This is a genomic window from Flavonifractor sp. An112, assembly GCF_002161085.1.
Taxonomy (GTDB): domain Bacteria; phylum Bacillota; class Clostridia; order Oscillospirales; family Oscillospiraceae; genus Flavonifractor; species Flavonifractor avicola.
On record NZ_NFLU01000004.1, the window covers coordinates 1 to 114,196 of the forward strand.

General features: G+C 60.7%; 104 protein-coding genes, 3 tRNA genes, 1 rRNA gene, 2 pseudogenes and 4 riboswitches (1 of these 114 cut by a window edge). Of the genes and pseudogenes, 76 read left to right on the forward strand and 34 right to left on the reverse strand.

What is annotated here, in order from left to right; translation table 11 throughout:
- Nucleotides 1-26 precede the first annotated feature (26 nt).
- Both B5E56_RS04480 and rrf read left to right on the forward strand, forming a co-directional pair.
- Nucleotides 27-102, forward strand: a tRNA-Lys gene (locus B5E56_RS04480).
- 133 nt (nucleotides 103-235) lie between these two features.
- Nucleotides 236-351: ribosomal RNA gene (gene rrf / locus B5E56_RS04485) — 5S ribosomal RNA — on the forward strand.
- 203 nt (nucleotides 352-554) lie between these two features.
- On the opposite strand, the gene B5E56_RS04490 is transcribed toward rrf, so the two are convergent.
- From B5E56_RS04490 to B5E56_RS04535, 10 genes are all read right to left on the reverse strand, one after another.
- Nucleotides 555-2,309, reverse strand: a complete 1,755-nt coding sequence (locus B5E56_RS04490) for an NADH-dependent [FeFe] hydrogenase, group A6 (protein ID WP_087388825.1) — start codon at nucleotides 2,307-2,309, stop codon at nucleotides 555-557.
- Nucleotides 2,310-2,323: 14 nt separating this feature from the next.
- Nucleotides 2,324-4,126 (reverse strand): NADH-quinone oxidoreductase subunit NuoF, encoded by a 1,803-nt coding sequence (locus B5E56_RS04495; RefSeq protein ID WP_087388826.1) that lies wholly within the window; start codon nucleotides 4,124-4,126, stop codon nucleotides 2,324-2,326.
- A 14-nt stretch (nucleotides 4,127-4,140) separates the two neighbouring features.
- Nucleotides 4,141-4,509, reverse strand: a complete 369-nt coding sequence (locus tag B5E56_RS04500) for a (2Fe-2S) ferredoxin domain-containing protein (RefSeq protein WP_087266401.1) — start codon at nucleotides 4,507-4,509, stop codon at nucleotides 4,141-4,143.
- The gene (locus tag B5E56_RS04505; protein WP_087187468.1) at nucleotides 4,506-5,063 is read right to left on the reverse strand and encodes an ATP-binding protein; all 558 of its coding nucleotides are present in this window, start codon (nucleotides 5,061-5,063) and stop codon (nucleotides 4,506-4,508) included. The genes B5E56_RS04500 and B5E56_RS04505 overlap by 4 nt, the downstream gene beginning before the upstream one ends.
- Nucleotides 5,064-5,125: 62 nt before the next feature.
- Nucleotides 5,126-5,620 (reverse strand): NADH-quinone oxidoreductase subunit NuoE, encoded by a 495-nt coding sequence (nuoE, locus tag B5E56_RS04510; protein ID WP_087187457.1) that lies wholly within the window; start codon nucleotides 5,618-5,620, stop codon nucleotides 5,126-5,128.
- 289 nt (nucleotides 5,621-5,909) lie between these two features.
- The gene (locus B5E56_RS04515; RefSeq protein ID WP_087266399.1) at nucleotides 5,910-6,620 is read right to left on the reverse strand and encodes a PHP domain-containing protein; all 711 of its coding nucleotides are present in this window, start codon (nucleotides 6,618-6,620) and stop codon (nucleotides 5,910-5,912) included.
- 32 nt (nucleotides 6,621-6,652) lie between these two features.
- On the reverse strand, nucleotides 6,653-6,985 hold the full coding sequence (locus B5E56_RS04520; protein WP_242955309.1) for a DRTGG domain-containing protein: 333 nt from the start codon (nucleotides 6,983-6,985) through the stop codon (nucleotides 6,653-6,655).
- Nucleotides 6,986-7,057: 72 nt separating this feature from the next.
- Nucleotides 7,058-8,383 (reverse strand): [Fe-Fe] hydrogenase large subunit C-terminal domain-containing protein, encoded by a 1,326-nt coding sequence (locus B5E56_RS04525; protein WP_087388827.1) that lies wholly within the window; start codon nucleotides 8,381-8,383, stop codon nucleotides 7,058-7,060.
- 35 nt (nucleotides 8,384-8,418) lie between these two features.
- Nucleotides 8,419-8,844: an ATP-binding protein gene (locus tag B5E56_RS04530; protein ID WP_087187454.1), complete on the reverse strand. Its 426-nt coding sequence runs from the start codon at nucleotides 8,842-8,844 to the stop codon at nucleotides 8,419-8,421.
- A complete protein-coding gene (locus B5E56_RS04535; RefSeq protein WP_087187453.1) occupies nucleotides 8,831-9,187 on the reverse strand; it encodes a DRTGG domain-containing protein in 357 nt (118 codons plus the stop codon). The genes B5E56_RS04530 and B5E56_RS04535 overlap by 14 nt, the downstream gene beginning before the upstream one ends.
- Before the next feature lie 266 nt (nucleotides 9,188-9,453).
- Here B5E56_RS04535 and serC point away from each other — a divergent pair, with 266 nt between their 5' ends.
- From serC to B5E56_RS04590, 11 genes are all read left to right on the forward strand, one after another.
- Entirely contained in the window at nucleotides 9,454-10,539 is a 1,086-nt protein-coding gene (serC, locus tag B5E56_RS04540) for a 3-phosphoserine/phosphohydroxythreonine transaminase (RefSeq protein ID WP_087187452.1), read from the forward strand.
- 17 nt (nucleotides 10,540-10,556) lie between these two features.
- Nucleotides 10,557-11,726: a phosphoglycerate dehydrogenase gene (locus B5E56_RS04545; RefSeq protein WP_087187451.1), complete on the forward strand. Its 1,170-nt coding sequence runs from the start codon at nucleotides 10,557-10,559 to the stop codon at nucleotides 11,724-11,726.
- Between the two features lie 31 nt (nucleotides 11,727-11,757).
- Nucleotides 11,758-11,864, forward strand: a riboswitch (TPP riboswitch).
- 113 nt (nucleotides 11,865-11,977) lie between these two features.
- On the forward strand, nucleotides 11,978-12,796 hold the full coding sequence (thiD, locus tag B5E56_RS04550) for a bifunctional hydroxymethylpyrimidine kinase/phosphomethylpyrimidine kinase (protein WP_087388828.1): 819 nt from the start codon (nucleotides 11,978-11,980) through the stop codon (nucleotides 12,794-12,796).
- Nucleotides 12,793-13,305, forward strand: a complete 513-nt coding sequence (gene thiW / locus B5E56_RS04555) for an energy coupling factor transporter S component ThiW (RefSeq protein ID WP_087266393.1) — start codon at nucleotides 12,793-12,795, stop codon at nucleotides 13,303-13,305. The genes thiD and thiW overlap by 4 nt, the downstream gene beginning before the upstream one ends.
- A 5-nt stretch (nucleotides 13,306-13,310) precedes the next feature.
- Nucleotides 13,311-14,147, forward strand: a complete 837-nt coding sequence (gene thiM / locus B5E56_RS04560; protein WP_087388829.1) for a hydroxyethylthiazole kinase — start codon at nucleotides 13,311-13,313, stop codon at nucleotides 14,145-14,147.
- The gene (thiE, locus tag B5E56_RS04565; RefSeq protein ID WP_087388830.1) at nucleotides 14,128-14,787 is read left to right on the forward strand and encodes a thiamine phosphate synthase; all 660 of its coding nucleotides are present in this window, start codon (nucleotides 14,128-14,130) and stop codon (nucleotides 14,785-14,787) included. Before thiM ends, thiE begins: the two co-directional genes overlap by 20 nt.
- Nucleotides 14,780-15,418, forward strand: a complete 639-nt coding sequence (locus tag B5E56_RS04570) for an HAD family hydrolase (RefSeq protein WP_087388831.1) — start codon at nucleotides 14,780-14,782, stop codon at nucleotides 15,416-15,418. Before thiE ends, B5E56_RS04570 begins: the two co-directional genes overlap by 8 nt.
- Entirely contained in the window at nucleotides 15,415-16,074 is a 660-nt protein-coding gene (gene tenA / locus B5E56_RS04575; protein WP_087388832.1) for a thiaminase II, read from the forward strand. Before B5E56_RS04570 ends, tenA begins: the two co-directional genes overlap by 4 nt.
- Entirely contained in the window at nucleotides 16,071-16,832 is a 762-nt protein-coding gene (locus B5E56_RS04580; RefSeq protein WP_087388833.1) for an ABC transporter ATP-binding protein, read from the forward strand. Before tenA ends, B5E56_RS04580 begins: the two co-directional genes overlap by 4 nt.
- Complete coding sequence (locus B5E56_RS04585) at nucleotides 16,829-17,587, forward strand: ABC transporter permease (RefSeq protein ID WP_087388834.1); 759 nt, start codon at nucleotides 16,829-16,831, stop codon at nucleotides 17,585-17,587. Before B5E56_RS04580 ends, B5E56_RS04585 begins: the two co-directional genes overlap by 4 nt.
- 25 nt (nucleotides 17,588-17,612) lie before the next feature.
- Nucleotides 17,613-18,623, forward strand: a complete 1,011-nt coding sequence (locus tag B5E56_RS04590) for an ABC transporter substrate-binding protein (RefSeq protein ID WP_087388979.1) — start codon at nucleotides 17,613-17,615, stop codon at nucleotides 18,621-18,623.
- Between the two features lie 42 nt (nucleotides 18,624-18,665).
- On the opposite strand, the gene B5E56_RS04595 is transcribed toward B5E56_RS04590, so the two are convergent.
- The gene (locus B5E56_RS04595; protein WP_087388835.1) at nucleotides 18,666-20,063 is read right to left on the reverse strand and encodes a D-alanyl-D-alanine carboxypeptidase family protein; all 1,398 of its coding nucleotides are present in this window, start codon (nucleotides 20,061-20,063) and stop codon (nucleotides 18,666-18,668) included.
- A gap of 98 nt (nucleotides 20,064-20,161) precedes the next feature.
- On the opposite strand from B5E56_RS04595, the gene B5E56_RS04600 reads away from it, so the two are divergent.
- The 8 genes from B5E56_RS04600 to B5E56_RS04635 all read left to right on the forward strand — a co-directional run bounded on the left by B5E56_RS04600 (nucleotide 20,162) and on the right by B5E56_RS04635 (nucleotide 28,154).
- Nucleotides 20,162-20,596, forward strand: coding sequence for a ComEA family DNA-binding protein (locus B5E56_RS04600; RefSeq protein WP_087388836.1), 435 nt, complete (start codon nucleotides 20,162-20,164; stop codon nucleotides 20,594-20,596).
- Nucleotides 20,597-20,615: 19 nt separating this feature from the next.
- Nucleotides 20,616-21,302 carry a response regulator transcription factor gene (locus B5E56_RS04605; RefSeq protein ID WP_087187440.1) on the forward strand — a complete coding sequence of 229 codons (687 nt, stop codon included), beginning with the start codon at nucleotides 20,616-20,618 and terminating at the stop codon, nucleotides 21,300-21,302.
- 28 nt (nucleotides 21,303-21,330) lie between these two features.
- Nucleotides 21,331-22,764 carry a sensor histidine kinase gene (locus tag B5E56_RS04610; RefSeq protein WP_242958769.1) on the forward strand — a complete coding sequence of 478 codons (1,434 nt, stop codon included), beginning with the start codon at nucleotides 21,331-21,333 and terminating at the stop codon, nucleotides 22,762-22,764.
- The gene (locus B5E56_RS04615) at nucleotides 22,761-23,684 is read left to right on the forward strand and encodes a GerMN domain-containing protein (protein WP_087388838.1); all 924 of its coding nucleotides are present in this window, start codon (nucleotides 22,761-22,763) and stop codon (nucleotides 23,682-23,684) included. Before B5E56_RS04610 ends, B5E56_RS04615 begins: the two co-directional genes overlap by 4 nt.
- 117 nt (nucleotides 23,685-23,801) lie before the next feature.
- Nucleotides 23,802-25,085 carry an O-acetylhomoserine aminocarboxypropyltransferase/cysteine synthase family protein gene (locus B5E56_RS04620; protein WP_087388839.1) on the forward strand — a complete coding sequence of 428 codons (1,284 nt, stop codon included), beginning with the start codon at nucleotides 23,802-23,804 and terminating at the stop codon, nucleotides 25,083-25,085.
- Between the two features lie 3 nt (nucleotides 25,086-25,088).
- The gene (locus B5E56_RS04625; protein ID WP_087388840.1) at nucleotides 25,089-25,655 is read left to right on the forward strand and encodes a prolyl-tRNA synthetase associated domain-containing protein; all 567 of its coding nucleotides are present in this window, start codon (nucleotides 25,089-25,091) and stop codon (nucleotides 25,653-25,655) included.
- Between the two features lie 83 nt (nucleotides 25,656-25,738).
- Nucleotides 25,739-26,788, forward strand: a complete 1,050-nt coding sequence (locus B5E56_RS04630; RefSeq protein ID WP_087388841.1) for an alcohol dehydrogenase — start codon at nucleotides 25,739-25,741, stop codon at nucleotides 26,786-26,788.
- 103 nt (nucleotides 26,789-26,891) lie between these two features.
- A complete protein-coding gene (locus B5E56_RS04635) occupies nucleotides 26,892-28,154 on the forward strand; it encodes a zinc ribbon domain-containing protein (RefSeq protein ID WP_087388842.1) in 1,263 nt (420 codons plus the stop codon).
- Nucleotides 28,155-28,208: 54 nt separating this feature from the next.
- Here B5E56_RS04635 and recR read toward each other — a convergent pair whose 3' ends face one another.
- From recR to ilvA, 4 genes are all read right to left on the reverse strand, one after another.
- Nucleotides 28,209-28,811: a recombination mediator RecR gene (gene recR / locus B5E56_RS04640; RefSeq protein WP_087187433.1), complete on the reverse strand. Its 603-nt coding sequence runs from the start codon at nucleotides 28,809-28,811 to the stop codon at nucleotides 28,209-28,211.
- 18 nt (nucleotides 28,812-28,829) lie between these two features.
- The gene (locus B5E56_RS04645; RefSeq protein ID WP_087388843.1) at nucleotides 28,830-29,297 is read right to left on the reverse strand and encodes a cupin domain-containing protein; all 468 of its coding nucleotides are present in this window, start codon (nucleotides 29,295-29,297) and stop codon (nucleotides 28,830-28,832) included.
- Nucleotides 29,298-29,299: 2 nt separating this feature from the next.
- Complete coding sequence (gene rpe / locus B5E56_RS04650) at nucleotides 29,300-29,947, reverse strand: ribulose-phosphate 3-epimerase (RefSeq protein WP_087266360.1); 648 nt, start codon at nucleotides 29,945-29,947, stop codon at nucleotides 29,300-29,302.
- Nucleotides 29,948-30,204: 257 nt separating this feature from the next.
- Nucleotides 30,205-31,425 carry a threonine ammonia-lyase gene (gene ilvA / locus B5E56_RS04655; RefSeq protein ID WP_087388844.1) on the reverse strand — a complete coding sequence of 407 codons (1,221 nt, stop codon included), beginning with the start codon at nucleotides 31,423-31,425 and terminating at the stop codon, nucleotides 30,205-30,207.
- A 165-nt stretch (nucleotides 31,426-31,590) separates the two neighbouring features.
- Here ilvA and B5E56_RS04660 point away from each other — a divergent pair, with 165 nt between their 5' ends.
- The 12 genes from B5E56_RS04660 to B5E56_RS04710 all read left to right on the forward strand — a co-directional run bounded on the left by B5E56_RS04660 (nucleotide 31,591) and on the right by B5E56_RS04710 (nucleotide 43,626).
- A complete protein-coding gene (locus B5E56_RS04660; protein WP_087187429.1) occupies nucleotides 31,591-32,754 on the forward strand; it encodes a toxic anion resistance protein in 1,164 nt (387 codons plus the stop codon).
- 102 nt (nucleotides 32,755-32,856) lie between these two features.
- Nucleotides 32,857-33,528, forward strand: a complete 672-nt coding sequence (locus B5E56_RS04665) for a response regulator transcription factor (RefSeq protein WP_087388845.1) — start codon at nucleotides 32,857-32,859, stop codon at nucleotides 33,526-33,528.
- A gap of 1 nt (nucleotide 33,529) precedes the next feature.
- Nucleotides 33,530-35,167: a sensor histidine kinase gene (locus tag B5E56_RS14995; RefSeq protein WP_158098666.1), complete on the forward strand. Its 1,638-nt coding sequence runs from the start codon at nucleotides 33,530-33,532 to the stop codon at nucleotides 35,165-35,167.
- A 48-nt stretch (nucleotides 35,168-35,215) separates the two neighbouring features.
- Nucleotides 35,216-36,043, forward strand: coding sequence for a DUF975 family protein (locus B5E56_RS04675; protein ID WP_087388847.1), 828 nt, complete (start codon nucleotides 35,216-35,218; stop codon nucleotides 36,041-36,043).
- Between the two features lie 52 nt (nucleotides 36,044-36,095).
- Nucleotides 36,096-36,290, forward strand: a riboswitch (cobalamin riboswitch).
- A 153-nt stretch (nucleotides 36,291-36,443) separates the two neighbouring features.
- Nucleotides 36,444-37,097 (forward strand): hypothetical protein, encoded by a 654-nt coding sequence (locus B5E56_RS04680; protein ID WP_087187425.1) that lies wholly within the window; start codon nucleotides 36,444-36,446, stop codon nucleotides 37,095-37,097.
- Between the two features lie 210 nt (nucleotides 37,098-37,307).
- The gene (gene polA, locus B5E56_RS04685) at nucleotides 37,308-39,968 is read left to right on the forward strand and encodes a DNA polymerase I (protein WP_087388848.1); all 2,661 of its coding nucleotides are present in this window, start codon (nucleotides 37,308-37,310) and stop codon (nucleotides 39,966-39,968) included.
- 12 nt (nucleotides 39,969-39,980) lie between these two features.
- Entirely contained in the window at nucleotides 39,981-40,352 is a 372-nt protein-coding gene (locus B5E56_RS14860; RefSeq protein WP_242958771.1) for a GNAT family N-acetyltransferase, read from the forward strand.
- Between the two features lie 33 nt (nucleotides 40,353-40,385).
- On the forward strand, nucleotides 40,386-40,568 hold the full coding sequence (locus tag B5E56_RS14865; RefSeq protein WP_242958772.1) for a hypothetical protein: 183 nt from the start codon (nucleotides 40,386-40,388) through the stop codon (nucleotides 40,566-40,568).
- Between the two features lie 14 nt (nucleotides 40,569-40,582).
- Nucleotides 40,583-41,035, forward strand: a complete 453-nt coding sequence (rimI, locus tag B5E56_RS04695; RefSeq protein ID WP_087388849.1) for a ribosomal protein S18-alanine N-acetyltransferase — start codon at nucleotides 40,583-40,585, stop codon at nucleotides 41,033-41,035.
- On the forward strand, nucleotides 41,028-41,621 hold the full coding sequence (locus tag B5E56_RS04700) for a GNAT family N-acetyltransferase (RefSeq protein ID WP_087388850.1): 594 nt from the start codon (nucleotides 41,028-41,030) through the stop codon (nucleotides 41,619-41,621). The genes rimI and B5E56_RS04700 overlap by 8 nt, the downstream gene beginning before the upstream one ends.
- A gap of 3 nt (nucleotides 41,622-41,624) precedes the next feature.
- A complete protein-coding gene (tsaD, locus tag B5E56_RS04705) occupies nucleotides 41,625-42,635 on the forward strand; it encodes a tRNA (adenosine(37)-N6)-threonylcarbamoyltransferase complex transferase subunit TsaD (RefSeq protein WP_087388851.1) in 1,011 nt (336 codons plus the stop codon).
- Between the two features lie 241 nt (nucleotides 42,636-42,876).
- Nucleotides 42,877-43,626, forward strand: coding sequence for a PAQR family membrane homeostasis protein TrhA (locus B5E56_RS04710; protein WP_087187416.1), 750 nt, complete (start codon nucleotides 42,877-42,879; stop codon nucleotides 43,624-43,626).
- A gap of 39 nt (nucleotides 43,627-43,665) precedes the next feature.
- Here B5E56_RS04710 and B5E56_RS04715 read toward each other — a convergent pair whose 3' ends face one another.
- The 7 genes from B5E56_RS04715 to spoVAD all read right to left on the reverse strand — a co-directional run bounded on the left by B5E56_RS04715 (nucleotide 43,666) and on the right by spoVAD (nucleotide 55,045).
- On the reverse strand, nucleotides 43,666-45,123 hold the full coding sequence (locus tag B5E56_RS04715; protein ID WP_087388852.1) for a glutamate synthase subunit beta: 1,458 nt from the start codon (nucleotides 45,121-45,123) through the stop codon (nucleotides 43,666-43,668).
- Nucleotides 45,124-45,125: 2 nt separating this feature from the next.
- Entirely contained in the window at nucleotides 45,126-49,664 is a 4,539-nt protein-coding gene (gene gltB, locus B5E56_RS04720; protein ID WP_087388853.1) for a glutamate synthase large subunit, read from the reverse strand.
- Nucleotides 49,665-49,778: 114 nt separating this feature from the next.
- Nucleotides 49,779-50,315: an ANTAR domain-containing response regulator gene (locus B5E56_RS04725; RefSeq protein ID WP_087187413.1), complete on the reverse strand. Its 537-nt coding sequence runs from the start codon at nucleotides 50,313-50,315 to the stop codon at nucleotides 49,779-49,781.
- Nucleotides 50,316-50,356: 41 nt separating this feature from the next.
- Complete coding sequence (gene glnA / locus B5E56_RS04730; RefSeq protein WP_087187412.1) at nucleotides 50,357-51,688, reverse strand: type I glutamate--ammonia ligase; 1,332 nt, start codon at nucleotides 51,686-51,688, stop codon at nucleotides 50,357-50,359.
- Nucleotides 51,689-51,926: 238 nt separating this feature from the next.
- Nucleotides 51,927-53,537 carry a CTP synthase gene (locus tag B5E56_RS04735; protein WP_087388854.1) on the reverse strand — a complete coding sequence of 537 codons (1,611 nt, stop codon included), beginning with the start codon at nucleotides 53,535-53,537 and terminating at the stop codon, nucleotides 51,927-51,929.
- 116 nt (nucleotides 53,538-53,653) lie between these two features.
- Nucleotides 53,654-54,022 (reverse strand): stage V sporulation protein AE, encoded by a 369-nt coding sequence (gene spoVAE, locus B5E56_RS04740; RefSeq protein ID WP_087388855.1) that lies wholly within the window; start codon nucleotides 54,020-54,022, stop codon nucleotides 53,654-53,656.
- Between the two features lie 9 nt (nucleotides 54,023-54,031).
- Nucleotides 54,032-55,045 (reverse strand): stage V sporulation protein AD, encoded by a 1,014-nt coding sequence (gene spoVAD, locus B5E56_RS04745; protein ID WP_087388856.1) that lies wholly within the window; start codon nucleotides 55,043-55,045, stop codon nucleotides 54,032-54,034.
- 191 nt (nucleotides 55,046-55,236) lie between these two features.
- On the opposite strand from spoVAD, the gene B5E56_RS04750 reads away from it, so the two are divergent.
- From B5E56_RS04750 to B5E56_RS04805, 12 genes are all read left to right on the forward strand, one after another.
- Nucleotides 55,237-55,854, forward strand: a complete 618-nt coding sequence (locus B5E56_RS04750; protein ID WP_087266333.1) for a hypothetical protein — start codon at nucleotides 55,237-55,239, stop codon at nucleotides 55,852-55,854.
- A 3-nt stretch (nucleotides 55,855-55,857) separates the two neighbouring features.
- Complete coding sequence (locus tag B5E56_RS04755) at nucleotides 55,858-56,610, forward strand: acyl-[acyl-carrier-protein] thioesterase (RefSeq protein WP_087388857.1); 753 nt, start codon at nucleotides 55,858-55,860, stop codon at nucleotides 56,608-56,610.
- A gap of 39 nt (nucleotides 56,611-56,649) precedes the next feature.
- On the forward strand, nucleotides 56,650-58,125 hold the full coding sequence (guaB, locus tag B5E56_RS04760; protein ID WP_087187407.1) for an IMP dehydrogenase: 1,476 nt from the start codon (nucleotides 56,650-56,652) through the stop codon (nucleotides 58,123-58,125).
- Nucleotides 58,126-58,128: 3 nt separating this feature from the next.
- Nucleotides 58,129-58,386, forward strand: coding sequence for a hypothetical protein (locus tag B5E56_RS04765; protein ID WP_087328190.1), 258 nt, complete (start codon nucleotides 58,129-58,131; stop codon nucleotides 58,384-58,386).
- 114 nt (nucleotides 58,387-58,500) lie between these two features.
- The gene (locus B5E56_RS04770; protein ID WP_087388858.1) at nucleotides 58,501-61,818 is read left to right on the forward strand and encodes a PD-(D/E)XK nuclease family protein; all 3,318 of its coding nucleotides are present in this window, start codon (nucleotides 58,501-58,503) and stop codon (nucleotides 61,816-61,818) included.
- A 124-nt stretch (nucleotides 61,819-61,942) separates the two neighbouring features.
- Complete coding sequence (locus tag B5E56_RS04775; RefSeq protein ID WP_343214225.1) at nucleotides 61,943-63,358, forward strand: alanine/glycine:cation symporter family protein; 1,416 nt, start codon at nucleotides 61,943-61,945, stop codon at nucleotides 63,356-63,358.
- A gap of 44 nt (nucleotides 63,359-63,402) precedes the next feature.
- Nucleotides 63,403-66,960, forward strand: a complete 3,558-nt coding sequence (addA, locus tag B5E56_RS04780; RefSeq protein WP_087388860.1) for a helicase-exonuclease AddAB subunit AddA — start codon at nucleotides 63,403-63,405, stop codon at nucleotides 66,958-66,960.
- A gap of 128 nt (nucleotides 66,961-67,088) precedes the next feature.
- Entirely contained in the window at nucleotides 67,089-67,295 is a 207-nt protein-coding gene (rpmE, locus tag B5E56_RS04785; RefSeq protein ID WP_007489589.1) for a 50S ribosomal protein L31, read from the forward strand.
- Nucleotides 67,296-67,413: 118 nt separating this feature from the next.
- Entirely contained in the window at nucleotides 67,414-67,917 is a 504-nt protein-coding gene (locus B5E56_RS04790) for a flavin reductase family protein (protein ID WP_087388861.1), read from the forward strand.
- A 34-nt stretch (nucleotides 67,918-67,951) separates the two neighbouring features.
- A complete protein-coding gene (hflX, locus tag B5E56_RS04795) occupies nucleotides 67,952-69,244 on the forward strand; it encodes a GTPase HflX (RefSeq protein ID WP_087388862.1) in 1,293 nt (430 codons plus the stop codon).
- A 154-nt stretch (nucleotides 69,245-69,398) separates the two neighbouring features.
- The gene (locus B5E56_RS04800; protein ID WP_087388863.1) at nucleotides 69,399-69,932 is read left to right on the forward strand and encodes a GNAT family N-acetyltransferase; all 534 of its coding nucleotides are present in this window, start codon (nucleotides 69,399-69,401) and stop codon (nucleotides 69,930-69,932) included.
- Complete coding sequence (locus tag B5E56_RS04805; RefSeq protein ID WP_087388864.1) at nucleotides 69,929-70,558, forward strand: YigZ family protein; 630 nt, start codon at nucleotides 69,929-69,931, stop codon at nucleotides 70,556-70,558. The genes B5E56_RS04800 and B5E56_RS04805 overlap by 4 nt, the downstream gene beginning before the upstream one ends.
- A 40-nt stretch (nucleotides 70,559-70,598) precedes the next feature.
- On the opposite strand, the gene B5E56_RS04810 is transcribed toward B5E56_RS04805, so the two are convergent.
- The 10 genes from B5E56_RS04810 to B5E56_RS04855 form a co-directional block, all read right to left on the reverse strand.
- The gene (locus B5E56_RS04810) at nucleotides 70,599-71,654 is read right to left on the reverse strand and encodes a sulfate/molybdate ABC transporter ATP-binding protein (protein WP_087388865.1); all 1,056 of its coding nucleotides are present in this window, start codon (nucleotides 71,652-71,654) and stop codon (nucleotides 70,599-70,601) included.
- Nucleotides 71,654-72,352: a molybdate ABC transporter permease subunit gene (gene modB / locus B5E56_RS04815; RefSeq protein WP_087388866.1), complete on the reverse strand. Its 699-nt coding sequence runs from the start codon at nucleotides 72,350-72,352 to the stop codon at nucleotides 71,654-71,656. Before modB ends, B5E56_RS04810 begins: the two co-directional genes overlap by 1 nt.
- A 56-nt stretch (nucleotides 72,353-72,408) precedes the next feature.
- Complete coding sequence (gene modA / locus B5E56_RS04820) at nucleotides 72,409-73,284, reverse strand: molybdate ABC transporter substrate-binding protein (protein ID WP_087388867.1); 876 nt, start codon at nucleotides 73,282-73,284, stop codon at nucleotides 72,409-72,411.
- Nucleotides 73,277-73,395: riboswitch (molybdenum cofactor riboswitch) on the reverse strand. (Overlaps the previous gene by 8 nt.)
- Before the next feature lie 3 nt (nucleotides 73,396-73,398).
- Nucleotides 73,399-73,884, reverse strand: a complete 486-nt coding sequence (locus tag B5E56_RS04825) for a MogA/MoaB family molybdenum cofactor biosynthesis protein (RefSeq protein WP_087388868.1) — start codon at nucleotides 73,882-73,884, stop codon at nucleotides 73,399-73,401.
- A gap of 2 nt (nucleotides 73,885-73,886) precedes the next feature.
- A complete protein-coding gene (locus B5E56_RS04830; RefSeq protein WP_087187394.1) occupies nucleotides 73,887-74,324 on the reverse strand; it encodes an MOSC domain-containing protein in 438 nt (145 codons plus the stop codon).
- Between the two features lie 4 nt (nucleotides 74,325-74,328).
- Nucleotides 74,329-75,303, reverse strand: a complete 975-nt coding sequence (gene moaA / locus B5E56_RS04835) for a GTP 3',8-cyclase MoaA (protein WP_087388869.1) — start codon at nucleotides 75,301-75,303, stop codon at nucleotides 74,329-74,331.
- Complete coding sequence (mobB, locus tag B5E56_RS04840; protein WP_158098667.1) at nucleotides 75,296-75,799, reverse strand: molybdopterin-guanine dinucleotide biosynthesis protein B; 504 nt, start codon at nucleotides 75,797-75,799, stop codon at nucleotides 75,296-75,298. The genes moaA and mobB overlap by 8 nt, the downstream gene beginning before the upstream one ends.
- Nucleotides 75,792-76,271, reverse strand: a complete 480-nt coding sequence (moaC, locus tag B5E56_RS04845; RefSeq protein ID WP_087388871.1) for a cyclic pyranopterin monophosphate synthase MoaC — start codon at nucleotides 76,269-76,271, stop codon at nucleotides 75,792-75,794. Before moaC ends, mobB begins: the two co-directional genes overlap by 8 nt.
- Nucleotides 76,272-76,303: 32 nt before the next feature.
- Nucleotides 76,304-77,500: a molybdopterin molybdotransferase MoeA gene (gene glp / locus B5E56_RS04850; protein WP_087388872.1), complete on the reverse strand. Its 1,197-nt coding sequence runs from the start codon at nucleotides 77,498-77,500 to the stop codon at nucleotides 76,304-76,306.
- Nucleotides 77,501-77,502: 2 nt separating this feature from the next.
- A complete protein-coding gene (locus tag B5E56_RS04855; RefSeq protein WP_087388873.1) occupies nucleotides 77,503-78,528 on the reverse strand; it encodes a molybdopterin-binding protein in 1,026 nt (341 codons plus the stop codon).
- Nucleotides 78,529-78,597: 69 nt separating this feature from the next.
- Nucleotides 78,598-78,714: riboswitch (molybdenum cofactor riboswitch) on the reverse strand.
- 85 nt (nucleotides 78,715-78,799) lie between these two features.
- Between B5E56_RS04855 and gluQRS the strand changes: the two genes are divergently transcribed.
- Nucleotides 78,800-79,744, forward strand: a complete 945-nt coding sequence (gene gluQRS / locus B5E56_RS04860) for a tRNA glutamyl-Q(34) synthetase GluQRS (RefSeq protein ID WP_087388874.1) — start codon at nucleotides 78,800-78,802, stop codon at nucleotides 79,742-79,744.
- 41 nt (nucleotides 79,745-79,785) lie between these two features.
- Here the strand turns inward: gluQRS and B5E56_RS04865 are convergent, their stop codons facing one another.
- Nucleotides 79,786-80,880 (reverse strand): DUF3048 domain-containing protein, encoded by a 1,095-nt coding sequence (locus B5E56_RS04865; RefSeq protein ID WP_087388875.1) that lies wholly within the window; start codon nucleotides 80,878-80,880, stop codon nucleotides 79,786-79,788.
- A 190-nt stretch (nucleotides 80,881-81,070) separates the two neighbouring features.
- Here B5E56_RS04865 and B5E56_RS04870 point away from each other — a divergent pair, with 190 nt between their 5' ends.
- From B5E56_RS04870 to B5E56_RS04890, 5 genes are all read left to right on the forward strand, one after another.
- A complete protein-coding gene (locus B5E56_RS04870) occupies nucleotides 81,071-81,604 on the forward strand; it encodes a DUF4364 family protein (RefSeq protein ID WP_087187386.1) in 534 nt (177 codons plus the stop codon).
- 86 nt (nucleotides 81,605-81,690) lie between these two features.
- Nucleotides 81,691-81,776: transfer RNA gene (locus B5E56_RS04875), tRNA-Leu, on the forward strand.
- Nucleotides 81,777-81,779: 3 nt separating this feature from the next.
- A tRNA-Leu gene (locus B5E56_RS04880) sits at nucleotides 81,780-81,867 on the forward strand.
- 241 nt (nucleotides 81,868-82,108) lie between these two features.
- The gene (locus B5E56_RS04885) at nucleotides 82,109-83,242 is read left to right on the forward strand and encodes a DUF4317 domain-containing protein (RefSeq protein WP_087388876.1); all 1,134 of its coding nucleotides are present in this window, start codon (nucleotides 82,109-82,111) and stop codon (nucleotides 83,240-83,242) included.
- A 74-nt stretch (nucleotides 83,243-83,316) separates the two neighbouring features.
- Nucleotides 83,317-83,967, forward strand: a complete 651-nt coding sequence (locus B5E56_RS04890) for a YesL family protein (RefSeq protein ID WP_242958773.1) — start codon at nucleotides 83,317-83,319, stop codon at nucleotides 83,965-83,967.
- Nucleotides 83,968-84,039: 72 nt separating this feature from the next.
- On the opposite strand, the gene B5E56_RS04895 is transcribed toward B5E56_RS04890, so the two are convergent.
- The gene (locus B5E56_RS04895; protein ID WP_087388877.1) at nucleotides 84,040-84,714 is read right to left on the reverse strand and encodes a GntR family transcriptional regulator; all 675 of its coding nucleotides are present in this window, start codon (nucleotides 84,712-84,714) and stop codon (nucleotides 84,040-84,042) included.
- A 388-nt stretch (nucleotides 84,715-85,102) separates the two neighbouring features.
- Here B5E56_RS04895 and uxaC point away from each other — a divergent pair, with 388 nt between their 5' ends.
- The 25 genes and pseudogenes from uxaC to B5E56_RS05020 form a co-directional block, all read left to right on the forward strand.
- The gene (uxaC, locus tag B5E56_RS04900; RefSeq protein ID WP_087388878.1) at nucleotides 85,103-86,542 is read left to right on the forward strand and encodes a glucuronate isomerase; all 1,440 of its coding nucleotides are present in this window, start codon (nucleotides 85,103-85,105) and stop codon (nucleotides 86,540-86,542) included.
- A gap of 2 nt (nucleotides 86,543-86,544) precedes the next feature.
- Complete coding sequence (locus tag B5E56_RS04905) at nucleotides 86,545-87,270, forward strand: amino acid ABC transporter ATP-binding protein (RefSeq protein ID WP_087388879.1); 726 nt, start codon at nucleotides 86,545-86,547, stop codon at nucleotides 87,268-87,270.
- A 29-nt stretch (nucleotides 87,271-87,299) separates the two neighbouring features.
- On the forward strand, nucleotides 87,300-88,052 hold the full coding sequence (locus B5E56_RS04910; protein ID WP_087388880.1) for a cupin domain-containing protein: 753 nt from the start codon (nucleotides 87,300-87,302) through the stop codon (nucleotides 88,050-88,052).
- 50 nt (nucleotides 88,053-88,102) lie between these two features.
- The gene (locus tag B5E56_RS04915) at nucleotides 88,103-88,852 is read left to right on the forward strand and encodes a cupin domain-containing protein (RefSeq protein WP_087187380.1); all 750 of its coding nucleotides are present in this window, start codon (nucleotides 88,103-88,105) and stop codon (nucleotides 88,850-88,852) included.
- 2 nt (nucleotides 88,853-88,854) lie between these two features.
- A complete protein-coding gene (locus tag B5E56_RS04920) occupies nucleotides 88,855-89,697 on the forward strand; it encodes a sugar phosphate isomerase/epimerase family protein (protein ID WP_087388881.1) in 843 nt (280 codons plus the stop codon).
- A complete protein-coding gene (locus tag B5E56_RS04925; RefSeq protein ID WP_158098668.1) occupies nucleotides 89,694-90,530 on the forward strand; it encodes a sugar phosphate isomerase/epimerase family protein in 837 nt (278 codons plus the stop codon). Before B5E56_RS04920 ends, B5E56_RS04925 begins: the two co-directional genes overlap by 4 nt.
- A gap of 61 nt (nucleotides 90,531-90,591) precedes the next feature.
- Nucleotides 90,592-91,494, forward strand: coding sequence for a transporter substrate-binding domain-containing protein (locus tag B5E56_RS04930; RefSeq protein WP_087388883.1), 903 nt, complete (start codon nucleotides 90,592-90,594; stop codon nucleotides 91,492-91,494).
- Nucleotides 91,495-91,582: 88 nt separating this feature from the next.
- Nucleotides 91,583-92,254 carry an amino acid ABC transporter permease gene (locus B5E56_RS04935; protein WP_343214226.1) on the forward strand — a complete coding sequence of 224 codons (672 nt, stop codon included), beginning with the start codon at nucleotides 91,583-91,585 and terminating at the stop codon, nucleotides 92,252-92,254.
- A 19-nt stretch (nucleotides 92,255-92,273) separates the two neighbouring features.
- On the forward strand, nucleotides 92,274-93,887 hold the full coding sequence (locus B5E56_RS04940; RefSeq protein ID WP_087388884.1) for a mannitol dehydrogenase family protein: 1,614 nt from the start codon (nucleotides 92,274-92,276) through the stop codon (nucleotides 93,885-93,887).
- A gap of 24 nt (nucleotides 93,888-93,911) precedes the next feature.
- Nucleotides 93,912-94,988, forward strand: coding sequence for a mannonate dehydratase (gene uxuA / locus B5E56_RS04945; protein WP_087388885.1), 1,077 nt, complete (start codon nucleotides 93,912-93,914; stop codon nucleotides 94,986-94,988).
- An 81-nt stretch (nucleotides 94,989-95,069) separates the two neighbouring features.
- Nucleotides 95,070-95,714, forward strand: a complete 645-nt coding sequence (gene eda, locus B5E56_RS04950) for a bifunctional 4-hydroxy-2-oxoglutarate aldolase/2-dehydro-3-deoxy-phosphogluconate aldolase (protein WP_087388886.1) — start codon at nucleotides 95,070-95,072, stop codon at nucleotides 95,712-95,714.
- On the forward strand, nucleotides 95,707-96,729 hold the full coding sequence (locus B5E56_RS04955; RefSeq protein ID WP_087388887.1) for a sugar kinase: 1,023 nt from the start codon (nucleotides 95,707-95,709) through the stop codon (nucleotides 96,727-96,729). Before eda ends, B5E56_RS04955 begins: the two co-directional genes overlap by 8 nt.
- Nucleotides 96,730-96,788: 59 nt before the next feature.
- Nucleotides 96,789-98,291, forward strand: a complete 1,503-nt coding sequence (locus tag B5E56_RS04960; protein WP_087388888.1) for a tagaturonate reductase — start codon at nucleotides 96,789-96,791, stop codon at nucleotides 98,289-98,291.
- Nucleotides 98,288-99,766 (forward strand): UxaA family hydrolase, encoded by a 1,479-nt coding sequence (locus B5E56_RS04965; protein ID WP_087388889.1) that lies wholly within the window; start codon nucleotides 98,288-98,290, stop codon nucleotides 99,764-99,766. The genes B5E56_RS04960 and B5E56_RS04965 overlap by 4 nt, the downstream gene beginning before the upstream one ends.
- A 124-nt stretch (nucleotides 99,767-99,890) precedes the next feature.
- Complete coding sequence (gene pyk / locus B5E56_RS04970; RefSeq protein WP_087388890.1) at nucleotides 99,891-101,324, forward strand: pyruvate kinase; 1,434 nt, start codon at nucleotides 99,891-99,893, stop codon at nucleotides 101,322-101,324.
- Nucleotides 101,325-101,510: 186 nt separating this feature from the next.
- Nucleotides 101,511-102,794, forward strand: coding sequence for a response regulator (locus tag B5E56_RS04975; protein ID WP_087388891.1), 1,284 nt, complete (start codon nucleotides 101,511-101,513; stop codon nucleotides 102,792-102,794).
- Nucleotides 102,791-104,512 carry a cache domain-containing sensor histidine kinase gene (locus tag B5E56_RS04980; protein WP_343214227.1) on the forward strand — a complete coding sequence of 574 codons (1,722 nt, stop codon included), beginning with the start codon at nucleotides 102,791-102,793 and terminating at the stop codon, nucleotides 104,510-104,512. Before B5E56_RS04975 ends, B5E56_RS04980 begins: the two co-directional genes overlap by 4 nt.
- A 34-nt stretch (nucleotides 104,513-104,546) precedes the next feature.
- Nucleotides 104,547-105,203, forward strand: a pseudogene (locus tag B5E56_RS04985) (substrate-binding domain-containing protein); the annotation flags it as partial.
- A 53-nt stretch (nucleotides 105,204-105,256) separates the two neighbouring features.
- A pseudogene (locus B5E56_RS04990) lies at nucleotides 105,257-106,174 on the forward strand (substrate-binding domain-containing protein); the annotation flags it as partial.
- A 197-nt stretch (nucleotides 106,175-106,371) separates the two neighbouring features.
- Entirely contained in the window at nucleotides 106,372-107,880 is a 1,509-nt protein-coding gene (locus B5E56_RS04995) for a sugar ABC transporter ATP-binding protein (RefSeq protein WP_087388894.1), read from the forward strand.
- 131 nt (nucleotides 107,881-108,011) lie between these two features.
- Nucleotides 108,012-109,667, forward strand: a complete 1,656-nt coding sequence (locus B5E56_RS05000; RefSeq protein WP_087388895.1) for an ABC transporter permease subunit — start codon at nucleotides 108,012-108,014, stop codon at nucleotides 109,665-109,667.
- Nucleotides 109,668-109,856: 189 nt separating this feature from the next.
- A complete protein-coding gene (locus B5E56_RS05005; protein ID WP_087388896.1) occupies nucleotides 109,857-111,143 on the forward strand; it encodes a galactokinase in 1,287 nt (428 codons plus the stop codon).
- Between the two features lie 40 nt (nucleotides 111,144-111,183).
- A complete protein-coding gene (galE, locus tag B5E56_RS05010) occupies nucleotides 111,184-112,176 on the forward strand; it encodes a UDP-glucose 4-epimerase GalE (protein ID WP_087388897.1) in 993 nt (330 codons plus the stop codon).
- Nucleotides 112,177-112,178: 2 nt separating this feature from the next.
- Complete coding sequence (gene galT, locus B5E56_RS05015; RefSeq protein ID WP_087388898.1) at nucleotides 112,179-113,669, forward strand: UDP-glucose--hexose-1-phosphate uridylyltransferase; 1,491 nt, start codon at nucleotides 112,179-112,181, stop codon at nucleotides 113,667-113,669.
- Between the two features lie 330 nt (nucleotides 113,670-113,999).
- Nucleotides 114,000-114,196: the 5' portion of a hypothetical protein gene (locus tag B5E56_RS05020; protein WP_087388899.1), read on the forward strand. The gene runs 1,075 nt beyond the window's last position; only the first 197 of its 1,272 coding nucleotides appear in the window; the start codon lies at nucleotides 114,000-114,002; its stop codon lies off the right edge, out of view.

Genomic DNA, 114,196 nt, shown 5'->3' on the forward strand with positions numbered 1-114,196 from the left:
CGATTCCCGCACGGGTCACCAAACCTGCGCCTTTAGCTCAGCTGGTAGAGCAACTGACTCTTAATCAGTGGGTCCCCGGTTCGAATCCGTGAAGGCGCACCATTCTCTATGGAGCGTCTACGCGGCGCTCCATAGAGAACCCTTAAAAATTAAGTGCTTATCGTTGAGAAGAACGGTAAGGAGAAGAAAGTTGTTAAAGTTTCTTTTGCTTACTTTTCTTTTCAAAGGAAAGTAAGTTGGTGTTGATTGCGGTGAGGGTCCACCCGTTCCCATCCCGAACACGGAAGTTAAGCTCACCTGCGCCGAAAATACTTGTCTGGAGACGGACCGGGAAGATAGGTAACGCCAACACGAAGAGCGGACAGCGTAAGCTGTCCGCTTTTGCTATGTTTGACTTGCTTTTTGAAGGGCTGGTAGGAAGAGAGGGCCCGGGTTGGTCGATAGGCTTACAGGTTCCTGACAGAAAAGGCCTCGGATAGAGGAAGCAAGCTGCAGAGACACGCAAATGGAAATAGAAAAGGCTCCCGCTATCAGCGGGAGCCTTTTCTATTTCATTATACCCGATAGCGCTTCTGCTTAATGTAGGAGCAGTGGAGCAGGGCGTGGGCCAAGGGGCTGCCGGGCTCGCCCAGATAGCTGTGATAGACGGTCTGAACCACCGGATTCTTGTGGCTGCGGCGGTACTCCATATCCTGATCCTGCTTGTAAAGCGCTGCGGCACGCAGGGCCTTGATATCGGTAAAGTTGCGTACGTCAGCGTGCTGGATGGGCTGTCCGCCGCCGTTGATGCAGCCGCCGGGGCAAGCCATGAATTCCACAAAGTCGTAATGCAGGGTGCCGTCCTTAATACCGTCCAGCACCAGCTTCACGTTGTGAAGGCCGGAGGCCACGCACACACGGACGGTGCGGCCGGGAAGCTCATAGCTGGCCTCCTTGACGCCCTCCATACCGCGGACCTCGTGGTATTCCAGGGGAGCCATACCGTCGCCGGTCAGCTCCTCCACCACAGTGCGGAGAGCAGCCTCCATAACACCTCCAGAGGCGCCGAAGATGGTAGCGGCACCGGTGGAGATGCCCAGCATTTCATCAAACTCACCGTCAGGCAGGTGATCGAAGAGCATTCCGGCCTGGGTGATCATGCGGCCAAGCTCACGGGTGGTGAGAGACACGTCCACCGGCATGCAGCCATTGGGCAGCCGCTGTTCCTCACGGCGGACCTCGTACTTCTTGGCGGTACAGGGCATGACAGATACCACGAAGATATCGTGGGGATCGATGCCTGCCTGCTCGGCGTAGTAGGTCTTGACCAGTGCGCCGAACATCTGCTGGGGAGAGCGGCAGGTGGATACGTTGCGGATCATCTCAGGGGCGTGCTGCTCCATATACCGGATCCAACCGGGGGAGCAGGAGGTGATGAGGGGGAGTACTCCGTCGCCGCGCAGCCGGTGGAGGAACTCGGTGCCCTCTTCCATGATGGTGAAGTCGGCAGCGGTATCCACGTCGAATACCTTGTCAAAGCCCAGACGGCGCAGGGCGGTGACCATCTTGCCCTCCACGTTGGTGCCGATGGGCAGGCCGAAGCACTCGCCCAGGGTGACGCGGATGGAGGGGGCGGGACCCACCACAACGTGCTTGGTGGGATCAGCCAGGGCGGCTAACACCTGAGCAGTGTCGTCCTTCTCAGACAGAGCGCCGGTGGGGCAGGCTACGATGCACTGGCCGCAGGACACGCAGTCCACTTCGTTCAGATCCCGGTCAAAGGCGCAGCCAATGTGAGTGGCAAAGCCACGGTCGTTGGGGCCGATGACGCCCACCTCCTGGGTGGCACGGCACACGGCGGTGCAGCGGCGGCAGAGGACACACTTGGAGTTGTCCCGCACCAGATGAGGGGCAGAATCTTCAATCTGAGGATACATATTGTCGCTGGCGTAACGCACGGCATCAATACCCAGGTCACTGGCCAGCTGGAGCAGTTCACACTGACTGTTACGGGCGCAGGTTAAGCAGTCCATACGGTGATTAGAGAGGATCAGCTCCAGAGTGAGCTGGCGGGATTTACGGACCCGCTCTGTATTAGTATATACCTCCATACCTTCGGCCACGGGATAGACACAGGAGGCAACCAAGCTCTTGGCGCCCTTGACCTCCACCACACAGATGCGGCAGGCACCGATCTCGTTGACATCCTTCAGAAAGCACAGAGAAGGGATGTTGAAGCCCGCAGAACGAGCTGCTTCCAGCACCGTGGTCCCAGCGGGAACGGTGACGGGAATATCGTTGATGCGCAGAGATACCATCTTTTCGTCCATGTCCGTTCCCTCCCTTACTGCTTGCTGATGGCGCCAAAGCGGCAGTGATCCATACAGGCGCCGCACTTGATGCACTTGGACTGGTTGATGATATGGGGGGCCCGCACCGCGCCGGAGATGGCGCCAGTGGGACAGCCCTGGGCACAGCGGGTACAGCCCTTACACTTGGCAGGATCCACCACATACTGGATCAGGGCTTTACATACGCCGGCGGGGCAGCGCTTCTCATAGATGTGGGCCTCGTACTCCTCCCGGAAATGCTTCAGGGTGGAGAGCACCGGGTTGGGGGCGGTCTGGCCCAGGCCGCACAGAGCAGACTGCTTGATGTGGTTGCACAGCTCCTCAATGGTGTCCAGATCCTCCGGCTCGCCGTTGCCCTCGGTGATCTTGGTTAGCAGGCCCAGCAGCCGTTTGGTTCCGATCCGGCAGGGGGCGCACTTGCCGCAGGACTCGTCCACGATGAACTCCAGATAGAACTTGGCGATGTCCACCATGCAGTTGTCCTCATCCATAACGATGAGGCCGCCGGAACCCATCATGGAGCCGATGGAGGCCAGGGATTCGTAGTCGATGGGGGTATCGATGAGGGAGGCGGGGATACAGCCGCCGGAAGGGCCGCCGGTCTGGGCGGCCTTGAACTTCTTGCCGCCGGGTACGCCGCCGCCGATGTCCTCCACCACGGTACGCAGGGTGGTGCCCATGGGGACCTCCACCAGGCCGGTGTTGGTGATCTTGCCGCCCAGAGCAAAGACCTTGGTGCCCTTGCTCTTCTCGGTGCCGATAGCGGCAAAGGCCTCGGCGCCGTGGTTGAAGATCCAGGTGATGTTGGCGTAGGTTTCCACGTTGTTGAGCAGGGTGGGCCGGTCAAACAGACCCTTTACAGCGGGGAAGGGGGGACGGGTCTTGGGCTCGCCCCGGTGACCCTCGATGGAGCGCATGAGAGCAGTCTCCTCGCCGCAGACGAAGGCGCCGGCGCCCAGCCGCAGCTCCAGGTCGAAGTCAAAGCCGGAATCAAAGATATTCTTGCCCAGCAGGCCGTACTCCCTGGCCTGTCCGATGGCGGTCTCCAGCCGCTTGACGGCGATGGGGTACTCGGCCCGGACGTAGATGTAGCCCTGGTGGGCGCCCACGGCGTAGCCGGCGATGGTCATGGCCTCGATGATGGTGTGGGGGTCGCCCTCCAGCACGGAGCGGTCCATAAAGGCGCCGGGGTCGCCCTCGTCAGCGTTACAACAGACGTATTTCACGCCGTCGGGGCTTACTGCGTTGGCGGTGAACTGCCACTTCAGGCCAGTGGGGAAGCCGGCGCCGCCGCGGCCACGGAGGCCGGAGGCCAGCACGGTGTCGATGACCTGCTGGGGCGGGATCTGTTCGGTGAGGATCTTGCCCAGGGCGGCGTAGCCGTCCACGCCGATGTACTCGTCGATGCTCTCCGGGTTGATGACGCCGCAGTTGCGCAGGGCGATGCGCTGCTGGTGCTTATAAAACTGGGTCTCAGTCAGAGAGGTGACGGCCCCCTCCTCGCCGGCGCTCTTGTTGAGCAGGCGCTTGACGATGCGGCCCTTGACGATGTGCTCGGAGACGATCTCCTCCACGTCGTCTACGGTGACGTGGGTATAGCAGGCACCCTCGGGGTAGATGGTGACGATAGGACCCAGGGCGCACAGGCCGAAGCAGCCGGTGCGGACCACTTTGGCCTCTTTTTCCATACCCTGTGCCACAAGCTGCTTTTCAAATTCCTCAATGATCTTCTGGCTGTTAGAGGAGGAGCAACCGGTGCCGGTACAGACCAGAATGTGGGAACGGATAAAACTCATCTCTTCACCCTCCCTTATTCGGCTGCGCCGATGGTGTAGTCTTCCACCACCCGGCCGTTGACCAGATGCTCACTGACAATGGAGGCTACCTTGTCGGGAGTCATCTTCACATAGGTGACCTTTTCCTGACCAGGCACATAGACCTCCACGATGGGCTCCAGACGGCAGACGCCGATGCAGCCGGTCTGGGACACCGTTACATTTTTCAGGTCCCGCTTGTTCACTTCCTCCAGCAAAGCGTTGAGGACAGGGCGGGCGCCGGCGGCAATGCCGCAGGTAGCCATACCCACTACAACGCGGATGCGGTCGTCTCCGGCGTCCCGCAGATCGATCTGGCTGCGCATCCGATCCCGGATGGCCTGCAGTTCTGCAAGTGTTTTCATGCTTTCATCCCCTTATTTTCTCGTAACAGCATTTCTTGTTCCTGGAGATAATCCCTGATCCAGAGGATGACCTCCGGTTCCGCCAGGGAGATCTCAGGGCCCAGCTGAGCCCGCAGCTCTTCTGTGGTCAGCTGGAAACAGTTGTTGTCAATGGTGTGAGTATAGTGCAGCTCCAGCTGGGGCGCGCCCTGGAGCAGGAGGGTGATGGTACCGGCTATGTCGCCTACCGGCGGACAGTCGATATGCGTGGGGCGGAAAAGAGCGGTGACGGTGGTCCCCACGCCCTCCGTACTGTCAATGGTCAGGCTGCCGCCGGTCTGTTCCACCGCCATACGAAGCAACGGGATTCCCAATCCCATCTTTCTGGTGGTGCGGGTGGTGGTGAAGGGATCGCTGACCTGGGCCAGCAGCTCCGGACTCATGCCCTTGCCGTTGTCCACAATGGTGAAGGTAATGGACTCAGGCGTTTCTGACAGAGTAAGCTCTACCAGAGAGGCCTTGGCGGAAATGGAGTTCTGGGCAATATCCAGAATATGCAGCGCAATTTCTTTCACGTTCATTACCTCCGTGGCCTGACCGACACGCTGTGCGGCTGTTCCGCACGTCTCGCGCTTCTTTACTTATACATATCCAGAATGGGGCCTACCTGATCGGGGGTGAGACGGCCGTACACGTCGTTGTTGATCATCATCACCGGGGCCAGACCGCAGGCGCCCACGCAGCGGCAGGAGTCCAGAGAGAACTTGCCGTCGGCGGTGATGGAGCCGGGGACGATGCCCAGTTTCTGCTCCACAGCGTTCAAAATAGCGGCGGCACCCTTGACGTAACAGGCGGTGCCCAGACAGACCGAGATCTGATATTTTCCCTTGGGATTCAGGGTGAACTGAGCATAAAAAGAGGCCACCCCGTACACTTCGGACAGCGGAATCTCCAGACCTTCCGCCACAATGATCTGTACTTCTTCCGGCAGATAGCCGAAGATTTCCTGGGCGGCCTGGAGAACAGGCATAGTAGCGCCTGGCTGTCCCTTGTGCTCGGCGATGACCTTCCGCAGGCGTTCTTCCTGCTCAGGTGTCCCACGGTAGGGGACCACAGTCTTGCAGTTTGGCATAGGTGCGTCCTTCCTTTCTGAAACAATTAGTTTAGTTTTACTTTCAAGGCACTATTATAGCGAAAAAAAGCCGTTTGTAAAGACTTTCCATGGTTAAAAATACAAAACCATATAGTTTAATTTGAAGTATTGCACAAAAAGGGCGGAGGTAAAAAATAGCCCTGTTGTTACATCAGTACTTTTTCTGATGAGGAGAAAATACGGATGGGGCCAACAGGGCAGTAGTTACTTTATGGAAAGTATAGCACATTAAAGTGCTCTTGTAAAGAAAGTTGTCCGGAGGCCAGGTTCAGACCCGGCAGGCCAGACGCTGAATGACGGCCTGAGGGGTACACTCCGGGAGGTCCAGCATATGCTCCGCACCCCACACCTGATCCAGATAGTGGGCGTCGGAATTGGTGAGCAGCAAAAGATCCTTCAGGTCGGGTCTTTGTGCCAGCTCCGGGGGACAGCGGTGGGACAGCTCGGCAGCGGAGAATCCCATGTCCGGGTCCCAAAGACCCAATACCCCCAGCAGGGAGAAGGAGGGGCGGTCGATGTGGGAAGGGAAGGCAGTACCGCCCCAGTGGGATACCAGGCGGGGAACTTCATAGAGGGGAATATCGGTGCTGCCAGCCAGGAAGGCGGTCTCCACACCCAGAATGCCGTCCCCGTCGTCCATCCGCAGCTGTTTGCCAAACCGGTCGGGATTGTTGCGGATCGGAGGGAGGTGCTTGGCGATCTCACTGGAAAAGTCCTCCGCCCGTTCCGGGTCGGGGAAGAGACAGACCACATGGATCTCCTCCTGGGTGCACAGCTCCATGCCGGCCAGGGCGGTGAGGCCGTGAGACTGGGCGGCCCGGCAGAAGGAGGCGCAGTTGCCGCAGCTGTTGTGGTCAGTGAGGGCTACAATCTCCAGCCCGGCCAGGGCACACATAGCGGCCAGATTGGCGGGGGTCATCTCGTCGCTGCCACAGGGCGATAAACAAGAATGTAGATGAAGGTCGTAATAAAACTGCAAAGAGATTTCCCCCCTTTCTGGTTAGACTGGTCTTAGGCCAACAGCTGCCCCAAGCGGCAGGCGGCGGCAAAGGTATCCTGGCCCACCCCCAACAGGTTGACCTCTTTTTCCTGGGCACGGCGGAGCAGATCGGCATCAGGCTGGACGCCTTCCGTGAGAATCACACAGGCTACGTCGGCCATCAGAGCCACGGCGGCCACATTCTGGTTGGACATGATAGTGAGCCAGGCGCAGTCCTGACCGGCACGGCCCATGACCCAGCTGAGCAGGTCGCCTACATAGCCGCCGGTGACTGGTCGCTCCGGCTGAGCCAGGTGGAATACCGTCAGTTCCATGGAATGGATCAATTCCTGTACTGTCATCATCCTATGCCTCCTTTGGTTGGTGAAACAAAAGGGCGCGTTACAGAGAAGCAGTTCTGCAACGCGCCCAATGGTCTACTTGTTCGACGGTTCTGGCTGACAGCGGCGGAAGGGGGGCGGCAGATAGTCGTCCGCCTCGTCCTTGCCTGCCATGGAGCGCATCCGCTCCCGCACCTTGAAGATACAATCCTCCACCGTAGCCCGGCCCAGGATCACATCCTCAGCAAAGGCGTGGCAGGACGGGGCGCCGCAGGACCCGCAGTGGAGCCCAGGCAGGTGGGATTCCAGTTCCTGAATCCGCAGCTGCTTGTTCAGGGCAGCCCCCAGGTCCTGGTCCAGAACAAATGTGGGTAAGTACTGTAATTCCTTGTCCCGCCGGACAATATCCCGCTCCGAGCCCTCGAACCGGAAGCGGTTCCGGGATACGGGCTGGCCTTTCATCAGGCTTTTCAGGCGCATCTTGGCGGCGTAGGGGTTTTCCACCGTGAAGCAGCCCCCCACGCACCCCTGGGTGCAGGCGGACAGCTCCAGAAAATCGGCTTCCGGCAGGCGCCCGTCCTCGATTTCCTCCAGCATCCGGATCACATTGTTGATGCCGTCCACCGCCACACAGCGCTCCCGCAGCCGGGCGGCGCTTTCGCCGCCGCAGGATGCCCAGCCCATTCCGATGATACCGGCGGAGGTCATGGGCTCTACGGTCTCCAGGTGCTTCATGGGACTGAGCAGCCGCAGGTAGATATCCCGGATGGCAAAGGCGCCGTCCAGCACCGGGTGGCTCAGGCCCTCGGACTCCCGGGCGGCCGTTACCTTGGAGGAGCAGGGGACGATGGCAAAGACGCCGATCCGCTCCGGCGGCAAGCCGGTCTCCTTGGCTGCCTCCCGCCGGGCCAGGATGGCTGCCAGCTCCATGGGCAGGATCGTGCAGGCCACATGACCCATCAGCTTGGGAAAGCGCATCCGGATAAGCCGGAGCACCGTGGGGCAGGAGGAGGAGATCAGCGGCGTAACAGAAGCCGGACCTTCACAGATACACTGACGCTCAAAGTCAGAGAGCATCTCGGCGGCCTTGGCTACCTCATATACCTTGTGAAAGCCGATCTTTAAAAGCGCGTTGAGCACAATATCAATGTTGTCCAAATTGTGGAACTGCCCGTAGAGGGCAGGCTCCGGCAGGGCAACGCAGTATTCATACTGGGACAGCACGTCCAAACTGTCGCCCACCGACTTGATGGCCTTGTGGGGACAGATACGAATGCACTCGCCGCAGTCGATGCAGCGGTCGGGCAGGATGGTGGCCTTACGGCCCCGGACGCGGATGGCCTCGGTGGGGCAACCTTTGATGCAGGAGGTACAGCCCCGGCAGCGGCGGCTGTCCAGTACCACGGAATGCTTCATGGCCATGGCACTGCTTTACCTCCCTTCGCCAGAGACATACTTCACTGGGGAATCTTAATCTTGACCGTGACAGTGGTGCCCTTGCCCACCTCGGTGTCAATGGTCATTTCATCAGAATAACGCTTCATATTGGGTAGACCCATACCGGCGCCGAAGCCCAACTCCCGGGCGGTGGAACCGGCGGTGGAGTAGCCCTCCTGCATAGCCTGCTCTACATCGGGAATACCGGGGCCGGAATCGACCATGCGGATCACGATCTGGTCCATCTCCACCTCGACCTCAGCCTGACCGCCGTCGGCGTGGATAACCATATTGATCTCGCCCTCATACATACAGATGGAGGCCCTGCGGATTACATCCTGAGACAGGCCCAGCTTCTTCAGGGTCAACTTCATCTTGCTGGAGGCTTCACCGGCCTCGATGAGGTCGCCGCCCTCCACGGGGTATACCAGTCTAATCGTTTCCATCGCAATTCCCTCGCAATCCATTGTAGTAAAGCAGGCCGCAGGCCTCGTACATCCGCTTGGGACAGGTCATGACCACGATGTCCCGGTCCTCGGCCAGACTGAGGATATCCTTGCCCGGCACCTTGCCCCGGACAAAGACGATGCACTTCATCTCCACCATGTCTGCCGTACGGACCACCTGCGGATTGACCAGACCAGTGAGCAAAAGAGCTTGATTTTTTACAAAAGCAAGCACATCGCTCATGAAATCGCTGCCGCAGGCGGACATGACCTCCCGGTCCAGATGATCCTCGCCGCACAATACAGTGGCATTCAGGATCTGTTTGATGTCGGAAAGCAGCATTGCCTTCTCCCCTTCCGTGGGAAAACTAAACTCTCAGTTCATGGGCATTGTACCACAAAACAACTGGAAGTGCAAAGGGTTCGTTGAAACTTTCACAAAGTTTTTGTAATAGACTGCTTGGTTTTGGTGATTCCACGGTATTGACATTGCAGCAGGTTGATGTCTATAATATGCTTTATCAAGATAAAGCGGTCAACTGTATCGCTGCAGAAATACCGCGATCTTGGAGTTTATTTTGAAATTTGGAATCAAGGAGGCCATCTATCATGGGTAACGAGCGAGTGTACAATTTCTCCGCGGGCCCGTCCATGCTGCCGCTGGAAGTACTGGAGCGCGCCGGATCTGAAATCACCAATTATCAGGGTTCCGGTATGTCAGTCATGGAGATGAGTCACCGTTCCAAGGTGTTTCAGAAGATTTTTGACGACACCCAGGCTAAGTTCCGCAAGCTGATGAACGTGCCTGAGGGATATAAGGTGCTGTTCCTGCAGGGCGGCGCATCTTCCCAGTTCTCCATGGCGCCCCTGAACCTGATCGGTAAAACCGGTAAGGCTGACTACGCTGTCACCGGCAACTTCTCCAACATTGCCTATAAGGAGGCCAAGAAGTACGGCGAGATCAATCTGGCCGCCTCCTCCGCCGACAAGAACCATACTTACATCCCCACCCAGGACCAGCTGAAGCTGGACCCTGAGGCCAGCTATTTCTATTACTGCGCCAACAATACCATCTACGGCACCGAGTGGCAGTATGTCCCCGAGACCAATGGGGTGCCCATCGTGTGCGATATGTCCTCTGACATTCTGTCCCGTCCGGTGGATGTGAGCAAGTACGGCATTATCTTTGCCGGCGCTCAGAAGAACATGGCTCCCGCCGGTCTGACGGTGGTCATCATCAAGGCGGATCTGGCCGGCAACGAGCTGCCCTACACCCCCCTGATGATGAACTATAAGACCATGATCGACAAGGATTCCATGTACAACACCCCGCCCTGCTGGTGCATCTACATCCTGGGCCTGGTGCTGGACTGGCTGGAGTCCAAGGGCGGCATCCCCGGCATGGAGGCCATCAAGCACTCCAAGGCCCAGATGCTGTACGATGTGATCGATAACTCCAAGCTGTTCACCTGCGCTGTGGAGCCTGGCTCCCGGTCCGACATGAACGTGGTGTTCCGCACCGGCAATGACGAGCTGGACGCCAAGTTTGTCAAGGAGAGCGTGGAGGCCGGCTTCACCAACCTGAAGGGTCACCGCTCCGTAGGCGGTATGCGCGCTTCCATTTACAACGCCATGCCCACCGAGGGTGTGGAGAAGCTGTGCGACTTCATCAAGGCCTTTGACAAGAACAACTGACGGGAGGTAATGTCATCATGTTTCGCATCAAAACATTGAATAAAATTTCCCCTGCCGGCCTGTCTGTGCTGGATCAGACCCGCTTCTCCGTCAGCGACGACGTGGAGAATGAGGACGGTATTCTGGTCCGCTCCGCCGATATGCACGAGTATCAGTTCCCCGACTCCCTGCGAGCCATTGCCCGTGCTGGCGCCGGTACCAACAATATCCCCATTGACCGCTGCTCCGAGGCGGGCATCGTGGTGTTCAACACCCCTGGCGCCAACGCCAACGCGGTGAAGGAGCTGGCCCTGTGCGCCCTGTTGCTGGCTTCTCGTAAGATCACCGCCGGTGCTGAGTGGGTCAAGGCCCAGGCTGGTGCTGGAGCCGACGTAGAGAAGGTGGTGGAGAAGGGCAAGAGCCAGTTTGTGGGCCCTGAGATCGCTGGCAAGACCCTGGGCGTCATCGGCCTGGGCGCTATCGGCGTGCAGGTGGCCAACATCGCCACCAAGCTGGGCATGACCGTGTTCGGCTATGATCCCTTCCTCAGCGTGGACGCAGCCCTGTCCCTGTCCCGGATGGTCCACCGTGCCATGGATCTGGAGACCATCTATAAAAACTGCGATTACATCACCCTCCATGTGCCTCAGACCTCTGAGACCAAGGGTATGATCAATGAGGACGCCTTCCATATGATGAAGGGCGGCGTGCGTATTCTCAACCTGGCCCGCGGCGGTCTGGTCAACGACGACGATATGCTGGCGGCTCTGGATTCCGGCAAGGTGGCCGCTTACGTCACCGACTTCCCCAACAACAAGATCCTCCAGGGCAAGAACGTCATTGCCATCCCCCACCTGGGCGCCTCCACCCCCGAGAGCGAGGAGAACTGCGCCGTCATGGCCGCTCAGGAGTTGAAGGATTACCTGGAAAATGGCAACATCAAGAACTCCGTCAACCTGCCCACCCTGGTGCAGGAGTGGAGCGGTGTGGCCCGGCTGTGCATCATTCACCGCAATATCCCCGGCGCCATCGCCAACATCACCGGCCTGCTGTCCCGGGACGGGGTCAACGTGGAGAACATGACCAACAAGTCCAAGAAGGACTATGCCTACACCGTGGTAGATCTGGGCAGCCGCATCAGCGAGGCGGTGGCCGACGAGATCCGCGCCCTGGAGGGCGTGTTCCGCGTCCGGGTGCTCAATCATTAAGGATTGACAAAAAAGGCGAAACAAGTTAAAATCTTGCGTGCAAGGGAGCTTCCGCGAGGAGGCTGAGAGGAGGGGACAGTCCCTCGACCTGACCTGATTTGGGTAATGCCAACGTAGGGACGCAGCACTATTTCCGTGCGGAGTCTCCTCCGTCCGGAGGAGTTTATTTCACGTACAGAGAAGCGGCAGGTCCCAACGGGACCTGCCGCTTTTTTCGTGCCCTTGCCTACTAAGAGAAAGAAGGAACAATCATGAAATGTGTGCTTACCATTGCCGGCAGCGATTCCAGCGGAGGCGCCGGCGTCCAGGCGGATCTCAAAACCATGACCTGCCTGGGGGTGTACGGTATGAGCGCCATCACCGCCCTTACCGCTCAGAATACCACCGGCGTCCGGGATGTGCTGGAGGCAACCCCGGAGTTTGTGGCGGAGCAGTTGGATTGCATTTTTGAGGATATCCGGCCCCAGGCGGTAAAGATCGGCATGGTGTCCTCCGCCCCCATCATCCGGGCTATCGGCGCCAAGCTGCGGCAGTATGGTGCAGAGAATATCGTGGTGGACCCGGTAATGGTATCCACCAGCGGCTCCGCCCTCATGCAGGACAGCGCCCTCACCGCCCTGATGGAGGAGCTTTTCCCTCTGGCAGCCATCATCACGCCCAACATCCCCGAGGCCCAGCGGCTGTGCGGCTTCGCCATTGAGAGCGAGGCGGATATGATGCGGGCCGCTGAGACCATTGGCAAGACCATGCAGGGTGCGGTGCTGGTGAAGGGTGGACACCGGAGCGACAGTGCCGATGATCTGCTGCGGCAGAACGGTCAGGCCCACTGGTTCCGCTCTCCCCGGGTGGACAATCCCAATAACCACGGTTCCGGCTGCACCCTGTCCTCCGCCATCGCCTCCTTCCTGGCCCTGGGTGAGGACCTGCCCGGTGCGGTACAGAAGGCCAAAGCCTACATTACCGCTGCCATGGAGGCCAAGCTGGACCTGGGCCAGGGCAGCGGCCCCCTGTGGCATAACTATGCCGTTCCGGCGGGCGGTGGCTTCCAACAGGGGAGGGGAGAGGTGTGAGACAGCAGACAGCAGTCAAAAAGCTGGCGATCGCCAGCCTGCTTACCGCTGTGGCAGTGGTAGGCAGCCTGGTCTCCTTCCCGGTGCTGGGCTCCCGGTGTTCCCCGGTGCAGCACATGGTCAACATCCTGTGCGCCGTGTTTCTGGGCCCCTGGTATGGTGTGGCGTGTGCCTTTGCTGCCAGTTTCCTGCGTAACCTGCTGGGCTTGGGCACCCTGCTGGCCTTCCCCGGCAGCATGGTGGGGGCGCTGGTGTGCGGCCTGACCTATTGGGGCACCCGTAATCTGGGTGCCACCTGCGTGGGTGAGGTCTTTGGCACCGGCATCCTGGGCGGCCTGGCCGCCTGGCCCATCGCCACCCTGATTTTGGGCCAGAGCGTGGCGGTATACGGCTATATGGGCCCATTCCTGATTTCCACTGTGGGCGGCTCCATCATTGCCGGGGCAGTACTCTTTGCTCTGAAGCGCTCCGGCGGCCTGGACGTCATGCAGACCCTGGTCAGGCGGTGAGAGGCATGGAACGGATGGATTTTGCCGCCATGCTGGCGGCGGTACGGGAAAAAGCCCCTCTGGTCCAGTGTATCACCAATATCGTTACCGTCAACGACTGCGCCAATATTTTGCTGGCGGCGGGGGCCTCGGCCACCATGGCCCACCACCCTCTGGAGGTGGCGGACGCAGTAGCCGGTGTCCAGGCCCTGGTGCTTAACCTAGGGGCCGTGGGGGACCGGGAGGCCATGCTCATCGCTGGAAAAGAGGCCAACCGGCTGGGCGTACCGGTGATCTTCGACCCGGTGGCCGCCGGTTTTACCGGCCTGCGGCGGGAAACCGCCCGCAAATTGCTGGAGGAAGTACAGTTTGCTGTCATCCGGGGCAACGCCTCGGAGATTCGCTCACTTACCGAGGATAAAGAGGGAGGCAGCGGGGTGGATGTAGCCCAGGCTGACGCAGTGACCGAGTCCGGCCTGCCCCAGGCTGCGGAACTGGCCCGTACCCTGTCCAAGCGGACCGGGGCGGCGGTGACCCTCTCCGGGGTGGTGGATGTGATTGCCCAGGGAGAGCGGGTGCTCTTCCTCCGCAACGGCAGCCCCACCATGGCCCGCATCACCGGCAGCGGATGTATGCTGTCTGCCCTCACAGGGGCCTTCTGCGGGGCCAGCCCGGACAAGCCCTTTGAGGCTGCGGCGGCCGCTGCCGCGTCCATTGCCCTGGCAGGCGAGCGGGCGGAGGAACTGCGGCTCAAAAAGGAAACGGGAAACGCTACCTTCCGCATTGATCTCATCGACAGCGTGTTCAACCTGACGGAAGAACAGCTGATACAAGGAGTGCGCTATGAAGTTTACCAAGGATGAAATTCGGCAGGGCATGACCCTCTACGCCGTCACCGACCGGAGCTGGCTGGGGGAGCGTACCCTGGCACAGGTGGTGGAGGAGGTACTGAAGGGGGGCGCAACCTTCCTCCAGCTGAGAGAGAAGGAGCTGGATCAGGCCACTATTCTGGCGGAGGCCAGGGAGATCCAGGCCATCGCTGCCCGGTATCATGTGCCCTTTGTTATCAACGACAGCGTGGACATTGCCTTGGCCTGTGATGCAGACGGGGTCCATGTGGGCCAGGCCGATTTGATGGGCCGGGACGTACGGGCCCTCATCGGTCCGGACAAGATTTTGGGTATCACCGCCAACACCGTGGAGCTGGCGGTGGCGGCCGAGCGGGCCGGGGCCGACTACATCGGCGCTGGAGCGGTGTTTGGTACCACCACCAAGCAGAACGCTAAGAATCTGAGCCTGGACACCCTGAAAGCCATCTGCCAGGCGGTGTCCATCCCGGTGGTGGCCATCGGCGGCATCAACGCCGACAGCCTGCCCCAGCTGACTGGAACCGGGGCTGCGGGAGCCGCCGTGGTGTCCGCCCTTTTTGCCCAGAAGGACCCGGAGAAGGCCGCCCGCCGTCTGCGGGCCCTGGCCGATAAGATGGTGGCCGCCTGTGGATAAGAAATTCTGCATTTTCGATATGGACGGCACCTTGGTGGACTCCATGCCCATCTGGAAGTCCCTGGGCAAGGACTACCTGGAGGCCAGGGGGCACCACCCCACCCAGGCCCAGCTGGCCGCCATGGGGCCCATGACCATGCTGGAGGGGGCTGCCTTTCTGATAGAGACTTTTGGGGTGGAGGGCCCGCCGGAGCGCATCATTGACGAGATGCACGCCGTGATGGAGAACCACTACCGCACCGATATCCCCCTGAAGCCGGGTATTGAGGCCTATCTGAACCGCCTGAAAGGGGAGGGAGCCAAGCTGTGCGTGGCCACCGCCACGGCGGAGCCCCTGGCCATGGCCTGCCTGGAGCGGCTGGGGGTGGCTCACTATTTTGATTTTATCCTCAGCTGTGAGACGGTGGGGAAGGGCAAGACCCAGCCCGACGTCTATCTGGAGGCCGCCCGCCGCCTGGGGAGCACCCCGGCGGATACCGCCGTCTTTGAGGACGCCCTCTACGCCGCCCGCACCGCCAGGGAGGCGGGCTTTTATACCGTGGGCATCCCGGAGGCGGCCTACGCCCAGGACTGGCCCGCCCTGTCCGCCCTGGCGGATGAAACCATTTTGGATTGGAGGAAGGCCCTATGACCGTGACCCAGCGGCTTTATGAAGCGGCAAAGCCCATCTGGCAGGCCTGCCACGACCACCCCTTTGTGAAAGGCATCGGGGACGGCACCCTGGACCGGGAGAAGTTCCGGCACTTTTTGCTTCAGGACTATCTCTACCTCTTTGACTACGCCAAGGTGTTTGCCTGGGGTGTTGTGAAGGCCAGGGACCCGGAATTAATGCGCTTTTTCTCCGCCAACGTGGACGCCATTCTGGGGGGCGAGATGAAGACCCACCGGGCCTATATGTCAAAACTGGGCATCACCGAGGAGCAGGTCTTTCAGGTGAAGCCTGCCTTGCCCAACTTGTCCTATACCAGCTATATGCTGGCGGTGGCCGCCGCCGGCGGCCCGGCGGAGATCGTGGCTTCCATCCTAGCCTGCTCCTGGAGCTACGCCGAGATCGGCGCACGGCTGGCCCAGCTTCCCGGCGCGGCGGACCACCCCTTCTACGGCGAGTGGGTACGGGGCTACTCCAGCGAGGAGTACCAGCACACCAACGACGCTCTTGTGGCCCGGATGGATGCTCTGGCTCAGAATTGCAGCAAGGAGGAGTACCGGCGGCTGGAGGACATCTTCGTGGCGTGCAGCCGGTACGAGCTTGGCTTCTGGGAGATGTCGTGGAGGCTGGAACAGTGAGCGCGCTGGAATTCCGTCAGGTGTCCTATCAGTATCCCTCCGAGGACTTCGATATCATCGACCGGCTGTCCTTTCAGGTGGAGCCGGGGTCCTTCCACTGCGTTCTGGGTGTAAGCGGCTGTGGTAAAAGTACCATCTTTCGCATGACCAACGGCCTGCTCCAGCCCAAGGGCGGGGAGATCCTGGTGGATGGGCAGCCCATTGGGGGGCGGAAGCGGTATTGTGGCTATATGCCTCAGAAGGATTTGCTTTTCCCCTGGCGTACCGTGGGGGAGAATGTGGCCCTGCCCCTGGAGATTGCCGGTGGCTTGTCCAAGGCCCAGCGGCGGCAGAAGGCTCAGGAGGCCCTGGCCGATGTAGGGCTGGAGGGTTGCTGCGACAAGATGCCCCACGAGCTGTCCGGCGGGATGCGGCAGCGGGCTGCCTTTGCCCGCACCATGCTGACGGGCAGCGACCTGCTGCTGCTGGACGAGCCCTTCTCCGCCCTGGACTTCCTTACCCGCATCTCCATGCAGGAGTGGCTGCTGGACCAGTGGCAGCGGCACAAAAAGACCATCCTCTTTATCACCCACGACGTGGAGGAGGCGGTGTTCCTCTCCTCCAGCGTGCTGGTAGTGGAATCCACCCCCATCCATACCCTGACCGAGATCCCGGTGCCCGCCGCTTTTCCCCGGGACCGGTCCTGTCTCAAGAATCCGGAGATGGTGGAATTGAAGGAGCGGCTGATCACGCTGCTGAGAAAGCAGGTGAGCGTATGAAGAAAGCCTGCAAAGCCAATCTGCCCGCCCTCATTTTCCTGCTGGCCCTGCTGATGATTTGGCAGGCGGGGGCCATGTGTATGAATGCCTCTTACATCCTGCCCACCCCCCTTGAGATCCTCCAGCGGCTGTGGGAGCTGCGGGAGCCCCTCTTCACCGTCCATCTGCCCGCCACCATGGCGGTGACCGCCATCGGCCTGGCCATTTCCCTGGTGCTGGGGCTGGCCCTGGCGGTGGCCATGGATGCCAGCGGCATGGTGCGGCGGATGCTCTATCCCGTGGTGGTAGTGTCCCAGACCATTCCCACCACCGCCATTGCGCCGTTGTTTGTGCTGTGGTTCGGCTACGGCATCTGGAGCAAGGTGCTGGTGACGGTGCTCATCACCTTTTTCCCCATCACCATTACGGTGTACGACGGTCTGCGTTCGGCCAAGACAGAAATGGCGGAGCTGCTCCAGACCTACGGCGCTACCCGCCGGGAGATCTTCTGGAAGATCAAGGCCCCCTGCGCGCTGCCCTACTTTTTCTCGGCCATCAAAATGGCGGTGCCCATGAGCATCATCGGTGCGGCCATCGGCGAGTGGCTGGGGGCTCAGAGCGGTCTGGGCTACTTCTCCCGCCGGATGATGACCCAGCTGGACGGGGCGGGTGTGTTCGCCCCCATTGTACTGCTGTCGGCCACCGCCATGATCGCGGTGGGTATTGTGGCCCTGCTGGAACGAAAGTTTGTCCGCTGGAGGGGCGAATCCTCCTAATCACAAAGAGAAAGGAAAGATGGATATGAAACGAATTGCAATCCTTGCCCTGGTTGGGGCGCTCCTCCTGGCCGGCTGTTCCACCCCCACCGACGGCGGTCAGGAAACCGGGGGCCAGGACGACCTGCGGGAAATCAGCGTGGTGCTGGACTGGTATCCCAACGCCCTCCATGCCTTCCTCTATGACGCCATTGAGAAGGGCTACTTCGAGGAGGAGGGACTGAAGGTCAACATCCAGTTCCCCTCCAACGCCAACGACGCCATTTCCCTGGTGGCCGCCGGCCAGGCGGAGATCGGCCTGTACTACCAGCAGGACGTAATCATTGCCCGGGCCAATCAGGACGTGCCGGTGAAGTCCATCGGCGCGGTGGTTCAGGGTCCCCTGAATATCGTCCTCTCCCTGAAGGACAAGAACATCACCTCCCCGGAGGATCTGGTGGGCAAGACCATCGGCTACGCGGGCACCGAGCTGTCCGAGGCCCTGATCCACTCCATCATGGCCTATGTGGGGGCTGACTCCAGTGACGTGACCCTCATCGACGTGGGATTTGACCTGATGAGCTCCATGACCACCGGTAATGTGGATGCCACCATCGGCTGCCTGGTCAACCATGAGGTGCCCCAGCTGGAGGAGGAGGGGTTCGAGGTCAACTACTTTGATCTGGACGACTACGGCGTGCCCACCTACTATGAGGGTGTGTTCCTGGCCAGCGATACTATGATCGAAGAGGAGCCCGAGGTGCTCCAGGGCTTCCTGCGGGCCTGCCAGAAGGGCTTTGAGGATATGCAGGCCGACCCGGACGGTGTGCTCCAGATCCTGCTGGACAACCAGAATGAGGAGAACTTCCCCCTGTCCAAGACGGTGGAGCAGAAGAGCATGGAAACCCTGCTGCCCATGATGGAGACGGCGGATGCCCCCTTCCTGACCCAGAGCGCGGAGTGCTGGCAGGAAAACGTGGATTGGCTGCTCAGCGAGGGCCTGATCGACCAGGCTCCGGCCATGGACGAGCTGTATGTGGATCTGCTGAGTGAGTAACAAAAAGATCGCCTGCTGCACAAGCAGCAGGCGATCTTTTTGTTATCTTCTTCTGCGGCGTCCGCTGTAGTGAGAGCCGCCGCTATAGGAGTAGCCGCCCCGGCGTCCGCCCCGCCGGCCCCGGAAGAAGAGACGGCGGATGATGAGGTATACGATAAAGACCAGCAGGATCACCAGAATGATCTTTACCCACAGCTGGGAGAAAAAGCGCTGGATGCGGTCCAGATTGTAGAGCAGGGGATCGGCATCAACGGCAATGCTGGCTACCAGGGGGAGGGAGCCGTATTCCTTGCCGTTGAAGGTGGCGGTGATGGTGCCCAGCACCTGGCCTTTTTCTACAGGAGCCTCCACGGTATTGGCGTTCAGAGTGTAGTCATACTTGAAATCCTCAGTGGAGATGTCATTGGGCAGCAGTGCGGTGATCTCACCCTGGGGTTCCAGGGTCACATAGTTGGTGCCCTTGCCCAGGGTGACCTCCACCTCGGGAATATCCCGCTTGGTGGCATCCAGAATGGTCTGGGTGGAGAAGTTATTGAAGCCCCATTCAAACAGCCGGATGGTTTCGGAGAAGTCGGTGCGGCCCTTGCTGCCGGTGGAGCCCGGCTCCCGCTCGCAGCCCATAACCACCGAGATCAGGCTCCGGTCCTCCTTGGTGGCGGCAGCAGCCAGGCAGTAGCCCGATTCGTTGGTGTGGCCGGTCTTGATGCCGGTGGCGTAGGAGTAGAGGTAACCGGTCACGTTCCAGTTGGAGATCAGGGCGTTGGTGGAGTGAACGGTGCGGACCTCAGGATGGATGTTGGTGGCGGGCATATCGTAGCTCTTGGTGGTGACAATGGTACGGAAGGTCTCGCGCTTCATGGCCTCCTGACACATGAGGAAGACGTCGTAGGCAGAGGTGTAGTGGTTGTCATCGTGGTAGCCGTGGGTGTTGGCGAAATGGGTGTCCGTCATGCCCAGCTCGGCTGCCCGCTGATTCATCAGCTCCACAAAGCTGTCCACGTCGCCGGCCACCGCTTCGGCCATCACATTACAGGCCTCGTTGGCGGAGGGGATCAGGGCGGCGTACAGCAGGTCGATGATCCGGATCTCCTCACCCTCCTTGATGTCGGCGGTAGAGGCGCCAGCGCCGATGCCGGTGTGGATGCTGGCACTGGCGGTGACGGTCTGGTCCAGGGAGAGCTTGCCCTCATCCACCGCCTCCAGGGTGAGCAGGCAGGTCATCACCTTGGTGATGGAGGCGGGATACATCTTCTCGTGGGCGTTTTTCTCGTAGAGGACCTCATTGGTATTGGGGTCCACCAAAACGGCAGCTTTGGCGTTGACATCCATCTCGTCCAGAATGGCGCTGCCGCTGCTGGCGGAGGCGAAGGCGAAGGTGGTAAGTAGTCCGGTGATCAGGACCAGGGAAAGAAACAGGGAGAGCAGTCTTGATTTTTTCATAGGAAACTCCATTTGTGTATGATATAATAAGGTCAAAGTTTTCTTATCCATTATAGCAAACCCTGGACCTGGAAGCAACGGGAAGGCGGTTACAAAATATGAAGATTTCCAAACTGGAACTAATTTCCCTCCTGTTGGCCGCCGCCTTTGCGGCTTTTGCGGCGGGCTGGTTTCTGCGGGGCGCTTCCAGCGCCCAACCTGTACGGGTGGAGACAGAGAACTTGCTGGCGCAACCTACCGCCGTCACAGTTCCAGTCACCTCTGCCCAGCCGTCAGCTGTCCCGGTAGCGACCGGGACTCCGGCACCGGAAAGTGAGAACCCTGCGGCCTCGCCCTCCGGCAAAATTAATTTGAACACCGCCACAATGGAGGAATTGATGACACTGCCCGGCATTGGCGAGAAGCGGGCGGCTGCCATCGTCGCCGACCGGGAGGCCAACGGCCCCTTCCGGGTGCCGGAGGACCTGACCCGTGTAGACGGCATCGGCGAGGGCATTTTAGGCGGACTGATTGATATGGTTACCGTTTCTTAATAAAAAAGGAGGAACTGCCTTGAAAATATTGGTTGTGGACGATGAAAAGGTGCTGGTCAAGGGCATCAAGTTCAACCTGGAGAGCGAAGGCTACCAGGTGGAAGTGGGCTACGACGGGGAAGAGGCGGTGGAGCTGGCCCGGGGAGGCGGCTTCGACCTCATCATCCTGGACCTGATGATGCCCAAAATCGACGGACTTCAGGCCTGTATGCGGATTCGGGAGTTTTCCAACGTGCCCATCATCATGCTCACCGCCCGCAGCGAGGACACCGACAAGATCATCGGCTTTGAATGTGGGGCGGATGACTATATTACCAAGCCTTTCAACATCCTGGAGCTGAAAGCCCGTGTGCGAGCCCTGCTCCGCCGGGCAGGCATGGCTGCCCAGCAGATGGGCGGTGGCCGCAAGCTGGTCATCGGGCACATTACCCTGGACCCGGATGCCCGGGCGGCCTGGAAGGACGGCAAGAGCGTGGATCTGACTGCCAAGGAGTTTGACCTGATGGAGCTGTTGATGCGCAATCCAGGCCGGGTGTACAGCCGGGAGAATCTGCTCAACGTGGTGTGGGGCTATGAGTACGCCGGTGACTACCGGACGGTGGATGTGCACGTCCGCCGCCTGCGGGAGAAACTGGAGCTGGACCCTGCCAATCCAACCTACATCCTCACCAAGTGGGGCGTGGGCTATTATTTGAAGAATGGATAATCAGAAGAGAGAAGAGGGGGCCAGACGAGTGCCCTTCTGGCGATCCCTCCGGGTTAAGTACGCCATGACCTATCTGGTCATTGTGGCGGCGGTGGTGGTACTGCTCAACACCTATCCGGTGATGGTGACCCAGACTCTGGCCTACCAGTCCAAGCAGACCTCCCTGCAGAACCAGGCCTCGGTGCTGGCTTCCGCCCTGGCTACCGGGCCGGAAGCCCTGACTCAGGAGGGAGCCACCAAGACGGTCAGCCTGCTGCTGGGCAGCCTGGGGGTGACCCGGGTGGTGGTCACCGATCCCAACGGCTTGGTGCTGTGTGACTTTCAGGAGGGCAGCCAGCGGTCGGATACCGCTGGCCAGTATGCCATGATCTGGGAAATTGTCACGGCTTTGCAGGGCAATGATGTGTTCCGATCGGAGTATGAGGACGGGGCGTTGTGCAGCCGGGCGGCGGTTCCGGTGACCTACCGTTCCATGACTCAGGGAGCGGTTTACCTCTATGAGTACGACGCTCAGCAGGGGGCCCTGCTCCAGGGCATTCAGAACAACCTGCGGACCATTTCCATTGTGATCTGTGTGGTGACGGCGGCGATGGGCGTGGTGTTCTCCAAAGCCCTGACCCGGCGGATCGCCCTGCTGCTGCGGGGTATCCATACGGTGCGCCAGGGCGAGTACAGCCACCGGGTTACCGTTAAGGGCGGGGACGAGCTCAGCCGTCTGGCCGACGAATTCAACGAACTGACCGGGCGGCTCCAGACCACGGAGGAGGTGCGTCGGCGCTTTGTCTCCGACGCCTCCCATGAGCTGAAAACACCGCTGGCCTCCATCCGCCTGCTGACCGACTCTATCCTCCAGGCGGATAATATGGACGGCGATACCGCCCGGGAATTTCTCATTGATATTGGGGATGAGGCCGAGCGCCTTACCCGTATTACCGAAAAGCTGCTTACCCTTACCCGTTTGGACACCGCCCATGAGATCCATACTGGGCCGGTGGACGTCAAGACGGTGGTGGAGCGGGTGGAGCATATGCTCACTCCCCTGGCCCGAGCGGCAGAGGTGGAACTGAAGCTGTCGCTCCAGAGCGGATGTATCATTCGGGCCACCGAAGACGATCTGTATCAGGTGGCATTTAACCTGATGGAGAACGCCGTGAAATACAACCTGCCCGGCGGCACCGTGACCGTGACCCTGAAGCAGGAGGAAGATCAGGTGATCCTGCTGGTAGAGGACACCGGCGTGGGTATTCCGGAGGCTGATCTGCCCAAGATTTTTGACCGGTTTTACCGGGTGGACAAGGCTCGTTCCCGGGCCGCCGGCGGTACCGGCCTTGGCCTGTCCATTGTCCGGGACACGGTGCGCCAGCACGGCGGTACCGTGACCGCCCGGCGGCGGGAGCCGGAAGGCACCTGCTTTGAAGTGCGATTTTCCTGCTGGACGGAGAAGGGAGGGGAGGAACCGTGAGCAAGCGAGGCATATCGGTGCTGCTCTGTGCCGTCCTTTTGACCGCCAGTGGATGTGCTGCCCAGGAGGCCGGATCCGGCAAGCAGGATGGCCAGAGCTATGTGATCTATTACTCTGCCCTGTCCAATGAGGAGGGAGAATCAGCGGTAGAGGGGGAGCGCCGGGTCCTTTCTCAGGGACAGGAGACCATTCCCGGCCTGATGGAACTGCTGCTGGAGCAGCCCCAGTCGCCGGAGCTGACCACCCCCTTCCCCAGCGGGCTTCAACTGCTGGACTGGCAGTTGAAGGAGGGAGTACTCCATCTGGACCTGTCCGACCAATATTACAGCCTCTCCGGGGTCAACCTGACCCTGGCTGACGCCTGCCTGACCCTGACCCTCTGTCAGCTGGAGGAGGTGGACTCCGTCTATGTGACCGTGGAGGGCCATGAACTGCCCTATCGCTCTATTCAACAGCTGTCTGCGGAAGATATTCTGTTGGCCGGCGGTGCGGATGAGCCCATGTCCTTGGGTGTGGATCTGTGGTATCTGCGGCAGGGAGGACAGAATTTGGGCGTGGAACGGCGCCAGATCATCAAGGATGTGGACCAGACTGTGGTAGAGGCGGTGCTGTCTGCCTGGGCCGAGGGGCCGGAAGAGGCAGGACTGAGTCCCTGCCTGCCCCAGGGAAGCCAGATCCTGTCGGCTCAGGTAGAGGACGGCGTTTGTCTGGTGGATCTGTCTCCTGAGTTTATCCAGGGGCTGCCCGGCAGTGAAACAACGGCGGCCCTGATGGTGTACGCCATGGTCAATACCCTGTGCGAACTGGATGGGGTGGAGGCGGTACAGCTCTACATCGATGGAGAGCCGGCACCTGCTGTAGGCAGCTTGCCTCTGGACCGGGCCCTGATCCCGGACACCACCCTGGGCACGGAAGGGTAAGTATTGACAACCGGCGTTGCCGGGTGTACCATACCACATATTATTTGATGCTTCATAGCATTAGTGTGTGATGAGATCCAGCACTGTAACCCACGCAAAGAAAGGAAGAATCAGCCCATGAGCCAGCACCGTATCAGTACTCAGTGTATCCACGCGGGCTATACCCCCGGCAACGGAGAGCCCCGAAACATCCCCATTGTTCAGTCCACCACCTTCCGGTATGCCACCGGAGAGCAGATGGGGGCCCTCTTTGATCTGGAGGCCAGCGGTTATTTTTATACCCGGCTGCAAAACCCCACCAATGACCATGTGGCTGCCAAGATCTGCGCCCTGGAGGGGGGCACTGCGGCTATGCTCACTTCCTCTGGTCAGGCTGCTTCTTTCTATGCCATTTTCAATATCGTCTCCTGCGGAGAGCACGTGGTTTGCTCCTCCTCCATCTACGGCGGTACCTATAACCTCTTTGCCGTGACCATGAAGCGGATGGGCATTGACTTTACCTTTGTGGACCCGGACTGCACCGAGGAGGAGTTGAATGCCGCTTTCCGGCCGGAGACCCGGGCGGTGTTTGGCGAGACCATCGCCAACCCGGCTCTCACCGTGCTGGACATTGAGAAGTTTGCCAAGGCAGCCCATGCCCACGGTGTGCCTCTCATCATCGACAATACCTTTGCCACCCCGGTGAACTGCCGTCCCTTTGAGTGGGGGGCCGACATTGTCACCCACTCCACCACCAAGTACATGGACGGCCACGCCAACGCGGTGGGAGGCGCCATTGTGGACTCCGGTAAGTTTGACTGGACCGCCCACGCCGATAAGTTCCCCGGTCTGACCACCCCCGACGAGAGCTATCACGGCATTACTTACACCGAACGTTTTGGTCTGGAGGGGGCCTACATCACCAAGGCCACCGCTCAGCTCATGCGGGACCTGGGCGCCATTCCCTCTCCCCAGAACTGCTACTATCTGAACATCGGCCTGGAGACTCTGCCTCTGCGGGTGGCAAAGCACTGTGAGAACGGTCTGGCCGTGGCCAAATTCCTGAAGGACCATCCCAAGGTGGCCTGGGTGCGTTACCCTGGCCTGGAGGGGGACCCCTACTACGAGCGGGCTCAGAAGTATATGCCTAATGGTACCTGCGGCGTGGTGTCCTTCGGCGTGAAGGGCGGCCGTGAGGCGGCTTCCAAGTTCATGGCAGGTCTGAAGCTGGCCTCCATCGCCACCCATGTGGCCGATGCCAAGACCTGCACCCTGCATCCCGCCTCCACCACCCACCGCCAGATGACCGATGAGGAGCTGGCCGCCGCTGGCGTCTCCCCCGACCTGGTGCGCCTCAGTGTGGGCATCGAGGATATCAACGATATTCTGGAGGACGTGGCCCACGCCCTGGAGCAGGTGTAAGCCATGGTAGTAGATCCCAACGTATACAGCGGTCCGCCCGCGGAGGAGCGCCATCCCAACGAGATGGCGGTGTATGCCTACCTGGACAAGCTGGGTATCTCCTATCAGCGGTGTGACCATGACTATGCCAACACCATGGAGGACTGTAAGGCGGTGGAGCAGGTGCTGGGGGCTCCTATCTGCAAGAACCTGCTGCTTACCAACCGAAAGCAGACCGACTTTTACCTGTTGATGATGCCGGGGGACAAGCCCTTCAAAACCAAGGACGTCACCGCCCAGTTGGGTTGTGCCAGGCTGTCCTTTGCCACGCCGGAGCATATGATGGACCTGCTGGGGGCTGCCCCTGGCTCTGCCAGTGCTTTTGAGCTGGTGCACGACAAGGAGGGGAAGGTGCAGCTGGTGATAGACCGGGAGCTGATGGAAGGGGACTTTATCAGTGGACACCCCTGCTTCTCCACCTCCACCCTCAAGCTGACCCGGTCCGACTTTCTGGACCGCTTTCTGCCGGCGGTGGGCCACAAGCCCATCCTGGTGGATTTGCCCTGGCCGGAGCCGGAAACAGAAGTATGATATTGGGCGTGCCGCATTTGCGGCACGCCCTTTTGCATCATGGCTGGGAATATGGTATACTGTGGCAAAAAGGAGGGGGAGTCATGCTGGCCTATACTTATGTGGAGCGGGGGAAATTTGCCCTGCTGAACAAGCCAAAACCCCAGCTGATGGAGGACGGGGATGCCATTGTAAAGGTTACCCTGTCCAGCATCTGCACCAGTGATCTGCATATCAAGCACGGCTCGGTGCCCCGGGCGGTGCCCGGGATCACGGTAGGCCACGAGATGGTGGGCATCGTGGAGCAGATAGGCGCCGGGGTGTCCACGGTAAAACCCGGCGACCGGGTGACCGTGAACGTGGAGACCTTCTGCGGCCAGTGCTGGTTTTGCCGCCACGGCTGGGTAAATAACTGCACCGATCCTAACGGCGGATGGGCCCTGGGCTGCCGCATCGACGGCGGTCAGGCCGAGTATGTCCGGGTACCCTACGCCAACCAGGGCCTGAACAAGATCCCGGACGAGGTATCCGACCGGCAGGCCCTCTTTGTGGGGGATATCCTGGCTACCGGGTACTGGGCGGCGGATATCTCTAACATCAGCCCGGAAGATACGGTGCTCATCATCGGCGGTGGCCCTACCGGCCTGTGTACCCTCCAGTGCGTCCAGCTTCAGAGTCCCCGACAGATCATTCTGTGCGAGCGGGACCCTCTGCGCCGGGCCTTTGTGGAGGCACACTATCCCGGTGTGCTGACGGTAGGACCGGAGGAGGCGGAGGCCTTTGTGCAGGCTCACAGCGACCATGGCGGCGCCGATGTGGTGCTGGAGGTGGCGGGCGGACCGGATACCTTCCGCTTGGCCTGGCAGTGCGCCCGGCCCAATGCCGTAGTGACGGTGGTGGCCCTGTACGACAATGACCAGGTGCTGCCCCTGCCCGAGATGTACGGCAAGAACCTGACCTTCAAGACCGGCGGGGTGGACGGCTGCAACTGTGCCCAAACGCTGGATCTGATCGCGCAGGGGAAACTGGATACCACCGCCCTTATCACCCATACCTATCCTCTCAGCCGTATTGAGGAGGCCTATGAGCTTTTTGAGAACCGGCGGGACGGCGTAATCAAGGTAGCCGTGACAGCGGACGAGATAGATGGATAAGGCTGGAGAATTTGTGAAAGATATGGGTTTACAAACGTCGAAAGATGACATAAAATAAGATATCCCAGCAACCGCAAGAGAGTGTAGAGGAGAGTAAAAGCATATGTATTGTGAACACTGTGGGACTCAGATCCCGGACGGCAGCATATTCTGTGTTGCCTGTGGAAAGAAGCAGTCCGGCGGCGTTGTCACGGAGGAGCCCCGGCAGGATATGACTCCGCCCCAGGAGCCTGAGACTGTCGTGCCCCAGGCGGAGCCGGAGAACACCCCGTCCAACGATGAATTTGACTGGAGTACCTTTAACCCCGTGCCGGAGGAGCCGGTGGAGCAGGTAAAGGCCGAGCCGGAACCTGTTCAGCAGGAGCCTCAGAGCCCCTGGCAGGCAACCAGCGCGCCCCAGCAGGAAGCCCAGAGTCCTTGGCAGGCCAGTGCCCCGCAGCAGGAAGCCCAGAGTCCCTGGCAGGCTTCCGCTCCGCAGCAGGAGACTCAGAGTCCCTGGCAAGCCAGTGCCTCTCAGCAGGAGCCCCAGCAGAATTCCTGGCAGGGCAGCCAGCAGAACGCTCAGTCTGGCGGCTGGCAGCAGAGTGGTTGGCAAAGCAGTGCTCAGCAGTCTGTTCCCGGCTGGCAGCAGAATAGCTGGCAGAACGGCGCACAGCAGAGTGCACCCGGTTGGCAGCAGCAGAATAACTGGCAGCAGAGCGGCTGGCAGAATAACCAGCAGTCCGGCGGCTGGCAGAGTGCTCCCCAGCGGGGCTATCAGGGCGGCTGGCAGTCTGCGCCCCAGCAGAGTGCCTACAGTTCCCCCTATGAGGAGCGGAGACAGCCCACCTACAGCAACGGCCGAATTGATTACGGCTGCCCTATGAACTGGTACAAATTCCAGATCTATTTCAATATGATCCCGACTGCCCTGCTCTATCTGGCCTTTGGCGTTGTGCTGATGGTGATGGCGGGGATCGAGGGCGATATGGGGAGCAGTGTGGAGTACTATTATCGCAGTTTCCAGGCTCTGCTGATGGATGGGAGAGGGATGGCTATTCTGTACCTGCCACTCTTTATTCCTAATCCCATGATCATCGGCCTTGCCTGTGCGGTCTATGGTGTTCTGATGCTGGTGGCCTGGGTGAAGATGATCCGGCTCCAGTCGGGCGGCAACACCCTCTTCCTGGTCCTGGCCATTCTGCCCACGGTATTTTTTGCCGTCAACCTGCTGATCGCCTACACCCAGCTGAGCAACTATGTGCCCGGCCAGTATCTGATGGAGTACATGGCAATTCCCCTGGTCAGCCTGGGGCTGTGCGTGCTGGTCTACATCCTGCAGGTGGTCTATTTCAGAAAGCGGGCCTATCTATTTGTCAATCACTAAGATCGCGCCATCAACTAAAAAAGAGTTCCGCGCCACTGGCGCGGAACTCTTTTTTTACATTTCCCGGCGGCCCTCCAGGGCACGCATAAGGGTGGCGTCGTCGGCATATTCCAGGTGGCTGCCTACCGGGATGCCGTAGGCCAGCCGGGTCACCCTGACCCCGAAGGGGCGCAGCAGACGGGAAAGATACATAGCTGTGGCCTCTCCCTCAGTGTCCGGGTTGGTGGCCATAATGACCTCGCTGACCCCGCCTTCGGCCACCCGGTTTACCAGCTCCTTCACCCGCAGCTCATCGGGGCCCACATGGTTCATGGGGGAGATGACGCCGTGAAGGACGTGGTACACACCGGGATACTCCCGGGAGCGCTCCATAGCGGCCACATCTTTGGGGTCTGCCACCACGCAGATGACTGAGGGGTCACGCTTGGGGTCCTGGCAGATGGGACACAGGCCGTCTCCCTGGGAAAAATTCTGACAGACCGGGCAGCAGTGGATGGCGGCCTTTGCCTCGGTGATGGCCTGAGCGAAGGCGGCGGCGTCCTCCTCCGGCAGGGAGAGAACATAGAAGGCCAGCCGCTGAGCGCTCTTACGGCCAATGCCGGGCAGCCGGGCGAACTGCTCCACCAGCTGCTCCAGCGCGGGGGGAAAATATTGCATAGATGAAAACATCCCTTCTTAGAGATCGATCCCCTGAGTGCGGGGAGGGGAACCCGCCTGGATGAGGGCGTCCACATCCAGGGCGCGGCAGCGCAGGTCCAGTTGGGGACAGGCTACCCAGTCCACGTCGGGGAGTTCCTGACCGTATTTCACCGTGTGGGCCACCGTGCCTGGCAGCAGATAGGAGTTGTGGGGCACGTTCAGCGGGCAGAGATAAAAATCGCCAGTGCGTAGCACCCGGGGGATAAGGGCCCCGTCCCGTTCCTCCACCACCAGCATGGTGCCCTGCTGAATCACATTCAGCTCGTGGACATACCGGTGGAGGTGGCTGTTTTGCCAGCCGCTCTGGTCGCTGGCCTCGGTACGGATGTAGGAACTTCCGTCACAGGCGCACAGCCGGAACCGCAGCTCGCCGTTGTCCATCCGCTCATGACGGGTGGTGATGCCCAGGTCTTTGGCCTGCCGGTCGGTCAGGGGAGCAGGCATAGTCAGCCCTCCCGCAGGGCGGCGATGGCGGCAGCGGGGTCCACCGCTCCGTACACCGCGGAACCGGCCACCAGGGTATCGGCGCCGGCGGAGATCACCTTCCCGGCGGTCTTGGGACTGATCCCGCCGTCTACCTCCAGACGGCAGGCGGGATTATAGCGATCGATGAGGGTACGGACCTGATGGATGGTGTCCAGCTGGTGCTCCATAAAGGCCTGGCCGCCGAAGCCGGGCTCCACCGTCATGACCAGCACCATATCCAGGTTCTCCAGATAGGGGAGAATGGCGCTGGCGGCGGTGATGGGCCGCAGTGCTACCGCCTTTTTCACCCCAAACTCGTCCATGAGTCGGAGTGCCTCGGCGATACGGGTGGGGTGGTCGGCCTCCAGGTGGACCGACAGCAGGTCGGCCCCCGCCTTGGCAAAGGCCTCAATGTAACGCACCGGCTTGTCGATCATCAGGTGCACATCCAGGAACATATCGGTGCACTTGCGGATGGACTGGACCACCGGTACGCCGATGGTGATGTTGGGGACAAAGCAGCCGTCCATGACGTCTACATGGAGCCAGTCGGCGGAGGATACCCGCTGGATATCCCGCTCCAGGTTTACAAAATCGGCGGAGAGGATGGAAGGGGCGATCTTGATCATCATTTACCACTCCATTATTAAAAAAGATGGGGAGAACGGGCAAAGAGCCTGTCCCTCGTTGGCGGATGGGCCGGGGCAAAGGGAAAGTTGGGAACATAAGATACAGCAAGCGGATGACGCCCGGGGCCCCGCCGCTCCCCCGCGTACCCACGGGCTGCCGGCCCGGCGGTCTATGCTCTGGAATTGCGTGCCGCATCATATAGTGTCCGGGGGAGTATACTCCCCCGGACACAGTTGGTTTGCGGGGGCCGGTCCGCTTAATTATAGAAGTCGTTGGTGTGGCACTCCCGGGCCTGATAGCCGGCAGCACACATGGCGTCCAAAATGGCCCGCTTGTGGGTGTGGCCAAAGGCCTCCAGGGTAACCCGCAGCTCCACGCCGCTCTGGCGATTGATGTTGATAAACTGGTTGTGCTCCAGCTTGATGATGTTGCCGTTGGCCTCGGCCACGATCTGGGCCACCCGCAGCAGCTCGCCGGGACGGTCGGGCAGCTGAACGGAGAAGGTGAACACCCGGCCCCGGTTGATCAGACCGTGCTGTACCAGGCTGGCCACGGTGATCACGTCCATGTTGCCGCCGGAGAGGACAGGCACCACGTTCTTGCCCTTGCACTTGAGGTGATTCAGGGCGGCAATGGGCAGCAGACCGGCATTTTCCACGATCATCTTGTGCTTTTCCATCATATCCAGGAAGGCATCTACCAGTTCGTCGTCGTCGATGGTGATGATGTCGTCGATGTTCTGCTGGATGTAGGGGAAGATCTGGTCGCCGGGGGTCTTGACCGCCACGCCGTCGGCAATGGTCTCCACCTTGTCCAGGGTGACCACATGACCGGCATCCAGGCTGGCCTTCATGGAGGCGGCCCCGGCGGGCTCCACGCCGATGACGGTGACGTTGGGGTTGAGCAGCTTGGCCAGGGTGGACACGCCGGTGGCCAGTCCGCCGCCGCCGATGGGCACCAGGATCACGTCCACGTCGGGCAGGTCCTGGAAGATTTCGTAAGAGATGGTGCCCTGGCCGGTGGCGATGGCGGGATCGTTGAAGGGATGGACGTAGGTCAGGCCCTCCTCAGCAGACAGCTTGGCGGCCAGCTCGGCGGCGTCGTCAAAGGTCTCGCCGTGGAGCACTACCTTGGCACCGTAATCCTTGGTGTTGTTTACCTTCACCAGGGGAGTGGTGGTGGGCATGACGATGGTGGCGCTCACGCCGGCCTGCTGGGCGGCGTAGGCCACACCCTGGGCGTGGTTGCCGGCGGAGGCGGTGACCAGACCCTTGGCCTTTTCTTCCTCGGTCAAGGTGCTGATTTTATAGTAGGCGCCCCGGATCTTGTAGGCGCCGGTAACCTGCATATTTTCCGGCTTGATGTACACATGGTTGCCGGTGGCCTTGGAAAAGGCGGTGCTGTAGACCAGACTGGTGTTCCGGATGACCCCGGAGAGCACGCTGCGGGCCTCCTTAAATTCTTTCAGGGTGAGCATGGGGCAAGACTTCCTCTCTCAAAACGGAATATCGGAATATGTTTTTAATGATACTGACTTTTTGAGGGAAAGTCAACGTGTTCTTGACAGGGGAATGGGGGAACGGTACAATGATTTGGAAGAACAAGCCGGCGCTGCCGGTATGGAATATGGAGGGACGCAGTCATGGCTGACAACATGGATTTTACCCCGGAGCTGACGCTGACCCCGGATCTGGGTACCGCCGCAGCGGAAGCGCCTGCCGCGCCTCAGTTGAGCCTGGACCCCAACGCCAGTGAGGAGGCCAAGGCCATTCAGTTGGACGAAAGCCAGCTCACCGAAGCTGAGCGCAAGATGGTGGATGACTTTGCCCAGAAGATCGATCTGACCGATACCAATCTGGTGCTCCAGTACGGCGCTGCGGCCCAGAAGAACATTGCCGGTTTCTCGGAAAATACCCTCAACTCGGTGCGTACCAAGGATCTGGGCGAGGTGGGACAGGCCCTGTCCTCTCTGGTGGTGGAACTGAAGGGCTTCGGCGGCGAGGAGGACGAGAAGGGTTTCTTCGGCTTCTTCAAGAAGAAGCGCAACCAGCTGGAGGCCATGAAGGCCTCCTACTCCAAGGCGGAGACCAACGTAAACAAGATCGTGGAGGTGCTGGAGGCCCACCAGGTGACCCTGATGAAGGACATCGCCATGCTGGACCAGATGTATGACCTCAACACCAAATATTATAAGGAACTGACCATGTACATCCTGGCGGGCAAGAAGCGCCTGGCCCAGGTGCGGGCCGGAGAGCTGGAGCAGCTGCGTCAGAAGGCGGCCCAGAGCGGCGCCCAGGAGGATGCCCAGGCCTATAACGACCTGGCCAATATGTGCACCCGCTTTGAGAAGAAGATCCACGACCTGGAGCTGACCCGGATGATCTCCATCCAGATGGGGCCCCAGACCCGGCTGATCCAGAACAATGACACCCTGATGCTGGAGAAGATCCAGTCCTCTCTGGTGAACACCATCCCCCTTTGGAAGAGCCAGATGGTGCTGGCCCTGGGGCTGGAGCACTCCCGTCAGGCCACCGCCGCCCAGAGCGCGGTGACCAACATGACCAACGAACTGCTGCAAAAGAACGCCGATATGCTGAAAATGGGCACTTTGGAGACCGCCAAGGAGGCCGAGCGCTCCGTGGTGGACCTGGAGACCCTCCAGCATACCAACCAGCAGCTCATCTCCACCCTGGATGAGGTCATGAACATCCAGCAGGAGGGCGCCCAGAAGCGCCGGGAGGCCGAAGCGGAGCTGGGCCGTATCGAAGGCGAGCTGAAGCAGAAGCTTCTGGAATTGAGAGGCTAAGCAGGAACAATTAAAAGGCGCTGCAATATCATTGCAGCGCCTTTTTTGACATCAGATGGACACATCTTTTTGCTATCCTGTGAATGAAAGGAGAGGGGAGCCATGGCGGACCATATTCTGGTGGTGGAGGACGAGGCCCGTATCCGTGATATTATTCGGGACTACTTTACTGCTCACGGTCTGGACTGCGATCTGGCCCGGGACGGGGAGGAGGCTCTAGACCTGCTGCGGGACCACGACTACGATGCCATGCTGCTGGACGTGCTCATGCCAAACCTGGACGGCTTTTCGGTCTGCCGGGTGGTACGGGCCAAGAGCCGGATGCCCATCCTCTTCCTTACCGCTCTGGGCAGTGAAGAGGATGTGCTTCAGGGGTACGCTCTGGGCGCGGATGACTATGTGACCAAACCCTTCTCCCTGGCAGTGCTGCTGGCCAAGACAAAGGCGGTAATCCGCCGCAGCCGGGGAGTGGGAGACAGCGAGACTCTGAGGTGCGGGGTCATCGCCCTGGACCTTGCGGGACATACCTGCACCGTGGCGGGGAGACCGGTAAGCCTGACCCGCCGGGAATATGATCTGCTGCTCTGCCTCATCCGCAACAAAGGTCAGGTGCTCAGCCGGGACCAGCTGCTGGACAAGGTGTGGGGCATCGACTTCGAGGGAGGCCAGCGGGCGGTGGATGTGCGGATCAAAAGCCTGCGCTCCGCCCTGGGGAGCGCCGGAAAGCAGATCAAGACGGTATTCAAGGCGGGGTATCGGATGGAGGGCGAGTAATATGAAGGACAAACGGCTGTTTTTCAGATGCTTTGCCAAGTCGCTGCTGGTCTCTCTGCTCCTCTGGGGGGTGGCCATAGGCGCTATGCTCTGGGTCAATCACCAGTGGAGTTGGGAGGACATTATCAGTCAGCAGTATGAGCTTCCCAATGCCATTACCCAGGGGACCACCAGCTTTTCTATCCCCACTCCGCCTGAGGAGGGGGAGATTCCAGATTGGGAGAAGGACGAATTATCCGTCATGCTGACCATGAACAGCTGCGACACCCTGAAGAAGTACGGCGGGCAGTACTTTGTACGGGTGTACGACCAGGAGGGGGAGCGGCTGGGACAGAGCCAGATGCTGGCAGGCCGCAGCGCGGTGTACCAGCCGGACGGGACGACGGAGCTGCGGTATCTCCTCTTTGACCCGGCCCTGACCGAGGAGGGGCAGATGGCAGCCGCCCGCATTCTGAACGGCTACTCTGACCACAGCTTCTGGACCGGTATCGGCCCGGACAAAATCGAACTGACCGGCTGGGAGGAGGGGGAGGTGATCTATGTCCGGACCCTCACTCTGCACTTTGGGGAAGAGCAGGTGGTACTGGCCGATTCCGACGCCCAACTCTTTCCCGACCGGGAGGCGGAGCACTTTCAGGCCATATGGCTGGAATGTTACTGTGCTCTGACGGGCCGGGGCGGGCCGGCGAGACGGCTGGAGCAGTATCGGGACATGGTGGCGCAGGTAGACGCTGTTGAAGCGGACAATCCCCGGTGGATGTACGCGTACTCCACCGGAACTTACACGATTTACAAGGGAAATGGAAACGCCGATCTGAGGGAGTACGGCGTGCATCCGGTGGCCTCCAACTATTGCCTGCCGGGGGATTACCTGCTGGCCGGCCTAGAGCCGGCGGCTCTGCTCACCCTGGCGGCGGCGGTGGCACTGGCCCTGTTCACCGCCTGGCTGGAGAGTCGGGCCATCCGGCGGGAACGGGCCTTCGTCCGGGGGGCGGCCCATGAACTCAAGACTCCTCTGGCGGTGCTGCGCACCCATGCCGAGGCCCTGCGGGAGGACATCGACCCCGCCAAGCGGGGCCAGTACCTGGACACCGTAGTGGCTGAGAGCGACCGGATGGCGGCCCTGGTGGGGAGCCTGATGGACCTGGCCCGGCTGGAGAGCGGCGGCAAGGTGGAGCGGGAGCCCCTGGATCTGGCCGCGCTGGTGGAGAATGGTGCTGCACGGCTGTCTCTGCTGGCGGAGGAAAAGAACATTGAACTGCGTATTCAACTGGCTCCGGCATCCATGCTGGGGGACCGGCTGCGGTTGGAAGAAGTGGTGGATGATCTGGCGGACAATGCCCTGCGCCACTGCACCCCCGGCGGCGCGGTGACCATTGCCCTGGCCCAAAAGGGACGGCGGATCACGCTGACCGTGGACAATGACGGCCCCGTCATCCCGCAAAAACATCTGGACCGCCTGTTCGAGCCCTTCTACCGGGGGGATGAGGGCCGCAGCCGGGCGGACGGAGGTACCGGTTTGGGCCTGGCCATTGTCCGGGCGGCGGTGGAGGCCCATGGAGGCCGCTGCTGGGCGGTCAACCGGACGGGGGGCGTGACCTTTACGGTGGTGCTGCCCGGGTTGCAATCGGAAACATGATGTGGTATCATTTCCTCAACAAGGTAGAAACGATTGTGAGGGAGTACCATGGGATATAACCGTCCTGAGTCCAAGTGGCTGGCACGGGATGCCATGCGGGGGGCCTATCCCCACCCCATGCTGGTGACGCTGGTGTATGTGCTGCTGACCGGTGTACTGAGCAGTGTGGTGCTGAATTTTGTATCTGAGCCTTTTCAGGCTGCCTATTTTTATCTGACAGAGACCAGCTATGAAGTGGAAGAGATCCTGACCGCCATCTTTACCCCCCAGCGCATTGCGGTGATTCTGGTCATGGAGCTGCTGCTGGCGCTCTATAGCTGGGTGATGGATTACGGATATACCTCCTATAGCCTGCGATTGACCCGGCGGGAAGGTCCCAGCTACCGAAATCTGCTGGATGGCTTTTATACGATAGGACGGGCACTGGCTGTGAATTTCCTGTCGGCCCTGTTTGTGTTCCTGTGGGGGCTCATCGGTATGGCGGTCTATGTGGGCTTTGTGTTCCTGGCCTATCTAATGCACAGCGTCACCCTGATCCTTGTCGGCGCTTTGATCATGCTGGTTTGGATGATTGCCATATCCTATCGTTACCGGCTGGCGGTCTACTTTCTGCTGGACCACCCGGAGATGGGCGCCCTGGAGGCCATTGGCCACAGCCGCAACGCCATGCGGGGCAATATCATGGCACTGTTCGTACAGGACCTGTCCTTCCTGGGATGGCTGATTTTGTCTCCCTTCACCCTGGGTATTCTGAGCCTGTGGATTGGCCCCTATATGGGGGCGGCCAATGCCAATTTTTATAACTGGGTGGTGTATGGAGCCTTTCCTCAGCGGCCTCAGCCCGGCGGGTGGAACGGACCTTACGGCGGGATGTAACCAAAGTAGGCATTGTATTTTCGGACGAAGATGATATAATAGAAACAACAACTGAATCCAATCAGCGGTTGGTAGCTGTCCGTCCTCAGGGGCGGGGCTTTCAATGGGAATGCGGTGCAAGTCCGCAGCAGCCCTCTCTACTGTAAGGATGACGAGCGCTCATAAGGTCACTGTCCGGGTACGGATGGGAAGACGGGCGTAAGGTTGAATCCAAGCCAGGAGACCAGCCAGCCGCGACGGTAACGCGCATATTCGGCGGGGAAATGGCGCGTGACAGCACAGGCATTTGAGCTGATGAAAAAAGAGTTTCCCGTCCGGGAAACTCTTTTCTTTTGCTATGGCCTGGGCCATGGATGTCCCCGCCGGAATCCATTTGCGGCGGCAGGGAGGTAGTAAAGCTATGGAACGGACCGGAAAGAACAGATTGTCTCAGCGGGAATTGAATGAATATCGCCAGTGGCTGGCGGAACTGGAGGAGGAGATGACCGATACGCCCGGATTATCTCAGCAGCTGGATGGAGATCTTACCCTCTATTTTTCCCCGGAATGTCCCATTGGCAGACAGGTGTATACCAGCTTTTCCGACGAAGAACTATTGGAGTCACTGGTGGAGACCATGGAGGGGCGCAATGGTTCGCCCCGTCCGGAGCGGCTGCTGTGCGTCTACCGCTGGTATCTGGAAAAGCGCTTTGGTTCCCTCCATCATGCCTGTTGGCGGGCCCGGGGCAGGAGCCGCCAGCAGGCGGCAGAGCGGATGTGGCCGGCGGACTGGCCCGAGCGGGTGGACACCCTGCCCTTCCTGAAGCGGTGCGCGTCCCGGGGCGTATGCCTGGATGAGGATGCCCGACAAACACTGGGGGAGTACTGCGCGGCGGTCCGACGGACAGGTCAGCCTCCCTGCCGGGAGGAGCTGCCCGGGGAGCTGGATGTATTGTTCAGACAAGTGGGCTGCACCTGGCAGACCGGACTGGAACTGCTGGGCATTCCTGCGCTGAGCAAGTCTGTGCGCCGGCATATGCGGCGTTATTGGGCGCGGAATGTTAGCCATGCCTGAAGCCGGAGGGGAAGGACCTTCCTGATACCGCCGTCTCAGAAGGATCTATATCCTGCTGGCTTCTGCCGAGGGGTATTTGGCCTCGGCACGCATAGCGGTCACCATTGTGAGGTGACCCGGCGGGCGTTTCTCTTGTATGGGACGGAGAAAGCTGGTATACTATAACCTGAGATTTTATGTCCGGTGTGCCGGACAGCAGGAGGTCCTTTCATGAAGCTCATGGTCATTGACGGCAATTCCATCATCAACCGAGCCTTTTACGGAATCCGGTTGCTTACCACTAAGGACGGCACCCCCACCAACGCTGTCTATGGCTTCGTGAATATCCTGCTCAAGCTGATCGACGAGGAGCGGCCCGACGCCCTGTGTGTCACCTTTGACCGGAAGGCCCCCACCTTCCGCCACCTGGCCTATGAGGGCTACAAGGCCCAGCGGAAGGGAATGCCGGAAGAACTGGCGGCTCAGCTGCCCATCCTGAAGCAGGTACTGGAGGCCATGAACATCCCTCGCTATGAGATGGACGGCTGGGAGGCCGACGACCTCATCGGTACCATCTCGGTGAAAGACACCGCTGCCGGGTGGGATACCGTCATTGTTACCGGCGACAAGGACTCCCTCCAGCTGGTCACCGATACCACCAGGGTGAAGCTGGTGTCCACCCGCATGGGCCAGACCACCACCAAGGAGATGACCCCCGAGGCCTTTCGGGAGGCCTATGGCTTTGATCCCATCCACATGGTGGACCTGAAGGCCCTGATGGGGGATACCAGCGATAACATCCCCGGCGTCAAGGGGATCGGTGAAAAAACCGCCATGGACCTGATCCAGCGCTACCACAGCGTGGAGGCCATTTATCAGAATCTGGACAGCGTAGAGGCCAAGCCCGCCGTGCTCAAGAAGCTGACGGAAGGGGCAGACCAGGCTAAAATGTCCTATGATCTGGCCCTTATCCACTGTGACGCACCCATCGACTTCACCCCTGAGGCCAACCTGCGGAAGGAACCTAATGCCGCCGTCCTGTACGAGCTTTTCCTCAAGCTGGAGTTCAATAAGCTTATCGACAAGCTGGGCCTCAGCGCCCCCCAGGGGGAGGTACAGCAGGAGGAACAGTTTGCTGGCACCTGTACCAGTGAAGATGTCACCGATTTGAACCGGGCAGAGGAGTTGCTGTCCATCTGGCGGCAGAAGGACAGCGTGGATGTGCTGGCCCTGCCCTCTCTGGATGTGGTTGTGGTGGAGCACTGGGAGAGTGAGCGGGATAGTCACGCCGCCATCCTCAGGGCCGATCAGATGGAGGGGTACAACAGCGTTTTGAAGGCCCTCTTTGCTCCTGACATCAAAAAGAATACCCACGACGTGAAAACCCTGCTGTCCCGGCTGCTGGATGAGGGCATCGAGGGAGGCGGCTTTGTCTTTGATACGGCTCTGGCGGCCTATCTGCTGGCCCCAACCGACGGCAGCTATGAGCTGGAGACTTTGGGTATGCGGTGGTTCAACCATGAGTATGCCAAGGCTAAGGATACCTACCTGGCAAAGGATGCCTTTACCCCTCTGGCCGATCAGACGGCGGCCCTGGCCGCCCTGCTGTCCCACTGCGCCCTTATCGGGGCGTTGAAGGAGGCTATGGCCCCCCGGCTCACGGAACTAGGTATGGACAAGCTCTATTATGAGGTGGAGCTCCCCCTGTGTCCGGTGCTGGCCGGGATGGAGCACGCCGGAGTGCTGGTGGACCGGGGGGCCCTCACCGCCTTTGGCGAGATGCTGGACGAGCGCATCAAGGCCGACGAGACCCTGATCTATGAGCTGGCGGGGGAGAAGTTCAACATCAACTCCACCCAGCAGTTCGGAAAGATTCTGTTTGAAAAGCTGGGCCTGCCCCCGGTGAAGAAGACCAAGACGGGCTACTCCACCAACGCCGAGGTGCTGGAGAAGCTGCGGGACAAGCACCCCATTGTGGAGGCGGTGCTGGACTACCGGCAGCTGGCCAAGCTGAAGTCCACCTATGTGGACGGCCTCACCAAGGTGATCGCCGCCGACGGGCGCATCCACACCTCCTTCCAGAATACCGTTACTGCCACCGGGCGGCTCAGCTCCACCGAGCCCAATTTGCAGAATATCCCCGTGCGTACCGAGCTGGGGGCCGAGCTGCGGAAGATGTTCGTGGCCCCGGCGGGCAAGATGCTGGTGGATGCCGACTATTCCCAGATCGAGCTGCGGCTGCTGGCCCACATCGCAGGAGACGAGCATATGATATCCGCCTTCCGCTCCGGGGAGGACATCCACACCGTCACCGCCTCCCAGGTGTTCGGGGTGGCGCCGGAAGAGGTGACCCACGAGATGCGCCGCCGGGCCAAGGCGGTGAACTTCGGCATCGTCTACGGCATCTCCGACTTCTCCCTGTCCCAGGATATCGGGGTCACCCGTGCCGAGGCCAAGGAGTATATGGAGAAATACTTTGAGAAGTACTCCGGCGTTCACGCCTATATGACCCAGGTGGTGGAGAAGGCCAAGAGCGACGGCTATGTGTCCACCCTCATGGGCCGCCGCCGCTGGCTGCCCGAGCTGAAATCCTCCAACTTCAATATGCGCTCCTTTGGGGAGCGGGTGGCGCTGAATATGCCCATTCAGGGCACCGCCGCCGACATCATCAAGCTGGCCATGATCCGGGTGGCGGACAAGCTGCGTACCGAGGGCCTGGAGGCCCGGCTTATCCTCCAGGTCCACGACGAACTGATCGTGGAGTGCCCGGAAGGGGAGACCGACCGGGTCAAGACCCTGCTGGAGACCGAGATGGAGCAGGTGGTGCAGCTGGCCCTGCCCCTCATCGCCGAGGCCCACGCCGGCCGCAGCTGGGCCCAGGCCAAGGGCTGAAAGGAGCCGTTTATGGAATTGCGTCCTGTGACCGGCGGCGCACTGCGGGACTGGTATGACCGGGAACTGACCCAGGCCTTTCCGCCCAATGAGCGTAAGCCTCTGCCCAATATTCTGGCCCTGATAGACCAGGGGCGGTATGAGGTGTGGGGCCTCTTTGAGGGGGAGGCCCTGCTGGGTTACGCCACCCTCTGGATGGAACCCGCCGATAAAAGCTGCATTTTGTTGGACTATCTGGGGGTCACCGCCGCCCGGCGGAATGGAGGCCTGGGCAGTCAGATTGTCCGGATGCTGGCGGAGCAGCTGGCGGGAAAGTCTCTGCTGCTCATTGAGGCGGAGCGGCCAGTGGAAGGGGACGATCTGGCGGAGAATGCGCTACGGTAGCGGCGGCTTCGGTTTTATGAGCGGTGCGGTTTTGTGCCTGCCTACGATATGGCCACCTGTGGGATGAGGTTTACCACCTTTCTGCCGGAACTGCCCGCGGATCTGGCCCCGGTGATGGCCCTGCACAGGGCTATTTACGGCCCTGACCGCACCGATGTGAAGGTGCCTCTGGGGCCGGATGAGTTGCCGCCCGGCCCACCGGGATGGATGAAATAAGGAGAGAACAGGACATGAATTATAAGCTGGTCCCTATGGACAAGTCCCACCTGAGCCAGGTGGCGGCCATCGAGCGGGAGTGCTTTTCCCACCCCTGGTCGGAGGTCCTGCTGGAGCAGGAACTGTATAACGATATGATCTCCCTGGTGGTGGCCGAGGGGGAGGACGGTACCGTGCTGGGCTACGGCGAGGTGCGGGCCATTCTGGACGAAGGTACTCTGGAGAAAATCGCAGTGGCTCCGGCCTACCGCCGTCAGGGGGTGGCAGAGGCCATTCTGGGTGCTTACATCCGGTTTGGGCAGGCCCACCTGGCCTTCCTCACTCTGGAGGTGCGGGAGAGCAATGCTCCCGCCATTGCCCTGTATGAAAAGCTGGGCTTTCAGACGGTGGGCCGCCGGAAGAATTACTACCGGGAGGAGCATGAGGATGCCCTGCTGATGACGGTGGAGTTTGGAGACCATGCCTGAGCTGCGGCTGCTCACCGACAGCCAGCTGCGGCAGGTTTACCGGATCCATGTGAAGCGGGATTTTCCCCGCAGCGAGCGGCGGCCTTTTACCTCCATCCGTAGCCTGCGCCGGGCTGGACGCTATGATACCTGGGGTGTCTTTGAGGGGGATGCGCTGCTGGCCTATGCCTTTTTATGGCGGACGGCGGAGGGTAACTGTGCCCTGCTGGATTATCTGGCTGTGTGTCCTGAGGGACGGGGCCAGGGATTGGGCACCCAGGCACTGGAACTGCTGAAAGCCCGGTATGGACCGGCGTGTACCCTGCTGGCAGAGGCGGAGGCGCCGGAGCCGGGAATTTCTCCAGAGAAGGACCGGGTGCGCCGCCGCCGATTGGCCTTTTACCAGCGGGCGGGGTTCCGGCTGATGACTTATCAGGCGGATATTTTCCACGTGCGCTATGCCATGTTGGTGTGGTCGGAGTCCTGTGTACTGGACGAAGAGACCCTTCAGAATACCCACCGGGGGCTGTATCAGAGTCAGATGCCCCCTGTTCTGTTTCGCCGGATGATCCATATTCCGGCGGCTCACTGCGGAAAGAAGGAATGAACCATGAATATTCTTGCCATTGAATCCTCCTGCGACGAGACTGCCGTGGCGGTGGTGCGGGACGGCCGCACCGTCCTGTCTGACGCCATCGCCTCCCAGGCGGATATGCACGCCATTTACGGCGGCGTGGTGCCTGAGATTGCCTCCCGCAAGCACATCGAGGCCATCGCCGGGCTGGCCGATCAGGCCCTCCTGCAGGCGGGGATCACCCGGAGCGACATCGACGCTGTGGCGGTGACCTACGCCCCCGGCCTCATCGGCGCCCTGCTGGTGGGCGTGAACTTTGCTAAGTCGGTGGCCTACGGCCTCAATGTGCCCATCATCCCGGTCCATCATGTCCGGGGCCATATCGCCGCCAACTACATCGCCCACCCCGACCTGGAGCCCCCCTTTGTGTGTCTCTGTGTCTCCGGCGGCAACACCATGATCGTGGACGTAAAGGGCTACACTGATATGGAGATCCTGGGTGCTACCCGGGACGACGCGGCGGGGGAGTGCTTTGACAAGGTGGCCCGGGTGCTGGGCATCGGGTATCCCGGCGGGGCCCCTATGGACAAGCTGGCCCAGGGCGGCGATGATACCCGCTACGAGCTGCCCCGGGCCCATGTGGCGGACGCCCCTCTGGATATGTCCTTTTCTGGGCTTAAGACAGCGGTGCTCAATCTGGCCCACAACACCGCGCAGAAGGGGGAGGAGCTGGACATGAAGGGCCTGGCGGCCTCCTTTGCCGCCGCCGTTAGCGATACCCTGGTACCCCGTACCATGGAGGCGGCCAAGCGCTGCGGCTATGGCAAAATTGCTGTGGCGGGCGGCGTGGCGGCCAATTCCCGTATCCGGGCCGATCTGGAGACAGCCTGCCGTCAGTCCGGCGATCAGCTGTTCCTGCCTCCTCTGTCTCTGTGCGGGGACAACGGGGCCATGATCGGCTGTCAGGGCTACTATGAATATCTGGCGGGAAAGCGGGGCGGCATGGACCTGAACGCCTACGCCACCCGGGACATTAAAAAAGGTTAATTGGATTTGAATCAAAAGCGGCGGTTTTTTTGTAAAAACCGCCGCTTTTTGCTGTCTTTTCTGAAAAGAGGATAGGATGGGGGAGAAAAGGGTATGCTACAGACATCATGTACAGAAACTGTAATATAATTTTAAAAATTATATTACCTTTTTGTGTTGACAATATTATAAGATTGGAACTATACTATAAGAGAAGAAAAGATATCTCCTATCAGCTTTGACAGAATGGCAGGTGTATGGTATGAATCAGGAGAATATTTTAAGAGGCAACCCTTCCGCCCTCTATTATCATCCCAAGGCCCGTCCGGCTCGGAAGGCGAAACAAGAGCGGGACCCCTATGACGGCCTGCGGCCCTGGTCGGCCATTACCCACGGCATAGGTGCAGCACTGGCTGCCGTGGGCACGGTGCTGTTGGTGGCCCGCTGCCTGCTGGAAGAGCTGAGCGTGTGGCATCTGGTCTCCTTCCTGATCTATGGGATCAGCATGGTGGGCCTGTATACCGCCAGCACCCTGTACCACTGCATCAATACCAGCGTGGCCGGGCGTATCGCCCTGCGGAAGTATGACCACGCCTCCATCTATTTTCTCATCGCCGGCAGCTACACCCCTGTGTGTCTGGTAGCCCTGCGGGAAATGGGCGGTTGGGGCTGGAGCCTCTTCGGTGTGATCTGGGGGCTGGCTCTGGCGGGACTGGTGCTCACCCTGGTATGGCTCTCCGCCCCCCGCTGGCTCACCTCCGGCATCTATATCGCCATGGGCTGGCTGGCCATCATTGCTTTGGTGCCCCTGATGCAGGTGCTGCCTGGGGCGGGAATGTTCTGGGTGCTGGGTGGCGGCGTGCTCTATACCATCGGCGGTGTACTCTACGCCGTCAAGTGGCCTGGCCGCAATAACCCCAAGTTCGGCTGCCATGAGATCTTCCATGTGTTTATCCTGGCGGGCTCCCTGTTCCACTTCATGCTGATGTATCAGGTAATCGCCGCGCTGTAAATCAAGTAAAAGCCCCCCGGCTTGGCCGGGGGGCTTTCTTTATAGATTGGTGTATCCCATCAAATACTGATCTACGTCCCGGGCGGCCTCCCGGCCCTCCCGGATGGCCCACACTACCAGGGACTGGCCCCGGCGCATATCGCCAGCGGCAAAGACGCCGGGTACGGTGGTGGCGTAACCGCCTTCCGCCATTTTGACACAGGAGCGGGGGGTACGTTCCAGCCCGAACACCTGGGGTACATAGTCCTGGGGTCCCAGGAACCCGGCGGCAATGAGGAGCAGGTCGCAGTCCAGTACCGCCTCGGTGCCAGGGATGGGCTGGTGGTCGGGACCCAGCTTGACGGTTTTCACTGCCTTCAGCTTGCCGTGCTCGTCACCCATCAATTCGGCCACAGTGGTCTCATAGACCCGGGGATCGTGGCCAAAGAGGGCGATGGCCTCCTCCTGGCCGTAATCGGTCTTGCACACCCTTGGCCACTCCGGCCAGGGGTTATTTTCTGCCCGCTGATCGGGGGCTTTGGGCATCATCTCCAGCTGGGTCACGCTGGCGCAGCCGTGGCGGATGCAGGTGCCAACGCAGTCGTTGCCGGTGTCGCCGCCGCCTACGATGACAACGTGCTTGTCCTTGGCGGAGGGGTAGGTGCCCTCGGCCAGGTTGTGGGTCAGCAGGGAACGGGTGGTTTCCTTCAAGAAGTCCACCGCGAACCACACACCGTCCAGCTCCCGCCCGGGGACAGCCAGATCCCGGGGCTGGGCAGCACCGCAGCACAGCACAACTGCGTCAAAGTCCCGCCGCAGCTGCTCCGGGCTGAGGTCCTTGCCCACATCCACGCCGGTACGGAACGTGATTCCCTCAGCGGCCATCTTGTCCAGCCGCCGCTGGACCACCGGCTTTTCCAGCTTCATGTTGGGAATGCCATACATCAAGAGGCCTCCGGGCCGGTCCTCACGCTCAAAGACGGTAACGCTGTGGCCCCGGTGGTTCAGCTGATCGGCACAGGCCAGACCGGCAGGGCCGGAACCAACCACCGCCACCTTTTTACCGGTGCGGGCCTTGGGAGGACGGGGGGACATGAGGCCCCGGTCCCAGGCGTCCTCGATGATACCCAGCTCATTATCCTTTACGGTAACCGGGTCTCCATGGAGACCGCAGGTACAGGCCGCCTCGCACAGGGCGGGGCACACCCGGCCGGTAAACTCAGGGAAGTTATTGGTCTTTAAAAGCCGCTCCAGTGCGTGGGTGAAGTTGCCGGTGTACACCAGGTCGTTCCACTCGGGGATCAGGTTGTGGAGGGGACAGCCGGACACCATGCCGTTCAGCACCGCCCCCGACTGACAGAAGGGTACGCCGCACTCCATGCACCGGGCGCCCTGCCGCCGCCGGTCGTCCCGGCCCAGCCGGGGGTGAAACTCGTTGTAGTGCTTGATGCGCTCCAGAGGGGTCTCAGAGGGATTCCCCCTGCGCTGATATTCCATAAATCCTGTGGGTTTTCCCATGGTTATTCCCCCTTCTGGTGGGTGTTGACGTAGAAGGCCTCTACCTGGGCCTCCTCCCGGCTCATGCCCTTCTCCTCATACTGGGCGATGGTACGCAGCATCCGGTCGTAGTCGTGGGGCAGGATCTTCTTGAACAGAGGCAGATAATCCTCAAAGTGAGCCAAAATACAGCTTGCCTTGGCCGAGCCGGTGGCGTCGGCGTGGGCCTGGATCAGCTCCCGCAGCTCGGCGGCGTCGTGCTTCTCCGTGACCGGCTCCATGGATACCAGAGCCTTGTTGAGCCGCAGGTACAGGTCCCGGTGCTCATCCAGTACATAGGCCACGCCGCCGCTCATACCGGCGGCAAAGTTCTTGCCGGTGGGACCCAGCACCACCACCCGGCCGCCGGTCATATACTCGCAGCCGTGGTCGCCCACGCCCTCCACCACGGCGGTGGCGCCCGAGTTGCGGACACAGAAACGCTCGCCCGCCACGCCGTTCAGGTAGGCCTGGCCGCTGGTGGCGCCGTAGAGGGCTACGTTGCCTACCAGGATGTTTTTCGCGGGATCAAAGGTGCTGTCCTTGGGGGGATAGACCACCAGACGGCCGCCGGAGAGGCCCTTGCCCAGGTAGTCGTTGGCGTCGCCCTCCAGCTCCAGAGTCAGGCCCTTGGGCAGGAAAGCGCCGAAGGACTGGCCGCCGCCGCCGGTGCACTTGACCGTAAAGGTGCCGCCGGGCAGGCTGTCGCCGTGGAGACGGGTAATGTCGGAGCCCAGAATGGTGCCCACCGCCCGGTCGGTGGAGGAGACCGCCACTTCCAGACGCTTGGGAGCGCCCTGGGCCAGGGCGCTGCCCAGTCTGCGCTCCAGCACCTTCAGGTCCACGGTGTCCTCCAGATGGAAGTCGTAGACGTCGGCGGGATCGAAGTGGGCCTTTTCCGCGCCTACATAGGGGTTGTCCAGAATGGCGGACAGGTCCACCGTGGCGGCCCGGTCATTGACTGCCGGGGTGCGGACGGCCAGAAGGTCGGTGCGGCCCACCAGCTCCTCCACGGTGTGCACACCCAGCTTGGCCATATGCTCCCGCAGTTCCTGGGCGATGAAGCGCATAAAGTTGACCACATATTCCGGCTTGCCGGCAAAGCGCTTACGCAGCTCAGGGTTTTGGGTGGCAACGCCCACAGGGCAGGTGTCCAGATTGCACACCCGCATCATGACGCACCCCATGGTCACCAGGGGGGCGGTGGCAAAGCCGAACTCCTCGGCGCCCAGCATACAGGCAATGGCCACATCCCGGCCGCTCATCAGCTTGCCGTCGGTCTCCACCACCACCCGGGACCGCAGTCCGTTCTGGATCAGGGTCTGATGGGTTTCCGCCAGGCCCAGCTCCCAGGGCAGACCGGCGTTGTGGATGGAGGTGCGGGGGGCGGCGCCGGTGCCGCCGTCATAGCCGGACACCAGTACCACCTGAGCGCCGGCCTTGGCCACGCCGGCGGCGATGGTGCCCACGCCTGCCTCGCTGACCAGCTTCACCGAGATGCGGGCCTGACGGTTGGCGCACTTCAGGTCGTAGATCAGCTGGGCCAGGTCCTCAATGGAGTAGATGTCGTGGTGGGGCGGGGGAGAAATCAGGGTGACGCCGGGGGTGGAGTGACGGCACCGGGCAATCCAGGGATATACCTTACCTGCAGGCAGATGGCCGCCCTCACCGGGCTTGGCGCCCTGCGCCATCTTGATCTGGATCTCCTTGGCGGATACCAGATATTCACTGGTGACGCCGAATCGGCCGGAAGCCACCTGCTTGATGGCGGAGTTGCGGGCGGGATCTTTCAGCCGGTCGGGTTCCTCGCCGCCCTCACCGGAATTGGATTTGCCGCCCAGCAGATTCATGGCCTGGGCCAGACACTCGTGGGCTTCCCGGGAGATGGAGCCGTAGCTCATGGCGCCGGTCTTGAAGCGCTTGACAATGGAGTCCACACTCTCCACCTGGTCCAGGGGCAGGGGAGTGTCGGCGTACTTCATGTCCAGCAGGCCGCGGAGGGTGTGGGGACTGGTTTCGTCGTCCACCTGGGCGGTGTATTGCTTGAACAGATCGTAGTCCCCCCGGCGGGTGGCCTGCTGGAGCAGGTGGATGGTCTGGGGATTGTACATATGGTCCTCACCGCCGGACCGGGCCTTGTGGGCGCCCAGAGAGTCCAGGGTAGGATCGGCCCCCAGCCCCAGCGGGTCATAGGCCTTGGAGTGGTTGCGGTCCACCATGGCGGCGATCTCGGTCAGGCCGATGCCGCCCACCCGGGAGACGGTATTGGTGAAGTATTTGTCAATGACCGTCTTGTTGATGCCGATGGCCTCAAAGATCTGGGCGGATTGATAGGACTGGAGGGTGGAAATGCCCATCTTGGAGGCGATCTTTACGATGCCGTGGAGAATGGCGGCGTTGTAGTCGGCCACGGCGGTGTGGTAGTCCTTGTCCAGCAGACCCTCCTCGATGAGCTCCACGATGGTTTCCTCAGCCAGGTAGGGGTTGATGGCACGGGCGCCGTAACCCAGCAGGGTGGCGAAGTGGTGGACATCCCGGGGCTCGGCGGACTCCAGCAGGATGGAGACGGCGGTGCGCTTTTTGGTGCGGATCAGGTGCTGCTCCATGGCGGATACTGCCAGCAGGGAGGGGATGGCCACATGGTTCTCATCCACACCCCGGTCGGAGAGAATAATGATGTTGGCGCCCTTTCGCCAGGCGCGGTCCACTGCCAGCGCCAGATGGTCCAGGGCTCGGTCCAAGGGGGTGTTCTTATAGTAGAGAATGGACACCGTTTCCACCTGGAAGCCGGGCTGGTTCATGGCCTTGATTTTCATCATATCGGTGGAGGTGAGGATGGGGTTGTGGATCTGAAGTACCCGGCAGTTATCCGCCGTTTCAGAGAGCAGATTGCCGTCGTCGCCCACATAGACAGTGGTGTCGGTGACGATCTCCTCACGAATGGCGTCGATAGGCGGGTTGGTCACCTGGGCAAAGAGCTGCTTGAAGTAGCTGAACAGGGGCTGATCCTTGTGGTCCAGCACCGCCAGAGGAATGTCGGTGCCCATGGCGGCAGTAGGCTCGGCACCGGTGCGGGCCATGGGGAGGATGGTGTTGCGCACATCCTCATAGGTGTAGCCAAAGGCCTTCTGGAGGCGGTGAAGCCCTTCTCTGGTGTGGCGCTCTACTCGGCGGTTGGGAATGGGCAGATCCTTTAAATGAAGCAGGTTGCGGTCTAGCCACTCGCCGTAGGGCTGCCGGGCGGCATAGGATTCCTTCAGCTCGTCGTCGCCGATGATGCGGCCCTGGGTGGTGTCCACCAGCAGCATCCGACCGGGCTGGAGCCGGGATTTCTCCACGATCTGCTCCGCCGGGATATCCAGTACGCCCACCTCGGAGGAGAGGATGAGCCGCCTGTCCCGGGTGACATAATACCGGGAAGGCCGCAGGCCGTTGCGGTCCAGCACCGCCCCTACCACGTCGCCGTCGGAGAAGAGGATGGAGGCCGGGCCGTCCCAGGGCTCCATCAGGGTGGCGTAATATTGGTACAGATCCCGCTTGGACCGGGAGATGGCCTTGTCCTCCATCCAGGGCTCCGGGATACAGGCCATAACGGCCAGAGGCAGGTCCATGCCCGCCATCATGAGGAACTCCAGGGTGTTGTCCAGCATGGCGGAGTCGGAGCCGTTGACATTGACCACCGGCAGCACCTTGTCCATCTGATCATCCAGCAGGGGAGAGGACATAGTCTCCTCCCGGGCCAGCATCCGGTCCACGTTGCCGCGAATGGTGTTGATTTCGCCGTTGTGGGCCATGAGCCGGTTGGGGTGGGCCCGCTCCCAGGAGGGATTGGTGTTGGTGGAGAATCGGGAGTGAACCAGGGCAATGGCGGACTGGTAGTCCTTGCTCTGCAGGTCGGGATAGAACTTCCGCAGCTGGTCCACCAGGAACATTCCTTTATAAACAATGGTGCGGCTGGACAGGGAGGGCACATAGGTGTTGTCGTTGGACTGCTCAAACACCCGGCGGGCGATATAGAGCTTCCGGTCGAAAGGCAGGCCCTGTTCAGTGTCTGTCGGGCGGGCCACAAAGGCCTGCTGGATGACAGGCATCTTGTCCCGGGCCTTTTGCCCCAGGATCTCGGGGCACACCGGTACGTCCCGCCAGCCCAGGAAGGTGAGGCCCTCCTTCTCGGCGATGACCTCGAACATCTTTCTGGCCTGCCCCCGCTTCAGGGTATCCTGGGGGAAGAAAAACATACCAACGCCGTAATCCCGGGGACCGGGCAGCTGGATGCCTGCTGCCTGGGCAGCCTTGGAGAAAAAGCGGTGGGAGATCTGGACCAAAATGCCCACGCCGTCGCCGGTCTTGCCTTCGGCGTCCTTGCCAGCACGGTGTTCCAGCTTCTCCACAATTTTCAGTGCGTCGTCCACTGTCTGGTGGCTGGGTTTGCCCTGGATGTCCACCACGGCCCCAATACCGCAGCTGTCGTGTTCAAAGGCGGGGTGATAGAGTCCCCGGGGCGGATAGCCTTCTGTTTTCATGGTTCATTCCCCTTTCCGGGTGAGTTTGGGCAGTGGGACGGTAGTAAAAAACGGCGGCAGTACGTCCCCGACTGCCGCCGTGAGACTGCATTGTCTCGTCCTGTTTAGTTTGCCCTATTCTGCGCTGTCCAGTACCATTTGGGCAGTCTGAAGCAATTTTGTACCGTTGTCCATACTGGACTTCTGTAAAAAGCGGTGGGCCTGCTCTTCTGTCATGCCGTTGCGGTCCATCAGCAGGGCCTTGGCCTGCTGAATGACTTCCAGCTCCTCCGGGGAGCGGCGGGGCCGCAGGGCCCGCTCCAGCCGCCGCCCCATCTGGAGAAGCATCCGCACCGATGCGGTCAGGTCCCCTTTGGATACCGGGGCGGGCAGCTGGAAGAGATCGTCGTTCTGCAGCAGGTCCAGCAGGTTCTGGGAGGCCAGAACCAGGACGGCACAGGAGGAGGGCAGATCGCCTGCCAGAGCCTCCACGCTCTGATCAGCCAGCTTGAAGCCGCAGATCACTGCGGTGATGTGGAGTTTATTTGCCGTGCGGCGGACCTGGTCGGCAGTCTTGCAGAGAATACAGGAGGCCGTGCCTGAGGTCTCCAGGATCTCCTTGATGCGGCTTGCGCTTTTGGTATTTTCAAAGGCAACGATCACCTGTTCCATGGATCATCACTCCCAACTGTGAGGAGGGTGTTGCTGAGAAATCAATAGTTGATGATGTACTTCTCCCGCTCCCAGGAGGATACACGGGTGCGGTACTCATCCCATTCGGCTTCCTTGCCGGCCAGATAGTTGCTGGTAATGTGCTCGCCCAGAGTGTCCATAATGAGGGAGTCGGCCTTCATAGCCTGGATGGCCTCCTCCAGGGAGCCGGGCAGGGAGTCGATGCCGTGGGCCTCGCGGGTGGCCTGATCCATCACAAAGATGTTCTCAGTGACCTCCGCCGGGGGAACCATGCCCTTCTCGATGCCGTCCAGACCGGCGGCCAGGCAGACGGCCAACTCCAGGTAGGGGTTGCAGGCCGGGTCGGGGGAGCGGAGCTCCACACGGGTGGACTGGCCGCGGGAGGCGGGGATGCGGATGAGGGCGGAGCGGTTGGAGGCGGACCAGGCCAGGTAGCAGGGAGCCTCGTAGCCGGGCACCAGACGCTTGTAAGAGTTGACCAGAGGGTTGGTCACGGCGGCCATGCCCTTCACGTGGGCCAGCAGACCGGCGATGAAGGAGTAGGCTTCCTTGGACAGGCCCCGCTCGTCACTGGGATCGTAGAATGCGTTCTTGCCGCCCCGGAACAGGGACATATTGGTGTGCATTCCCGAGCCGTTGATGCCGAAGATGGGCTTTGGCATAAAGGTGGCGTGAAGGCCGTTCTTCTGGGCCAGGGTCTTGACCGCCAGCTTGAAGGTCATGATGTTGTCGGCAGCGTGAAGGGCTTCCTCGTACTTGAAGTCGATCTCGTGCTGACCTGCGGCCACTTCGTGGTGGCTGGCCTCGATCTCGAAGCCCATCTGCTCCAGGGCCATACAGATCTCCCGGCGGGTGCCCTCGCCGTGATCCAGGGGGCCCAGATCGAAGTAGCCCGCCTCATCGTTGGTCTTGGTGGTAGGACGCCCCTCGTCGTCGGTCTGGAACAGGAAGAACTCGGCCTCGGGGCCTACGTTAAAGGCATCGTAGCCCATGTCCTTTGCCCGCTGGAGGACCCGCTTCAGGGTGCCTCGGGGGTCGCCCACAAAGGGGGTGCCGTCGGGGTTGTGGACGTCGCAGATCAGACGGGCTACCTTGCCGTGGCTGGGCCGCCAGGGGAAGACCACGAAGGAGTTCAGATCAGGATAGAGATACTGGTCAGACTCGTCGATACGGACGAAACCCTCGATGGAGGAACCGTCGAACATGATTTGATTGTTGACCGCCTTCTCAATCTGGGAGGCGGTGATGGCCACATTCTTCAGCTGACCGAAAATGTCGGTGAACTGGAGGCGGATAAATTCAATATCCTCCTCATGGACGATGCGGATGATATCTTCCTTGGTGTACGACATTGCAGGTATCTCCTTTCCTTCTTTCATAATGAAAGAAAAAGAAGAAGGCGCTCCCACCCTGGCCGGGTTGGAACGCCTTCGTTCTCAACTGATGGTGTAAGTATAGTGTGGACAGCTGTTTTTGTCAATAGGAAATTAACGGTACAGACGAATTTAGGAAAGATAACTGTAAAACGGAAGCTTTGACAAGTTAAATTTTATGCAACTAGCGATAATATAACTTGCATAAACGAGACGATCAGTTCTGAGTATGCCGTTGGAGGGCGGCGGAGACAAAGCCGTGGAACAGGGGGTGGGGCCGGTTGGGGCGGCTCTTAAACTCCGGATGGTACTGCACGCCCACATAGAAGGGGCTGTGGGGCAGTTCCACCGCTTCTACCAGCCGGCCGTCGGGGGAAAGACCGCTGAGGATCAGCCCGGCCTCAGTGAGGATCTCCCGGAACTGGTTGTTGAATTCATAGCGGTGGCGGTGCCGTTCCCGGATCAGGGGTGCGCTGTAGCAGCGGGCCAGCATGGTACCGGGCTGGACGGCGCAGGGATAGGCCCCCAGACGCAGGGTGCCGCCCTTGTCAATCTCGTCGCTCTGGCCGGGCATAAAGTCAATGACCTTGTGGGGGCACTTGGGTTCAAACTCACCGGAGTGGGCGTCTGTCAACCCGGCCACATGGCGGGCAAATTCGATGACCGCCACCTGCATCCCCAGGCAGATACCCAGATAGGGGACCTGGTGTTCCCGGGCATACCGGGCGGCCAGGATCATGCCCTCGATGCCTCGGGCGCCAAAGCCGCCGGGCACCAGAATGCCGTCCAGATCCTCCAGTACCTGGGTGTAATTTTCTTCGGTGACGGTCTCCGAGTCGATCCAGCGAATGTCGATCCTTGCTCCCAAGGTATATCCGGCGTGGCGGAGAGCCTCGGCTACTGACAGATAGGCATCGTGGAGCTGTACATATTTGCCAACCAGGCCGATGGTGACAGTGGAGCGCAGACCTTTGATCTGTTCCACCAGGGCGGTCCACTCGGCCAGGTCGGGTGTGGGGGCCTCCAGTCCCAGCTCCCGACACACCACGGAGGAAAAACCAGCGGCCTCCAGCATCAGAGGAGCCTCATAGAGGGTGGGGAGGGTAACATTTTCAATAACGCAGTCCGGCTTCACGTTGCAGAACCCGGCAATCTTTTCAAAAATACTGCGGCCGGTAATCGGCTCGTCGCACCGCAGCACGATGAGGTCGGGAGAGATACCCATGCCCTGCAATTCTTTGACCGAGTGCTGGGTGGGCTTGGACTTGTGTTCGCCGGAGGCCTTCAGATAGGGAACCAGGGTTACATGAATGTAGAGGGCGTTGCCCTGTCCCACTTCCCGGCCTACCTGACGGATAGCCTCCAAAAAGGGCTGGCTCTCCATATCGCCGGTGGTGCCGCCGATCTCGGTGATTACCACATCCGCATTTGTTTTCCTGCCTACCGTGTAGATAAAGCGTTTGATCTCATCGGTAATGTGGGGGATGACCTGAACTGTCTTGCCCAGATATTCTCCCCGGCGCTCTTTGGCGATGACGTTGGAGTATACCCGGCCGGTGGTCAGGTTGGAGAACTGATTCAGATCCTCGTCAATAAAGCGCTCATAGTGGCCCAGATCCAGGTCGGTCTCCGCCCCATCCTCGGTTACAAAGACCTCGCCGTGCTGATAGGGGCTCATAGTACCCGGGTCCACATTGATATAGGGGTCCAGCTTCTGAGCAGCTACCTTCAGGCCCCGGGCTTTGAGCAGCCGGCCCAGGGAAGCGGCCGTAATGCCCTTGCCCAGACCGGAAACCACGCCGCCGGTCACAAAAATATACTTTGTCATCCAATCCCCTCCTGACAATCAAAAAGCGAGGGCGTCCATCAAAGGAGGCAATACGGCCTCATTTCATGGAACGCCCTCGTTCACGGCGGATACTTTACCACCACGGAGGCGGTTTGTCAAGATTTTGGCCTGGATTTGAAGAGCAGCGCCCCCAGCAGGCCAAAGAGCACCGCCGCGGTGATCCCGCCCGCCGCGGCGGTAAGGCCGCCGGTCAGAATGCCCAGTGCGCCTTTTTCTGCCACTGCCTCCGCCACACCCTTGGACAGCAGATAGCCGAAGCCGGTGAGGGGCACGGTGGCCCCAGCTCCGCCCCACTCCACCAGCCAGGGGTAGATTCCCAGGCCCCCCAGGATCACCCCGGCCACCACATAGGAGACCAGGATGCGGGCGGGGGTGAGGGAGGTCTTGTCAATGAGAATCTGCCCGATGAGGCAGAGGGTCCCGCCGCAGAGAAAGACTCGGGCATAGGTCCAGAAAATCTCCATGGATATACCTCACTTTCTGATGTCCAGCGCCACCGCATGGCAGATGGCGGGGATACTCTCCCCCTGCTGGGAGGAGGTGGGGGAGAGGAGAGCGCCGGTGCCGCAGAACAGGATACGTTTCCAGCGGCCTCCTGCCATACCGTTAAGGAGCATCCCTGCCAGCACCACTGCCGAGCAGCCGCAGCCGGAGCCACCGCAGTGGACGTCCTGCCCCTCCAGATCGTAAATCAGAGTACCGCAGTCATTGAAGTTTTTCAGGTCCATGCCATCCCGGTGAAACCAGTCGGCCACAATGTCCCGGCCCAGCTGACCCAAATCGCCGGTGACGATCAGATCATAGTCGGAGGGCTTGCGGCCTGTGTCCTGAAAATGGGCTGAGAGCGTGGAATAGGCGGCGGGCGCCATAGCGGCGCCCATATTGGCTGCGTCCTTGATGCCCTTGTCCACCACTTTGCCGGTGGTGACGTGGGTGATATAGGGCCCCGGCCCCTGGTCGGCCAGAATGACGCAGCCCGACCCGGTCACCGTCCACTGGGCGGTAGGAGTGCGCTGGCCTCCATATTCCAGGGGGGAGCGGTACTGCCGCTCGGCGGAGCAGAAGTGGGAGGAGGTCATGGCCGCGATCTTTGTGCCGTATCCCCCGTCCAGCAGCATGGAGGCCAGGGACAGACTCTCCGCCATGGTGGAGCAGGCCCCGTACAGCCCAAAGAAGGGCACGTCCTGTCCCCGGACGGCAAAGCCGGAGCCGATACACTGGTTGAGCAGATCTCCCGCCAGCAGGTAGTCCAGACCGGATACACTGAGGCCAGCCTTGCTGAGCGCGGCGGCCAGGGCCAGCTTCTGCATGGCACTCTCCGCCTTTTCCCAGCTCCGTTCTCCAAAGGAATCGTCCTGACTGATGTGATCGAAGGTGGCGGCCAGAGGACCTTCCCCTTCTTTTTTGCCCACCACGGCGGCGCTGCCGATGACCGAAGGCGGGTCCTGCAGGGCCACGGTCTGCCGGCCCAGTTTTTTGTTTGCCATATCCTCACCTCTGTTTGCTTGGGCGGCTGTCCGCCTGACAAATACTATTTTGAACGAAAAGTACGCAAAATATGACTCTGGATTTTGTAGGCGGACTGGCTGGTCAATCCGTCCTGTTTGCGTTATAATGTAACATATATATTGCCGGGTCACCGGCACAACCGGCCTTACGGGCCGAACGGAGGTCCGCTATGGAAGAACAATCCAAACGTACCCTGGCCTATCTGTGCCCTTCCTGCCACCAGAGTGTGGCGGTAGAGCGTACGGTGTTTCAACTGGCGGCGTCCGCCAATGAACTGCCCTGTCCCTGCGGCAAGTCTGCCCTTCGGGTGGAGATGATGGGGGATCGGGTGAGATTGACGGTGCCCTGCCTCTCCTGCGGCCGGGACCACACCGTGACCTGCTCCACCCAGGCGTTCTTACACCAGAAGGTGCTGGCCTTTTCCTGCGCCCAGTCCGGCCTGGACTGCTGCTATGTGGGTGAAGAAGGGCCGGTATTTGCCGCCCTCCAGCGGCTGGAGGCCGCTGCCGACAAGCTGGAGCGAGCGGAAGGGGAGGAGAAAGGCGCCTTTTTGGACGAGCTGGTGATGCACGAGGTGCTCTCCGAGCTGAAGGAGATCGCCCAGCGGGACGGCATTTCCTGCACCTGCGGGTCTCACCGCTGGAAGCTTCAGGTCAACTACAGTTCCATCGATCTCTTCTGTGCCGACTGCGGAGCTGCCATGCGTATCCCGGCGGCTACCGACAATGACATTGACGACATCTGCTGCAAGACAAAGCTGGTCATCCGCGGCAAAAAGGAGGGGTAAGCGGTGTATTTTGAGGGCGGCTACCCCATTGATTCCCGGGATGTAGACCCCTGGAACCACTGTAAGCCCTCCGGCCTGATGGGCATTTTGCAGGAGGCGGCGGTGGCCGCGGCCTGCGAGCTCCATGCCTCCCGGCCGGAGATGATGGAAAAGTACAATCTGTTTTGGATGCTGGCCCGGATGTGGTACCGGCTGGACCGGCCACTGAAGTGGAATGAGACCCTCAGCATCCGCACCTGGCACCGGGGCGGCAGCGGCGCCTCCAGCTACCGGGATTTTGACCTGTTTGTGGACGGTAAGCCGGTAGGTGAAGCGGTGTCCGTATGGGTGCTGGCCGACGCGGATACCCACCGCCTGGCCCGTATGAGCAAGATAGAGGAGTTCCAGGGTACCGACGGGGGCGAGTTGTGTAAGGACAAGAGCCTCTCCCGGTTCAAATTGCCCCAGGAGATGGCGGCGGCGGATCATCGGGCTATGCACTACAGCGATACCGATATCAACGGTCATGTGAACAATGTTCGCTATGCCGACTTCATCTGCGATGCCATCCGAATGGATCAGCTGGGGCAGGATTTTTACGTCTCTGCCCTCCAGGTGGACTATCTGGCGGAGTGTATGGCGGGTGAGACCATCACTCTCTTTACCGGAGAGCAGGATGGTCTGCGCTATGTCCGGGGCGCTGATGCGGCTGGAAAAAGCCGTTTTGAAGGTGCGGTTACCCTGACGCCACTTGACAGAGCGTCTGCAATCAAGTAGAATAGGTAAAATTTTATAAAAAGAAAAAGGAGATGCACTATGGTCAACACTGACGAGCACCAGAAGTTTCTGAAGCAGGGCCTTACCTTTGACGACGTGCTGCTCATCCCCGCGGAGAGCGACGTTCTGCCTGCGGACATCGACCTGCACACCAGACTCACCCGCAAAATCAAACTGAATGTGCCCCTGATGAGCGCTGCCATGGACACGGTGACCGAGTACCGTATGGCCATCGCCATTGCCCGTGAAGGCGGCATCGGCATCATCCACAAGAATATGTCCATCGGTGCTCAGGCTGAGCAGGTGGACATGGTCAAGCGCAGTGAGAACGGCGTTATCACCAACCCCTTCTGGCTGGCTCCCGGCCATACGCTGGCTGAGGCCGACGCCCTGATGGCCAAGTACCGGATCTCCGGCGTGCCCATCTGTAAGGACGGCAAGCTCATCGGTATCATCACCAACCGGGACATGAAGTTTGAGACCGACATGAGCCAGCTGGTGGACAACGTCATGACCAAGGACAACCTGGTCACCGCCAAGGAGGGCGTCACCCTGGAGGAGGCCAAGGAAATCCTCCGCAAGCACAAGATTGAGAAGCTGCCCATCGTGGACGACGAGTACCGCCTGAAGGGCCTCATCACCATCAAGGACATTGAGAAGGCCACCGTGTATCCCAACTCCGCCCGCGACGACAAGGGCCGCCTGCTGGTGGGCGCCGCCATCGGCGTCACCTCCGACGTGCTGGATCGTGTGCGCGCTCTGGTGGATGCCGGCGCCGATGTACTGTGCCTGGATTCCGCCCACGGCCACTCCCACAATATTCTGGACTGTGTCCGCCGCATCAAAGCCGTCTACCCCGACGTGCAGCTGATCGCCGGCAACGTGGCTACCGCCGAGGGTACCCGCGCCCTCATTGAGGCGGGTGCCGACTGCGTGAAGATCGGTATTGGCCCCGGCTCCATCTGTACCACCCGCGTGGTGGCCGGTATCGGCGTGCCCCAGATCACCGCTGTCTATGATGCCGCCCGTGTGGCTGCTGAGTACGACATTCCCATCATCGCTGACGGCGGCGTGAAGTACTCCGGCGATATCGCCAAAGCTCTGGCCGCCGGCGCCAACGTGGTCATGCTGGGCTCCCTGCTGGCCGGCTGTGAGGAGTCCCCCGGGGACACCGAGGTCTATCAGGGCCGTCAGTTCAAGGTCTACCGCGGCATGGGTTCTCTGGGTGCCATGGCTTGCGGCTCCAAGGACCGTTACTTCCAGCAGAACAACAAGAAGCTGGTGCCCGAAGGCGTGGAAGGCCGCGTACCTTACAAGGGGCTGACCGGCGACACCATCTACCAGCTCACCGGCGGCCTGCGGGCCGGCATGGGCTACACCGGCTGCCACAACATTGAGGAGCTGCACACCAAGGCTCAGTTCATGCAGATCACCGCTGCCGGTCTGAAGGAGTCCCATCCCCACGATATCTATATCACCAAGGAAGCTCCCAACTATACCGTCAATCCCCAGTAAGGTATGGAGCGTATCACCGAAAAGGATTCTTCCGGTCGCTGGAGCATCCCGTCGGAGCAGAACGAAGCTGCCGCTGCCCGTCTGGCCGCCTTTGAAAATGCCTATGAGCGCCTGATCGCCCGCCAGGGTGAGATCGCTGCCAAAATGGAGGCGTTGAAGGCCCAGGGGAAGCAAAAGACGGCTCAGTTCCGGGAGCTGTTTGGGGAAAAGCTCATGAATCAGAATACCCTGGCGCTGTGGGAGACTTACGGCGTTCGGTAAAGTACCAAAAAGGGGACTGCCGCCTTTGCGGCAGTCCCCTTTTGTGCGCGGTGCATTGTGTGGGAGCGGTAAATATGCTATAATCTCACCACTGACCAAAAAGGAGGGAGTACCATGCTCAAGCTGCTGTTGGGCCGGGCGGGCACCGGCAAGACCTACGCCATGCTTACCGCTATGGGGGCGGCTACCCGGCCACAGGTTCTCATCGTGCCCGAGCAGCACTCCCACGACATGGAACGGCAGCTGTGTGCCATTGGCGGAAACGCGGTCTCTCTCCACGCTGAGGTGCTCTCCTTCACACGGCTTGCTAACCGGGTGTTCTCTGCCCACGGCGGTCTGGCGGCGCCCACTCTGGATCAGGGAGGCCGGCTGCTGCTGCTGTATACCGCACTCAAGTCGGTGGCCGATCAGCTCAAAGTGTACCAGCGACCCTCCCGCAAGCCCGCCTTTCTCAGCAGTCTGCTGGCCACGGTGGACGAATTGAAAAGCTGCTGCATCAGCCCCGAACAGCTGTGGGAGGCAGGCAGCGACACCGGAGGCGGGGAGGGGGACAAGCTTACCGACCTCTCCCTCATCTTTGGTGCCTATGAGGCCTTGACTGCCCAACGGTGGGCCGATCCCCGGGACAAGCTGACCCGGCTGGCCGAGCTGCTGGCCCGGACCAAGTGGGCGGCGGGCAAGGACTTCTATGTGGATGCCTTCACCGACTTCACCCCCCAGGAGCGGCAGGTGCTTTCCGCCCTGCTGGATAAGGGTGCCTCGGTGACGGTGGCCCTGACCTGCGATCAGCTGGAGGAGGACGAGGGGGGTACCGGTATCTTTTCCCCCGCCCGGCGTACTGCCCGGCAGCTGCTGCGGCTGGCCAAGGATCGGGGCGTGCCCGCCCAAGTGGAGGTGCTGATGGGGGACCGGACCGGCCGGACAGCTGCCCTGGCCCACCTGGAAGGCAATCTGTTTGCCGCCCGCCCTGCCCCTCTGGAGGAAGGTGGGGGGGAAATCACCCTCTTTACCGCCAACACCCCCTACTCCGAGGTGGAGTGGACGGCGGCGGAGATCCTGCGCCTGGTGCGGGAGGAGGGCTATCGCTTCCGGGACATCGCCGTGTGTGCCCGCAGCATGGAGGGGTATGGACCCACCATTGAAACGGTGTTTGCCCGTTACGGGGTACCGGTATTTCTCAGCCGCATGAGTGACATCCTGGAAAAGCCCATCCTAACCTTCATTACTGCGGCACTGGATACCGTATCCGGGGGCTACCGGTACGACGATCTCTTCCGCTGCCTCAAAACCGGCCTCACTGATTTGAGTCAGGAGGATGTAGATCTGTTGGAAAACTATGCCCTGACCTGGGGTCTGGAGGGAAGTGCCTGGACCGGCAAAAAGGACTGGACCAACCACCCCAAGGGCTATGGGCGCAAATTCGCCGAGGAGGACACCGCCCTGCTGGCCCGGCTCAACGGCCTGCGGCGGCAGGTGACCGCCCCTCTGGAGGAGCTGCGGAAGCAGCCGGACAAGACAGGAAAGGGCCAGGCCATGGCTCTCTACCGCCTGTTGGAGGCTATGGGGGTACCTGAGCGTCTGGCACAGCGGACCCAGGAACTGCAAGAGCGGGATCAGGCCGCCCTGGCAGAGGAGTACGCCCAGCTGTGGGACATTTTGTGCGGCGGTCTGGAACAGTGCGCCCAGATCCTGGGGGATACCCCCATGGAGCTGGAGGAGTTCTCCAGACTGTTCTCTCTGGTACTCTCTCAGTACGACGTGGGTTCCATCCCTGTGTCCCTGGACCGGGTGAACGCTGGCGAAATGCCCCGGCTGGCTCACAAGGGGTACCGGGCGGTGTTCCTGCTGGGGGTGGACGACGGGGCTATCCCGGCGGTGTCCCCCTCTCCCGGCCTGCTCAGCGACGATGACCGCAGCCTGCTGGCCTCCTATGGCCTGGAGCCTGCCCCACGGACAGGGGACAAGCTGTACCGGGAGATGACCATCGTCTATGAGACCTGCGCCCTGCCTCGGGAACGGTTTTATGTCAGCTGGTCTGCCGCAGGGGCCCAGGGAGAAGAGCACCGCCCTGCCTTCCTGGTGTCAAGGCTGAGAGCCCTGCTGCCCCATCTGCGCCGGGTGGAAGAGGGAAGGCTGGACGGTTCCTTCCGCCTGGCGGCCCCACGGCCTGCGCTGGAGCTGGCTGGACGGTTCCCCCAGGCGGCGGCAGCCCTCACCTCTCTGCCGGAGTATGCCCCCCTGGTGGAGCGGATGACCTCTGCTGCCTGCCGGGAACGGGGGCGGCTGTCAAGACCGGCGGTGGATGTACTCTACGGGCGGCGGGTGCCCATGTCGGCCTCCCGAATGGACAAGTACAAGGCCTGCCACTTCTCCTACTTCATGCAGTACGGACTGAAGGCGGAGCCCCGGCGGGCCGCCGGATTCCAGGCCCCTGAGTACGGCACCTTTATCCACTTTGTGCTGGAACACGTCCTTAGAGCCTGCCAGGAGCGGGGGGGCGTGAAGGAGGTACCATCGGAGGAACTGCGTGCCATTACCGATCAGGTGGTGGAGCAATATGTGCAGGAAGAGCTGGGGGGACTGGAGGGGGAGAGCCCCCGGTTCCAGTATCTGTTCCGCCGCCTTCGCAAGTCGGTATACGCCGTGGTGGATAATGTGGCCCAGGAGCTGCGTGCCTCCCAGTTCCAGCCCATCTCCTTTGAATTGGGCTTCGGCAGCGGCAAAGATTTGCCTCCGGTGGAGCTGAATGTGGACGGGATCACCGTCAGTATCTCCGGCTTTGTGGACCGGGTGGACGGCTGGGTTCACGACGGACGGCTATACCTGCGAATTGTAGACTACAAGACGGGACGCAAGTCATTTGACTTGACAGATATTTGGCATGGAATGGGCCTTCAGATGCTGCTCTATCTTTTTACGCTGGAGCGTGAGGGAAAAGACCTTTACAATCAAGATGTGACAGGGGCTGGCGTCCTTTACCTGCCCGCCAGAGACGCAGTGGTGGCGGGCAGCCGGGCCATGAGCGATGAGGCACGGCAAAAGAAGGTGGACACGGAGCTGCGCCGCAAGGGCGTGGTGCTGGACGACCCCGCCGTGGTGGCCGCTATGGAGGACCCGGAGGAGGGGCCCATCCGTTTCCTGCCTATCCGGGTAAACAAGAGCGGCCAGATCACCGGCGAGGCCCTGGTGTCCGCCCAACGGCTGGGCAAGCTGGCCCGGCACACCGACCATATCCTGCGGGAGATCGGTCAGGAACTGGCGGCAGGCAACATCAACGCCGACCCCTTCTGGCGGGGACCGGAGCACAATGCCTGCCAGTGGTGCGACTACGCTGCTGCCTGCCATTTTGAGGAGGGCAGGGGGAACGATAAAAAGCGGTGGTTGCCCACAGTCAAGAGCGAGGAGTTCTGGGCGGCTGTGGAACAAGAGTAAAATTGCCTCCAGTTTCGGACAGGCTATAGAAGGCCTGGTGTTTAAATCCAACCGAGCAAGCACAAAATCTCCTTAAGAGATAAGAGAAAGGAACTAAAACTCTATGGCGTTTTTTGGAAGCTTTTTGAGCAACACAAGCAACTTCCTCTACACCTATATTTTGATTGCCCTGCTTATCTTCGCGGGGCTCTACTTCACCATCCGTACCAAGGGCGTCCAGTTTCGCCTGTTCCCTGAGGCCATCCGTGTGCTGGGAGAGAAGAAAAAGGACGGCAAGGATATCTCGTCCTTCCAGGCCTTGATGATCTCCACCGCCTCCCGGGTGGGTACCGGCAACATCGCCGGTGTGGCCAACGCCATCATCGCCGCCACCCTCATCGGCGGCTACGGCGCGGTGTTCTGGATGTGGCTGCTGGCCCTCATCGGTGCGGCCTCCGCCTTTATTGAGAGCACCCTGGCCCAGTGCTACAAGGAGAAGCACGGGGAGAACTGGGTAGGCGGCCCGGCCTACTATATCCAGAAAGCCCTGGGCAGCCGCTTCTTCGGTGTGGTGTTTGCCGTGCTGCTCATCGCCTGCTTTGCTTACGGTTTCAACGCCCTCCAGGCCTATAACGCCGGTTCTGCCCTCCAGTATTATCTGCCCGATTACTCCAACAGCATCTGGCCCATGGTGGTGGGCGCGGTGCTGGCCATTCTCACCGGTGTGTGTATCTTTGGCGGCGTGCGCCGCATCAGTGCCATCACCTCCGGCATCGTGCCGGTGATGGCCGCCATCTATATCGCTTTGGGCCTCTTTATCACCATTAAGAACATCGGCCAGGTGCCTCACATGATCTCCCTGATCTTCTCCCAGGCCTTCGATCCCAAGGCCATGTTTGCCGGTATCGGAGCCTCCTGCATCATGCAGGGCATCAAGCGGGGCCTCTACTCCAACGAGGCCGGTATGGGCTCCGCCCCCAACGCCGCTGCCGCCGCCGACGTGTCCCATCCGGTGAAGCAGGGCCTGGTGCAGATGCTGTCCGTGTTCATCGACACCATTGTGATCTGCTCCACCACCGCCTTTATGCTGCTCCTGTCCGGGGTGTCCATTGACGCCTACAGCGAGGGCATGAACTTTGTCCAGGCGGCGGTCCACGCCCAGGTGGGTTCCTTTGGCCCCATCTTCATCACCGTTTCCATTTTCCTCTTTGCTTTCAGTTCCCTGGTGGGTAACTACTACTACACCGAGTCCAACTTTAAATTTATTCGTGACTCCAAGACCGGCCTGATTATCTTCCGGCTGACCTGCGTGGCGGCCATCTTCATCGGCGCCCAGATGAATTTCTCCATGGTGTGGGACCTGGCTGATGTGCTCATGGGCCTGATGGCACTGGTGAATCTGGTGGCCATTCTGCTGCTGGGGGGCAAGGCCCTGAAGGTGCTGAAAGATTATGTGAACCAGAAGAAGGCGGGCAAAAACCCGGTATACCGCTATGAGGAGGTGGGCGTAGGCGACCCCCAGATCTGGGACGAGGCCCACGCCCGCAAGTGGGAGAACTGATATTCCGTAGATAAAACCCGATCCCATAGAAAGGGGGAAACCAGATGGCCTTTTCCCTGACAGAAGAACAACAGGCGGCGGTAGATAACCGGGGGGGCGGCCTTCTGGTCTCCGCTGCGGCGGGCTCCGGTAAGACCCGGGTGCTGGTAGAACGTCTGCTGGCCCGGGTGGAGGAGGGGGCCGACGTAGACCGCTTCCTGGTCATCACCTACACCAAGGCTGCCGCTGCCGAGCTGCGGAGCCGTATTGTGCAGGAGTTGTCCGACCGGCTGGCTCTGCGGCCCACCGACGGCCACCTGCGCCGTCAGGCCACCCTGGTGTACAAGGCGGGCATCTCCACCATCCACGCCTTCTGCGCCCAACTGCTGCGGGAGTGCGGCCACCTGCTGGATCTGGACCCGGATTTCCGGCTGTGCGACGAGGGGGAGGCGGGCATCCTCATGCTCCGCGCCCTCAACGATGTGCTGGACAGGCGGTATGAGGCCATGGACAGCGATTTTGCCCAGTTGGTGGACACCATGTCAGCCGGGCGGGACGACGCCCGGCTGATCCAAATCGTGCTGGACATCCGGGGCCGGGTCCAGGCCCACCCCAATCCCGCAGCCTGGCTGGAGGAACAGGAGCGGACCTTTGCTCTGGAGGGAATCTCCGACCCGGTGCAGACACCCTGGGGGCAGCTGCTGCTGGCTGATGCCGCCGGGCAGGCCGCCTATTGGCGGCGGCGGATGGAGGAGGCCCGGGATCTGTGTGAGCGGGACGCCAATCTGCTGGCCAATTACGGGGGCAGTGTGGCCCAAACCGCCCAGGCCTTACAGCAGTTTGTGGAGGCGGCGAGCCAGGGGTGGGATGCTGCCCGTGCTCTGCTGCCTATTCCCTTCCCCACAGTGGGACGGAAGAAGATGGTGGATGACCCCGCCGCCGTGGAGCGGGTGAAGGTCATCCGCAGCGCCTGCAAAAAGCGGCTGGAAAAACTGGAGGACTGGTTTGCCGACAGCGGGGACGACCTGTTAGCCGACCTGCGGACGGTGTACCCCGCCATGCGGGGGCTGTTCGCCCTGGTGCGGGACTTTGAGGAGGCCTATGCCGCCGAGAAGGCCCGGCGTGGGCTGGTGGACTTCTCCGATCTGGAGCATATGGCGGTACGCCTGCTGGTAGGGGAGGACGGCCAGCCCACCGAGCTGGCCCGTCAGTGGAGCACCCGGTACGATGAGATCATGGTGGACGAGTACCAGGACACCAACGAGGTACAGAACGCCATTTTCTCCGCTCTGTCCAAAGATGGGACTAATCTGTTTATGGTGGGCGACGTGAAGCAGTCTATCTACCGCTTCCGTCTGGCCGACCCCACCATCTTCCTGGGCAAGTACCGCTCTTTCAAGCCCTACACCGAGGCTGGAGAAGGGGAGGAGCGGCGGGTCATCCTGTCCCGCAACTTCCGCTCCCGGCCCGAGGTGCTGGAGGGATGCAACGACCTGTTCCGGGCCGTCATGTCGGTGCCCTTTGGTGAGATGGAGTACTCCGACGACCAGGCCCTCTACCCCGGTGCCCCTTTCCAACCGGACTCCACCTACTGCGTGGAGCTGGACGCCCTGGACGGGGATATCGATGGAGAAGAGGGCGCGGAGAAGGTGAGCCGGGACCTGCTGGAGGCCCGGTTTGCTGCCCACCGCATCCGGGACCTGCTGGACCAAAACTTCCCTGTCTCTGACGGGGAGGGGGGCACCCGGCCAGTGTGTCCCTCCGATATCGTGATTTTGCTCCGCTCTCCCAATACGGTCCTGCGCCACTATGCCCGGGCTCTGGGGGAGCGGGATATCCTGTGGGAGGCCGAGGGAGGTGGAGACTTCTTCGGCTCCACCGAGATCTCGGTGGCCCTGTCTCTGCTCCAAATCGTGGACAATCCCCGGCAGGATGTGCCCCTCATCTCGGTACTGCGCTCCCCGGTGTACGGCTTCTCGGCCGACCGGTTGGCCCAGATTCGGGCGGCCAGCCCGGATACCGACTTTTACGCTGCCTTGGCCGCTGACGACGGGGAGGACAGTAAGGCCTTCCTGGCCGAGCTGGACGACCTGCGGTTTGGGTCAGAGGACATGAGCAGTCACCAGCTGCTGTGGCACATCTATGACCGCACCAATTTGCTGGGTATCTTCGGCGCCATGGAGGAGGGAGAGACCCGGCAGGGCAACCTGCTGGCCCTGGCCGAGCTGGCCCGGCAGTTCGAGGGGGCGGGCCACAAGGGCCTGTTCCGGTTCCTCACCTACCTGACCCGGCTGAGGGAGAACGGAAACACCCTGATGCCTCCCACCCCCGGCCGCACCGGCGGCGGAGTGCGGATTATGAGTATCCATAAATCCAAAGGTCTGGAGTTCCCGGTGGTGCTGCTGTGCGGTCTGGCCCGGCGGCTCAACCGGGAGGACATGAGCCGCCCAATTCTGTTCCACCCCAAGCTGGGTGTGGGCCCCAAGGGTCTGGACGTGGAGCGGGGCATCGAATATCCCACTCTGGCCCGGATGGCGGTTGCCCGCCAGCTGGAGCGGGAGATGATGGCGGAGGAGCTGCGGCTTCTCTATGTGGCTATGACCCGTGCCAAAGAGAAGCTGATCCTGTCGGTGGCCCTCACCGGAGGGGGGAAGGATCTGGAGAAGCTGGCAGGGGACGCAGGTGATCCGGTGGACCCCCAGGTACTGCTGGCCTGCCAGAGTGTGGGCCAGTGGGTGCTGCTCCATGCTCTGTGCCGCCCTGAGGCGGGAGCCCTCCGCCGGGCGGCAGGACAGGACGAGGTGGTCTTGGATACCTCCTTTGGTCCGGCGTGGGACATCCGATTTGTGGATGGAACGCCCTTGGCGCAGATGCCGCCTCACCGCTGGATAGCTCCGCAGCGGGAGCAGGAAGAGGAAGAAGGTGGGGAGGATCTGACCGACCTGCTGCGCTGGACCTATCCCCATGAGGCGGAGGTGGCTATTCCCTCCAAGCTTACCGCTACTCAGCTGAAGGGCAGGGCTTTGGACGAGGAGGCGGCGGAGGAGGCCCCACGGCCTGCCAGACCTCTCAGCTTTGGACGGCCCCGGTTTGCCGCCGAGGAGATGGGCCTTACCGCCGCCCAGCGGGGCACCGCCCTTCATCAGGTGCTCCAGTACATCGACTTTGAGCGGTCCGAGACGGTGGAAGGGGTGCGGGCGGAGATAGCCCGCCTGGTGGAACAGCAGTACATCACCCCCCAGCAGGGGGAAGCGGTGGACCCTGCCCCCATCGCTGCCTTCTTCCGGTCGGACCTGGGGCAGGAGCTGCTCTCCTCTGTCTCCCTGCGGCGGGAGTTCAAGTTTTCCATTCTGGAACCTGCCAGCCGCTACTATCCCCAGGCGGGGGAGGGGGAGCAGGTGCTTTTCCAGGGCGTGGTGGACTGCTACTATGAGACTCTGGAGGGCATCACGGTGGTGGACTTCAAGACCGACCGGGTGACCAAGCGCACTGTGGCGGAACGTGCAGAGCATTACCGCCCCCAGCTGGAGGCATACAGCCGGGCTCTGGCGGAAATCACTGGAAAACAGGTGATCCGCCGGGTGCTGTGGTTCTTTGCGTTGAACCAGAGTGTGGATCTGTAGCAATTTGAAAATTTCTGAAAAAAACTGTTGCAATCCACCAGGCTTTGTGCTATTATATTCTAGCGTTTATAAGGCGTGGAGGTTTGCTGCGCCGCTTCATCCGGAACGAGAAAGAGGTGAACACAACAATGAAGGAAGGCATCCATCCCAACTACGAGCAGACCACCATCAAGTGTGCCTGTGGTAATGTGATCGAGACCGGCTCTACCAAGAAGGACATCCGCGTGGAAGTTTGCTCCAAGTGTCACCCCTTCTTTACTGGCAAGCAGAAGATGGTGGATACTGGCGGACGTGTCAGCCGCTTCAACAAGAAGTTCGGCCTGGACAAGAAGTAAGTCCGTATACAAGGGCCCGTACCGGTTTCGGTACGGGCCCTTTTTTACTCCTATTAGCACCTTTCTTTTTTTCGAAAAGACACATATAATAGAGCAGAGACAACAGGAGGTGTGCGCTATGTTTGAAAAGATCGACCCCAAGGCGTTGGATCAAAACGTCTTTTCCCTCATCGGGGATCAGTGGATGCTCATTACCGCCGGAACCAAGGACCAGTGCAACACCATGACCGCCAGCTGGGGCGGCCTGGGGGTGCTGTGGGGCAAGCCGGTAGCTATGGTCTACATCCGGCCCCAGCGGTACACCCTGGAGTTTGTGGAGCGGGAGGACACCTTTACCCTGTGCTTCTTTGGAGAGGAGTACCGGAAGGCTCTGGCCCTGTGCGGTTCCAAGAGCGGCCGGGATATGGATAAGGTGAAGGAGTGCGGCTTCACGGTTGCCACGGCGGAGGGCGCCCCCTACTTTGAGGAGGCCGACCTGGTGCTGGTGTGCAAGAAGGCCTACTGGCAGGACATGGACCCCACCCACTTCCTGGACAGGGAGATCGACAGCAAGTGGTACCCCGAAAAGGATTATCACCGTATCTTCATCGGCGAGATCCTGGAGGTCTTGCGGAAAGTATAACGTAGGGGCGCACCCTGCGCCCATCGGAGGACACATGACAGAAAACCAAGAGAAAAAAGCAATCAACCGGGCAGTGCTGGTGGGCCTCAACGCCCACTGCCTGTCCGAGGCGGAAAATGCCGACGACTCCTCCATGGAGGAGCTGGCCGACCTGCTGGAGACGGCGGGCGGCGAGTGCGTGGGCACCGTGTTTCAAAATAAGGATACCCCCGATCCCCGTACCTTCATCGGTGAGGGCAAGGTGGCGGAGGTAAAGGAACTGGTGGACGCCATGGGGGCGGACATGGTTATCGTGGACAACCCCCTGTCTCCCTCCCAGCAGCGTGCCCTGTCTGAGGACCTGAAGGTCCAGGTGCTGGACCGGGCGGCCCTCATCCTGGACATCTTTGCCCAGCGTGCCCGCACTAAGGAGGGCCGTCTCCAGGTAGAGCTGGCCCAGTATCAGTACCTGCTGCCCCGACTGCTGGGTATGTGGACCCACCTGGAGCGGCAGGAGGGTGCCATCGGCACCCGCGGTCCCGGTGAGACTCAGCTGGAGACCGACCGGCGGCACATCCGCCGAAAGATTCAGAAGCTGCGGGAGGAGCTGGACCAGGTGCGCCGGGTGCGGGCTACCCAGCGCTCCCGCCGGGAGAAGAATGAGGTGCCGGTGGTGGCCATCGTGGGCTATACCAACGCCGGCAAGTCCACCCTGCTCAACAAGCTGACCGGGGCGGATATCCCTGCCAACAACCGGCTCTTCGATACCCTGGACACCACCACCCGTACCCTGGAGATCTCCGACACCTGCACGGTGCTCCTCAGCGATACCGTAGGCTTCATCCGCAAGCTGCCCCACCATCTGGTGGAGGCCTTTAAGGCCACCCTGGAGGAGCTGTCTTACGCCGACCTGCTCCTCCACGTCATCGATACCTCCAACCCGGAGTGGCGGGAGCAGGCCGAGGTGGTGGAGAAGCTGATCTGTGAGCTGGGCGCCGAGCAGACTCCCCGTATCGACGTATTCAACAAGATCGACCGCTGCCCCAGCGAGATTTTGCCCCACGGCGAGGACATCGTATCGATTTCCGCTAAGACCGGCCAGGGACTGGACGAGCTGCTCAGCAAGATCGGCGACCGGCTGGACACCGGCGCCCACCGGGTGGTGCTCCACATTCCCTATGACAAGGGCGGTATTGTGGATCTACTCCACCGGGAGGCCAAGGTGGAACGGGTGGACTACGGCGAGACCATCGAGGTAGAGGCTGTGTGCACCCCCATTCAGCTGGGTAGGTTAAAGGACTATATTGTGTCCGGCTGGACGCCCCCCAAGGAGTTTTGGGAAGACTGAGGCGCGGGCATTTTCTGCGGAAAATGCGTCGCTTCGCTTCAAGCCGCGCCTTCCAGGGGGAACCAGTTCCCCCTAGATACGCGCCGGAAACGGCGCGATACCCCCTCCGCTCTCCGAGGGGTTTTAAATGTTTGTGATATGAGGAGGAACGGCTATGCAGCCACTGGAAACTGACCGCCTGCTGCTGCGTCCCTTTACGGAGAAGGACGCGGTCGGCCTGTATGCCTATGCCAGACACCCGGAGGTGGGTCCCTGGGCTGGGTGGAAGCCCCACGCCGATGAGGCGGAGAGCTTGCGGGTGATCCGGGAGATCTTCCTGCCCTCTGACACCCTTGCGGTGATTCAAAAGTCCGACGGGCGGCTCATCGGCTCCGCCGGGTTTGTGGGCAAGCACCGCACCGAGCTGGGCACCCCCAGCGAGGAGGTGGGTTACTCCCTAGCTCGGGACTGCTGGGGCCAGGGCCTGATCCCAGAGGCGGTGGAGGCCATCCTCCGCCATTCCTTTGTGGACCTGGGCTATGCCGCCATCTGGGCCGCTTACTACGACGGCAACCGCAAATCCAAGCGGGTGATGCAGAAATGCGGCATGACCTACCGCCTCAGCCGGGTGGAGCCGGTGGAGCAGCTGAATGAGACCCGGCTGGCCCACTACTTTGCCATCACCAGAAGGGAGTGGGAGGCCAGATGACGGAATACTATGTCCCCACCGCCCCCTCGGAGACGGAATTTGTGGAGAAGCGATCCCGATTCATCGGCCATGTCTGGCCGGTGGAGAGCGAGGAGGAGGCCCGGGGTTACATCGAGGCCATGAAGAAGAAGTACTACGACGCTCGCCACAACTGCTGGTGCTACCGCATCAAGGAGGGCGGCGTGGAGCGCTACTCCGACGACGGAGAGCCCCAGGGCACCGCCGGTCAGCCCATGCTAAACGTGTTTCAGCGGGAAGAGGTCACCAACGTGTGCTGCGTGGTGACCCGCTACTTCGGGGGCGTGCTGCTGGGGGCGGGCGGTCTGGTGCGGGCCTACACCCAGAGCGCCAAGGACGCTCTGGATGCCGCCGGGATCTCGGTGGTGCGCCGGTGGGTAGAGACGGCGGTGACCTGCCCCTACTCCTTCTTCGAGCGGGTGCGCCAGGAGGCGGAGGCCCAGGGTGGTGTACTGGGGGAGAGCGAGTACGCCGCCGACGTTACCGTCCATGTGCTGCTGCCCGAGGAGAACACCGAGGCTTTCGCCGCCCGGCTCACCGAGATGACTGCAGGAGGTGTGGCTCCCATGACTTTGGGAGAAGCCTTCCGGGCAGTACCCATCAAATAAAAGCAAAAGCGTCCCCACGGCAACGCCGTGGGGACGCTTTTTATTTGCTGGTCAGCAGCAGCAGGTCTTTGGTGGGCAGCTCCAGCCACAGAGGGTCGCGCTGGGACAGAGCGGCCCAGCGGTCCTTCTCCAGCTCAATGCGCAGACGGGAAAAGCCCTGGCTGCCGCCGGGGGTGGACAGCATGACCACCGTGGAGAATACGTTCTCCACCACCCGCTCCACCAGGCAGGGGAGTGCGTTGGGGCCGGGGCCCTCCACCGGCCTGATGTAGTGGGCCCGGACACCGATATGGGTCAGCCCTTCCGGCAGCGGCTGGCCTGGGTTCAGGGTTACGCCCCAGTCCAGAGCCTCTACCTTGCCGTCCGCTGTGGCCTTGGCACGGGACACATTCTTGCAGCCGGACAGCAGACAGGCCGACAGGGTGCGGGGAGCCTCAAAGAGTTCATGTACCGGCATCATGGCCTGGGAGCGGCCATTGTCCAGTACACACACCTGCTGGCACAGCCGCTGCACCTCATCCCGGTTATGGGTGACAAAGAGCACCGGCCCGGAGAAGACGGAGAGAATGTCGGCCAGCTCCAGTTCCACCTGCCACTTCAGATAGCTGTCCAGGGCGGAGAAGGGCTCGTCCAACAGCAGTACCTCTGGTTGACTGGCCAGAATACGGGCCAGAGCCACCCGCTGCTGCTGGCCGCCGGACAGTTGCCGGGGGTATTTGTGCTCCTGCCCCTCCAGGTAGAAGGAGGAGATCAGGCAGTTTACCGTCTCCTTCCGGGCGGCTTTGTCCTGTACCCCCACGGCAATGTTCTGGGCCACCGTCATGTTGGGGAAGAGGGCGTAATTCTGGAAGAGATAGCCTACTTTCCGCTTCTGCGGGGGCAGGTCAATGCGACGCTCCGAGTCGAAGAGTACCCTGTCGTCCAGCACAATGCGGCCCCGGTCGGGCTTCTCGATGCCGGCAATGCACTTGAGGGTCAGGCTCTTGCCGCAGCCGGAGGCACCCAGCAGGCCGGTAACCTGGCCGCTCTCCGTCTCAAAGGAGCAGTCCAGCCGGAATTTACCGAAGTCTTTGTGAATGTCAACCTGTAACCGCATCACTCCACCTCCCCGGAGACAGGAGCGGCCCGGCGGCGGGGCCGGCGGTCCTTTTTCTCCAGCATATTGACACACAGCAGTACCACGGCAGAGATGGCCAGGTTGATGAGCACCCATTGCATGGCTCCGGCGTCGTCGCCGGTACGCCACAGCTGGTACACCGTGGTGGAGATGGTGGCCGTCTTGCCGGGGGTATATCCGGCGATCATGGCGGTGGCGCCGTATTCGCCCAGAGCACGGGCGAAGGCCAGCACGGTGCCTGCGATGATGCCCTGCTTGCAGTAAGGCATCATGACCCGCCAGAAGATCCAGGTGTTGGACCTGCCCAAGGTACGGGCAGCATGGGCCAGAGTAATATCAAAGGACTCGAAGGCTCCCCGGGCAGTGCGGTACATCAGGGGAAAGGCCACCACCGCCGAGGCGAAGATGGCCGAGTACCATACCATGGTCAGCCGCAGGTCAAAGACCTCCAGGAACCACAGCCCGATGGTCCGCTTGGGGCCCAGCAGCCGCAGCAGGAAATAGCCCACCACGGTGGGGGGAAGGACCAGGGGGAGGGTGAGGACCACATCCAGCACACCCTTCACCAGCCGGGGCAGTTTGGCCACATAGTAGGCCGCCAGAATGCCCAGGAAGAAGATGAGCACCGTGGAAATGGCGGCGATGCGCAGGGAATTCAAAAGGGGATAGAGATCCAGAACCGATCACCTGCCTTATTAAATGGGCCTGCCGCCATAGCGGCAGGCCCTTGTGTTTACTGGATGACGGTAAAGCCAACACCCTCCAGCACGGCGATGGCGCTCTCGTCGGTGTGCAGATAGTCCAGGAAGGCCTGGGCGGCGGCCTGGCTGGCTTCGCTGCCGCCGCACTTCATGACGGCGGCGGGATAGATGACCTGATCGCACATCTCGGCGGTAGCCTGATCCACCACGGTGAGCTCATAGGTAAAGGCGTCGGTGGCGTAGATGATGCCGCAGTCCACAGCGCCCTCCTTCACCTGATTGGCCACCTCGGATACGTTGGAGGCGTAAGTCACCTTGCCGGCGTCCTCCAGGGCGGTGATATCAATGCCCAGGGTGTCCAGAATCTGGAGGGAGTAGGCGCCCACGGGGACATCATCGTTGCCCAGGCAGAGCAGGGACAGCTTGTCGGTGGCCAGATCGGAGAAGGACTGGATGTCCTTGGGGTTGTCGTCGGGCACTGCCAGCACCACCTTGTTCTCCACAAAGTTGATGCGGGTGTCGGACAGCACGAAATCCAGGCCCTCGTTGGTACCGGTGGTGTCGGTGCTGTCCAGCTGGTTCATCTGCTTCTGGGCAGCGGAGATAAACAGGTCGCACACCGCGCCCTCTTCGATCTGGGTCTTGAGGGTACCGGAGGAGTCAAAGGTGAAGGTGAGGGTGACGTTGGGAGCCACCTCTTTGTAGAGGTCGGCGATCTGGGTAAGGGTGGCCTCCATGGAGGCGGCGGCGAACACCACCACTTCCACCTCTTCGGCCTGAGCGGGGGTGGTTTCAGCGGGAGTCTCGCTGCTCTGAGCGGGGCTCTGGGCGGCACCGGAATTGCCGCCGCAGGCGGCTAACGCCAGGATCAATGACAGGGACAGGATCAGGGATACGATTTTTTTCATGCTGCATTCTCCTTTACAAAATGGTAGGCGATCCCGTTTCCAGGAGCGCCCCGGCCCGCCGCCATGACATCAAAGGTTTTAGGCGTTACGGGCTCGAAGAATTCAGGACTTATCTTAACGGGCGCAGTTACCCGTAGTCCCCCTTAAAATCTCCAGGCCGTGGGCCAGAGAGGGAAGAATAAACTCCAGGCACTCCCGCACCGCCTTGGGACTGCCGGGCAGGTTGACCATGAGGGTCTGTTTGCGGATGCCCGCCGCCGCCCTGCTCAGCATGGCCCGGGGGGTGATCTGGAGGGACTGCCACCGCATGGCCTCGGCAATGCCGGGGGCGGGGCGCTCGGTGACCGCCAGGGTGGCTTCCGGGGTGAGATCAGTGGGGGAGAAGCCGGTGCCGCCGGTGGTGAGGACCAGGTCGGCCAGATCGTTGTCGCACAACCGCTTTAGCTCGCCGCCCAGCGGCTCCATGCCGTCGGGCAGCAGGGCGGTGTGGACCACCTCATAGCCTGCCGCCTCCACCATTTCCCGGATCACGGGACCGCTCTTGTCCTCCCGCTGTCCGGCATAGCCGGAGTCGCTGAGGGTGATGATGGCTACCCGCATATTCAGCCCTCCTCCACGATGGTGAGGTCGTCCCCCACCGAGATGGTGCCCCCATGGAGCACCTTGGTAAATACGCCCTCCCGGGGCATGATGCAGTCGCCCATGACCTTGTAGATCTCACAGTGGGCGTGGCACTGCTTGCCCACCTGGGTCAGCTCCAGCACCACGTCGTTGCACTTGAATTTGGTGCCGATGGGCAGGGTCTTGAAGTCGTAGCCCTCCACCACCAGGTTTTCCCCAAAAGCACCGTCATCCACCACGGCACCTCTGGCCCGGAAGGCCTCCACCTGCTCGTGAGAGAGCAGGGATACCTGACGGTGCCACTTGCCGGCGTGGGCGTCCCCCTGGATGCCCCAGTCCTCCACGAACTGGGCGGAGCCCACATTTTTCTTCTGGGTGCCCTTCTGTTCACTGACACAGACAGCGATCACTTTGCCCATGGTCTTATCCTCCAATTTGATTCATGTTGCGGCCCTCGTCGGCCGCCTCCCGCTGTCCGCCGAAGTGGTGGCTGGCGGGTTTGTGGTTGATAGCGTCTGCCATGGCAGTTTGCAGGGCCGTATCGTCGGCGCCAGCGTCCAGCAGAGCCTTCAGATCCACCCCGTGGTCGTATTGCAGACAGGTCTTGAGAAAACCGGTGGCAGTGAGCCGCACCCGGTTGCAGCTTTGACAGAACTGATGGGACACCGCACTAATAAAGCCCACCTTGCCCTGGAAGCCGGGGAAGGTCACATTCCGGCTGGGCCCGCCCAGAGCATCGGAGGGGCAAGGAAGGGCGAGGCCGAAGGCGGTCTCCAGCTGCCGCAGCACCTCCTCCTCGGTGCGGCGAGTGAGGGTGTCCCCCAGGCCAATGGGCATCAGCTCGATGAAGCGGACGGTCAGGTCCCGGTTCCTGGCCAGGGCGGCCAGAGGGACCAGCTGGGCGTCATTGCCGCCGGAGGGGACGCAGTTGACCTTAACGGTGAGGCCCGGCGCGGCCAGGGCGGCCTCCAATCCAGCCAAAGCCCGGGGCAGCTCGTCTCGCCGGGTGAGGGCAGCAAACTGGGCCCGGTCCAGGGTGTCCAGGCTGAGGTTCACCCCATCCAAGCCGGCCTTCAAAAGTTCGGGTAGTTGGTCGGCCAGCAGTATTCCGTTGGTGGTGAGACTGACGGTACGGATGCCGTCGATGGCCTTTAACTCCTGCACCAGATTGGCCAGACCCTTGCGGACCAGAGGCTCGCCGCCGGTGAGGCGCACCTTTTCCACCCCCAGAGAGGCGGCCAGACGCACCAGACGGATGATCTGCTCATAGGTAAGGATGGCGCTGTGGTCCACCCACTCCACACCCTCCTCGGGCATACAGTAGCGGCAGCGCAGATTGCACCGGTCGGTGACCGATACCCGTAGATAGCGGATGTTTCGTCCAAATTGGTCAAGCATGGCCGCCACTCTCCTTTACTAAGCGGAGCAGAAAGCGGGCCGCCTCATGGGGCTGGTCCAGGGGCAGCACCGGTACGTCGGGTACCTCCAGAGGCAGATCGGTGACCAGAGCCAGCAGGGTGGCCGGGTCGGACACCGGTTCCTCCGAGTTGCCCTTCCGTACCACCTCCAGCTTGGGCCAGCCGGTGTGCTTGAAGCCCTCCAGCAGGATCAGATCCGCTTCGGGGAATTGCGTGATGAGGAAGTCCTCTGTTACAGGCTGCTTCTTCACGATCTTAAACTTTTCCCTGTCAAAGATGGCGGTGCCTGCCGCACCAGCGGCCATAAAGCGGCCGGTATCGGTGCCGGGCGGGTCTGCGTCAAAAGAGTGGCCATCGTGCTTGACCACTGCCACGGTGAGGCCCGACTCCTCCAGCAGGGGGAGCATGGCTTCTATGAGGGTGGTTTTGCCGGAGTTTTTTACCCCGGATACTGCCACCACCAGGGGCTTAGCCACGGTCATACACCCCCGACTTGCCGCCCTCCTTGTGGACCAGATGGATGTCGCCCAATTCCATCCCCTTGTCCAGGGCCTTACACATATCGTAGATGGTAAGCAGGGCTACAGAGACGCCGGTGAGGGCCTCCATTTCCACGCCGGTTTTGCCGGAGAGCTTGACGGTGCAGGTGGCCCGCACGGCGCAGGCCTCTTCCAGAATTTCGAAATCCACCGACAGGTGGCTGAGCAGCAGGGGATGGCACAGAGGGATCAGCTCCCAGGTGCGCTTGGCGGCCATGATACCCGCCACCCGGGCCACACCCAGCACGTCGCCCTTGGCGGCGGTGTGTCCGGTGATAGCGGCCAGGATGGGCGGGGTGACTTTGATGGTGCCCTCGGCCACCGCCGTGCGATAGGTGGGCTCCTTGCCGGTCACATCCACCATAATGGCGTTGCCGGCCTCGTCAAAATGATTGAAAGCAGGTTCCATAATAACCTCCTTATAGAATCGATATCAGGTGGTCACAGCAGCCACACTTGGATGGCCTGTCCAGCATCCACCGGCGGAGTGCCTGCAGGCAGCTCCACCAGACAGTTGCACCCCACCAGGGAGGCCAGCTGGCCGGAGGAATGCCCCACCGGCAGCGTCACCTGCCCGTTCTCATACTGGCCCCGAAGAAAACGACGCCGGGGGCTGGGTTTGTCATAGGGGGTGGTCAGGATGGCCTGCTGCCGTCGGGGGAGCAGGTGGGGCTCTCCTGCCAGCGCGGCCAGCAGGGGCTGGGCCAGCAATTCAAAGGTGGTGAAAGCGGCAAAGGGGTTGCCGGACAGAGACAGGATCGGCTTGCCCTTATACCGGGAGAACATAGCCGGGGTGCCCGGTTTCAGGTCCACCCTCCAAAATACCCGCTCCGCCCCCAGCAGGGGGAGGGCCTGGTGAAAGATATCCTTGTCACCCACCGACACGCCGCCGGTGGTGATGAGCAGGTCACAGTCCTCCAGCATCCCCTCCATGGCCTCTGTTACAGCGGCAGGGGAGTCAGCGGCATGACGGCAAAGGGAAGGCATACCAAGCTCCGTCAGCCGGGCGGTGAGCAGGGCTCCGTTGGAGCCGTAAATCTTCCCGGGAGGGAGGGGCTGCCCGGCCTCCACCACTTCGTCCCCAGTGGTGAGCAGCCCCACTTTTGGCCTGCGTCGCACGGCTACCTCTGTGATACCGGCGCTGGCCAGTACGCCAAGGGCAGCGGCGTCCAGCCGGGTGCCTGCCTTCAACAGCAGGCTGCCAATCCGGTAGTCCTCGCCTTGGTAGACATAATTTTTATAAGGGGGGAGAGAGGCATAGATGCTCACGGGATTACCCCGATCGGTGTCCTCCTGACGGAGTACGCAGTCACAGCCCTGGGGCAACATGGCTCCCGTCATGATGCGGATGGCCTGTCCGGGCAGAAGAGGGGATTTTGCTTCATCTCCCGCATACAGGGTATCTACCACCGGCAGACAGATGGGGTGGTCCCGGTCCGCCCCGGCGATGTCAGCAGAGCGGAGAGCATAGCCGTCCAGAGGGGAGCGGTCAAAAGGCGGCTGGTCAATGGGGGCAGTCACATGGTCTGCCAGGGTACGGCCCAGAGCCTGAAGGGCGGGCAGTGTCTCCGATCCCAGCGGGGACAGTTTACCGGTTATCAGCTCAACTGCCTGTTCCAGCGAAATACCCGTGACCATGGTCAGCACCCCTTGCCGAAGGGGCAGATGGGATAGTGGCACTCCGGGCAGCCCAGGCACAGACCGCCATGGCCCAGGGCCTTCAGGTCAGCACGGCTTACCTTGACTCCAGCGGCGATGCGGGGGAGTACCAGGTCAAATACGGTGGCCTTGGCGTACATGACGCAGCCGGGCAGGCCCATAATGGGGGTACCGTCGGCAAAGTAGCCCAGCAGGAACATGGCTCCGGGCAGCACTGGGGCGCCGTAGGACACGATGTCCGCACCAGTGTCCTTGATGGCCTTGGGGGTCTTGTCGTCCGGGTCCACGCTCATGCCGCCGGTGCACAGGATCAGGTCCACCCCCTTGGCTTTATAGTCCAGGGCGGCGGCGGTGATGGCGGCCATGTCGTCGCCGGGGAGGCAGTGCTGGGTGACCTCAATACCGTAGGTGGCCAGCTTGTCGATGATAACGGGGGTAAAGGTGTCCTCAATGAGGCCCTTGGCCACTTCGCTGCCGGTGGTGATGAGACCGCAGGTTTTCAGCTTCCAGGGGGTGAGGGAGAGGATGGGGCCGGTCCCGGCCCGCTCCTCCACCGCCTTCAGCTTGTCCTCGGCGATAACCAGGGGGATGATACGGGTGCCTGCCAGCTTGTCCCCCTTGTGAACGGCGGTGTTGGTATGGCGGGTGGCGATCATGATCTCGTCCTCGCCGTTGAGGGCGTTAAGCCGCGCCACATCCACCTGAAACAGGCCGTCGATGTCGGCGATGAGCTCGATCTTGCCCTCCTTCACAGCGGTGCCGTGCATATGCTCGTTCTGGCACAGGGCCTGGAGGCGGAGGGCGGCCTCATCCTCATGGAGCATCCCGGGCTGGCGCTCCCATACATAGAGGTGCTCCTTGCCCATGCTCAGCAGCACCGGGATATCCTCCTCGGTAACCACATGGCCTTTGCGGAACCGGGCGTCCTTGGTGACGCCCCGAATGATCTGGGTCAGGTCGTGGCAGAGCACATGACCTACCGCGTCGCGGGTATCGATCAATTTCATTATCTGTCCCTCCTAGTAAAGAAAAAGAGGTACCGTCCGATCCGGTACCTCTGGACAGAAGGATACAATCCCCCTGTGGTAGAGACTCCTTTTCAAAGACGGAAGGCCGCGCCGTTTCCAGAGCGACCCTGGCGGTACGCCATAGGCCGGGCCCTTAGGCGGTTCCGCTCGGAGCACACTTAATTTTCATCAGCATACCATATTTTTTGTCAGATTGCAATGGTCAAGGACCTCTGGCTGTGGTACACTACAGAAGAAAGGGGAGAGGAGCATGAGAGAGCTGCGGGGGCGGTTTGCCCCCAGTCCCAGCGGACGGATGCACCTGGGCAACCTGTTTTCCGCGCTGCTGGCCTGGCTGTCGGTGCGCTGTGCCGGGGGAACTATGGTGCTGCGGATGGAGGACCTGGACCCGGACCGGTGCCGGGCGGAATACGCCGATCAGCTGGCTGACGATCTGCGCTGGCTGGGTCTGGACTGGGACGAGGGTTATCAGACCGGAGGACCTCATGGACCCTATACCCAAAGTGACCGTACAGAATTGTATGCGGACGCCTTCCGAGATCTGGAGAAAAGAGGGCTGATCTACCCCTGCTTCTGCACTCGGGCGGAGCGGCTGGCTGCCTCAGCGCCCCACAGGAGCGACGGACAGGTGATCTATGGTGGCAAGTGTAGACGCTTGACAGAGAAAGAGCGGGCGGAATTGGGTGAAAAACGTTGTCCCGCCTGGCGTTTGATGGTATCTGACAGGAATATTAGCTTTACAGATAAACTGCAAGGAGCCTATACCGAAAACCTGCTCAAAGACTGCGGAGACTTCATTGTGCGCCGGTCTGACGGGGTGTATGCCTACCAGCTGGCGGTGGTATACGACGACGGGGCCATGGAGATCAATCAGGTGGTGCGGGGGCGGGATCTGCTGGATTCCACCCCCCGGCAGATTTATCTCTACGAGCTGTTGGGACTGACCCCGCCGGAGTTCTGCCACGTGCCTCTGCTGCTGGCCCCCGACGGCAGACGGCTGTCCAAGCGGGAGCGGGATCTGGATATGGGAGCCCTGCGGCAGCGGTTCACACCGGAGGGGCTGACCGGCTTACTGGCCTTCTGGGCCGGGCAGCTGGACAAGCCGGAGCCGGTGCGTCCGGCGGAGCTGGCCAAGGACTTCGACTGGGCCAAGGTTCCGGCAGGTGATATTACCATTGATCCCGGTCAACTATAAAAAAGGACGCCGCGGCAATTGCTGCGGCGTCCTTTTTATCTTTAGGAGAAACTCACGTTGCAGTCGGTGGGGACCACGCACACATAGGTATTGCCCACACCGAAGGTAATGGGGTTGCCGTCGGCATCCTCATAATAGAACTGGCCGCTGGGGGCCTGCTTGCTCCAGGTCAGCTCGGTGATTTTGCCGCCGCAGGCAAAATAGCCCTTGCCGCCGCTGGACAGGTCCACGGTGATGTGGCCCAGATAGTCGCCGGTGTTGCGGCAGGCGGTCTTGATGATGACTACGTTGGTGACCTCTACCTGCTGCTGGGTGTTGCCGTCTATGTAGGCCGCGCCGTACTCCTCTACGCCGTACTTACCGGTGTTCTCATTGTAGACAAAGCGGCCGGTCTTGTAGCTGGAGACGGGAACGGTGATCTGGGTGGCGTCCACGCCGTCGGCGGGAGTACCATCTTCAGCGAAGTTCATCTCATAGACGTAGCCGTCCTTATGGTCCAGACGGATGTTGTAGGTGGGCAGCCGGTCCATGATGGATTGGCCGGTTGTGACCACCGTGTGCTCCAGGCTGTAGCTTTGCTTGCGCACCGGGTCACGCCACATCAGATTGCTGTTTTCGGTGCTGCCCAGATAGGGGCCCCGTACCGCGTCCAGGGCGGTGACGCCCCAGGTCTTGATTTTGCTGTAGGCGTCCTCGCTGCCGCCGGCATGGAGGAACACGGCGTCGTGGCCCAGAGCAACCTCCAGATAGTAGGGACGGGCGGAGCGGATAGAGCCGATGGTGCCCACCCCGTCCAGGGACTGATAGACGCCAACCATTCGGGTGATGCCGCCCTCGGCGGGAATCTCATAGATGATATCAGCCTGAGACTGGCCCAGCTGGGGGAGGGCCTGCTTCAGATTGTTGAGCATGATGGCCACCGGCCGGCGGTTGACCCACTCTTCGCCCATGGGCAGGCCGGTGAGTGGGTTGAGGGGGCCGTCATAAGGGGTCTCGGTGGGTGTGGGCGTAACACTTTCCACCACGGGGGCGGAGGAAGTGGGCGGCGCGGGGGAGTCCTCCGGTTCCGGAGACCCACCGCAGGCGGAGAGCAGCAGGGGCAGCGTAAGCAGCAGGGGCAGCAGTTTTTTTCCCATGACGGTATCCTCCGTTTTCTTGCCGGGCGCCCGCCGTGGGGGCCGGGGCTCCGCAGTGTGGTACCTTTATCATACTCTGTGGGACAGGTTCCCGTCAAGGTGGCCGCAGCCGGGAAATTGCACTTGTGATTTTACTCGGGCTTGGGTATAATGATTAGTAAGCGGCAAGCGCTTCGGAAAGGAGAACTCCATGGCACGTCACGGTTTTATCCACGACAAACTGGATATCAAGTTCCTGATCCTCTACATCATGGCACGGGTGGCGTCTCCCATCGATTTTCACGCCCTTACTGACCTGACCATGTGCGATGATGGGGTGGACTACTTTGAGTTTGCCGAGGCGGTCTCCGAACTGGTGGAAACCGGGCACCTGACCCTGGAGAACGACCTGTACGCCATCACCGACAAGGGACGTTCCAACGGCGCCGCCTGTGAGAGCAGCCTGCCCTACACCGTCAAGCAGAAGTGCGGTGTCAATCTGGCCCGGATCAACGGCATCCTCCGGCGCAATGCACAGGTGCGCGCCCATGTGGAGGACCGGCCGGAGGGGGGCAGCACGGTGAAGATGGAGTTGGACGATGACAAGGGAAATCTGTTCACGCTGGAGCTGTTCTGCGGTACCCGGGAGCAGGCCCAGCGGATGGCCAAGGGCTTCAAGGAGGAGCCGGAGCGGGTGTACAACGATGTGATCACTGCTCTGCTGGAGTGGGAGAAAAATCGATAATTTCCCGGGAAAGAAAAAATAAGTGTTGACAAAGCCTGGTCGGGGCGCTATAATAACCGAGCAGTCTTTTGACGGGGCTGTGTTTTGCGGATGTGCTGGAACTGGTAGACTGGCTAGCTTGAGGTGCTAGTGGCCCACGGCCGTACGGGTTCGAGTCCCGTCATCCGCACCATATGCGCGAGTGGTGGAATTGGCAGACTCGCTAGATTCAGGTTCTAGTGTGCATTACGCACGTGCGGGTTCAAGTCCCGCCTCGCGCACCAAAAAAGAAGGACATCCGTAAAGGATGTCCTTCTTTTTTGGATACCTCAAGAAATCAAAATGCTCGGGGCAAGTGAATTGCCCCTGCGCCGAGGTTTTGGGCTGACAGCCCAAAACGCTCGTACGGCGCAAAAGCGCCGACGGCCCAAAGGGCCGGTTTTAAATACTGCAAGAAATGAAAGACATTGATACGGCCCGATGCAAGATGGGCCGCCATTATCCCGGAAATGGAGGACCAGGACCATGAATGAAAAGGAAGTAGGGGAGCTGCGCCGCCGGTTCAAGGCGGACAAGAGTGCCATCACCCATGTGCGGGGCTGCTACGTCAACGAAAAGAAGGAGATCGTCTCTCAGTTTAACCAGTCCCTGGCGCTGATGAGCGAGGAGGAGAGCGAAAAGCTGCTGGCCATTCTGCGCCGCACCCTTTCCGGCGGCATTGACCGCAACCTGATCGACATCAGCTTTGCCACCAAGCAGGTGGCGGAGGGGGAGGAGCACAAGCTGCTCATGGCCCTGCGGGATTCTGGTCTGGGGGATGAGGAAGCTGTCCAGGCCTTTTTCCAGAAGACCATCGACAGCCTGGATCTGGAAGGCAGCTATCTGATCCTGCTGGCTCATGACCGGTACGACGTACCCTACCGGGCTAAGGACGGCGAGACCCAGAAAGACGCCTCCGAGGAGGTCTATTCCTACATCCTGTGCAGCATCTGCCCGGTGAAGCAGACCAAGCCTGCTCTCAGTTTCCAGGCCCGGGAGAGCCGCTTCTATAACCGCCAGGCTGACTGGCTGGTGTCCCCGCCGGAGGTGGGTTTCCTGTTTCCCGCCTTTGACGATCGTACCACCAACCTTTATGACGCGTTGTACTACAATCGAGACGTGGGGGAGAACCACGAGAATTTTGCCCAGGCGGTATTTGCCTCTCCCATCCCCATGCCTGCCCAGGCCCAGAAGGAAACCTTCCAGTCCATTCTGGGGGAGACTTTGGGGGAGGAGTGCAGCTACGATGTGGTCCAGGCGGTCCATGACCAGCTGCGGGAGCTGGTAGAGGAGCACAAGGAGAATAAGGAAGAGGAGCATCTGATGGTGTCTAAGGGGGCGGTGAAGTGTGTGCTGCTGTCCTGCGGTGTGTCCGAGAGCCATGTAAACGCCTTTGACAGCCGCTACGACGACAGCTTTGGAGCGGAGACCCGGCTCAGTCCCCGGAACCTGGTGGACGCCAAGCAGGTCCAGGTCTCCATGCCCGACGTAACCATCAAGGTGTCCCCGGAGTACAGCGCTCTGGTGGAGACTCGCTCTATCAATGGGAAAAAGTACATCCTCATTCCGGCGGAAGGGGAAGTGGAGGTCAACGGGGTGCCCATCCACATCGACGGCTGACCACAAGCTGGGAATTGCATCTTTTTGAAAAATAGAGTAGAATCAGGTATCGACTTTTGCAGGGAGGCATTGCCATGGGAATCTTTAACCCGGAGCACGGTATCTACCGCCTGACGGAAAAGATAGCCGATCTGGTGATTTTGAGTGTGTTTTGGCTGGTGTGTTCCATTCCCCTGGTGACGCTGGGGCCAGCCACCACCGCGCTCTACAACACGGTGGTACGCTGTATCCTGGGCGATGAGCGCAACAGCTGGGTCCTGTTTTTCCGTACCTTCAAGCAAAATTTCAAGGTGGGTGCACTGACCAGCCTGGTGATAGTCCCGCTGATGGCGGTGCTGGTCATCCTCCACGAGGTGCTCTATCAGATGGCCCTGACGGACGATGTGGGCTATACGCTGTTTTTTGCCTACCGGGTCTTTCTGCTACTGCCCATCGGCTTTATCTGCTACCTCTTTCCGGTGCTCTCCCGGTTTACCTTTCAGGTCAGCGGGCTGCTGGTCAACTGCGGCAAGCTGGCCATCGCACACTTGCCCAGCACCGTGCTGATGGCGGTGATCGCTTTTGTCGCCCTCATCGTATGCTCTAATGTGCCCATTCTGGTTATGTTGCTGCCCACTATCGTGACTTGTCTGCACGCCTTTCTGCTGGAGCGGATTTTCCGGCCCTATATCAAGGAGCAGCAGCCGGACGTGGACGATGAAGAGGACGACGAAGATGAAATGTAAATAAATATATCAATATATCAATGAAAAAGCCGCACCGGCTTCCATGAGGGAAGCCGGCGCGGCTTTTTTGCGTCAGAGGGAGGAGTGCATCATGGTATTGATGGCCTCCTGATAGGAGAGCTGGATGTGCTCGGTGAGCAGCTGGCAGGCAGTTTCCTGCTGCTGCTGAAGAATGGCGTCCAGAATGGCGATATGCTCCTGATTGCTCACCTGATAGCGCAGGGGGCGCCATGCGGTGATGCGGATCAGGTTCAGATAGTCCACCAGACTGCGCATCAGCTGGGAGGCATACTGATTATGAAGGGTATCCACCAGCTCCAGGTGAAATTTATTGTCCAGTTCAATCAGGGGAGAGGCGGTCTGTCCAGCCCTGCCTGCCTCATCGTCCTGGTGCTCCAGCAGCAGGGCCCGCATATCGGTGGCCCACTGGAGATCCACCTGATAGAAGCACTGGCGGAGAATCATGGGCTCTAACAGGGAGCGGATCTCAAAGATATCATGGATGCTCTTGGGGGTGGGGCGGGTGATCTCGATGCCTTTGCGGGGGTGAATTTGCACCAGATTGTCCTGGGCCAGCGCCAGAACGGCCTCCCGTACCGGCGTCCGGCCCAGCCCCAGGGATTCCTGAAGCTGAGACTCATTCACAAATTGGCCGGGCGACAGTTCCTTTTGCAGGATCATATTCTTGATCTGATCGTATGCCTGTTTGGACAGACTGGTCTCCCGTTTGGTATTGATGGGTGCCATAGGCAACTTCCTTCCGCAGCGACATATCAAAATTGTGTGCCTGATATATCAGCTGTACATTCATGTAATATATCATCCGCTTGCAGTATACCAGCCTTGGAAGGGTCCGTCAAGTAGGTGGGGAAATGACAAAAAAGGGAAGAAATGATGGGAATTAGAGACAAAAAAAGGAGTCAATTAGGTCCTGAAGGGGAAATTGCAGGACATTTCGGGATCTCTTGTTGTCGGATTATCACAAGAAGGAAAACATGAAAATGAATTTCTTTGGCAGAATCGTCGGTTTATGGGTTGACAGGTCGAATAAACTGTGATATCTTCAAACCATAAAATATATCAGCGATATATCAGCTGCATATCAGCCCGTACCGGACGCATGGGAGGGAAGCATATGAGCGGGGCAAAGCCCTTTTTGGACGAAGATTTTCTGCTGACCACCGAAACGGCCAGGACGCTGTACCACACAGTGGCGGAGCAGATGCCCATTCTGGATTACCATTGTCACGTCAGTCCCCGGGAGATCGCCGAGAACCGGGTCTTTCATGACCTGACCCAGCTCTGGCTGGAAGGGGACCATTATAAGTGGCGGTTGATGCGGGCTAACGGGGCGGAGGAACGACTGGTGACCGGCGACGCCGATCCCTTTGAAAAGTTCCAGACCTGGGCCAAAGCGCTGGAGCGGGCTCCGGGTAATCCACTCTATCATTGGAGCCACCTGGAGCTGCGCCGCTATTTCCGGTATGACGGCCATCTGACCGGCGCCAACGCCAAAGAGGTCTGGGACCACTGCGGCAAGGTCATCGGGGATGGGATGTCCGTCCGGGATATCCTGAAGCAGTCCAATGTAACCCTGCTGTGTACCACCGACAACCCGGCGGACAGTCTGGAGTGGCACGCTAAAATGGCTGCCGATCCCACCCTGGAGACCTGCGTGCTACCCGCATTCCGACCCGATCAGGCGGTGAACCTGGAGAAGGCGGAGTTTGCCGCCTACCTGGAGCGGCTGGGCCAGGCGGCCGGCGTGAAGATCGACGGCTGGGACAGCCTGCTGGGGGCGCTGGAGAACCGGATGGACTTCTTCCATACAAACGGCTGCCGGGTGGCTGACCACGGATTGGACAACATCTGCTATCGGCCCGCTGGCACGGAAGAGCTGGATGCCATCCTGAAACGGCGGCTGGCCGGGGAAGAGGTGACCGGGGAAGAGAAGTGGAAGTACAAGACAGCCCTGCTTCTTTTCTTCGAAAGAGGCTATGCCAAACGAAACTGGGTGATGCAGCTTCACTTTGCCGCTCAGCGCAATAACAACACCAAGATGTACCGGCTTTTGGGACCGGATACCGGATATGACAGCATCGGGCCGGGGGTAAACCTGCCTGATCTGGCCGCCTTCCTCAGCACCCTGGAGGAGGAGGGGGCTCTGCCCAAGACCATCCTCTACTCTCTGGATCCCAACGACAACGCAGGACTCATCACCCTGATGGGCTGCTTCCAGGGACCGGGCGTGGCCGGGAAGATGCAGCACGGCGCGGCCTGGTGGTTCAACGACAATAAGGGCGGTATGGAGGCCCAGATGAAGGCCCTGGCGGCCAACGGCCTGCTGGGGAACTTTGTGGGGATGCTCACCGATTCCCGCAGCTTCCTCTCCTATACCCGGCATGAATATTTCCGGCGCATCCTGTGTGAGCTGCTGGGCGGCTGGGTGGAAAGCGGACAGCTGCCCGATGACCGGGCAGCGCTGGATGGCATGACGGCCGACATCTGTTACCGAAACAGCATTCGTTACTTTGGCTTGGAACAGTATCATTTACGGGGGGCAGAGAAGCTATGAGTATGATCAGCGTCAAGGGGTTGAAAAAGAGTTTTAAGAACCATGAGGTGCTCAAGGGTATTGACATTGAGATCCAGCCAGGTGAGGTGGTGGCCATCGTAGGGCCCTCCGGCTGCGGCAAGTCCACCTTCCTGCGCTGCCTCAACCTGCTGGAGAAGCCCTCCGGTGGACAGATCCTCTACCACGACGTGGATCTGGTCAGCGCCGACGCCAAGACGGCCACCAAGGTACTGCTCGGTATGGGCATGGTGTTCCAGCAGTTCAACCTGTTTCCCCACCTGACGGTGCTGGACAACATTATGCTGGCCCCCACCATGGTTAAGGGACAGGACAAGCAGACCAGCCAGGAGCAGGCCATGGCACTGCTCAAGACCGTGGGCCTGGAGGACAAGAAGGATGCCTACCCCAACCAGCTCTCCGGAGGTCAGCAACAGCGCATCGCCATTGCCCGGGCTCTGGCCATGAAGCCGGAGGTCATGCTCTTCGACGAGCCCACCTCCGCTCTGGACCCCGAGATGGTAGGCGAGGTGCTGGACGTGATGAAGAAGCTGGCTGCGGAGGGCATGACCATGCTGGTGGTCACCCACGAGATGGGCTTTGCCCGTGAGGCTGCTGACCGTGTGATCTTCATTGACGGCGGCTACATCGTGGAGGACAGCGAGCCCGAGGAGTTCTTCAGCCACCCCAAGAATAAGCGGCTTCAGGAGTTCTTGAGCAAAATGCTCTGATCTTCATTATATTAAGGAGGAAACGAACCATGTCTCAGATCAAGGTAGCTCGTTACAGTGATGTGAAGTACGACTTTGTCAACGGCTTTGCCAAGGTGCCGGTGCTGGAAGGGGAGTTCGACCAGGCCCACTTCGCCCACTGCGCCCTGCAGCCCGGCTGCTCCGTGACCCCTGACATCTACTCTGTGAAGGAGCACAATCAGCTGTTCATCTTCACCAAGGGCAAGGGCTACGTGACCACCCCCCGTCAGGCCTGGAACATTGTGGAGCCCGGTGTGTTCGTCCCCGAATTTGATACCGAGCACTTCACCATCACCTGCTCCGCCGACAGCAAGCAGCCTCTGGAGTACCTGCATATCATCACCGAGCTGAGCGACTACGACAAGACCTGTCTGGTGGAGTCCCGCATGGTGCTGCCCCGGTTCCGCGGCATTTCCCAGGGCTGGACCTATGACGAGGACTTCAAGGACAACGATATCACCACCTCCATCATGCTGCTGGAGCACCGCAACCTGGGCCGTCTGTCCATGGGCTGTGTCCGGGGCAAGGGCCCGGTGGAGATCGGTCAGCATATCCACAACGAACTGGCCCAGTGGTATTTCCCCCTGCCCGGCTCCGAGTTTATCTACACCGCCGGCGGGGAAGAGGTCAAGATGACCGGCGGCGACCTGTCCTTCACCCCCACCGGCTTCTGGCACGGCAGCAAGGTGGAAGCGGACAAGACCTGCGACTACATCTGGTTCGAGATGTGCATCGACGGCTATCCCGGCGAGATCAAGTAAGATATCCATCCACTACACATTATCTATTTCAATGAAAAGGGGAATGTACCATGGCTCTGGTTCAGATTTCGAGAGGCGCTGAGGTCAAGCACAACTATGTGGACGGCGTGTCCCGGGTGCCCATCCTGGAGGGCGCTTACCATGACGCGACGGTGGAGCGCATCTCCATCCAGCCCGGCGCCGACCTGACCCCGGAGATCTTCTCCCGTCAGGAGCACAATCAGGTGTTTCTCATCACCGCCGGCAAGGGCTACATCGTCACCCCCCGCCGGGTGTTCAACATCACCGAGGTCTCCGTGTTCGTGCCCGACTTTGACAAGGAGCAGTTTACCTTCCACTGCGCCGCCGACGCCAAGGAAAATATGGAGATTGTTCACTTCGTCACCGAGCTGAGCGACTACGACAAGACCTGCCTGAAGGAGTCCCACCTGACTCTGCCCCGGTTCCGGGGTGTGTCCCAGGCCTGGCATTACAAGGAGGACTTCACCGGCGCCGACATTCAGCAGATGATGCTCATCGAGCACCGCAATCTGGGCCGCCTGTCCATGGGCGCCAACTTCGGCACCGGCCCCAACTACATCGGCCAGCACATCCACAATGAGCTGGAGCAGTGGTACATCATGTTGCCCGGGGCCTCCTTCACCTACACCGCCGAGGACGAGAAGATCCATGTGGTGGGCGGCGACGTGACCTACACCCCCCACGGCTCCCACCACGGCAGCGAGTGCGCCGAGGGCGAGAAGTTCGCCTATGTGTGGTTCGAGCTGTGTGAGAACGGCTATCCCGGCGAGATCAAGTAAGGATGGCCCGGAATTGGGAGCTGCTGGGCTCCAACAGTACCTACAGCCATATGCCCCTGGAGGCCTGCCTGGACGACCTGGTGGAGCTTGGGTTGACGGCCCTGGACTTCGTACCCCAGACGCCCCATTTCTGGTGCAGCCATACTGAGATGGGGGACGCCGCCGCCCTCCGGCGAATGCTGGAGGAGAGAGGCCTGCGGGCCGCGGTGGTCACCCCGCCTCCCTATCGCTATTCCATCACCGCCCCGGCGGGGATGCAGCGGCAGTCCACGCTGGACTATTACCGCCGCTGTATCCTGCTGGCGGCCTCCCTGGGGGCCGACCGGGTGGTGCTGGGGGCGGAGGGGGCCTGCTGGGACCTGGAACGGGACAGACTGCTGGACCAGGCGGCGGAGCTGCTGGACAGGCTGTGTCCAGCGGCAGAGGCCGCTCAGGTGAAGCTGCTGCTCATGCCGGTGCTGGGCCCCGACGCCCCTCTGGCCGCCCAGTCCCCTGTGCTGGGATCGGCGGAGGAGATCCTGGGCGTAATCCGCCGGGTGGACAGCCCCTGGCTGGGGGCCTGCCTGGATACCAACGCCATGAGCGTGTGGGGAGACGATATCCCCGGCTGGTTTGCCCGGCTGGGAACCTGCACCGAGCTGGTTCGGCTGTGCGACGGCAATTACCACGGCTGGCGGGCCTGGGGGGAAGGATGCCTGCCCATGGACCACTATCTGGAACAGCTGGAGACGGCAGGTTACCGGGGAGAACTCTCTCTGCTGCTGCCCGGCGAGCGCTATGTGGACCGGCCCGGCTATCCGCTGAGGCAGGCTCTGGCGGCGCTGAGAACAGGGGGGAGGACATGAAGGGTATCCGACGCGGCCAGCTGGTGAACATGAACCAGCACTACCGCCGGTTTTCTCTGGACTACTTCCTGGACTGCCAGCGGAAGCTGGGCTTTCGCCAGATCGAGCTGTGGTGCGGGGCTTCCCACTTCTGGCTGGATCACACCGGCTATGACGACGTATCGGTGCTGAAAAGCAAGCTGAAGGACCACGGCGTGAAGGTGGTATCCATTACCGCCCCCAGCATGGCCTACCAGTACCAGTACGCCGCCCAGGACAGGGATCAGCTGGAATACTCCTTCCGTTACTTCTCCAACGCCATCCATCTGGCCGCTGAACTGGGGGCCGACCGGGTGGTGGTCAACTCCGGCTGGGGTTACCTGGGGGAGGAGGAGGACACCATGTGGAACCGGTGCCGGGATCATCTCTGCCGTCTGTGCAGGGTGGCCCAACCCCTGGGCGTGAACCTGGTGATGGAATCCCTGCGGGACGATGAGAGCAACCTGGTCTACAACCTGGAACGAGCTGTACGGATGTACCGGGAGGTGGATCACCCCAGTCTGAAAATGATGGTGGACAACATTGCCACCGGAGCGGCGGGGGAGAGCCTGGAGGACTGGTTCCGGGCTTTCGGCTCGGACCTGATCCATATGCACTTTCTGGACGGCGACCCCTGGCTCCACAACATCTGGGGAGACGGCAACACCTCCTTGTCCCAACAGATTCAAATCATGAACCAATGGAACTATACCGGCTACCTGGTGCAGGAGGTGGCGGATGAGCACTACTTCTCCGACCCCTTCGAGGCAGACCGGAAAAACCTCCGGGTACTGGAGCGGTTCCTGGAGGATTGAGCGTTATTTCCCGATGCGCCCCATCGGTAAATAAAATCAAATGTAAGGAAAGGTGAACATCATGAAGCTGAAAAGATTGATCCCCTCGGTCCTCTCTCTTGCACTGGTCTTTTCCCTGGCCGCCTGCGGCGGCGGCGGCAGCGGCAGCGCCAACACTCCCGCTCAGAATGAGACTACCCCCGCCCAGAGCGAGACCACCCCGGCTCAGACCGAGGGCGACGGTTCCCTGCAGCGTGTCCTGGACGCCGGCAAGCTGACCATCGGCGCCGAGGGCAACTGGATCCCCTATGTGTACAATGAGGACGGCACCGGCGAGCTCACCGGCTTTGAGGTGGAGGTGGCCAAGGAAGTGGCTTCCCGCCTGGGCGTGGAGGCCGAGTTCCAGATCTCCGACAGCTGGGACCCCGTGCTGGCCGGCCTGGACGCCGCCCGCTATGACATCGTCATCTGCGGCGTGAACCCCAACCCCGAGCGCCAGGAGAAGTATGCCTGCACCATCGCCTATGCCGAGAACCCCTACTGCCTGGTGGTCAACGGCGACAACACCGAGATCACCTCCTTTGATGACCTGAGCGGCAAGCTGTGCATCAACTCTCCCTCCTCCGCCGCCGGCCAGATCGCCCAGCGCTACGGCGCCACCACCGCTGACGGCGACCTGACCGCCGCCATGGAGCAGCTCAACACCGGCCGTGCCGACGCCCATGTGAACAACGTGGCCGCTGTGGACGCCTATATGGCTGAGCGCCCCGACGTGAACGTGAAGATCGCGGCTACCTATGAGCCCGACGAGGAGAACCGCTACGAGATCGAGTCTGCCGCCATGCTCCGCAAGGAGGACCAGGAGCTGTGCGACAAGGTCTCCGAGATTCTGCAGAGCATGATCGACGACGGCACCCTGTACGACCTGACTGTGGAGTACTTTGGCCAGGCCGTGGCCGACAGCACCAGCATCTATCAGAAGTAAGCACACACAGGCGGAGGGGACTGCCGCCGGCAGTCCCCTCGCCCCGATCAACTTTAATACTTATTACACTCGAAGGAGGTGGGCCGCTGTGGAACAACTGGAACTGCTGATAAACTCTTTCTGGCCCATGTTTAAAGCCGGATTGTTGATTTCCGTCCCGCTGATGTTGGTATCCTTTGCCATGGGCCTGGTACTGGCCTTTGCCCTGGCGCTGATGCGTATGTCCAAGATCGCGCCCTTCAAGGCCGTGGCCTGGTTCGTGGTCTGGGTCATCCGCGGCACCCCTCTTCTGGTCCAGATCTATGTGATTTATTTCGGCCTGCCCTCGGTGGGGCTGGTCCTGGCTCCCATTCCGTCGGCCATTCTGGCCCTTACAATCAGCCAGGGCGCCTATAACTCCGAAGTCATCCGTGCCGCCCTGGGCTCCATCCCCAAAGGCCAGTTTGAGGCCTGCCGGGCTCTGGGCCTGAACAAATTGCAGACCATGCGGAAGGTCATCATCCCCCAGGCAGCTCTGGTGGCGGTGCCCTCCCTGGGCAACTCCTTTATCAGCCTGCTGAAGGATACCTCCCTGGTATCCACCATCACCGTGGCCGAGATCATGATGACGGCCAAGACCATCAATGCCACCGCCTTTGAGCCCCTGCTGCTCTATGTGGAGGCCGGCGTGGTGTACCTGATCTTCAGCACCGTCCTGACGCAGCTGCAGGGAATGCTGGAGAAGAAGCTGGGCAAGCATCTGGTTGATTCCAGAGCCTGAATAAGAGAGGCAATCACTCATGTTACATTTGAATACACAGGGCCTGCGGGATACCGCGGCCTGGGAGGCGGCGGGCATCGCCCTTCCCCGGTACAATGTGCAGACGGTGCGCAAGCGCACCTGGGAGAGCCCTGCCTGGGTCCACTTTGGCGCGGGCAACATCTTCCGGGGCTTCCTGGCCGCCGCCCAGCAGACCCTTTTGAATACCGGCGGAGCCAATACCGGTATCATTGCCGCCGAGTCCTTCGATTTTCAGATCATTGACAATGTCTATACCCCTTACGACAGCCTGAGCCTGCTGGTCCGCATGGCGGCCGACCGCCTCAATCAGATGGAGGTGATCGGCAGCGTGGCCGGGGGCCTGAAGGCCGACTGCCAGGGCCCCGACTGGGACAGGCTGGTGAAGGTGTTCCAGTCTCCCACCCTGCAAATGGCCAGCTTTACCATCACCGAGAAGGGTTACGCTCTCACCGGGCTGAAGGGTGATTTGCAGCCGGTGGTGGAGCGGGACCTGGAGAGCGGCCCAGACTGTCCCAGACACACCATGTCCATCGCCGCCGCCCTGCTCTACCGGCGGTTCCAGGCGGGGGGAGCCCCCATCGCCATGGTGAGCATGGACAACTGCGCCCAGAACGGTCAAAAGCTCCAGGATGCGGTGGAGCGCATCGCCGCCGGATGGCTGGAGCGAGGCATGGTACCTCAGGACTTCTTGACCTGGCTGACCGACAGAAGTAAGGTGACCTTCCCCTGGTCCATGATCGACAAGATCACCCCCCATCCCTCCCAGAAGGTACAGCAGGAGCTGGAGGGCCTGGGCCTGGCGGATATGACCATCAGCAAAACCAACACCGGCACCCTCATTGCTCCCTTCGTCAACGCGGAGATCACCGAGTATCTGGTACTGGAGGATACCTTCCCCAATGGACGGCCCGCCCTGGAGCGGGCGGGGGTGTACCTCACCGACCGGACCACCGTGGAGAAGGCGGAGAAGATGAAGGTGGGTACCTGCCTTAATCCTCTTCATACCGCCCTGGCGGTGTTCGGCTGCCTGCTGGGCTACACCTCCATTGCCGCCGAGATGGGAGATGCCGACCTGAAGGCCCTGGTGGAGCACATCGCCGCCGAGAGCCTGCCGGTGGTGGAGGACCCGGGTATCCTCAGCCCCCGAGCCTTCATCGACGAGGTGCTGAACAAGCGCTTCCCCAATCCTGCCATACCCGATACCCCACAGCGCATTGCCGCCGACTGTTCTCAGAAGATCCCTGTCCGCTACGGCGGAACCCTGCAGCGGTATGAGAAGCGGCCCGACCTGGATCTGTCCGGCCTGGTGTACATCCCACTGGTGTTTGCCGGCTGGTGCCGGTACTTGCTGGGCCTGGACGACCAGGGCAGGGAGATGCCGGTGAGCCCCGATCCGCTGGCGGCTCAGTTGCAATCCTATCTGACCGGAATCACCCTGGGCCGGCCGGAGTCCTGTACCGATCAGCTTAAACCCATCCTGTCCAACGCCGCCATTTTCGGCGTGGACCTGTACCAGTCCGACCTGGGCCGGAAGGCGGAGGAGGCCTTCCGGGCTATGCTGGCCGGACCGGGCGCGGTGCGTGCCGCCCTGCGGCATTATTTATCGCTCTGACGGAGCACAAGGAGAGAGATAGTCATGAAGATGACGTTTCGCTGGTATGGGAGCCAGATGGATCCTATTCCGCTGCGCTATATCAAGCAGATCCCCAACATGAGCGGTGTGGTCACCTCCCTGATGGATATGCCCGCAGGCGCCCTCTGGCCGGAGGAGCGTATCCAGGCCCTGAAGCAGGAGGTCAATGACGCTGGCCTGGAGATGGAGGTCATTGAGAGTGTCAATGTCCACGAGGACATCAAGCTGGGCCTGCCCAGCCGGGACCAGTACATCGAAGCCTATCAGGAGACCATCCGCCGTCTGGGCAGGGCGGGGGTCAAGGTGATCTGCTACAACTTTATGCCCGTGTTCGACTGGACCCGCAGTGACCTGTTCAAACCCCGGCCCGATGGGGCCGCTGTGCTGGCCTATGACCAGGCGGTCATTGACCGCATCACTGATCCCCAGGCCTTTGCCGACCAGATTCAGCAGGGAGCGGGGGAGTTTGAGATGGCGGGCTGGGAGCCTGAGCGTATGGCGGAGATTAAGTCCCTCTTCGCACAGTACGCCAGCGTATCCCACCAGGACCTGCGCAACAATCTGGCCTATTTTCTGAAAGCCATCATTCCCGTCTGTGAGCAGTACGATGTGAAAATGGCCATCCATCCTGACGATCCACCCTGGGACATCTTCGGCCTGCCCCGGATCTATACCAGCGCTGAGGATATCCGTCAGATCCTGGCCATGGTAGACAGCCCTTATAACTGCCTGACCCTGTGCTCCGGGTCCCTGGGTTCCAATCCCAACAACGATATCCCCGCTTTGGTGCGGGAGTTCGGCAGCCAGGGCCGCATCCCCTTCGCCCACGTCCGCAACATCAAATTTACCGGCCCCGGCCAGTTCGAGGAGGCGGCTCACTTCTCCGCCGACGGCAGCCTGGACCTGTACGAGATCATGAAGGCCTACTACGACGTGGGGATGGACTTCTATGTCCGGCCCGATCACGGTCGAATGATCTGGGACGAGAAGGGAAGGGCGGGCTATGGCCTGTTTGACCGGGCTCTGGGCGCTTCCTATCTCAACGGCCTGTGGGAGGCCATCGAAAAAGACCATCAATAACAGTGCGCGGCGCGTCCGGCCGGGGTGAAAGCCGCGTGCCGGACGCGCCCCTTCTTTGTGAAGAAAACAGGAGGCATAACTATGGACGCCATTTCCAAGCGCATTTCTGAGATCGGCGTGGTGCCGGTCATCAAACTCAACCATCCCCAGGAGGACGCCGCTCCGCTGGCTCATGCCCTGTGCGCCGGTGGGGTGCCGGTGGCGGAGGTCACCTTCCGGGCCGCCGGAGCTGCCCAGGCCATCCGCCTTATGACCGAAGCCTGCCCGGATATGCTGGTAGGGGCGGGTACCGTCCTTACCACCGATCAGGTGGACCAGGCTCTGGAGGCCGGGGCCAAATTCATCGTCACCCCCGGCCTGGACCCGGATATCGTTACCTATTGCCAGAGCAAGGGTGTGCCCGTGTTCCCCGGCTGCACCACCCCTACCGACTACCATACTGCCAATAAGCTGGGGCTGGAGGTACTGAAGTTCTTCCCTGCGGAGCAGTCCGGCGGTCTGGCCAAGATCAAGGCCATGAGCGCCCCTTTCCCCATGTTCAAGATCATGCCCACCGGCGGCATCTCCCTGAAAAACCTGAAGGAGTATCTGTCCAGCCCGGTGGTGTGCGCCTGCGGCGGCTCCTATATGGTCACCGCCGATCTCATCGACAATCACAAGTGGGACGAGATCACCGCACTGTGTCAGCAGTCGGTGGCCATCGTCAAGGAGGTACGAAATGGCTAAAGTTGTTACATTCGGCGAGCTGATGCTCCGCCTGGCCCCCAACGGCTACTACCGCTTCTTCCAGAACGACCAGATGCAGGCCACCTTCGGCGGCGGCGAGGCCAATGTGGCGGTCTCCCTGGCCAACTACGGCCTGGACAGCGTGTATGTCACCAAGCTGCCCGCCCACGCCATCGGTCAGGCTGCCGTGGACTCTCTGCGGTACTTTGGCGTGGATACCTCCAAGATTGTCCGGGGCGGGGACCGGGTAGGCATCTACTACCTGGAGAAGGGCGCCTCCCAGCGGGGAAGCGTGTGCATTTATGATCGGGCCCACTCCTCCATTGCCGAGGCCCGGTCCGGCGACTTCAACTGGGACGCCATCTTTGAGGGGGCCGATTGGTTCCATTTTACCGGCATTACCCCCGCTCTGGGCCCCAATCTGGTGGAGCTGTGCCGTCAGGCCTGTGAGGCTGCCAAGGCCCGGGGTGTCAAGATCTCCTGCGATCTGAATTACCGGGGCAAGCTGTGGACCCGGGACCAGGCCCGGGCGGCTATGACCGACCTGTGCCGCTATGTGGATGTGTGCATCTCCAACGAGGAGGACGCCAAGGATGTGTTCGGCATCGAGGCCGAGGGCAGCGATATCTATGGCGGCAAGCTGAACAAGGCGGGCTATGAGAGCGTGGCCAAGCAGCTGATGGACAAGTTCGGCTTTGAGAAGGTGGCCATCACCCTGCGCACCTCCATCTCCGCCAGCGACAACGACTGGGCCGGAATGCTGTACGACGGCAAGGATTGCTGCTTCTCCAAGGAGTACCACCTCCACATCGTGGACCGGGTGGGCGGCGGCGATTCCTTCGGCGCCGGGCTGATCTACGCCCTGTTGTCCGGTAAGTCCTCTCAGGACGCCATTGAGTTTGCAGTGGCGGCCTCCGCCCTGAAGCACTCGGTGGAGGGAGACTACAACCGGGTCACCGTGGCCGAGGTGGAGAAGCTGGCCGGCGGCGACGGCTCTGGCCGGGTACAGCGGTAACAGAAAAAATGGACAGCTGGACCATTTGGTCCAGCTGTCTGTTTCAAAGGAGGGTCGGGATGAAAACATTAAATTATCAGGTGTTGAAGGAGAGCGGCTACACCGGCTATGTGCTGGAGGAGGGGCCGGAAAAGGTGCTCCAGTTTGGCGAGGGCAACTTCCTGCGGGCCTTTGCTGATTGCTGGTTCGATCTGGCCAACGAGCGGGTGGGGTGGAACGGTAAGTGTGTGCTGGTCCAGCCCATCCCCCAGGGCCTGGCAAAAGAGATCAACGCCCAGCAGGGGCTGTATACCCTGTGCCTGCGGGGACGGGAAAACGGCCAGCCGGTGGACCGGCGGCGGGTGATCTCGGCGGTGAGCCGCTGCCTCAACCCCTATGAGGGGGAGGATTATCAGGCCATGCTGGAGGTGGCTATCTCCCCGGAGCTGGAGTACATCGTGTCCAACACCACCGAGGCGGGCATCGTCTACGACCCTACCTGTAAGCTGGAGGATCAGCCTCCTGCATCCTTTCCCGCCAAGCTGACCCAGGTGCTCTACCGCCGATGGCAGGCGGGGCAGCCGGGCCTGGTGATCCTGTCCTGTGAGCTGATCGACAACAACGGAACGATTCTGCAGGACTGTGTGGAGCGCCACGCCGCCCAGTGGGGGCTGGAGGAGACCTTTGTGGAGTGGCTAAAGGGATGTACTTTCTGCTCTACCTTGGTGGACCGCATCGTGCCCGGCCGCATCCGGGACCGGGAGGAGCAGGCTGGACTGGAGACGGAGCTGGGTTATGCTGACCCCCTGTTGGACGTGGGGGAGGTGTTCGGCGTCTGGGTGATCCAGGGGCCGGAATGGTTGGCGGACAAGCTGCCCTTCCGTGCCGCCGGGCTCAACTGTCCGGTGGTGCCCGATGTGACCCCCTACAAGCACCGGAAGGTGCGGATACTCAACGGTGGACACACCGGCTTTGTGCCGGGGGCCTACCTGGCGGGCTTTGATATCGTCCGGGACTGCATGGCCCACCCGGTGGTGCGGGGCTTTCTGGAGCAAATGCTCTACCGGGAGATCATCCCCACCCTGGAGCTGGACCGGGCCGACCTGGAGCAGTTTGCCCAGGCGGTGGAGGACCGGTTTGACAATCCCTTTGTGGACCACGCCCTGCTGAGCATCTGCCTGAACACCGTGTCCAAGTGGCGGGCGCGGAATCTGCCCAGCCTGCTGGCCTACCAGCGGCAGACGGGACAGCTGCCACCCTGCCTCACCATGAGTCTGGCGGCGGCCATTCAGTTTTACTGTGGGCATATGGAGGAACTGACCGGGCAGGGACTGGTCTGCCGCCGGAGCGACGGCACAGCCTACACTGTCTCCGATGACCGGTGGGTGCTGAAGTTTTGCTGGGCCCACCGGGGGGACAGTGCCGGGGAACTGGTACAGGCCATCCTGAGCCACGAGCAGATGTGGGGTATGGACCTGACGTCGGTGGACGGCCTGACGGCGGCGGTGACGGCAGATCTGGAGAAGATCCGGACCGACGGGGTGCTGGCCGCATATGCCGCCTGTCTGGAGGAAGACGCATGAAGCTGATCCAGATTCAGATGGGAGACAATGTGGCGGTGGCCCTGTCCCCGGTTGAGGCGGGGGAGCAGGTAAGCGTTGGGGTATGGACTCTGACAGCGGCGGAGTCCATCCCTCAGGGACATAAGCTGGCGCTTGTGCCGCTGAAGCCGGGAGATCTGGTGTACAAATATGGCTGCGCCATCGGACGGGTCACCAATCCCGTGCCGGCAGGCGGGTGGGTCCACACCCACAACATGACCACCAATCTGTCCGCCCACACCCACTTCTCCTACCGCCCAACGGTACAGGCTCTGGAGTCGGAGGAGCCGGAGCAGTTTCTGGGCTATCTGCGGCCGAATGGCCGGGTGGCAACACGCAACGAGATCTGGGTACTGCCCACCGTGGGCTGCGTCAACGAGATCGCCTGCCAGCTGGCGGCCGGCAACCAGGACCTGGTGGGGGGGAGCGTGGAAGGGCTTTACGCCTTTCCTCACCCCTACGGATGCAGCCAGACGGGGACGGACCACGCCAACACCCGGGCCATCCTGGCTGGACTGGCCCGCCATCCCAACGCGGCGGCGGTGCTGGTGGTGGGGCTGGGATGCGAGAACCTGCAATGCAGCCAGCTGATGGAGGATCTGGGAGCGGAGGCAGCGGAGCGGGTGAAGTTCCTGGTGTGCCAGCAGGTGGAGGACGAACTGGCGGCAGGCCGGGCCTTGCTGGAGGAGTGTGCCGCCTATGCCGCTCAGTTCCAGCGCCAACCGGTGCCGGTGAGCAAGCTGGTGGTGGGCCTCAAGTGCGGCGGCTCCGACGGCCTGTCCGGCATCACCGCCAACCCGGTGGTGGGCCGGTTCAGTGATCTGCTGGTGGCCCGGGGAGGCAGCACCATCCTCACCGAGGTGCCCGAGATGTTTGGCGCCGAGGAACTGCTGCTGGGCCGCTGTGCCGACGAAGGGGTGTTCCGTCAGGCAGCGGAGATGCTCCAGGGCTTCCGGGATTATTTTGTCTCTCACGGCGAAAACGTCTACGAAAATCCCTCTCCCGGCAATAAGAGTGGGGGGATCACCACCCTGGAGGACAAATCCTGCGGCTGCGTCCAGAAGGGAGGCACCGCCCCCATCGTGGGGGTGGTGCCCTATGGCGGGCAGGTAGTGCGGCACGGATTAAATCTGCTGTGGGGTCCGGGTAACGACCTGGTGTCCACCACCGCCCTCAGCGCGGCGGGAGCCCACCTGATCCTCTTCACCACCGGGCGGGGCACGCCTTTCGGCGCGCCGGCCCCCACCTTGAAGATTTCCAGCAACAAGGCGCTGGCCGCCCGCAAGCCGGGGTGGATCGACTTTGACGCCGGCAGCGTGGCGGAGGGGGAGTCCATTGACCAGGCGGCCCGGCGGCTCTTCCATCTGGTGCTCCGCACGGCCGGAGGCGCTCCCACCAAAAGCGAGGAGGCTGGCCGCCGGGGGATCGCTATCTTCAAGGACGGCGTGACACTGTAAAGGACCATGGAAATTTCCACATGGTAGGATGAAAAATCCTTCTTTCCAAAACAGGATAAATCAGGTAAACTATAGCTAGTTATGTTAGGCCCCACAGGGACCACATCTGTTATGGAGGTAGGACATGAGAAAGACGAAAATCATCTGTACCCTCGGTCCGGCAGTGGACGACGAGGAGACCCTGCGCAAGCTGATTCTCAAGGGCATGAACGCCGCCCGCTTCAACTTTTCTCACGGCACCCATGAGACCCACCTGGCCCAGCTCACCAAGCTGAAGCGGGTCCGGGACGGATTGGGCGCGCCGGTGGCCACCATTCTGGATACCAAGGGCCCCGAGATCCGGGTCAAGACCTTTGAAAACAGCCCAGTGACCCTGGAGCGGGGACAGACCTTTGTGCTCCACACCGACGATGTGCCCGGCGATCAGAATCAGGTGTCGGTGACCTATCAGAACCTGCATAACGAAGTGGGACCTGGCTGCCGTATCCTGGTGGATGACGGCCTCATTGAGCTGAAAGTGGAGCGCATCGAAGGCGCCAGCATTGTTTGCGAGGTGGAGAACGGCGGCCCCCTGTCCAGTAACAAGTCTATCAACATCCCCGACGTACATATCCACCTGCCCTCCCTCACCGACAAGGACCGGGACGATATCAAGTTCGCCGTGGAGAACGACTTTGACTTCATCGCCGCCTCTTTTGTTCGCAAGGCCAGCGATGTAGAGGATATCCGGGCTGAGCTCCACAAGCATGAGGGGGGCGACAAGGTCCAGATCATCGCCAAAATCGAGAACCGAGAGGGCGTGGACAACATCGAGTCCATCCTTGCCGCCTCCGACGGCATCATGGTGGCACGAGGCGACCTGGGTGTGGAGATCCCTGCCCACGAGGTGCCCATCCTCCAGAAGCAGATGATCAAGGCCGCCACCCAGAAGGGTCTGCCGGTCATCACCGCCACCCAGATGCTGGACTCTATGATCCGCAACCCCCGACCCACCCGGGCAGAGGTGTCCGATGTGGCCAATGCCGTGTTTGACGGCACCTCCTGCGTCATGCTTTCCGGCGAGACTGCCTCCGGCAAGTATCCGATCGAGGCTCTGGAGACCATGGTAGCCACCGTCACCGCCGCCGAGGAGGCCATCGACTACTGGGGCCGGTTCCGGGAGCGCAATCTGCTGCCGGAGATCGGCGGCATCAGCGATGCCATCACCCACACCTGCTGTCTGACCGCCATGGACCTGGGGGCGACGGCCATTCTGGCCCCCACCAAGTCGGGCTACACCGCCAAGGTGATCTCCCGTTTCCGTCCCGGCTGCAACATCATTTCCCTGACTCAAAGCGAGTCCACCCGCCGTCAGCTGGCCATCTCCTGGGGTGTCCACCCCTATCTTTGCGGCGAGGTGGATTCCACCGACCGGATGTTCTCCCTGGCTGTGGATGTGGCCCGGAAGGAGGGGGTGGTGAAGCCCGGCGAGACCGTGGTCATCACCGCCGGCGTACCCCTGGGCAAGTCGGGCACCACCAACCTGATTAAGGCTCAAGTGGTGGAAGAAGGACTGTAAACTTCTATATTCCAGGAAAAGAACCGGACGTTGTCGGCGTCCGGTTCTTTTATACTTTGGAAAGAAATGACAGGGTACGATGAGAGGTGTTGAGAGCCGGCAAACGATCTGGTATAATGTGTCTAACGGAATCCAAGAACGGGGAGCGGACTGTCCGGCACCCTGATAGAAAGGATAGGTGCCCCAATGGCTGCAAAGACGCAGTATACCGTGGTCGTGGCCGACGATGAGGACGAGCTGAGAGAAGCGGTGTGTACCATGATTCCCTGGCAGGACTATGGATTTTGCCTGGTGGGGAGCGCCAGCAATGGACTGGATGCCCTCCAGCTGGTGGAAAAACACGCCCCCGACCTGCTGCTTACCGACATCAGGATGCCCTTTATCTCAGGTATTGAGCTGGCCCGGCAGGTGCGGGAGGTGCGCCCTGCCACTAACATCGCCTTTTTGAGCGGCTATGACGATTTTGAATACGCCAAGCAGGCCATTCAGTATAACATCATCAGCTATATGCTCAAGCCTCTGACTATGGAAGGATTGGGCGCGGAACTGTGTACCATCCGAAAAAAGATCGACGCCCAATATGCCATGTTCCGGCAGACCGGGCCTCGTGCCGATGGGTCCGACCTGCGGACAGCCATGCTGATGCCCCTGGTGCTGGACGACTACGCCGAGCTGGAAGGGGAGGTCCAGGCAGAGGGCTATGCCCGGCAGTGCGGCCTGTTGCGGGATGTGGATGACAGGCCGGGCTATACCGTAATGGTATCCACCCTGCTCAATGAGGACGGCGGCAACGTCACCGAGCCATCCTTTGTGGCCTCGGTGGACCGGTTGGCCTCCAAGTACCTGCGGAGCGTCAGCTTTTTTGCATCCGGAAAGGTGATTTCGGTGCTGCTTGGCAATGCGTCGGACTTTGACGAATATCTCCACATCCTGGCCGACGAGATCCCTCAGATGGCGGACAGGGTGTTGGGCAAGCGTTGCCGCATCGGCGTCAGCCGGGTGGTGAGGGCCCTGACCGATCTGCACGGCGCCTATCGGGAGGCCATGGAGGCTCTGCGCCAGGGGGATCGGACGGAGGGAGGCGCCCAGTTCATCAGCGACCTGGCTCCCGCGGTCAAGGGCGGCGAACTGCTGTGCAAGCGGGCTCTGGAGGCCCTGGACCAGCACTATATGGAGGCCGATTTGTCTCTGGTGTCCCTTAGCGGGATGCTGACTGTCAGCCCCAATCATCTCAGCGCCTGCATCAAGAAGTACACCGGTGAGACCTTCATTAACATCCTGATCCGCAAGCGAATGGAGGCTGCCCGGGAACTGTTGACTACCTCCGGACTGAAGGTGCAGGAGGTTTCCCAGCGCTGCGGTTATACCGACCAGCACTATTTCAGCTACTGTTTTAAAAAATATTGCGGAGAATCTCCCAATGCCATGCGCCGCAGGCTGGAGCAGGAAAGGCTGGGTGAGGACGCGTGAAAGGGCGCGGCACGGCCCGGAAAGGCCTGCGTATCACCACCATTCTGGTAGCCATGGTGGTGGGAGTGGTGGCAGTCATCCTCTGCTGCTGCATCCTGCTGTTTTTGGACCGTTATCGGGATGCCATGGTGCAGAATGCCCGCACCAGCAGCAGCCAGGCGGTATCCCAGGTGTCCACAACGGTGGCCAACTACCTGGGAGATATGGAGCAGGCTATGGAGCTGGTGGAGCAGTCCATGCTGGAAAGTGCGGACAGCCGGGATAAGCTGCTCACTGCTTTTTTGAATTTCCGGCCCGATGTGGTGGCGGTAACCAGCTACTCCTCCGACGGAGCGCTGCTGGACTGCTGGTCCCTGGGGCGGGAACCCAGAGAGACCATCTATGAGAACCTCTCCTTTGATCTGGAGAAAGCCAGGACCGCGCAGGCTCCCTATATGATGGCGCCCCATGTGGAGACTATTTTTGAGAGTTACTACCCCTGGGTGGTGACCATGACTGCTCCGCTGGAGCAGGGGGGAGGAGCCGCCTGGGTCTCTCTGGATCTGAGCTTTTCCAGTATTTCAAGCTATATCAATAACATCAGTATCGGCCAGCGGGGCTACTGCTTTTTGATGGACGGGGCGGGCAATATCGTCTACCATCCTCAGCAGCAGCTGCTGTACGCTGGCCTTAAAACGGAGAATACCACGGCGCTGGCCGAGCTGGATGACGGCTCCTATGCCGACGATACGGTGATTTACAGCCTGACCGGCGTGGCGGGCAGCGACTGGCGGGTGGTGGGCGTCAGCTATGTGGACGAGCTGGTCAACCGCGGTGTACGGGAAATGATCCAACTGTCTCTGTTTTTGGCGGTTGTAGTGCTGGCGGCGGCAGTGCTGACCAGCTGGCTGCTCTTCCGCCTGCTGGGCCGCCCCCTGCGGGGGCTGGCCGCCGCCATGGAGAACTTTGAGACCGATGCAGACCACTTTACCTATCATCCGGTGGGCGGTACCCGGGAGGTACAGGAGCTCTCCGAGTCCTTTGAGCATATGGTGCTGCGGATCCAGCGGCTGATGACCACCGTGCGGGAGGAGGAGGTCAACCTCCGCAAGACAGAGCTGAAAGCCCTTCAGGCCCAGATCAACCCCCACTTCCTCTATAATACGCTGGACTCCATTGCCTGGATGTGCGAGCAGGGCCGCAACGCCGAGGCCGTCAAGATGGTCCACGCCCTGGCCCGGCTGTTCCGCATCAGCATCAGCAAGGGCCATGAGCTTATCCCCATCGCCAAGGAGATCGAACACGCAGAGAGCTATCTTCAGATTCAGAAGTACCGCTATAAAAACCAATTTACCTATGAATTTAATGTAGACCCCGAGTGCCTGGATTATTACTGCAATAAGATTACCCTTCAGCCCATCATTGAGAACGCCATCAACCACGGTCTGGATCTGATGGTGGATGAGGGACACATCTGGGTACAGGTGCGGCAGGAGGGAGAGGATATCCTGTTCCGTGTGCTGGACAACGGGGTTGGTATGAGCAAGGAGCAGCTCAGCTCCATCCTCCAGCATGATCCCAAGGATCGCACCGGCATCGGTATTAAAAACGTCAACGACCGGCTGAAGATCTACTTTGGTAAGCAGTACGGGCTGCATATCAGCAGCGAGCCCGATGTGGGTACCTGCGTGGAGATCCTGATGCCCAAGATACAGGAGGGGGATTATGAGGCGAAATAAATACATCCCCCTGCTGCTGGCAGCCCTGTTTGGCATGGCGCTGGGCGGCTGCGGGGGAAGCGGAGGGACCACGGAGCAATATACCGTGGCGTTGGTGGCAAAATCCACCCAGACGGAATTCTGGCTGTCGGTCTTTGCCGGGGCGGAGGCGGCTGCCACGGAGTACAATATGGAGCTGACCATTGTGGGACCGGAGACCGAGGAGGACTACGAGACCCAGAACCAGATGGTGGAGGAGGCGGCCAGGGACGGCGCGGACGCCATTGTTTTCTCTGCCATTGATTTTGAAAACAACGCTGCCTCCATTGACAGTGCGGCCCAGCAAGGCGTCAGGATTGTGGCCATCGACAGCAATGTGGCATCCGACCAGGTGAGTACCTACATCGGTACGGACAACTACGCCGCCGGACAGATGGCGGCCCAGGCCGCATTGGACCGGGTGGAAGGTCCGTTGAAGGTGGGGGTGGTCAATTACGACATCAGCAGTGCCAACGGCCAGGAGCGGGAGCGGGGAGCCACCGACCTCTTTTTGAAGAGTGGTCGGGCGGAGATCGTCTCGGTCATTAACACACTGGCCGATGCAGAACAAGCGCAGACGGATACCGCCGCTCTGCTGCGGGCATACTCAGAGATCAACGTGCTGGTGGCCTTCAATGAGCCCACCAGTGTGGGTGCGGCCAGAGCAGTGGAAGAGGCAGGACGCTCGGATGACCTGTTCCTGGTGGGCTTCGATTCCAATGTGATCACCATGACTCCATTGCCCGTACCCGCGGCGTCCGCGCTGCTCTGGGCACCGGCGTTGAGAAGGACGGTGCCATCGACAGCACTCCTGTCGGCACCAACGCTGACGGCTCCTCCACCGTCGTGAAGGACGGCTCCATCGAGGTGGACGGCACCACTTACATCATCCGCGAGCTGGCTTCTCAGGAGATGAAGAACTCCGCCGGCGCCACTTGGGACGCTGCCACCGCCGGCAACGCCATCGGTACCTGGGCTTCCTCCTTCGGCGATCAGATCGACATCGTTGCCTCCAACAACGACGGCATGGGTATGTCCATGTTCAACGCTTGGTCCAAGGAGAACAAGGTTCCCACCTTCGGCTATGACGCAAACTCTGACGCCGTTGCCGCTATCGCGGAAGGTTACGGCGGCACCATCAGCCAGCACGCCGACGTGCAGGCCTACCTGACCCTGCGTGTGCTGCGCAACGCTCTGGACGGCGTGGACGTTGACATGGGTATCGGCACCGAGGACGACGCCGGCAACGTGCTGACCGACGACGTGTTCTATTATGACGAGGCGACCCGCTCCTACTACGCTCTGAACGTGGCCGTCACCGCTGAGAACTACGAGCAGTTCCTGGACTCCACCGTGACCTACGAGCCTGTTTCCAAGCAGCTGGACGCCACTGCTCACCCCACCAAGAACGTGTGGCTGAACATCTACAACTCCGCTGATAACTTCCTGGGTTCCACCTATCAGCCCCTGCTGCAGAAGTACGACGATCTGCTGAACCTGAACGTGGAGTACATCGCTGGCGACGGTCAGACCGAGTCCAACATCACCAACCGTCTGGGCAACCCCAGCGCCTATGACGCCTTCGCCATCAACATGGTGAAGACTGACAACGCCGCTTCCTACACCGGCATTCTGAGCCAGTAATTGTGAGCGCGGCCGCTAAGGTCAAACTGAATCAGAACTAAGAACCGCTTGCTATTAGGGAGAAGGAATTCTCCGTACGGGAGGAGGAACTCTCCGTTCGGGAGAAGGAATTCTCCCTAATAGCGCATTTTAGTGAAAAACCGGCAGAATCAGACTTTTCGCTGAAACTGCTAATATGCAAAACGGGAGTAACGAGAATGGCAGATGCGAAAGATGATATTGTCCTGTCAATCCGTGGTATGTGCAAATCCTTTGGCCGGAACCGGGTGCTGGACCACATCAATCTGGATGTGAAGCGGGGCACGGTCATGGGACTTATGGGCGAGAACGGCGCCGGTAAGTCTACCATGATGAAGTGCCTTTTTGGTACCTACCAAAAGGACGAAGGCAAGATCTTCCTCAATGGTAAGGAGATCAGCTTTTCCGGCCCCAAGGACGCCCTGGAAAACGGGATTGCCATGGTGCACCAGGAGTTAAACCAGTGCCTGGAACGGAACGTCATCGATAACCTGTTCCTGGGCCGCTATCCCACCAACTCCGCAGGTATTGTGGATGAAGGCGGGATGAAGAAAAAGGCCTCCGAGCTGTTCCGAAAGCTCGGTATGACCGTCAACCTGACCCAGCCAATGCGGAATATGTCCGTTTCGCAGCGGCAGATGTGTGAGATCGCCAAAGCAATTTCCTATAATTCGCAGGTGATCGTGCTGGACGAGCCCACTTCCTCTCTGACCGTGCAGGAAGTGGACAAACTCTTTGAAATGATGCGGATGCTGAAGGAGCAGGGCATCGCTCTGATCTACATTTCCCATAAGATGGATGAGATCTTTGAGATTTGCGATGAGATCTCGGTCCTGCGGGACGGTAATCTGGTCATGACCAAGCCCTCCAAGGAGACCAATATGAACGAGCTGATCACCGCTATGGTGGGCCGCTCCCTGGAGAGCCGCTTCCCGCCGGTGGACAATCAGCCGGGAGACACTATCCTCTCGGTGCAGCACCTGTCCACCAAGTACGCGCCTCATCTTCAGGACATCACCTTTGACGTCCGGGAGGGCGAGATCTTCGGCCTGTATGGCCTGGTGGGCGCCGGTCGTACCGAGCTTCTGGAGACCATCTTCGGTGTGCGTACCCGCGCGGCTGGGCGGGTGTATTTCAAAAACCGGCTGATGAACTTCAACAGCGCCAAAGAGGCTATTGAACATGGTTTTGCCATGATCACCGAAGAGCGTAAAGCCAACGGCCTGTTCCTTAAGTGTGACCTTACCTTTAACACTACCATTGCCAACCTGCAGCAGTACAAGTCCGGTGTGGCTCTGTCCACGCCCAAGATGGTGAAGGCCACCAACAAGGAGATCAAGGTCATGCACACCAAGTGCATGGGACCGGACGACATGATTACCAGCCTGTCCGGCGGTAACCAGCAGAAGGTCATCTTCGGCAAGTGGCTGGAGCGGGAGCCCCAGGTATTTATGATGGACGAGCCTACCCGCGGCATCGACGTGGGCGCCAAGTATGAGATCTATGAGCTGATCATTCAAATGGCCAAGCAGGGAAAGACCATCATCGTGGTCTCTTCCGAGATGCCTGAGATTCTGGGCATCACCAACCGGATCGGCGTGATGTCCAACGGACACCTGTCCGGTATCGTCAACACCAAGGAGACCAATCAGGAGGAGCTTTTGCGCTTGAGTGCAAAGTACCTGTAATGGTGGAGGGGACAAAGCATACGTGCTTTGTGTGTATTGCAACAAAGGCTGAACGCCATGATATGGTAAGGCCCCGCAGATCACCCGTACAGCGGATGATCTGAGCGACATTATAGTGGGAGAAATTGCTTATGGTAGCAAATAATTCGAAAATTCTGACGGCTGAGCAGGAGGAAAAACTGCGTCAGCCCATTGACGAGTATGTCGGTAAGATCCAGGCACAGATCGACGCCCTGCGGGCGGACGGCACAGACAAGGTTATCGACATTCAGAATAGCATTGACAGCCTGAAGCGGGATAAGATCTATACGGCCCAGGAGAAGGCTGCCAAGCTGAAGGAGTATCAGGCAGAGCTGGCAAAGGCCAAAGAGGTGGAGGCCAAGAACAAGGAGCAGGTTTCCAAGCTGATTGGCGATGCCGAGGCCTATCTGAAAGCACACTTTGACACCGACTATTATCAGGCGGTCACCGCCAGCTGCAAAGAAGAGAAGCAGCAGGCCCTGACCAATTACGCCGCAGCGGTGGATCAGCTCAACAAGGAGCATCAGGCGACCCTCTCCAAGCTGAGCGATCCCCACGAGATCAAGGACGAGAAATACGTCCACAAGAACCGCCTGTTTGACGCCAAGATGAAGCGGACCAAGGACCTGCAGGAGGTCAAGGACCGCCGCCATGCCGCCTTCGATCACAAGTTCCACCTGATCGATATGCTGCGGATGAGCAAGTTCACCTTCGGTGAGACCATGTCTCAGAAGTGGGAGAACTACAAGTACACCTTCAACCGCCGTGACTTCCTGCTGAGAAACGGCCTGTACATCGCCATTATCATTATTTTCATTGCCCTTTGTATTGCCACCCCGATCATCAAGAATGTCCAACTGCTGACGGTAAACAACGTGCTCAACATTCTGTCTCAGGCCTCTCCCAGAATGTTCCTGGCTCTGGGCGTGGCGGGACTCATCCTGCTGGCTGGTACCGACCTGTCCATCGGCCGTATGGTTGGTATGGGCATGACGGCAGCCACCATCGTAATGCACTCCGGCCCCAATACCGGCGGCGTGTTCGGTTACCTCTTTGACTTCTCCGGCATCCCCGTGATCGTCCGGGTGTTCCTGGCTCTGGTGGTCTGCATCGTGCTGTGCACCATCTTCACCACCATCGCCGGCTTCTTCACCGCCAAGTTCAAGATGCACCCCTTCATTTCCACCATGGCTACCATGCTGGTCATCTTCGGCCTGGTGACCTATTCCACCAAGGGCGTGTCCTTCGGCGGCATTGACTCCACCATTCCCGGCATGGTCATTCCCCGCATCAACGGCTTCCCCACCATCATCCTGTGGGCGGTAGCCGCCGTGGCGGTGGTGTGGTTCATCTGGAACAAGACCACCTTCGGCAAGAACCTGTTCGCTGTGGGCGGCAACCCTGAGGCCGCCGCGGTTTCCGGTATCTCCGTGTTCAAGGTCACTGTGGGCGCCTTCATCCTGGCCGGTGTGCTCTACGGCTTCGGTTCCTGGCTGGAGTGCCTGCGCATGACCGGTTCCGGCTCCGCCGCTTATGGCCAGGGCTGGGAAATGGATGCCATCGCGGCCTGCGTGGTGGGCGGCATCTCCTTCACCGGTGGTATCGGTAAGATCTCCGGCTGTGTGGTGGGCGTGTTCATCTTCACCGCCCTGACCTACTCTCTGACCACTCTGGGCATCGACACCAACCTGCAGTTCGTGTTCTCCGGCATCATCATCCTCGTGGCTGTTATGCTGGACTGCCTGAAGTACGTGCAGAAGAAGTAATTCCATCAAGCAAAAGCGCGAAGCCGCTGCAGGGCAGACGCGGGGGACCGCTCTGCTTTGCAGCGGTTTTTCTTTGTACACCGCTCTGTCAGGGATTGGATTTGAGGGCGGAATGTGCTATGATGAAAGAAACAGCCCGAGGAGTGGGGTCTGCCCGCTCTGTCCGGGACGCAAAAGGAGAGAAGAACCATGCAAGAACTGGGCGCTGTGCGTAACGCACTGAACGCAGGGGAGCTGGATGGCCCGCTGAAGGGCCTGCTGTGTCACGACCTTACCGCCGGCCGGAAACGGGTAGCGGATCTGCTGGATGGGTTTCAAAAGACCTTTGGGGCGGGGGAGAACACACCTGTGACCCTGTGCTCCGCCCCGGGCCGCACCGAGATCTGCGGCAACCATACCGATCATCAGCACGGCCGGGTGCTGGCCGGCGCGGTAGACCTGGACTTTTTGGCTTGCGCCGCCCCCAACGGCACCAACACCATCCGGTTCCAGTCTGAGGGCTGGCCCCTGGTGGAGGTGAACCTGGACACCCTGGAGCCCAAGGAAGAGGAGAAGGAGTCCACTGCTTCCCTGGTCCGGGGTATGGCGGCTCAGGCCGCCCAGCGGGGCTATCCTGTATCCGGCTTTGATGTATATGCCACCTCTGAGGTGCTGCCCGGCTCCGGCCTGTCCTCCTCGGCGGCCTGCGAGGTGCTGCTGGGTGTCATCGAGAATCATCTGTTCTGCCGGGACGAGCTGGACCCGGTGACAATTGCCCAGATGGGCCAGAAGGCAGAGAACATTTACTTCGGTAAGCCCAGCGGCCTGATGGACCAGACAGCTTCCTCCGTGGGCGGCGCGGTGGCCATCGATTTTGCTGACCCTGCCGCCCCTGTGGTGCGGACGGTAGCGGTGGATCTGGCCGGCCTGGGCTATGCCCTGTGTATCATCGACTCGGGGGCCAGCCACGCCGACCTGACGGCGGAGTACGCCGCAGTGCCCCAGGAGATGGGGGCGGTGGCAGCCTACTTTGGTAAACAGGTGCTGCGGGAAGTGGAGGAGGATCAGGTGATCCAGGCCCTGCCCCAGCTGCGGAAGGCGGTAGGGGACCGGGCGGTGCTCCGTGCCCTCCACTTCTTTGCCGACGACAAGCGGGTGAAGCTGGAGGCCGACGCCCTGGAGCAGGGAGATATGGATACCTTCCTGGAAGTGGTGAAACAGTCGGGCCGTTCCTCCTGGGATCTGCTCCAGAATATTACTCCCATCGGCGCGGTGAAGGAGCAGGCCATGGCGGTGGCCCTCACTGTGGCGGAGCGGGCTCTGTCCGGCCGGGGCGCTTGCCGGGTTCACGGCGGAGGCTTTGCCGGTACCATCCAGGCCTTTGTGCCGCTGGATCTGCTGGAGAGTTTCCGCAAGCAGGTGGAGGCCTGCCTGGGGGAGGGCAGCTGTCATGTGCTGTCCATCCGCCCTGTGGGCGGCACCGTTCTCTGGCCCTGAACAAGTGCATACAGTGAAGTGAAAGGAGCGCGTCTGAACAATGGCGATTTTGGTATTGGGCGGAGCCGGATATATCGGCTCCCACACGGTGTACGAACTGATCGAGGCCGGCCGGGACGTGGTGGTGGCCGACAACCTGCAGACTGGCTTCAAAGCCGCAGTCCATCCCAAGGCAAAATTCTATCAGCTGGACATCCGGGATCGGGGGGCTCTGGATACCCTGTTCCAGGCCGAGGACATCGAGGGCGTCATCCACTTTGCCGCCTCCTCCCAGGTGGGAGAGTCCATGTCCGATCCTCTGAAGTACTATGACAACAACCTCCACGGCACCATGGTGCTCCTCCAGTCCATGGTGGCCCACGGCGTGGACAAGATCGTATTCTCTTCCACCGCCGCCACCTACGGTGAGCCGGAGCGGGTGCCCATCCTGGAGGACGACCGTACTGTGCCCACCAACTGCTACGGCGAGACCAAGCTGTCCATGGAGCACATGATGAGCTGGGTTTCCAAGGCCCACGGCCTGAAATACGTGGCCCTGCGCTACTTCAACGCCTGCGGTGCCCATATCTCCGGCCAGATCGGCGAGGCCCACAATCCTGAGACCCATCTGATCCCCATCATTCTCCAGGTGCCCCTGGGCCAGCGGGAGGCGGTCAGCGTGTTTGGCGACGACTATCCCACCAAGGACGGCACCTGCATCCGGGATTATATCCATGTCACCGACCTGGCTCAGGCCCATATTCTGGCTCTGGATTACCTGCTCAAGGGCGGGGAGAACAACGTGTTCAACCTGGGCAACGGTGTGGGCTTTACCGTAAAGGAAGTAGTGGACGTGGCCCGGGCAGTTACCGGACACCCCATCCCCGCCAAGATGGCTCCCCGCCGGGCGGGCGATCCCGCTCAGCTCATCGCCTCTTCGGAGAAGGCCATCAAGGTGCTGGGCTGGAAGCCTCAGTACAACGACCTGAACACCATCGTGGCCTCCGCCTGGGCCTGGCATAAGAGCCATCCCAACGGCTTTGAGGAGGGCTGAGCATGGAGCGTGACCAGGCCATTGCCAAGCTGGTGTCCTACGCCGTGGAAAAGGGTCTTGTCCGGCCCGAGGAGCGGATTTGGGCAGTAAACACCCTGCTGGACATCCTGCGGGTGGACAGCTGCGCCCTGCCGGAAGTGGGACAGGTAGGGGAGGAGGAACTGCCCGCCATTTTGGGCGCCCTCACCGACGACGCCTGTGCCCGGGGAATGCTGCCCGAGGACACCGTAACTTACCGGGACCTGTTTGACACACGGCTTATGGGTGCCCTTACGCCTCGTCCCGCCCAGGTCATTGATACCTTCAACGACCTGTACCGTCAGGACCCCAAGGCGGCTACCGATTGGTACTATAAATTCAGCCAGGACACCAACTATATCCGCCGGGACCGCATTGCCAAGGACGTGCAGTGGAAGGCCCAGACCGAGTATGGCGAGCTGGACATCACCATCAATCTGTCCAAGCCGGAGAAGGACCCCAAGGCCATTGCGGCGGCCCGCAACCTGCCTGCTTCCGCCTATCCCCGGTGCCAGCTGTGTGCCGAGAATGAGGGCTATGCCGGACGGGTAAACCATCCCGCCCGCCAGAACCACCGCATTGTGCCCATTACCATTAACGGTTCTCCCTGGTTTTTGCAGTATTCTCCCTATGTGTATTACAATGAACACTGCATCTGCCTGAACAGTGTCCATACCCCCATGAAGATCGACAAGGCCTGCTTCGGCAAGCTGCTGGACTTCGTGGGTCAGTTCCCTCACTACTTCGTGGGGTCCAACGCCGACCTGCCCATTGTAGGCGGCTCCATCCTGGCCCACGACCATTTCCAGGGCGGCCGCTACACCTTCGCCATGGAGAAGGCTCCGGTGGAGACCCCCTTCACCTTCCCGGGCTATGAGGATGTGCAGGCCGGCATTGTCAAGTGGCCCATGTCGGTGGTGCGCCTTACCTGTGCCGATCCCCAGCGGCTCATCGACCTGGCCGACCGCATCCTGACCAGCTGGCGGGGCTATACCGATGAGAGCGCTTTCATCTACGCCGAGACCGACGGTGAGCCTCACAACACCATTACCCCCATCGCCCGGCGGCGGGGGAGCGACTACGAGCTGGACCTGGTGCTGCGCAACAACATCACCACCGAGGAGCATCCCCTGGGCGTCTATCACCCCCATGCCGAGCTCCACCACATCAAGAAGGAGAACATCGGCCTCATCGAGGTCATGGGCCTGGCGGTACTGCCTGCCCGGCTCAAGACTGAACTGGCGGCGGTGGCGGACAAGCTGGCACAGGGCGGCGACCTGCGCTCCGACCCGCTGACCGCACCCCACGCTGACTGGGCGGAGGGCTTTGCCTCCCAGATTACTCCTGACAACGCCCTGGACGTGGTCTACCACGAGACCGGCCTGGTGTTTGCCAAGGTGCTGGAGCACGCCGGCGTTTACGCCCGTACCCCGGAGGGTAAGGAGGCCTTCCTCCGTTTCCTGAGCCAGGTGTAAGACAGTTCAACTTCATACGGCTGAAATCCCCCGGCGCGATTAGCGCCGGGGGATTTTGCATATGCGGCTCTGTGAAATTCGGATATTCTGTAAGGTGCGTCCATCTTTCTATTGTCAGAGAGGAATAAATTGGGTATACTGGAAGAGATAAAATTGCAGAATCCAGTCGGAACTGGTCGGAACTGTGGGCCGGTGGCGGCACGCGGAGGGAAGACGGTGAAACGAGGAAAGAAATGGTGGGCGGACCGGCCTGCCCAGGCCGAAACAGCCCTTTCCCAAGACGCAATCAGCGGTATAAATCCAGAGATGAGTGCAGAGAGGAGCATGATCATGTTTGCGGATATGTTGGACAACTTCATGGACCTGTTTGACCTGGATGACCTGCCGAAAGAGCCGGACGATGGGCTTATGTCCCAGGCGGGAGAGCAGGAGCAGAACAGTGACCCGGTACTGGTGGACCTGGACGGGGACGGAATCCCCGATATGGTGGTCCAGCAGCAGGGGTTGGATTTGGACGGGGATGGCAT

Excerpts from the sequence above, each read along its gene's own strand:
- B5E56_RS04530 (WP_087187454.1), bottom strand. The coding sequence starts at position 8,844 with ATGGAAACGATTAGACTGGTATACCCCGTGGAGGGCGGCGACCTCATC.
- B5E56_RS04535 (WP_087187453.1), bottom strand. The coding sequence starts at position 9,187 with ATGCTGCTTTCCGACATCAAACAGATCCTGAATGCCACTGTATTGTGC.
- B5E56_RS04645 (WP_087388843.1), bottom strand. The coding sequence starts at position 29,297 with ATGCCTGCTCCCCTGACCGACCGGCAGGCCAAAGACCTGGGCATCACC.
- B5E56_RS04585 (WP_087388834.1), top strand. The coding sequence starts at position 16,829 with ATGAAGAAAGCCTGCAAAGCCAATCTGCCCGCCCTCATTTTCCTGCTG.
- B5E56_RS04495 (WP_087388826.1), bottom strand. The coding sequence starts at position 4,126 with ATGAGTTTTATCCGTTCCCACATTCTGGTCTGTACCGGCACCGGTTGC.
- B5E56_RS04965 (WP_087388889.1), top strand. The coding sequence starts at position 98,288 with ATGAAGCTGATCCAGATTCAGATGGGAGACAATGTGGCGGTGGCCCTG.
- B5E56_RS04975 (WP_087388891.1), top strand. The coding sequence starts at position 101,511 with ATGGCTGCAAAGACGCAGTATACCGTGGTCGTGGCCGACGATGAGGAC.
- B5E56_RS04665 (WP_087388845.1), top strand. The coding sequence starts at position 32,857 with ATGGCGGACCATATTCTGGTGGTGGAGGACGAGGCCCGTATCCGTGAT.
- eda (WP_087388886.1), top strand. The coding sequence starts at position 95,070 with ATGGACGCCATTTCCAAGCGCATTTCTGAGATCGGCGTGGTGCCGGTC.
- B5E56_RS04625 (WP_087388840.1), top strand. The coding sequence starts at position 25,089 with ATGGTAGTAGATCCCAACGTATACAGCGGTCCGCCCGCGGAGGAGCGC.
- B5E56_RS04590 (WP_087388979.1), top strand. The coding sequence starts at position 17,613 with ATGAAACGAATTGCAATCCTTGCCCTGGTTGGGGCGCTCCTCCTGGCC.
- tenA (WP_087388832.1), top strand. The coding sequence starts at position 15,415 with ATGACCGTGACCCAGCGGCTTTATGAAGCGGCAAAGCCCATCTGGCAG.
- uxuA (WP_087388885.1), top strand. The coding sequence starts at position 93,912 with ATGAAGATGACGTTTCGCTGGTATGGGAGCCAGATGGATCCTATTCCG.
- B5E56_RS04770 (WP_087388858.1), top strand. The coding sequence starts at position 58,501 with ATGCTCAAGCTGCTGTTGGGCCGGGCGGGCACCGGCAAGACCTACGCC.
- galT (WP_087388898.1), top strand. The coding sequence starts at position 112,179 with ATGGAGCGTGACCAGGCCATTGCCAAGCTGGTGTCCTACGCCGTGGAA.
- B5E56_RS05005 (WP_087388896.1), top strand. The coding sequence starts at position 109,857 with ATGCAAGAACTGGGCGCTGTGCGTAACGCACTGAACGCAGGGGAGCTG.
- B5E56_RS04735 (WP_087388854.1), bottom strand. The coding sequence starts at position 53,537 with ATGACAAAGTATATTTTTGTGACCGGCGGCGTGGTTTCCGGTCTGGGC.
- B5E56_RS04700 (WP_087388850.1), top strand. The coding sequence starts at position 41,028 with ATGCCTGAGCTGCGGCTGCTCACCGACAGCCAGCTGCGGCAGGTTTAC.
- gltB (WP_087388853.1), bottom strand. The coding sequence starts at position 49,664 with ATGAAAACAGAAGGCTATCCGCCCCGGGGACTCTATCACCCCGCCTTT.
- B5E56_RS04790 (WP_087388861.1), top strand. The coding sequence starts at position 67,414 with ATGTTTGAAAAGATCGACCCCAAGGCGTTGGATCAAAACGTCTTTTCC.
- B5E56_RS04675 (WP_087388847.1), top strand. The coding sequence starts at position 35,216 with ATGGGATATAACCGTCCTGAGTCCAAGTGGCTGGCACGGGATGCCATG.
- thiD (WP_087388828.1), top strand. The coding sequence starts at position 11,978 with ATGAAATGTGTGCTTACCATTGCCGGCAGCGATTCCAGCGGAGGCGCC.
- ilvA (WP_087388844.1), bottom strand. The coding sequence starts at position 31,425 with ATGCTCACCCTGAAAGAATTTAAGGAGGCCCGCAGCGTGCTCTCCGGG.
- B5E56_RS04905 (WP_087388879.1), top strand. The coding sequence starts at position 86,545 with ATGATCAGCGTCAAGGGGTTGAAAAAGAGTTTTAAGAACCATGAGGTG.
- pyk (WP_087388890.1), top strand. The coding sequence starts at position 99,891 with ATGAGAAAGACGAAAATCATCTGTACCCTCGGTCCGGCAGTGGACGAC.
- B5E56_RS04490 (WP_087388825.1), bottom strand. The coding sequence starts at position 2,309 with ATGGACGAAAAGATGGTATCTCTGCGCATCAACGATATTCCCGTCACC.
- B5E56_RS04600 (WP_087388836.1), top strand. The coding sequence starts at position 20,162 with ATGAAGATTTCCAAACTGGAACTAATTTCCCTCCTGTTGGCCGCCGCC.
- B5E56_RS04630 (WP_087388841.1), top strand. The coding sequence starts at position 25,739 with ATGCTGGCCTATACTTATGTGGAGCGGGGGAAATTTGCCCTGCTGAAC.
- rpe (WP_087266360.1), bottom strand. The coding sequence starts at position 29,947 with ATGATCAAGATCGCCCCTTCCATCCTCTCCGCCGATTTTGTAAACCTG.
- B5E56_RS04920 (WP_087388881.1), top strand. The coding sequence starts at position 88,855 with ATGGCCCGGAATTGGGAGCTGCTGGGCTCCAACAGTACCTACAGCCAT.
- glp (WP_087388872.1), bottom strand. The coding sequence starts at position 77,500 with ATGGTCACGGGTATTTCGCTGGAACAGGCAGTTGAGCTGATAACCGGT.
- B5E56_RS04765 (WP_087328190.1), top strand. The coding sequence starts at position 58,129 with ATGGAGCGTATCACCGAAAAGGATTCTTCCGGTCGCTGGAGCATCCCG.
- moaA (WP_087388869.1), bottom strand. The coding sequence starts at position 75,303 with ATGCTTGACCAATTTGGACGAAACATCCGCTATCTACGGGTATCGGTC.
- B5E56_RS05000 (WP_087388895.1), top strand. The coding sequence starts at position 108,012 with ATGGTAGCAAATAATTCGAAAATTCTGACGGCTGAGCAGGAGGAAAAA.
- B5E56_RS04545 (WP_087187451.1), top strand. The coding sequence starts at position 10,557 with ATGTTTCGCATCAAAACATTGAATAAAATTTCCCCTGCCGGCCTGTCT.
- spoVAE (WP_087388855.1), bottom strand. The coding sequence starts at position 54,022 with ATGGAGATTTTCTGGACCTATGCCCGAGTCTTTCTCTGCGGCGGGACC.
- B5E56_RS04915 (WP_087187380.1), top strand. The coding sequence starts at position 88,103 with ATGGCTCTGGTTCAGATTTCGAGAGGCGCTGAGGTCAAGCACAACTAT.
- uxaC (WP_087388878.1), top strand. The coding sequence starts at position 85,103 with ATGAGCGGGGCAAAGCCCTTTTTGGACGAAGATTTTCTGCTGACCACC.
- hflX (WP_087388862.1), top strand. The coding sequence starts at position 67,952 with ATGACAGAAAACCAAGAGAAAAAAGCAATCAACCGGGCAGTGCTGGTG.
- rpmE (WP_007489589.1), top strand. The coding sequence starts at position 67,089 with ATGAAGGAAGGCATCCATCCCAACTACGAGCAGACCACCATCAAGTGT.
- B5E56_RS14995 (WP_158098666.1), top strand. The coding sequence starts at position 33,530 with ATGAAGGACAAACGGCTGTTTTTCAGATGCTTTGCCAAGTCGCTGCTG.
- B5E56_RS04885 (WP_087388876.1), top strand. The coding sequence starts at position 82,109 with ATGAATGAAAAGGAAGTAGGGGAGCTGCGCCGCCGGTTCAAGGCGGAC.
- B5E56_RS04680 (WP_087187425.1), top strand. The coding sequence starts at position 36,444 with ATGGAACGGACCGGAAAGAACAGATTGTCTCAGCGGGAATTGAATGAA.
- addA (WP_087388860.1), top strand. The coding sequence starts at position 63,403 with ATGGCCTTTTCCCTGACAGAAGAACAACAGGCGGCGGTAGATAACCGG.
- rimI (WP_087388849.1), top strand. The coding sequence starts at position 40,583 with ATGAATTATAAGCTGGTCCCTATGGACAAGTCCCACCTGAGCCAGGTG.
- polA (WP_087388848.1), top strand. The coding sequence starts at position 37,308 with ATGAAGCTCATGGTCATTGACGGCAATTCCATCATCAACCGAGCCTTT.
- B5E56_RS04595 (WP_087388835.1), bottom strand. The coding sequence starts at position 20,063 with ATGAAAAAATCAAGACTGCTCTCCCTGTTTCTTTCCCTGGTCCTGATC.
- thiE (WP_087388830.1), top strand. The coding sequence starts at position 14,128 with ATGAAGTTTACCAAGGATGAAATTCGGCAGGGCATGACCCTCTACGCC.
- B5E56_RS04750 (WP_087266333.1), top strand. The coding sequence starts at position 55,237 with ATGGAAGAACAATCCAAACGTACCCTGGCCTATCTGTGCCCTTCCTGC.
- gluQRS (WP_087388874.1), top strand. The coding sequence starts at position 78,800 with ATGAGAGAGCTGCGGGGGCGGTTTGCCCCCAGTCCCAGCGGACGGATG.
- B5E56_RS04830 (WP_087187394.1), bottom strand. The coding sequence starts at position 74,324 with ATGGGCAAAGTGATCGCTGTCTGTGTCAGTGAACAGAAGGGCACCCAG.
- spoVAD (WP_087388856.1), bottom strand. The coding sequence starts at position 55,045 with ATGGCAAACAAAAAACTGGGCCGGCAGACCGTGGCCCTGCAGGACCCG.
- B5E56_RS04710 (WP_087187416.1), top strand. The coding sequence starts at position 42,877 with ATGAATCAGGAGAATATTTTAAGAGGCAACCCTTCCGCCCTCTATTAT.
- B5E56_RS04995 (WP_087388894.1), top strand. The coding sequence starts at position 106,372 with ATGGCAGATGCGAAAGATGATATTGTCCTGTCAATCCGTGGTATGTGC.
- B5E56_RS04955 (WP_087388887.1), top strand. The coding sequence starts at position 95,707 with ATGGCTAAAGTTGTTACATTCGGCGAGCTGATGCTCCGCCTGGCCCCC.
- B5E56_RS04895 (WP_087388877.1), bottom strand. The coding sequence starts at position 84,714 with ATGGCACCCATCAATACCAAACGGGAGACCAGTCTGTCCAAACAGGCA.
- recR (WP_087187433.1), bottom strand. The coding sequence starts at position 28,811 with ATGCAATATTTTCCCCCCGCGCTGGAGCAGCTGGTGGAGCAGTTCGCC.
- nuoE (WP_087187457.1), bottom strand. The coding sequence starts at position 5,620 with ATGCCAAACTGCAAGACTGTGGTCCCCTACCGTGGGACACCTGAGCAG.
- B5E56_RS04810 (WP_087388865.1), bottom strand. The coding sequence starts at position 71,654 with ATGCGGTTACAGGTTGACATTCACAAAGACTTCGGTAAATTCCGGCTG.
- B5E56_RS04940 (WP_087388884.1), top strand. The coding sequence starts at position 92,274 with ATGTTACATTTGAATACACAGGGCCTGCGGGATACCGCGGCCTGGGAG.
- B5E56_RS14860 (WP_242958771.1), top strand. The coding sequence starts at position 39,981 with ATGGAATTGCGTCCTGTGACCGGCGGCGCACTGCGGGACTGGTATGAC.
- B5E56_RS04825 (WP_087388868.1), bottom strand. The coding sequence starts at position 73,884 with ATGCGGGTAGCCATCATCACCCTCAGCGACTCCGGCTATGCCGGACAG.
- galE (WP_087388897.1), top strand. The coding sequence starts at position 111,184 with ATGGCGATTTTGGTATTGGGCGGAGCCGGATATATCGGCTCCCACACG.
- B5E56_RS04925 (WP_158098668.1), top strand. The coding sequence starts at position 89,694 with ATGAAGGGTATCCGACGCGGCCAGCTGGTGAACATGAACCAGCACTAC.
- B5E56_RS04620 (WP_087388839.1), top strand. The coding sequence starts at position 23,802 with ATGAGCCAGCACCGTATCAGTACTCAGTGTATCCACGCGGGCTATACC.
- B5E56_RS04805 (WP_087388864.1), top strand. The coding sequence starts at position 69,929 with ATGACGGAATACTATGTCCCCACCGCCCCCTCGGAGACGGAATTTGTG.
- modA (WP_087388867.1), bottom strand. The coding sequence starts at position 73,284 with ATGAAAAAAATCGTATCCCTGATCCTGTCCCTGTCATTGATCCTGGCG.
- glnA (WP_087187412.1), bottom strand. The coding sequence starts at position 51,688 with ATGTCGTACACCAAGGAAGATATCATCCGCATCGTCCATGAGGAGGAT.
- moaC (WP_087388871.1), bottom strand. The coding sequence starts at position 76,271 with ATGGAACCTGCTTTCAATCATTTTGACGAGGCCGGCAACGCCATTATG.
- B5E56_RS04890 (WP_242958773.1), top strand. The coding sequence starts at position 83,317 with ATGGGAATCTTTAACCCGGAGCACGGTATCTACCGCCTGACGGAAAAG.
- serC (WP_087187452.1), top strand. The coding sequence starts at position 9,454 with ATGGGTAACGAGCGAGTGTACAATTTCTCCGCGGGCCCGTCCATGCTG.
- B5E56_RS04525 (WP_087388827.1), bottom strand. The coding sequence starts at position 8,383 with ATGGCCATGAAGCATTCCGTGGTACTGGACAGCCGCCGCTGCCGGGGC.
- thiM (WP_087388829.1), top strand. The coding sequence starts at position 13,311 with ATGGAACGGATGGATTTTGCCGCCATGCTGGCGGCGGTACGGGAAAAA.
- B5E56_RS04800 (WP_087388863.1), top strand. The coding sequence starts at position 69,399 with ATGCAGCCACTGGAAACTGACCGCCTGCTGCTGCGTCCCTTTACGGAG.
- B5E56_RS04500 (WP_087266401.1), bottom strand. The coding sequence starts at position 4,509 with ATGAAAACACTTGCAGAACTGCAGGCCATCCGGGATCGGATGCGCAGC.
- B5E56_RS04660 (WP_087187429.1), top strand. The coding sequence starts at position 31,591 with ATGGCTGACAACATGGATTTTACCCCGGAGCTGACGCTGACCCCGGAT.
- B5E56_RS04520 (WP_242955309.1), bottom strand. The coding sequence starts at position 6,985 with ATGATGACAGTACAGGAATTGATCCATTCCATGGAACTGACGGTATTC.
- guaB (WP_087187407.1), top strand. The coding sequence starts at position 56,650 with ATGGTCAACACTGACGAGCACCAGAAGTTTCTGAAGCAGGGCCTTACC.
- tsaD (WP_087388851.1), top strand. The coding sequence starts at position 41,625 with ATGAATATTCTTGCCATTGAATCCTCCTGCGACGAGACTGCCGTGGCG.
- B5E56_RS04855 (WP_087388873.1), bottom strand. The coding sequence starts at position 78,528 with ATGAAATTGATCGATACCCGCGACGCGGTAGGTCATGTGCTCTGCCAC.
- B5E56_RS04960 (WP_087388888.1), top strand. The coding sequence starts at position 96,789 with ATGAAAACATTAAATTATCAGGTGTTGAAGGAGAGCGGCTACACCGGC.
- B5E56_RS04725 (WP_087187413.1), bottom strand. The coding sequence starts at position 50,315 with ATGGAACAGGTGATCGTTGCCTTTGAAAATACCAAAAGCGCAAGCCGC.
- B5E56_RS04865 (WP_087388875.1), bottom strand. The coding sequence starts at position 80,880 with ATGGGAAAAAAACTGCTGCCCCTGCTGCTTACGCTGCCCCTGCTGCTC.
- B5E56_RS04635 (WP_087388842.1), top strand. The coding sequence starts at position 26,892 with ATGTATTGTGAACACTGTGGGACTCAGATCCCGGACGGCAGCATATTC.
- B5E56_RS04910 (WP_087388880.1), top strand. The coding sequence starts at position 87,300 with ATGTCTCAGATCAAGGTAGCTCGTTACAGTGATGTGAAGTACGACTTT.
- B5E56_RS04870 (WP_087187386.1), top strand. The coding sequence starts at position 81,071 with ATGGCACGTCACGGTTTTATCCACGACAAACTGGATATCAAGTTCCTG.
- B5E56_RS04715 (WP_087388852.1), bottom strand. The coding sequence starts at position 45,123 with ATGGGAAAACCCACAGGATTTATGGAATATCAGCGCAGGGGGAATCCC.
- B5E56_RS04930 (WP_087388883.1), top strand. The coding sequence starts at position 90,592 with ATGAAGCTGAAAAGATTGATCCCCTCGGTCCTCTCTCTTGCACTGGTC.